Source organism: Streptomyces lavendulae subsp. lavendulae, from assembly GCF_002803845.1.
Lineage (GTDB): Bacteria > Actinomycetota > Actinomycetes > Streptomycetales > Streptomycetaceae > Streptomyces > Streptomyces lavendulae.
Genome location: NZ_CP024985.1, coordinates 8333438 through 8442149 on the forward strand (window position 1 = coordinate 8333438; position 108712 = coordinate 8442149).

At 70.4% G+C, this 108712-nt stretch carries 110 protein-coding genes, 1 tRNA gene and 19 pseudogenes (2 of these 130 cut by a window edge); 68 read left to right on the plus strand and 62 right to left on the minus strand.

Annotation, left to right across the window (positions count from 1 at the left end):
* Window positions 1-282 carry the 3' portion of a hypothetical protein gene (locus tag SLAV_RS37585; RefSeq protein ID WP_030240332.1) on the plus strand. The gene continues 171 nt to the left of window position 1, outside the view, so the window shows 282 of its 453 coding nt (coding positions 172-453); its start codon lies beyond the left edge, outside the window; the stop codon is at window positions 280-282.
* Window positions 283-395: 113 nt separating this feature from the next.
* On the opposite strand, the gene SLAV_RS37590 is transcribed toward SLAV_RS37585, so the two are convergent.
* From SLAV_RS37590 to SLAV_RS37625, 8 genes are all read right to left on the minus strand, one after another.
* A complete protein-coding gene (locus tag SLAV_RS37590) occupies window positions 396-1643 on the minus strand; it encodes a phospholipase D-like domain-containing protein (protein ID WP_030240334.1) in 1248 nt (415 codons plus the stop codon).
* Window positions 1640-2395 carry a restriction endonuclease gene (locus SLAV_RS37595; protein WP_078950700.1) on the minus strand — a complete coding sequence of 252 codons (756 nt, stop codon included), beginning with the start codon at window positions 2393-2395 and terminating at the stop codon, window positions 1640-1642. Before SLAV_RS37595 ends, SLAV_RS37590 begins: the two co-directional genes overlap by 4 nt.
* Before the next feature lie 166 nt (window positions 2396-2561).
* Window positions 2562-2924: an STAS domain-containing protein gene (locus SLAV_RS37600; RefSeq protein ID WP_051841472.1), complete on the minus strand. Its 363-nt coding sequence runs from the start codon at window positions 2922-2924 to the stop codon at window positions 2562-2564.
* 79 nt (window positions 2925-3003) lie between these two features.
* Entirely contained in the window at window positions 3004-3462 is a 459-nt protein-coding gene (locus tag SLAV_RS37605; RefSeq protein WP_030240342.1) for a response regulator, read from the minus strand.
* Window positions 3459-5108 carry a sensor histidine kinase gene (locus SLAV_RS37610; RefSeq protein WP_063760381.1) on the minus strand — a complete coding sequence of 550 codons (1650 nt, stop codon included), beginning with the start codon at window positions 5106-5108 and terminating at the stop codon, window positions 3459-3461. Before SLAV_RS37610 ends, SLAV_RS37605 begins: the two co-directional genes overlap by 4 nt.
* 56 nt (window positions 5109-5164) lie before the next feature.
* Window positions 5165-6457, minus strand: coding sequence for a PP2C family protein-serine/threonine phosphatase (locus SLAV_RS37615; RefSeq protein ID WP_078950703.1), 1293 nt, complete (start codon window positions 6455-6457; stop codon window positions 5165-5167).
* Between the two features lie 187 nt (window positions 6458-6644).
* Window positions 6645-7181, minus strand: coding sequence for a MarR family winged helix-turn-helix transcriptional regulator (locus tag SLAV_RS37620; protein WP_063760382.1), 537 nt, complete (start codon window positions 7179-7181; stop codon window positions 6645-6647).
* Window positions 7182-7217: 36 nt separating this feature from the next.
* The gene (locus SLAV_RS37625) at window positions 7218-8411 is read right to left on the minus strand and encodes a PP2C family protein-serine/threonine phosphatase (RefSeq protein ID WP_051841473.1); all 1194 of its coding nucleotides are present in this window, start codon (window positions 8409-8411) and stop codon (window positions 7218-7220) included.
* A 101-nt stretch (window positions 8412-8512) separates the two neighbouring features.
* Between SLAV_RS37625 and SLAV_RS37630 the strand changes: the two genes are divergently transcribed.
* Complete coding sequence (locus SLAV_RS37630; protein ID WP_030240354.1) at window positions 8513-9019, plus strand: MarR family winged helix-turn-helix transcriptional regulator; 507 nt, start codon at window positions 8513-8515, stop codon at window positions 9017-9019.
* A gap of 25 nt (window positions 9020-9044) precedes the next feature.
* On the opposite strand, the gene SLAV_RS37635 is transcribed toward SLAV_RS37630, so the two are convergent.
* From SLAV_RS37635 to SLAV_RS37655, 5 genes are all read right to left on the minus strand, one after another.
* Window positions 9045-9866, minus strand: coding sequence for a phosphatase PAP2 family protein (locus SLAV_RS37635; RefSeq protein WP_030240357.1), 822 nt, complete (start codon window positions 9864-9866; stop codon window positions 9045-9047).
* A gap of 61 nt (window positions 9867-9927) precedes the next feature.
* On the minus strand, window positions 9928-10881 hold the full coding sequence (locus SLAV_RS37640) for a YihY/virulence factor BrkB family protein (RefSeq protein ID WP_030240359.1): 954 nt from the start codon (window positions 10879-10881) through the stop codon (window positions 9928-9930).
* A 79-nt stretch (window positions 10882-10960) separates the two neighbouring features.
* The gene (locus tag SLAV_RS37645; RefSeq protein WP_244225274.1) at window positions 10961-12730 is read right to left on the minus strand and encodes a bifunctional phosphatase PAP2/diacylglycerol kinase family protein; all 1770 of its coding nucleotides are present in this window, start codon (window positions 12728-12730) and stop codon (window positions 10961-10963) included.
* Between the two features lie 53 nt (window positions 12731-12783).
* A complete protein-coding gene (locus SLAV_RS37650) occupies window positions 12784-13215 on the minus strand; it encodes an ATP-binding protein (protein ID WP_051841481.1) in 432 nt (143 codons plus the stop codon).
* Between the two features lie 67 nt (window positions 13216-13282).
* Window positions 13283-13516: a hypothetical protein gene (locus SLAV_RS37655; RefSeq protein ID WP_030240367.1), complete on the minus strand. Its 234-nt coding sequence runs from the start codon at window positions 13514-13516 to the stop codon at window positions 13283-13285.
* A 486-nt stretch (window positions 13517-14002) separates the two neighbouring features.
* Here SLAV_RS37655 and SLAV_RS41320 point away from each other — a divergent pair, with 486 nt between their 5' ends.
* Together SLAV_RS41320 and SLAV_RS37670 are read left to right on the plus strand one after the other, a co-directional pair.
* Window positions 14003-14152 (plus strand): hypothetical protein, encoded by a 150-nt coding sequence (locus SLAV_RS41320; RefSeq protein ID WP_158740966.1) that lies wholly within the window; start codon window positions 14003-14005, stop codon window positions 14150-14152.
* A 206-nt stretch (window positions 14153-14358) separates the two neighbouring features.
* A complete protein-coding gene (locus SLAV_RS37670) occupies window positions 14359-15003 on the plus strand; it encodes a dihydrofolate reductase family protein (RefSeq protein ID WP_030240372.1) in 645 nt (214 codons plus the stop codon).
* A 661-nt stretch (window positions 15004-15664) separates the two neighbouring features.
* Here SLAV_RS37670 and SLAV_RS43740 read toward each other — a convergent pair.
* Complete coding sequence (locus SLAV_RS43740; RefSeq protein WP_051841474.1) at window positions 15665-15880, minus strand: zinc-binding dehydrogenase; 216 nt, start codon at window positions 15878-15880, stop codon at window positions 15665-15667.
* Window positions 15881-16214: 334 nt separating this feature from the next.
* On the opposite strand from SLAV_RS43740, the gene SLAV_RS37680 reads away from it, so the two are divergent.
* The 4 genes from SLAV_RS37680 (at window position 16215) to SLAV_RS37700 (ending at window position 21471) form a co-directional block, all read left to right on the plus strand.
* On the plus strand, window positions 16215-16868 hold the full coding sequence (locus SLAV_RS37680; RefSeq protein WP_030240374.1) for a DUF7691 family protein: 654 nt from the start codon (window positions 16215-16217) through the stop codon (window positions 16866-16868).
* A gap of 999 nt (window positions 16869-17867) precedes the next feature.
* Window positions 17868-19544, plus strand: coding sequence for a hypothetical protein (locus tag SLAV_RS37685; RefSeq protein WP_158740968.1), 1677 nt, complete (start codon window positions 17868-17870; stop codon window positions 19542-19544).
* Entirely contained in the window at window positions 19541-20467 is a 927-nt protein-coding gene (locus SLAV_RS37690; protein WP_030240379.1) for a hypothetical protein, read from the plus strand. The genes SLAV_RS37685 and SLAV_RS37690 overlap by 4 nt, the downstream gene beginning before the upstream one ends.
* A 527-nt stretch (window positions 20468-20994) precedes the next feature.
* Window positions 20995-21471 (plus strand): roadblock/LC7 domain-containing protein, encoded by a 477-nt coding sequence (locus tag SLAV_RS37700; protein WP_051841476.1) that lies wholly within the window; start codon window positions 20995-20997, stop codon window positions 21469-21471.
* Between the two features lie 241 nt (window positions 21472-21712).
* Here SLAV_RS37700 and SLAV_RS42870 read toward each other — a convergent pair.
* Window positions 21713-21928, minus strand: a pseudogene (locus SLAV_RS42870) (IS630 family transposase); the annotation flags it as partial.
* A gap of 37 nt (window positions 21929-21965) precedes the next feature.
* Window positions 21966-22361, minus strand: a pseudogene (locus SLAV_RS37710) (winged helix-turn-helix transcriptional regulator).
* 59 nt (window positions 22362-22420) lie between these two features.
* Here SLAV_RS37710 and SLAV_RS40675 point away from each other — a divergent pair.
* From SLAV_RS40675 to SLAV_RS37740, 7 genes and pseudogenes are all read left to right on the plus strand, one after another.
* Window positions 22421-22807: an NAD(P)H-binding protein gene (locus SLAV_RS40675; protein WP_106979793.1), complete on the plus strand. Its 387-nt coding sequence runs from the start codon at window positions 22421-22423 to the stop codon at window positions 22805-22807.
* Window positions 22774-23130: a nitroreductase family deazaflavin-dependent oxidoreductase gene (locus SLAV_RS37720; protein WP_051841478.1), complete on the plus strand. Its 357-nt coding sequence runs from the start codon at window positions 22774-22776 to the stop codon at window positions 23128-23130. Before SLAV_RS40675 ends, SLAV_RS37720 begins: the two co-directional genes overlap by 34 nt.
* Window positions 23131-23490: 360 nt before the next feature.
* Window positions 23491-23608, plus strand: a tRNA-Arg gene (locus SLAV_RS41325).
* Window positions 23609-24242: 634 nt separating this feature from the next.
* Window positions 24243-24767 carry a peptidylprolyl isomerase gene (locus SLAV_RS37725; protein ID WP_234333918.1) on the plus strand — a complete coding sequence of 175 codons (525 nt, stop codon included), beginning with the start codon at window positions 24243-24245 and terminating at the stop codon, window positions 24765-24767.
* Window positions 24768-25215: 448 nt separating this feature from the next.
* A pseudogene (locus SLAV_RS37730) lies at window positions 25216-25859 on the plus strand (IS5 family transposase); the annotation flags it as partial.
* Between the two features lie 2 nt (window positions 25860-25861).
* Window positions 25862-26074, plus strand: a complete 213-nt coding sequence (locus tag SLAV_RS37735) for a hypothetical protein (protein ID WP_030239447.1) — start codon at window positions 25862-25864, stop codon at window positions 26072-26074.
* A gap of 4 nt (window positions 26075-26078) precedes the next feature.
* Window positions 26079-26579, plus strand: coding sequence for a hypothetical protein (locus SLAV_RS37740; protein WP_037688710.1), 501 nt, complete (start codon window positions 26079-26081; stop codon window positions 26577-26579).
* Between the two features lie 26 nt (window positions 26580-26605).
* Here SLAV_RS37740 and SLAV_RS37745 read toward each other — a convergent pair whose 3' ends face one another.
* Entirely contained in the window at window positions 26606-27484 is an 879-nt protein-coding gene (locus tag SLAV_RS37745; RefSeq protein ID WP_030239444.1) for an ATP-grasp domain-containing protein, read from the minus strand.
* A gap of 71 nt (window positions 27485-27555) precedes the next feature.
* On the opposite strand from SLAV_RS37745, the gene SLAV_RS41330 reads away from it, so the two are divergent.
* The 3 genes from SLAV_RS41330 to SLAV_RS37760 all read left to right on the plus strand — a co-directional run bounded on the left by SLAV_RS41330 (window position 27556) and on the right by SLAV_RS37760 (window position 29285).
* Window positions 27556-28125 (plus strand): site-specific integrase, encoded by a 570-nt coding sequence (locus SLAV_RS41330; protein WP_158740891.1) that lies wholly within the window; start codon window positions 27556-27558, stop codon window positions 28123-28125.
* Window positions 28126-28421: 296 nt separating this feature from the next.
* A complete protein-coding gene (locus tag SLAV_RS37755) occupies window positions 28422-28844 on the plus strand; it encodes a hypothetical protein (RefSeq protein ID WP_051841391.1) in 423 nt (140 codons plus the stop codon).
* 42 nt (window positions 28845-28886) lie between these two features.
* Complete coding sequence (locus SLAV_RS37760) at window positions 28887-29285, plus strand: hypothetical protein (protein WP_037688707.1); 399 nt, start codon at window positions 28887-28889, stop codon at window positions 29283-29285.
* A gap of 538 nt (window positions 29286-29823) precedes the next feature.
* Here the strand turns inward: SLAV_RS37760 and SLAV_RS37770 are convergent.
* Window positions 29824-30237 (minus strand): hypothetical protein, encoded by a 414-nt coding sequence (locus SLAV_RS37770; RefSeq protein ID WP_158740889.1) that lies wholly within the window; start codon window positions 30235-30237, stop codon window positions 29824-29826.
* 443 nt (window positions 30238-30680) lie between these two features.
* Here SLAV_RS37770 and SLAV_RS43745 point away from each other — a divergent pair.
* From SLAV_RS43745 to SLAV_RS37780, 3 genes and pseudogenes are all read left to right on the plus strand, one after another.
* Window positions 30681-30779: pseudogene (locus SLAV_RS43745) on the plus strand (HNH endonuclease); the annotation flags it as partial.
* A gap of 68 nt (window positions 30780-30847) precedes the next feature.
* Complete coding sequence (locus SLAV_RS41335; RefSeq protein WP_158740887.1) at window positions 30848-31291, plus strand: hypothetical protein; 444 nt, start codon at window positions 30848-30850, stop codon at window positions 31289-31291.
* Between the two features lie 452 nt (window positions 31292-31743).
* Window positions 31744-32095: pseudogene (locus SLAV_RS37780) on the plus strand (RNA polymerase subunit sigma-70); the annotation flags it as partial.
* A gap of 133 nt (window positions 32096-32228) precedes the next feature.
* Here SLAV_RS37780 and SLAV_RS37785 read toward each other — a convergent pair.
* The 3 genes from SLAV_RS37785 to SLAV_RS37795 all read right to left on the minus strand — a co-directional run bounded on the left by SLAV_RS37785 (window position 32229) and on the right by SLAV_RS37795 (window position 34791).
* Complete coding sequence (locus SLAV_RS37785; RefSeq protein ID WP_030239427.1) at window positions 32229-33125, minus strand: aldo/keto reductase; 897 nt, start codon at window positions 33123-33125, stop codon at window positions 32229-32231.
* 15 nt (window positions 33126-33140) lie between these two features.
* Complete coding sequence (locus SLAV_RS37790) at window positions 33141-34079, minus strand: NAD-dependent epimerase/dehydratase family protein (protein WP_030239424.1); 939 nt, start codon at window positions 34077-34079, stop codon at window positions 33141-33143.
* 112 nt (window positions 34080-34191) lie between these two features.
* The gene (locus SLAV_RS37795; RefSeq protein WP_037688705.1) at window positions 34192-34791 is read right to left on the minus strand and encodes an ABATE domain-containing protein; all 600 of its coding nucleotides are present in this window, start codon (window positions 34789-34791) and stop codon (window positions 34192-34194) included.
* Window positions 34792-34881: 90 nt separating this feature from the next.
* Here SLAV_RS37795 and SLAV_RS37800 point away from each other — a divergent pair, with 90 nt between their 5' ends.
* On the plus strand, window positions 34882-35676 hold the full coding sequence (locus SLAV_RS37800; protein WP_030239419.1) for an MBL fold metallo-hydrolase: 795 nt from the start codon (window positions 34882-34884) through the stop codon (window positions 35674-35676).
* Between the two features lie 31 nt (window positions 35677-35707).
* Here the strand turns inward: SLAV_RS37800 and SLAV_RS37805 are convergent, their stop codons facing one another.
* Window positions 35708-36484, minus strand: coding sequence for a MerR family transcriptional regulator (locus SLAV_RS37805; protein WP_030239416.1), 777 nt, complete (start codon window positions 36482-36484; stop codon window positions 35708-35710).
* A gap of 326 nt (window positions 36485-36810) precedes the next feature.
* Here SLAV_RS37805 and SLAV_RS37810 point away from each other — a divergent pair, with 326 nt between their 5' ends.
* On the plus strand, window positions 36811-37953 hold the full coding sequence (locus SLAV_RS37810; protein WP_037688703.1) for a serine hydrolase domain-containing protein: 1143 nt from the start codon (window positions 36811-36813) through the stop codon (window positions 37951-37953).
* A 54-nt stretch (window positions 37954-38007) separates the two neighbouring features.
* Here SLAV_RS37810 and SLAV_RS37815 read toward each other — a convergent pair whose 3' ends face one another.
* Together SLAV_RS37815 and SLAV_RS37820 are read right to left on the minus strand one after the other, a co-directional pair.
* Entirely contained in the window at window positions 38008-38712 is a 705-nt protein-coding gene (locus SLAV_RS37815) for a hypothetical protein (RefSeq protein WP_158740885.1), read from the minus strand.
* Window positions 38713-38809: 97 nt separating this feature from the next.
* Window positions 38810-39661, minus strand: coding sequence for a helix-turn-helix transcriptional regulator (locus tag SLAV_RS37820; RefSeq protein ID WP_030239410.1), 852 nt, complete (start codon window positions 39659-39661; stop codon window positions 38810-38812).
* A 138-nt stretch (window positions 39662-39799) separates the two neighbouring features.
* On the opposite strand from SLAV_RS37820, the gene SLAV_RS37825 reads away from it, so the two are divergent.
* Both SLAV_RS37825 and SLAV_RS37830 read left to right on the plus strand, forming a co-directional pair.
* The gene (locus SLAV_RS37825; protein ID WP_030239407.1) at window positions 39800-40579 is read left to right on the plus strand and encodes an NAD(P)H-dependent oxidoreductase; all 780 of its coding nucleotides are present in this window, start codon (window positions 39800-39802) and stop codon (window positions 40577-40579) included.
* 204 nt (window positions 40580-40783) lie between these two features.
* Complete coding sequence (locus tag SLAV_RS37830) at window positions 40784-42691, plus strand: ABC transporter ATP-binding protein (protein ID WP_037688700.1); 1908 nt, start codon at window positions 40784-40786, stop codon at window positions 42689-42691.
* 211 nt (window positions 42692-42902) lie between these two features.
* Here SLAV_RS37830 and SLAV_RS37835 read toward each other — a convergent pair whose 3' ends face one another.
* From SLAV_RS37835 to SLAV_RS37850, 4 genes are all read right to left on the minus strand, one after another.
* Window positions 42903-46388: an ATP-binding protein gene (locus tag SLAV_RS37835; RefSeq protein ID WP_078950630.1), complete on the minus strand. Its 3486-nt coding sequence runs from the start codon at window positions 46386-46388 to the stop codon at window positions 42903-42905.
* 82 nt (window positions 46389-46470) lie between these two features.
* Window positions 46471-47487: a hypothetical protein gene (locus SLAV_RS37840; RefSeq protein WP_051841389.1), complete on the minus strand. Its 1017-nt coding sequence runs from the start codon at window positions 47485-47487 to the stop codon at window positions 46471-46473.
* Complete coding sequence (locus SLAV_RS37845) at window positions 47484-48113, minus strand: DUF6304 family protein (protein WP_051841388.1); 630 nt, start codon at window positions 48111-48113, stop codon at window positions 47484-47486. The genes SLAV_RS37840 and SLAV_RS37845 overlap by 4 nt, the downstream gene beginning before the upstream one ends.
* A gap of 173 nt (window positions 48114-48286) precedes the next feature.
* On the minus strand, window positions 48287-48775 hold the full coding sequence (locus SLAV_RS37850) for a hypothetical protein (protein WP_051841387.1): 489 nt from the start codon (window positions 48773-48775) through the stop codon (window positions 48287-48289).
* 204 nt (window positions 48776-48979) lie between these two features.
* Between SLAV_RS37850 and SLAV_RS37855 the strand changes: the two genes are divergently transcribed.
* The 4 genes from SLAV_RS37855 to SLAV_RS42880 all read left to right on the plus strand — a co-directional run bounded on the left by SLAV_RS37855 (window position 48980) and on the right by SLAV_RS42880 (window position 50960).
* Complete coding sequence (locus SLAV_RS37855; RefSeq protein WP_030239394.1) at window positions 48980-49477, plus strand: hypothetical protein; 498 nt, start codon at window positions 48980-48982, stop codon at window positions 49475-49477.
* Between the two features lie 463 nt (window positions 49478-49940).
* Window positions 49941-50312 carry a hypothetical protein gene (locus tag SLAV_RS37860; protein ID WP_030239391.1) on the plus strand — a complete coding sequence of 124 codons (372 nt, stop codon included), beginning with the start codon at window positions 49941-49943 and terminating at the stop codon, window positions 50310-50312.
* 18 nt (window positions 50313-50330) lie between these two features.
* Complete coding sequence (locus SLAV_RS37865; protein ID WP_267884273.1) at window positions 50331-50564, plus strand: CHAT domain-containing protein; 234 nt, start codon at window positions 50331-50333, stop codon at window positions 50562-50564.
* Window positions 50565-50819: 255 nt separating this feature from the next.
* Window positions 50820-50960: a hypothetical protein gene (locus tag SLAV_RS42880; protein ID WP_234333874.1), complete on the plus strand. Its 141-nt coding sequence runs from the start codon at window positions 50820-50822 to the stop codon at window positions 50958-50960.
* Between the two features lie 923 nt (window positions 50961-51883).
* On the opposite strand, the gene SLAV_RS37880 is transcribed toward SLAV_RS42880, so the two are convergent.
* Complete coding sequence (locus SLAV_RS37880) at window positions 51884-52330, minus strand: anthrone oxygenase family protein (RefSeq protein WP_030239384.1); 447 nt, start codon at window positions 52328-52330, stop codon at window positions 51884-51886.
* A gap of 91 nt (window positions 52331-52421) precedes the next feature.
* Between SLAV_RS37880 and SLAV_RS37885 the strand changes: the two genes are divergently transcribed.
* Window positions 52422-53024, plus strand: a complete 603-nt coding sequence (locus SLAV_RS37885; protein ID WP_030239381.1) for a TetR/AcrR family transcriptional regulator — start codon at window positions 52422-52424, stop codon at window positions 53022-53024.
* A gap of 467 nt (window positions 53025-53491) precedes the next feature.
* Here the strand turns inward: SLAV_RS37885 and SLAV_RS43290 are convergent, their stop codons facing one another.
* The 3 genes from SLAV_RS43290 to SLAV_RS41340 all read right to left on the minus strand — a co-directional run bounded on the left by SLAV_RS43290 (window position 53492) and on the right by SLAV_RS41340 (window position 56522).
* Complete coding sequence (locus SLAV_RS43290) at window positions 53492-54979, minus strand: competence protein CoiA family protein (RefSeq protein ID WP_051841386.1); 1488 nt, start codon at window positions 54977-54979, stop codon at window positions 53492-53494.
* 201 nt (window positions 54980-55180) lie between these two features.
* Entirely contained in the window at window positions 55181-55462 is a 282-nt protein-coding gene (locus SLAV_RS37895) for a hypothetical protein (RefSeq protein WP_051841385.1), read from the minus strand.
* Window positions 55463-55787: 325 nt separating this feature from the next.
* Window positions 55788-56522 carry a hypothetical protein gene (locus SLAV_RS41340; protein ID WP_158740880.1) on the minus strand — a complete coding sequence of 245 codons (735 nt, stop codon included), beginning with the start codon at window positions 56520-56522 and terminating at the stop codon, window positions 55788-55790.
* A gap of 235 nt (window positions 56523-56757) precedes the next feature.
* Between SLAV_RS41340 and SLAV_RS43750 the strand changes: the two genes are divergently transcribed.
* From SLAV_RS43750 to SLAV_RS43450, 3 genes are read left to right on the plus strand one after another with little or no spacing between them, the layout of a single operon-like run.
* On the plus strand, window positions 56758-57036 hold the full coding sequence (locus SLAV_RS43750; RefSeq protein ID WP_078950628.1) for a solute carrier family 23 protein: 279 nt from the start codon (window positions 56758-56760) through the stop codon (window positions 57034-57036).
* Entirely contained in the window at window positions 57018-57410 is a 393-nt protein-coding gene (locus SLAV_RS43445) for a trypsin-like serine protease (RefSeq protein ID WP_335341816.1), read from the plus strand. Before SLAV_RS43750 ends, SLAV_RS43445 begins: the two co-directional genes overlap by 19 nt.
* Complete coding sequence (locus SLAV_RS43450; protein ID WP_335341815.1) at window positions 57400-57858, plus strand: S1 family peptidase; 459 nt, start codon at window positions 57400-57402, stop codon at window positions 57856-57858. Before SLAV_RS43445 ends, SLAV_RS43450 begins: the two co-directional genes overlap by 11 nt.
* 245 nt (window positions 57859-58103) lie before the next feature.
* Here SLAV_RS43450 and SLAV_RS37920 read toward each other — a convergent pair whose 3' ends face one another.
* The 4 genes and pseudogenes from SLAV_RS37920 to SLAV_RS37935 all read right to left on the minus strand — a co-directional run.
* A complete protein-coding gene (locus SLAV_RS37920; RefSeq protein ID WP_037688695.1) occupies window positions 58104-58850 on the minus strand; it encodes a hypothetical protein in 747 nt (248 codons plus the stop codon).
* Window positions 58847-59335, minus strand: a complete 489-nt coding sequence (locus SLAV_RS37925) for a GNAT family N-acetyltransferase (protein WP_030239370.1) — start codon at window positions 59333-59335, stop codon at window positions 58847-58849. The genes SLAV_RS37920 and SLAV_RS37925 overlap by 4 nt, the downstream gene beginning before the upstream one ends.
* 393 nt (window positions 59336-59728) lie before the next feature.
* The gene (locus SLAV_RS37930; RefSeq protein WP_030239369.1) at window positions 59729-60022 is read right to left on the minus strand and encodes a hypothetical protein; all 294 of its coding nucleotides are present in this window, start codon (window positions 60020-60022) and stop codon (window positions 59729-59731) included.
* Between the two features lie 87 nt (window positions 60023-60109).
* Window positions 60110-60349 (minus strand): annotated as a pseudogene (locus tag SLAV_RS37935) (IS5/IS1182 family transposase); the annotation flags it as partial.
* Window positions 60350-60443: 94 nt separating this feature from the next.
* Here SLAV_RS37935 and SLAV_RS37940 point away from each other — a divergent pair.
* Entirely contained in the window at window positions 60444-61094 is a 651-nt protein-coding gene (locus tag SLAV_RS37940) for a hypothetical protein (protein WP_030239364.1), read from the plus strand.
* Window positions 61095-61196: 102 nt separating this feature from the next.
* Entirely contained in the window at window positions 61197-63116 is a 1920-nt protein-coding gene (htpG, locus tag SLAV_RS37945) for a molecular chaperone HtpG (RefSeq protein WP_030239361.1), read from the plus strand.
* Here htpG and SLAV_RS41345 read toward each other — a convergent pair.
* From SLAV_RS41345 to SLAV_RS37970, 5 genes are all read right to left on the minus strand, one after another.
* Window positions 63023-63505, minus strand: a complete 483-nt coding sequence (locus SLAV_RS41345) for a hypothetical protein (RefSeq protein ID WP_030239358.1) — start codon at window positions 63503-63505, stop codon at window positions 63023-63025. The two genes, htpG and SLAV_RS41345, sit on opposite strands and share 94 nt — an antisense overlap.
* A gap of 293 nt (window positions 63506-63798) precedes the next feature.
* Window positions 63799-64302 (minus strand): helicase associated domain-containing protein, encoded by a 504-nt coding sequence (locus SLAV_RS37955; RefSeq protein WP_030239356.1) that lies wholly within the window; start codon window positions 64300-64302, stop codon window positions 63799-63801.
* Between the two features lie 639 nt (window positions 64303-64941).
* On the minus strand, window positions 64942-65616 hold the full coding sequence (locus SLAV_RS37960) for a 2OG-Fe(II) oxygenase (protein WP_030239353.1): 675 nt from the start codon (window positions 65614-65616) through the stop codon (window positions 64942-64944).
* Window positions 65613-65912: a tail fiber domain-containing protein gene (locus SLAV_RS37965; protein ID WP_234333873.1), complete on the minus strand. Its 300-nt coding sequence runs from the start codon at window positions 65910-65912 to the stop codon at window positions 65613-65615. The genes SLAV_RS37960 and SLAV_RS37965 overlap by 4 nt, the downstream gene beginning before the upstream one ends.
* Window positions 65913-65998: 86 nt before the next feature.
* Window positions 65999-66538 (minus strand): hypothetical protein, encoded by a 540-nt coding sequence (locus tag SLAV_RS37970; RefSeq protein ID WP_100661211.1) that lies wholly within the window; start codon window positions 66536-66538, stop codon window positions 65999-66001.
* Between the two features lie 219 nt (window positions 66539-66757).
* On the opposite strand from SLAV_RS37970, the pseudogene SLAV_RS37975 reads away from it, so the two are divergent.
* A pseudogene (locus SLAV_RS37975) lies at window positions 66758-66886 on the plus strand (IS5/IS1182 family transposase); the annotation flags it as partial.
* Window positions 66876-67184 (plus strand): annotated as a pseudogene (locus SLAV_RS37980) (transposase); the annotation flags it as partial. The pseudogenes SLAV_RS37975 and SLAV_RS37980, both read left to right, overlap by 11 nt.
* Before the next feature lie 86 nt (window positions 67185-67270).
* Here SLAV_RS37980 and SLAV_RS43755 read toward each other — a convergent pair.
* Window positions 67271-67855 carry an IS30 family transposase gene (locus SLAV_RS43755; RefSeq protein ID WP_425276240.1) on the minus strand — a complete coding sequence of 195 codons (585 nt, stop codon included), beginning with the start codon at window positions 67853-67855 and terminating at the stop codon, window positions 67271-67273.
* Window positions 67856-68207: 352 nt separating this feature from the next.
* Window positions 68208-68366 (minus strand): annotated as a pseudogene (locus SLAV_RS43760) (IS30 family transposase); the annotation flags it as partial.
* A gap of 170 nt (window positions 68367-68536) precedes the next feature.
* Here SLAV_RS43760 and SLAV_RS37990 point away from each other — a divergent pair.
* Window positions 68537-68683 (plus strand): annotated as a pseudogene (locus tag SLAV_RS37990) (peptidase); the annotation flags it as partial.
* A gap of 57 nt (window positions 68684-68740) precedes the next feature.
* Here the strand turns inward: SLAV_RS37990 and SLAV_RS37995 are convergent.
* Both SLAV_RS37995 and SLAV_RS38005 read right to left on the minus strand, forming a co-directional pair.
* Entirely contained in the window at window positions 68741-69559 is an 819-nt protein-coding gene (locus tag SLAV_RS37995) for a glutamate ABC transporter substrate-binding protein (RefSeq protein ID WP_030239343.1), read from the minus strand.
* A 658-nt stretch (window positions 69560-70217) separates the two neighbouring features.
* Window positions 70218-71410 (minus strand): annotated as a pseudogene (locus tag SLAV_RS38005) (IS3 family transposase).
* A 144-nt stretch (window positions 71411-71554) separates the two neighbouring features.
* On the opposite strand from SLAV_RS38005, the gene SLAV_RS38010 reads away from it, so the two are divergent.
* Window positions 71555-72025 carry a hypothetical protein gene (locus SLAV_RS38010; protein WP_063760369.1) on the plus strand — a complete coding sequence of 157 codons (471 nt, stop codon included), beginning with the start codon at window positions 71555-71557 and terminating at the stop codon, window positions 72023-72025.
* A 201-nt stretch (window positions 72026-72226) separates the two neighbouring features.
* Here the strand turns inward: SLAV_RS38010 and SLAV_RS38015 are convergent, their stop codons facing one another.
* Window positions 72227-74473, minus strand: coding sequence for a tetratricopeptide repeat protein (locus SLAV_RS38015; RefSeq protein ID WP_051841383.1), 2247 nt, complete (start codon window positions 74471-74473; stop codon window positions 72227-72229).
* Between the two features lie 764 nt (window positions 74474-75237).
* A pseudogene (locus SLAV_RS43455) lies at window positions 75238-75327 on the minus strand (IS5 family transposase); the annotation flags it as partial.
* A 418-nt stretch (window positions 75328-75745) separates the two neighbouring features.
* Here SLAV_RS43455 and SLAV_RS38030 point away from each other — a divergent pair.
* Window positions 75746-76602: pseudogene (locus tag SLAV_RS38030) on the plus strand (catalase-related domain-containing protein); the annotation flags it as partial.
* Window positions 76603-76747: 145 nt separating this feature from the next.
* Here the strand turns inward: SLAV_RS38030 and SLAV_RS38035 are convergent.
* Entirely contained in the window at window positions 76748-77062 is a 315-nt protein-coding gene (locus SLAV_RS38035) for a hypothetical protein (RefSeq protein ID WP_158740899.1), read from the minus strand.
* 456 nt (window positions 77063-77518) lie between these two features.
* Between SLAV_RS38035 and SLAV_RS38040 the strand changes: the two genes are divergently transcribed.
* From SLAV_RS38040 to SLAV_RS43765, 5 genes and pseudogenes are all read left to right on the plus strand, one after another.
* Window positions 77519-78070 carry an ATP-binding protein gene (locus SLAV_RS38040; RefSeq protein ID WP_078950643.1) on the plus strand — a complete coding sequence of 184 codons (552 nt, stop codon included), beginning with the start codon at window positions 77519-77521 and terminating at the stop codon, window positions 78068-78070.
* A gap of 34 nt (window positions 78071-78104) precedes the next feature.
* Window positions 78105-78641 (plus strand): GNAT family N-acetyltransferase, encoded by a 537-nt coding sequence (locus SLAV_RS38045; protein WP_030239647.1) that lies wholly within the window; start codon window positions 78105-78107, stop codon window positions 78639-78641.
* Window positions 78642-78988: 347 nt separating this feature from the next.
* Window positions 78989-80201 (plus strand): annotated as a pseudogene (locus SLAV_RS43295) (IS110 family RNA-guided transposase).
* A gap of 853 nt (window positions 80202-81054) precedes the next feature.
* Window positions 81055-82317, plus strand: a complete 1263-nt coding sequence (locus SLAV_RS38060; protein WP_159038074.1) for a HEAT repeat domain-containing protein — start codon at window positions 81055-81057, stop codon at window positions 82315-82317.
* 200 nt (window positions 82318-82517) lie between these two features.
* Entirely contained in the window at window positions 82518-82661 is a 144-nt protein-coding gene (locus tag SLAV_RS43765) for a hypothetical protein (protein ID WP_158740901.1), read from the plus strand.
* A gap of 42 nt (window positions 82662-82703) precedes the next feature.
* Here SLAV_RS43765 and SLAV_RS43300 read toward each other — a convergent pair whose 3' ends face one another.
* Entirely contained in the window at window positions 82704-82826 is a 123-nt protein-coding gene (locus SLAV_RS43300; protein ID WP_267884274.1) for a hypothetical protein, read from the minus strand.
* A gap of 300 nt (window positions 82827-83126) precedes the next feature.
* Here SLAV_RS43300 and SLAV_RS38065 point away from each other — a divergent pair.
* Window positions 83127-83582: pseudogene (locus SLAV_RS38065) on the plus strand (copper homeostasis protein CutC); the annotation flags it as partial.
* Between the two features lie 45 nt (window positions 83583-83627).
* Here the strand turns inward: SLAV_RS38065 and SLAV_RS38070 are convergent.
* Window positions 83628-84152 carry a hypothetical protein gene (locus tag SLAV_RS38070; RefSeq protein ID WP_158740904.1) on the minus strand — a complete coding sequence of 175 codons (525 nt, stop codon included), beginning with the start codon at window positions 84150-84152 and terminating at the stop codon, window positions 83628-83630.
* A 96-nt stretch (window positions 84153-84248) separates the two neighbouring features.
* A pseudogene (locus tag SLAV_RS42905) lies at window positions 84249-84499 on the minus strand (AAA family ATPase); the annotation flags it as partial.
* A gap of 33 nt (window positions 84500-84532) precedes the next feature.
* Between SLAV_RS42905 and SLAV_RS38080 the strand changes: the two are divergent.
* Window positions 84533-84820 (plus strand): annotated as a pseudogene (locus SLAV_RS38080) (transposase); the annotation flags it as partial.
* Window positions 84821-84977: 157 nt separating this feature from the next.
* Here the strand turns inward: SLAV_RS38080 and SLAV_RS38085 are convergent.
* A complete protein-coding gene (locus SLAV_RS38085) occupies window positions 84978-85376 on the minus strand; it encodes a TraR/DksA family transcriptional regulator (RefSeq protein WP_037688792.1) in 399 nt (132 codons plus the stop codon).
* Window positions 85373-86530, minus strand: a complete 1158-nt coding sequence (ku, locus tag SLAV_RS38090) for a non-homologous end joining protein Ku (protein WP_244225275.1) — start codon at window positions 86528-86530, stop codon at window positions 85373-85375. The genes SLAV_RS38085 and ku overlap by 4 nt, the downstream gene beginning before the upstream one ends.
* Between ku and SLAV_RS38095 the strand changes: the two genes are divergently transcribed.
* The 6 genes and pseudogenes from SLAV_RS38095 to SLAV_RS38115 all read left to right on the plus strand — a co-directional run bounded on the left by SLAV_RS38095 (window position 86529) and on the right by SLAV_RS38115 (window position 93226).
* The gene (locus SLAV_RS38095) at window positions 86529-89975 is read left to right on the plus strand and encodes a DNA polymerase III subunit alpha (RefSeq protein ID WP_030239666.1); all 3447 of its coding nucleotides are present in this window, start codon (window positions 86529-86531) and stop codon (window positions 89973-89975) included. The two genes, ku and SLAV_RS38095, sit on opposite strands and share 2 nt — an antisense overlap.
* Before the next feature lie 5 nt (window positions 89976-89980).
* Window positions 89981-91039 carry a DNA polymerase Y family protein gene (locus SLAV_RS38100; RefSeq protein ID WP_078950653.1) on the plus strand — a complete coding sequence of 353 codons (1059 nt, stop codon included), beginning with the start codon at window positions 89981-89983 and terminating at the stop codon, window positions 91037-91039.
* A gap of 347 nt (window positions 91040-91386) precedes the next feature.
* Window positions 91387-91689 (plus strand): annotated as a pseudogene (locus tag SLAV_RS38105) (primase-like DNA-binding domain-containing protein); the annotation flags it as partial.
* Window positions 91686-92060, plus strand: a complete 375-nt coding sequence (locus tag SLAV_RS38110; RefSeq protein ID WP_030239674.1) for a DUF6009 family protein — start codon at window positions 91686-91688, stop codon at window positions 92058-92060. The pseudogene SLAV_RS38105 and the gene SLAV_RS38110, both read left to right, overlap by 4 nt.
* A gap of 608 nt (window positions 92061-92668) precedes the next feature.
* Window positions 92669-92839, plus strand: coding sequence for a hypothetical protein (locus SLAV_RS41665; protein WP_167456817.1), 171 nt, complete (start codon window positions 92669-92671; stop codon window positions 92837-92839).
* A gap of 123 nt (window positions 92840-92962) precedes the next feature.
* Complete coding sequence (locus SLAV_RS38115; RefSeq protein WP_030239676.1) at window positions 92963-93226, plus strand: GlsB/YeaQ/YmgE family stress response membrane protein; 264 nt, start codon at window positions 92963-92965, stop codon at window positions 93224-93226.
* Window positions 93227-93871: 645 nt separating this feature from the next.
* Here the strand turns inward: SLAV_RS38115 and SLAV_RS38120 are convergent.
* Genes SLAV_RS38120 through SLAV_RS38130 form a run of 3 tightly spaced genes read right to left on the minus strand, consistent with a single transcriptional unit; the run spans window position 93872 to window position 95549 of the window.
* Window positions 93872-94234 carry a hypothetical protein gene (locus SLAV_RS38120; protein WP_051841410.1) on the minus strand — a complete coding sequence of 121 codons (363 nt, stop codon included), beginning with the start codon at window positions 94232-94234 and terminating at the stop codon, window positions 93872-93874.
* Window positions 94231-94920: a hypothetical protein gene (locus SLAV_RS38125; protein WP_078950645.1), complete on the minus strand. Its 690-nt coding sequence runs from the start codon at window positions 94918-94920 to the stop codon at window positions 94231-94233. The genes SLAV_RS38120 and SLAV_RS38125 overlap by 4 nt, the downstream gene beginning before the upstream one ends.
* Window positions 94911-95549, minus strand: a complete 639-nt coding sequence (locus SLAV_RS38130) for an RNA polymerase sigma factor (protein WP_078950646.1) — start codon at window positions 95547-95549, stop codon at window positions 94911-94913. Before SLAV_RS38130 ends, SLAV_RS38125 begins: the two co-directional genes overlap by 10 nt.
* A 164-nt stretch (window positions 95550-95713) precedes the next feature.
* Between SLAV_RS38130 and SLAV_RS38135 the strand changes: the two genes are divergently transcribed.
* The 6 genes from SLAV_RS38135 to SLAV_RS38160 all read left to right on the plus strand — a co-directional run bounded on the left by SLAV_RS38135 (window position 95714) and on the right by SLAV_RS38160 (window position 98577).
* Complete coding sequence (locus SLAV_RS38135; protein ID WP_037688794.1) at window positions 95714-96193, plus strand: Asp23/Gls24 family envelope stress response protein; 480 nt, start codon at window positions 95714-95716, stop codon at window positions 96191-96193.
* Window positions 96194-96256: 63 nt separating this feature from the next.
* The gene (locus tag SLAV_RS38140) at window positions 96257-96436 is read left to right on the plus strand and encodes a DUF2273 domain-containing protein (protein WP_030239695.1); all 180 of its coding nucleotides are present in this window, start codon (window positions 96257-96259) and stop codon (window positions 96434-96436) included.
* Between the two features lie 83 nt (window positions 96437-96519).
* On the plus strand, window positions 96520-96837 hold the full coding sequence (locus SLAV_RS38145; RefSeq protein WP_078950647.1) for an Asp23/Gls24 family envelope stress response protein: 318 nt from the start codon (window positions 96520-96522) through the stop codon (window positions 96835-96837).
* Between the two features lie 35 nt (window positions 96838-96872).
* Window positions 96873-97520: a DUF6286 domain-containing protein gene (locus SLAV_RS38150; protein ID WP_063760372.1), complete on the plus strand. Its 648-nt coding sequence runs from the start codon at window positions 96873-96875 to the stop codon at window positions 97518-97520.
* A 47-nt stretch (window positions 97521-97567) separates the two neighbouring features.
* Window positions 97568-98170: an Asp23/Gls24 family envelope stress response protein gene (locus SLAV_RS38155; RefSeq protein WP_030239700.1), complete on the plus strand. Its 603-nt coding sequence runs from the start codon at window positions 97568-97570 to the stop codon at window positions 98168-98170.
* Window positions 98171-98403: 233 nt separating this feature from the next.
* Window positions 98404-98577 (plus strand): CsbD family protein, encoded by a 174-nt coding sequence (locus SLAV_RS38160; RefSeq protein ID WP_030239702.1) that lies wholly within the window; start codon window positions 98404-98406, stop codon window positions 98575-98577.
* A gap of 107 nt (window positions 98578-98684) precedes the next feature.
* On the opposite strand, the gene SLAV_RS38165 is transcribed toward SLAV_RS38160, so the two are convergent.
* Both SLAV_RS38165 and SLAV_RS41355 read right to left on the minus strand, forming a co-directional pair.
* A complete protein-coding gene (locus SLAV_RS38165; RefSeq protein WP_030239704.1) occupies window positions 98685-99737 on the minus strand; it encodes an SRPBCC family protein in 1053 nt (350 codons plus the stop codon).
* A 3-nt stretch (window positions 99738-99740) separates the two neighbouring features.
* Window positions 99741-100793, minus strand: coding sequence for a hypothetical protein (locus SLAV_RS41355; RefSeq protein WP_030239706.1), 1053 nt, complete (start codon window positions 100791-100793; stop codon window positions 99741-99743).
* A gap of 201 nt (window positions 100794-100994) precedes the next feature.
* Between SLAV_RS41355 and SLAV_RS38185 the strand changes: the two genes are divergently transcribed.
* From SLAV_RS38185 to SLAV_RS38220, 8 genes are all read left to right on the plus strand, one after another.
* Window positions 100995-101369, plus strand: a complete 375-nt coding sequence (locus SLAV_RS38185; protein WP_030239709.1) for a gas vesicle protein GvpO — start codon at window positions 100995-100997, stop codon at window positions 101367-101369.
* Window positions 101370-101398: 29 nt separating this feature from the next.
* A complete protein-coding gene (locus tag SLAV_RS38190; protein WP_030239711.1) occupies window positions 101399-101863 on the plus strand; it encodes a gas vesicle structural protein GvpA in 465 nt (154 codons plus the stop codon).
* 3 nt (window positions 101864-101866) lie between these two features.
* Entirely contained in the window at window positions 101867-102586 is a 720-nt protein-coding gene (locus SLAV_RS38195; RefSeq protein ID WP_030239714.1) for a GvpL/GvpF family gas vesicle protein, read from the plus strand.
* Window positions 102587-102613: 27 nt separating this feature from the next.
* Window positions 102614-102862, plus strand: coding sequence for a gas vesicle protein GvpG (locus SLAV_RS38200; protein ID WP_030239717.1), 249 nt, complete (start codon window positions 102614-102616; stop codon window positions 102860-102862).
* A gap of 72 nt (window positions 102863-102934) precedes the next feature.
* Window positions 102935-103303: a gas vesicle protein gene (locus SLAV_RS38205; protein WP_051841411.1), complete on the plus strand. Its 369-nt coding sequence runs from the start codon at window positions 102935-102937 to the stop codon at window positions 103301-103303.
* Window positions 103300-104130, plus strand: coding sequence for a GvpL/GvpF family gas vesicle protein (locus SLAV_RS38210; protein ID WP_051841412.1), 831 nt, complete (start codon window positions 103300-103302; stop codon window positions 104128-104130). The genes SLAV_RS38205 and SLAV_RS38210 overlap by 4 nt, the downstream gene beginning before the upstream one ends.
* Window positions 104127-104348 (plus strand): gas vesicle protein, encoded by a 222-nt coding sequence (locus tag SLAV_RS38215; protein WP_030239725.1) that lies wholly within the window; start codon window positions 104127-104129, stop codon window positions 104346-104348. Before SLAV_RS38210 ends, SLAV_RS38215 begins: the two co-directional genes overlap by 4 nt.
* Window positions 104338-104742 (plus strand): gas vesicle protein K, encoded by a 405-nt coding sequence (locus SLAV_RS38220; protein ID WP_030239727.1) that lies wholly within the window; start codon window positions 104338-104340, stop codon window positions 104740-104742. Before SLAV_RS38215 ends, SLAV_RS38220 begins: the two co-directional genes overlap by 11 nt.
* 87 nt (window positions 104743-104829) lie before the next feature.
* Here the strand turns inward: SLAV_RS38220 and SLAV_RS38225 are convergent, their stop codons facing one another.
* Window positions 104830-105480, minus strand: coding sequence for a TetR/AcrR family transcriptional regulator (locus SLAV_RS38225; protein WP_030239737.1), 651 nt, complete (start codon window positions 105478-105480; stop codon window positions 104830-104832).
* A 639-nt stretch (window positions 105481-106119) separates the two neighbouring features.
* On the opposite strand from SLAV_RS38225, the gene SLAV_RS38230 reads away from it, so the two are divergent.
* Complete coding sequence (locus tag SLAV_RS38230; protein WP_051841413.1) at window positions 106120-106563, plus strand: hypothetical protein; 444 nt, start codon at window positions 106120-106122, stop codon at window positions 106561-106563.
* Between the two features lie 139 nt (window positions 106564-106702).
* Here the strand turns inward: SLAV_RS38230 and SLAV_RS41360 are convergent, their stop codons facing one another.
* The 3 genes and pseudogenes from SLAV_RS41360 to SLAV_RS38250 all read right to left on the minus strand — a co-directional run.
* Entirely contained in the window at window positions 106703-107017 is a 315-nt protein-coding gene (locus SLAV_RS41360) for an Hsp20/alpha crystallin family protein (RefSeq protein WP_158740906.1), read from the minus strand.
* A 966-nt stretch (window positions 107018-107983) separates the two neighbouring features.
* Window positions 107984-108304 (minus strand): hypothetical protein, encoded by a 321-nt coding sequence (locus SLAV_RS38245; RefSeq protein ID WP_158740909.1) that lies wholly within the window; start codon window positions 108302-108304, stop codon window positions 107984-107986.
* 318 nt (window positions 108305-108622) lie between these two features.
* Window positions 108623-108712 (minus strand): annotated as a pseudogene (locus SLAV_RS38250) (IS110 family transposase) (its annotated part continues 189 nt past the right edge of the window); the annotation flags it as partial.

Genomic DNA, 108712 nt, shown 5'->3' on the forward strand with positions numbered 1-108712 from the left:
GTACTCACATCGCGTTCCACGAAGCTGACGCGCGGGGCGGGGTACGCGGCCTCGACGGTCATCGCGGTAGGCCTCTTGGCGGACGTGATCGACAAACAGGGTTCGTGGAATGGTGATGGCTGGTACGACGGCATCTTGTACGACAGCCCCTACACCCTCCAGCTGCTCCTCCACACGGTGTGTGTCCTGACCATCGCGACGTACTGCTACCGCGAAATCAGAACCCGGCGAGCCCGGTCGGACCACGGCACGTCGGACGGCGTGGAAGCTTCGACCCCATGACCGCCGGTGGTGACCCCAGTGGGCGAGTGCCTTGGCGATGACGGGTCGGGTGGCGAAGACGGGTACGCAGACGCCGATGTCGTCGCCGTTGGCGGGGAGGCCGCCATCGGGTCTCACAGGAAGCGGCGCACCGGCCGGACGGAGAGTTCCCGGGCTCGCTGGAGGACGGAGCGGTGGCGCCAGCGATCCGGAGCGATGCGGATGCTGTCGCGGAGGTCCTGGTCGTAGTGCTCGTCCAGGGTGCGGGTGACGGCCGGGTCCATGACGGCCAGCATGACCTCCTCGTCGTGGTCGAGGGAGCGGCGGTTGAAGTTCGACGAGCCGATGAGGGAGACCACCCCGTCCATCGTCATGACCTTGGCGTGCATCATGGTCGGCTGGTACTGGTGGATGCGCACCCCGGCGGCGGTGAGCTTCTCGTAGTGGTGCTGGCCCGCCAGCTGGCACACCCGCTTGTCGGTGTGCGGGCCGGGCAGCAGGATCTCGACGGTGACGCCCCGGCGCGCCGTCGTGGACAGCAGCTCGACGAAGTAGTCGTCGGGGGCGAAGTACGCGGTCGCCAGGCGCACGCGCTCCTGCGCCGATTCGAGGACGACCCGCATCAGCGTCTGCATGTCCTGCCACCCGAAGGCGGCCGAGCCGCGCACCACCTGTACCACGGCGGAGCCGGCCGGCTCGTGGCTGACGAAACGGTCGTGACCGTCGAAGAGTTCGGGATGGCACTCCGCCCAGTTCTGGGCGAAGGCCGCGGCGATCCCGTCGACGGCCGGCCCGCGCACCTCGGCGTGCGTGTCGCGCCACTCGTGCGGGTTGCGGGCGTCGCCGCACCACTCCTCGGCTATGCCGACGCCGCCGGTGAACGCGGTCCGTTCGTCGACGACGAGGACCTTGCGGTGGCAGCGGTGGTTCTGCTTGAAGGGGGACAGGAACACGGGTCTGCGGAACCAGGCGATGTCCACCCCGGCCGTGTTCATCCGGTCCAGCAGGTCCTGCTCGATCAGTCGGCTGCCGAAGCCGTCCAGCAGCAGCCGTACGCGCACGCCGTGGCGGGCCCGCTCGGCGAGGGCCTCGGCGAACCGGCGGGCTATGTCGCCCTTCCAGTAGACGAAGGTCATCATGTCGATGGTGTGCCGGGCGGAGGATACGGCGTCGAGCATCGCGGTGAAGATCTCGTCGCCGTTGCGCAGGGGGCGTACGGAGTTCCCCTCGGTCGCGGCGATGCCGATGAGGCGTTCCAGGCGGCGGCGGATGCGGTGGATGCGCTCGTCGGTCTGCCCGGCGGCGTCGGCCGGGCGCCCGGCGTCGGCTCCCGCGCCGGTGGCCTGCGGGTTCTCGGCAGGGGTGGTGTCGGTGGCGGTCATGACGCGGCTCCTCGGGGAGTGGGGTGCGGGGCGGGTGCGGGCGCGTCGGCGCCGGGCTCCCAGGGCGCCCGCGCCCGCTGTTCGGTCCAGGCGGCCAGGGCTTCGCCGTCGACGCGGACGATCCCGCAGGTGTCGGCGTACTCGGCGGCGGGCGCTGTGAAGGAGCTGGTCGTCACGATGACGGCGACGTCCGCCTCGTGGACCGCGAAGCAGGTTCCTCCGAAGCGCTGCAGGTCCTGCGAGCCGACCCTGTTGTCCTCGGCGTAGTGCTTGCACTGGAGTACGACGCGTCGCCCGTCCGCCGTCCTCGCGAGGACGTCGGCGCCCAGGTCGCCGGCTCCGCCGACCACCTCCACCGATGTGCAGCCGTCCCGTGCGCACAGGGCGGCCACCGTGTGTTCGAAGCCGTCGGCGTCGACCGCGGCGTGGTCGAAGGCGTCGCCCCGGACCTCGGGGAAGTCCGGGGGCTCCTCCGCGTACCCGTCGGGTGGCGTGGTGGGGGACCGGCGCCGGACGGGCGCGAAGCCCCACTTCGCGAGGAGCAGGCCCAGCAGCAGTACGGCCAGGGCCGCGATCGGGGTGACCGGGGGCCGGATCCCGTCCGCCGAGGCCGCTTTCACGAAGGCGGCCAGGCCTGTGATGCCGGTGCCGAGCAGCCCGAGCGCGAGCATCGCGTCCCGTCCCGCACCTGAGCGCCGTGCGGGTCCGGCGCCGCGTACGGTCGCGGGCGTGTCCCCATCGGGTGTGGTCATACGAGTCCCCCTCCCGCCCCGGCACACCGCGGTCCCCGCCCCCGGCCGGTGCCGGGGGCGGGGACCGCGGCGGACGCCGAAGCCTGTTCGATGCTCGTATGGCCGGGATTCCGGGCCCCAAACCGGCCGGCGCCCCCTGGGCCGCGCCTCCGCGCCGGAGGGCTGCTCAGCGCCGCCGGGGCGGGACGATCATGACCGTGCCCTCGGTCACACTGGGTGCGGTGGCGAAGGCCAGATCGGCGCCGGTCAGTTCCAGGACCCGCGCCAGCCTGGCCGGCACGGTCCCCGCGAGGACCACCGTGCGGTCCAGCGCGGGCTGCAGCATGATGCTGAGTGCGGTCGAGTCGACGAAGGTCACCCCCGTGACGTCCAGGACGAACCTGGTGATACCAGGAGCTGTGGGATCCATCGCTGTCCGCAGAGCGGCCACGTTGTCCATGTCGAACTCACCCGTCATCACGACGATGCGCACGCCCCCGTCCGTCCGTGTCTCGACGCCGCTGCGTGCCCCTGCGCCGTGCGCGTCCATGCTGCTCACTTCCCTCTCCCCACCTTCGCGTTCGCTCTTTCGGACCCTTCCGCCCCCTCACCGGCCCCGGCCGCCGGCCTCACCGGGTGCGGGGGAGCTTGACCACGGTGACGAAGAAGTCGTCGATCTGCTGGATCGCCCGGATGAACTGGTCGAGGTCCACCGGCTTCGTCACGTAGGCGTTGGCGTGCAGCCTGTAGCTGCGCAGGATGTCCTCCTCGGCCGCCGAGGTGGTGAGGACGACCACGGGAATGTGGTTCAGGTCCGGATCCGTCTTGATCCGTTCGAGGACCTGCCGTCCGTCGTACTTGGGCAGGTTCAGGTCGAGCAGGATCAGGTCGGGGCGCGGGGCGTCGGCGTGCTCGCCGCGGCGGTACAGGAAGTCCAGGGCCTCCAGGCCGTCCCGCACGACGTGCAGTACGTTGCCGATCTTGTTGTCCTCGAAGGCTTCCCGGGTCATCAGCTCGTCGCCCGCGTCGTCCTCGACCAGCAGGACTTCGGCGGGGGTGGCCTGGGGGCGGTCGGCGGGAGTGCTCATCGGAGGGTTCCTTCGGTGGGGGCGGGGACGGGGGCGGGTGCCGCGGCGCCGGCGCCGGGCGCAGGGGTCTCGGTCGCGCCGGAGGAAGAGGTCTCGGCCGCGTCGGAGGAAGGGGTGGGGGCGTCGGCCACGGGCAGGGTGAAGACGATCCGGGTGCCTTCACGGTGCTCGGTGTCGATCCGGATGTGCCCGCCCCCGTGTTCGACGATCTTCTTGCACAGCGAGAGTCCGATGCCGGTGCCGCCGTAGGTCTCGCGGCCGTGGAGCCGCTGGAAGATGACGAAGACCTTCTCGGCGAACTCGGCCGGCACGCCGATGCCGTTGTCGGTGACGGTGAAGGTGTGGAAGCCCGACTCCGCGGCGGGGCCGTCGGCCACGGCCACCTCGACGCGCGGAGCACGGTCGGGGGAGCGGAACTTGACGGCGTTGCCCACCAGGTTCTGCCACAGCATCGTCAGCAGCGTAGGGTCGCCCACCACGTCCGGCAGCCGCTCCGGCCGGGTGACCTCCGCGCCGCTCTCCTCCACGGCGGCAGCCAGGTTGCGCAGCGCCCGGTCCAGGGGACCGTCCATCGCGACCGTCTCGCGCGCGTCCTGGACGCGGCCCACCCGGGAGAAGGTCAGCAGGTCGTTGATGAGCACCTGCATCCGCTTGGCGCCGTCGACGGCGAAGCCGATGTACTGGGTGCCGCGCTCGTCGAGCCGGTCCCCGTAGCGCTTCTCCAGCAGTTGGCAGAAGGACGCCACCTTGCGCAGTGGCTCCTGGAGGTCGTGCGAGGCCACGTACGCGAACTGCTCCAGCTCGGCGTTGGAGCGGCGCAGCTCCACCGCCTGGGCGTCGAGCTCGGCAGCCGTGCGGTCGAGCCGCTCGGCGTTGCGCCGCGAGGCGTCCAGCTCGGCCACCGTCCGGTGCCGCATGGCCTCCACCGCCCCGGCCAGGGCCCGTAGGTCGGAGGGACCGCTCAGGGGGATCTCCTCGGCGAAGGCTCCGTCCGCCACGCGCTGTGAGGCGGTCCTCACCAGGGCGAGCGGCCGCAGCACCCCCACGTGGAGCAGCAGGGCGAGGGCGGAGCCGGCCAGCAGGAAGGCCGCGACGATCGCCAGGAGGATGTGGTCGCGCTGTGAGCGCGCCTCGCCGAAGGTGGCCCGGGCGTCGGACTGGATGCGGTCCAGGCGGGCCTGTTGCGCTGTGATCCGGCGGCGGACCTCGTCGAAACGATCCTTGCCGGCTTGGAGGGACGGCGGGGCGGTGCCCTTCTCCACGGAGGCGATGGCGGGGGCCGCGAACTGTTCGCGCCAGGTCCGGGCGGCCTCTTGTACGGCGGCCAGGTCCCCGCGTACGCCGTCGTCGTCGTCGAGGGCCGTCGCCAGGTGCCGGGCGGCCTCGGACTCGTCGGACAGACCGCGTTCGTACGGCTCCAGGAGCGCGGGTTCATCGGCCAGCAGGTAGCCGCGGACCCCGGTCTCCTGGTCCAGCAGGGCCGTCTCCAGCCGCAGGGCGTCCCGCTGGGCGGGCAGGATGCCGTCGACGAGCCGGTTCCCGGCCGCGGTGGTGCGGGACAGGAGGGCGGCGCCGAGCACGCCCGTGCCGACGACCATGAAGGCGAGCGTGACCAGTACGGTGGTCAGCCAGACCTGGAGGCTCACTCCATGGCGGTCCGGCGCCCGTCGCGGGGGTGTCGCGGGAAGCTGTGCGGGGGAGGTCACGTGGGGGAGTTCCATTCGAGGTGGAGGACGGCGACGTCGTCGGCCAGGCCGCCCCAGTCCGCGGCGAGGCCTTGCGCCGTCCGGATCAGGGTGTCGACGAACGGTTCCGCGGGCAGGTCGGCGTGCCGGCGGGCGATGTCCAGGAGGCCGGCCTCGTCGAGGCGGTCGGAGCCGGGCCCGATGCGCCCCTCGATCAGGCCGTCCGTGAACAGCATCACCGCGCCGCCGGCCTCCACGTCGACCTCGGCGACGGGCCAGCCGGCGCCCCAGCCGGGCAGGATGCCCAGCGCCGGGCCCCCGGGGACGGTGCGCAACTCCACGCCCGCCCCGGAGCGGACCAGGAACCCGGGGTGGCCCGCCCGCTGGACTGAGACGGCCTCGGTGCCGGCGGGACGGGTGAGGGAGACGAGGGTGGCGAAGATCTCGGGGCCGGAGCGTTCCGCCAGCAGGATCCGCTCCAGGAGCCGGAGCAGTTCGGCGCCGCGTGCGCCGGCCATGACGAAGGACCGCCATGCCACGCGCAGGCAGACACCGAGTGCCGCTTCGCTGGGGCCGTGTCCCGATACGTCGCCGACGACGGCGTGGGTGGCCCCGTCGGGGGTCTGGACGACGTCGTAGAAGTCGCCGCCGAGCAATGTCTGCGCGCGGCCGGGATGGTAGCGGGCGCAGACGGTGACCGCGTCGGCCACGCCGTCGAGCAGCAGCGGAGTGGGGAGCAGGCCGCGTTCGAGCCGTGCGTTCTCCTCGGCGCGCAGTCGGCTCGCCTGGAGGGCGACGGTCGCCAGTTCGGTGCGCTTGCGCTGGATCGCGTAGCGGATGGCCCGCATGAAGACGTCGGCCTCCAAGCGCCCTTTGACGAGGTAGTCCTGCGCACCGGCAGCGACGGCGGCCAGTCCTGCCCGCTCCTCCGACAGTCCCGTCAGGACGACGACCGCCGCTTCGGCGCACACGGCGAGGACCTTCCTCAGCCCGTCCAGGCCCTGGGTGTCGGGCAGGTGCAGGTCCAGCAGGACGCACTCGGGGGCTTCGGCCTCCAGTAGGCGGAGGGCCTCGGCGAGTGACCCGGCCCGGCCGAGACGGACCTCGATCCCGCTGTCCTCCACCAGTTCCTCGACGAGCAGGGCGTCGCCCTCGTCGTCCTCGATGAGCAGGACGTAGGGCGGTACGCCGTCCCACAGTGCCAGTAAGCCGTCCGGCTGCCCGGAAGGCGCCTGCCGGGGCCGGACCACCGGCTGCTGCGTCGTGCCGGCGACCGGGTGCCGGGCCCCGAGTTCGGAAGTGCTCACCATGGCGTCGCGTCTGTCCCTTCTTCATTCCGGACGGCGGACGCCCGACGGCCGCGTGGTCGATGCGGGTAAGCCTAGAGTGATCATTTGCCGTAAGGCAATATTTTACACCTCAATGATCCTGTCATCCCCGGAAGGCACGCGAACCGGCCACCCGCAGACCGGGACCGGCCACCCCGGCCCCCGACCGTCAGGCGCTGTCCGGAACCCGCGCCGGAGCCGACGACAACCCCGGCGCCGGCGGGGCGCAGGCGCCCGCAGGCGAGCTGTCGGCCGGTGTCGGCCCCGCGGCGGCCTCCCGGAACGCCGCCAAGCCCGCAACCAGCGAGTCCACCGCCGCGGGCGCCATCCGCCCCAGCACCGCCGAAAGCTCGCGCACCCGGACCGCCCGCTGCTCGTCCAGCAGCGCCCGCCCCCGCGGCGTGAGCCGCACCTCCACCTCGCGCCGCCGGGACGGGTGGGGCGAGCGGACCAGCAGCCCCATCGCCTCCAGCCGGTCACAGAGCCGGGTGACCGACGGCGGCCGGGAGCCCAGCAGTTCGCCCAGGGCCCGCAGGTTGACCCCCTCGGCGCCCTCGACGGCGAGCAGCGCCCGCAGCTGCGACGGTGACACCGCCGGCGCCACTTCGTCCTGGCCCCTGGCGTGCAGCACCGCGAGGAGCTCCGCCGCGGCGGCGAGTGCCGCGGCCGGCTCCTCGTACGCGCCGGAGCGGGCGGGACGGGGCATGCCACCACTGTGCCACCCCGCGGCAGGCTCAGCCCCCTATCGCCCGGGCCGGCCGTGCCAGTCGAGGCAGACGACCATCGCGTCATCGGCGGCGTCCACGCCGCCCCGGTACCCCGGCAGCTCCTCCAGCAGGGCCCGCGGCACCTGCGAGGGCGGCAACAGCCGTGTGCTCATGACTGCCCGGGTCAGGGCGTGCAGGCCGTACGGTTCACCGGCCGGGGAGAGGACGTCGTAGACGCCGTCGCTCAGGAAGAACAGCCGGTCCCCGGGCAGGACCCGCAGGCTCTGGCAGGTGTAGACGGTGTCCTCGAACATGCCGAGCGGCAGCTGCGCCTCCAGCCCGATCGGCTCCACGACGCCCCCGCGCAGCCGCCAGACCCGGGGCGAGCCCGCGTCGATGACCTCGGCCTCGCCGGTGTCCAGGTCGAATCGGAGCAGCAGCATCGCCAGGTGCCGGCGCCCCTGGTACTGGCCGTAGAGGGCCTGGTCCGCCAGGGCCGCCTGATCGGCGAGGCCGAGATCGGCCCGCCGGGCGTTGCGCAGGGCGCTGACGGCGAGGTTGGTCAGCAGCGCCGCGTCGATGCCCTCCCCCATGCCGTTGTTGACGGTCAGCGTCAGGTGGTCGGCGGAGGCCGACCAGTCGAAACTGTCGCCGAAAACGGCGTACGCGGGCTCCAGCTGCGCCCCGAGGTCGTACTCGGGCCGTGAGCAGGAGCGCCCCGGCAGCAGCTGCCACTGCATCTCGGCGGCCAGGGTGAGCCTCCTGGCCCGGCGCGCCTGGAGGAAGAAGTCGGTGTCGCGGTCGGCGACGAGGATCTCGTGCGCCAGCGCGTCGGCCACGTCCCGCAGCGGGGCGAGGAGCGCGCCGACCGCGACGCCGGCCGGGAAGCGGACGCTCAGGACCCCGAGCCGGTCGCCGCGCACGGTCACGGGCAGGTGCACGGTCGCCCCGTCCTCCCCGGGGACCACGTGCGGCTCCTGGGAGCCGAAGGCCCGGCCCTCGGCGCTGTTGTACGCCGACACGGAACCGGCGGTGAAGGGCCGCACCGTGACGGGCTGGAGCCGTGCCGAGGCGTAGTCCGCCATCAGCAGTTCGGCCCCGGCCGCCCCGTGGTCGCGCGCCAGAACGACCCGGACCTCCTCGAACAACTCGTGCGGGGCGGCGCCGCGCAGCACGCGCTCGACGTGCCCGCCGCCCCCGACATCCTCGCCGCCTACGACTTCAGTCACCGGCCCCGTACCCGTCCTTCTCGGAACTGCCAAAATGGGGGACGACGAAGCCGCCGGTCCGCCGGGGAAGGGCTGCGCGTACGTCCGGTAGGGAGTGTCACATGAGTCAGAGGCCGATCGGCTCCCCACGCCCGCGGGAAGCCGTGTCGGCGGTGGCGCGGATGAGCGAGCTGATCGAGCTGCTGGAGGTGGTCTGGGAGCGCGGCCGGGACACCGCCAGCGCCCCGCCCGTGTCCTCCGCGCAGGCCCGGGTGCTGTTCCTCGTCGAGGCGAACGGCCGGTTGAACCTGCGCGACCTCGGCAGACTGCTGGAGGCGGCCCCGCCGTCGGTCACCCGGCTGTGCGACCGCCTGGAGGCCGTGGGCTTCCTCGAACGGCACCCCGGGGCCGACGACCGCCGGGAGGTACTGCTCCGGCTGACCTCCTCGGGCCGGACGTACCTCGAACGACTGCGCGTCCGCAGGCAGGACGCGCTGGCCGAGGCGATGGCCACGATGCCGGAAGCCTCCAGGGCCGCCCTGGCCGCGGGACTCGCCGACTTCTGTGAGGCGGTCGCGCAGCCGCTGCGGCTTCCGTCCCCGGAGTCCTCCACCACCAGAACGGCCTGAACCACACCGGCCCGTACCCGGGGGCTCAGGAAGCGGGGCGGGAGACTCCCTCCGACGGGGCCTCCGGGGCGGAGCCGACCGCGATCTCCGGCTCCAGGCCCTCGCCGACCGCCGTGCGCGGGCGCCCGGTGTCGGCCCGCCAGGCCTCGAATGCGAGGGTCGTCGCCGTGATCACGGCGATGCCGAGCAGCCAGCCCCCGACGACGTCACTCACCCAGTGGACGCCCAGGGCGACCCGGGTGTAACCGACCCCGAGCACCGCGGTCGCCGCGAGCAGCCACGGCACCGGCCGCCACGGGCGGGGGACCAGCGGGAGCAGCACCAGCAGGAGCACGCCGGCGGAGGTCGTGGCCGTCATGGCGTGACCGGAGGGGAAGGAGAAGCCGGGTGCGTGGGCGACGGGCTCCGGCAGGTGCGGACGGGCACGCTCCACCACGTTCTTGACCAGGAACCCGATCAGGGCCCCGGACGCCGACGTGACACCGGCCCAGGCCGCCAGCCGCCAGGCCCGCCGGGTCAGGAGCCACACCACCAGGGCCCCCACCAGCAGGCGCAGGGTCACCGGGTCCCACACCACGCCGGTGAAGAAGTCCATGACGCGCACCCAGGAGGGGTGCGCGAGGGCGGCACCGTGCAGCCGCTCCGCAGTGGCCCGGTCGAGCCGGTACAGCGGCGGCCACCGGGATTCGACGAGGACGAGGGCCAGGGCGAACGGCACCGCCGCCACGGCCGTGACCGCCACCGCCAGCACCATTCTGCGGCCGAAAGCCGCGTCGGGCCCGGAGTGCCGGACGAGGAACGCCCGGACGGCGGCCGGGCGTCGGGAACGGGCCGTGCGCTGTGCCATGGGGTGAACCTGCCTTCGGGGGGTGCGATGGCTCGGGTGTGGTGTCAGACGCCCGGATCCGTCAGACGCCCGGGTCCCGGGTCACCGGATCCCGCGTGCCCGCGCGCACCGCCTCCAGCTGGGCCGCGAAGGACAGGCCGAGGAACAGCGCCAGGGAGGTGAGGTAGGACCAGAGCAGCAGCGACATGATCGCGCTGAGGGGCCCGTAGACGCTGGTGAAGGAGCTGCTGGCACCGACGTACAGGCTCAGCGCCCAGGTCGCTCCGAGCCACAGCACCAGGTGGACGACGGCGCCGAAGGCGAGCCAGGTGTAGCCGGGCTGGGCACGGCGCGGCGAGAGGCGGAAGATCGCGCTGGTGGCGAGCACGGCCAGCAGCACCCCGGCGGGCCAGCGCAGGACGTCCCAGGCCCGGACGGCGTCCGGGCCGAGGTGGTACACCTCGGCGAACGCGTGGGTCAGGTCGGAGCCGAGGACCATGAGGACGAAGCTGAGCCCCAGGGGAAGACCCGCCAGCACCGCCATGACCAGGCCCCGCGCGTACTTGCGCAGGAAGGGCCGGTCGCGTTCGTTGCCGTAGATGCGGTTCGCGCCGCGCTCGACCTGGCACAGGCTCGTGGTGACGTTGACGAGGGAGAACAACAGGCCCAGCCAGAGGGCCGCCTGCCCGCCGCCGCCGGCCTGGTGCCGGCTCTGACGCAGCGCCTCGTCGACCAGCTCCTGGCTCGGGCCGTTGGTCATCCGGTTGATCGTGAGCTCGGCGACGTGCCCCAAGCCCTCGGTGTGCAGGACGCTGGAGAGGCCTACCGCGGCGATGGCCAGCGGCACGATCGACAGGACGGTCTGGAGGGCGAGAGCGCGGGAGTGGCTGAAGCCGTCCGCGTAGCGGAAGCGCACGAAGGAATCCCTGGCCAGGCGCCAGCCGCCGTAACGGCGCAGCGCCACCCATGCCTCGTCGCCGGACAGTTCCTCCCCCCGCACGTCGCGTCGCTGCGGTACCCGGCTGGCGGTTCCCATCGTCGGTCTCCCCTTCCTGACGGTGTGTGCTCCGAGGCGCTCCGAAGCGTTCGGAGTTCGGAGCGGCCGTTCCCACAGGTCACAGGTGCGCGGCGCGTGCGGTAAGCGAGGTGCCGTCCGGGACGCGCGACGCTGCCACCGCGGCCGGGGCGCCGGGCGCGCGGGGCAGCCGCATCCGCAGGGCGCCCGGTTCGATCCCGGCGGTCAGCAGGGTGCCCTCGCCCAGGGAGTCGCCGTCGGCCTCGCGGTCCTGGGCCCGTGCGAAGCGGAGCTCGATCCGCCCGGCGCTGAAGTACTCCAGCGATCCGCCGGCGACGGACACCGGTCCGCCGGGTCCCGGCGCCGCAGCCGGACGCCGTACCGTCCGGGCGGCCAGGTGCGCCGCCGCGGCGAGCCAGCCTGCCGCCCCCCGGGGGTCGAAGAGCACGACCTCCAGCCGGCCGCTGTCCGGCCGGGCCCGCGGCAGCAGGTCCAGGCCGGCCCGGAGTTCGCCGGCGTTGCCGAGGACGACCATCCGGGCCCGCCGCCGGATCGGGCGTCCCCCGTCGAGGCGGAGCGTCAGGCGCATGCGGGGGTCGCGCAGGTGCCGGGCGGCCGCCAGGGCGTAGGCGGCCCAGCCGAGGCGGTCCTTGAGGGCCGGGGACGCGTCACGGACCATGGCGGCGTCGAAGCCGACGCCCGCCATGACGGTGAACCGGGTCGGCGGGAGGCCGTCGCCCTCGATCCGGCCGACGTCGATCCCGAAGTCGCCGCCGGCCAGGGCTTCGTCGAGGGCCGTCGCCGGATCGGACGGCAGGCCCAGGTTGCGGGCGAGCAGGTTGCCGGTGCCGCAGGGTACGAGGACCAGCGGGATCCCGGTGCCCGCGACGGCATCGGCGCAGACGCGTACGGTGCCGTCGCCGCCGCACGCCACGACCAGGTCCACGTTGCCTGCGTCGCACTCCTGCGGAAGGCTTCCGCAGGGCCGCTCCGGGGTGGTGGAGGTCCACCGCTGGTCGGAGAATCCGTGGCGCAGGAGCAGGGCGCGTACCCCGTCGGCCAGCTCGTCCGGGCAGCCGTGGGGATGGCGTACGACGACGACACTCCCGTTCCGCTGGCGCCCGCCGGCAGGGCCGGACCGCCCCGGACCCGCGGGTACGGCCACCGCCCCGCCGTCCGGAGTCCGCCGCCGTGTCCGGGCGTCGGCGGCGCCGCGCCCGGCCAGGCACACCGACCCGAGGACGATCAGGGTCACGGCCCCGTTGAGCAGTGCGCCCAGTACGTCGGACGGATGGTGCATCCCCCGGTAGATCCGGGACAGCCCGACCGCCGGCGGTACGAGCAGCAGCACTCCGGCCATCAGGTACCGCCCACGGGAGCGGGTACGCATCAGGAGGAGGACGGCCAGCCCCCCGTACAGGGCGACGGCCCCGCCGACGTGCCCCGAGGGGAAACTCGACGTGGGCGGGGCTCCGTCCAGCCGGGGAACGTCGGGACGGGGCCGCTCCACGAGGGACGTGACGACGAGGAAGACCGCCGACTGCACGGCGACCGACGCGCCCAGGAACACGGCCTCCGCCCACCGGGGAGCCGGCGGCAGCATCAGCAGCGCCGCCACACAGACCAGCGTCACGGCGATGACGCCTTCCGTGCCGGCCAGCAGCGACAGGCCCGCGCTCACGGCGTTCCCGACCGGGCTCCGGTGCGTGGCGAAATCCCGGGACAGCCGCCCCTCCAGGGCGAGCGGGCCATGACCGGCCGCCGCCACATGGGTCACCCACAGTCCCAGGAGCACCATCGCGCCGGTCTGGGCCGGCAGGATCCATACCAGCCAGGAGGGTCTCACGGCCCCGCTCTTCATCGTCGTCATGGAGGTCGTGTTACCCGTCACGGCCCGATGATGCGCGTGCCGCCCGGCCCGGCTCAGCCCAGCCGGAGCGCCGTCGTGATGGTCTTCCCTCCGGGACGGGGGCTGCACTCGACGCGCTCCGCCAGCCGCTGGATGAGGAGCCACCCGTAGCCGCCGGGCTGGTCGGCCGTCCCCGTGCGGGCCGCGGGGAGCAGGGGACTGGCGTCGGTGACCGACAGGTGCAGGACGCCGTCCTCGACGCCGGCCCGGAAGGCGACGACCCCGCCACCGTGCCGGATCGCGTTGGTGACCAGCTCCGACGTGACGAGCAGCGCGTCCGCCGCGGCGACGCTGTCGAGGCCGACACCCGCGAGGAGGAGCAGTTCGCGGACGCGGTCACGGGCTGCCGCCGCCGAGGAGGGCGGTGCTGCGCGCCGGTCGCCCGCGGCGTCCTCGCGGTACCGCTGCCCGTCCGGGGGAATGTCGGACGGCGGGGGTGGGTTCATGCCCATCGCCTGCCCAGGCCCGCACGGGGCGTACCGTGACGGGCCGTTCGGGGACGCGGGCCGGCGGTCAGCACGTCACTGCGGTCGTCAGGCCGTCCGCCGCACGGAAGCCCGTCGAGGCTCCGGTGACCTCGAACAGTCGCCGGACGGCGGTGTGCAGTGGGGCGGCGAGGACGAGCGCCACCTCTGCGGCAGCGTGAGCCGGCTGCGCGTCGAGGTCCTCGTCGACTTCGTCGCGCAGGCTGATGACGGTCGCGTCGCGTTCTGCGGTCGTGGTGACGACCGCTCCCTCTCCGGTCACCGGGACATACTCCTACACCGTGGGCGGGCCCGGTCAATGGGTACCGGCACCGTCAAGCGGTTCGGTGGCACGTCACCCGCAGGCGCGAGCGCTCGATACGGCGTGCCCCTGCGGTCCGGTTGCGAGGCGTACGGCTGATGGAGGACGGTTGCCGGGGGCAACTGTTGTTCCCGAGCGTGAGGGGTCCGCGCAGCGGGCCTTCAACGTCTGGTTCCGCGGACCTGCCGTTCAGTCAGGTCCCCCGCCCGGTGCTGGTGGCGGACGCCGCCGCGGTCGTGGTCCACGCCAATGCGGCGGCAGGGGCGGTGTTCCCCGACGCCCGCCCCGGGTCGGCGAGGGCGGACACGGTTCCCTGACGGCTGGTGCCGGCGCACGCCCGCTGCACCACGCCCATGCCCGCCCAGCGCCCGCCTGCGGGGGCCGCCACCGTCCGGGGACCCGTCGGCGACTGTTCCTGCGAGGCGCACGACACCCCGTGACGACGGCGTGGTCCTGTGGTGGCTCGTCGACGACACCGACCACTGGCTCGCCCGGGAGGCCCTGCGGACGGAACGCGAACGCACCGAGTTCCTGGTCCACTCCTGGACGTCACCGCGCGGATGGCCGCCGATCACCTCGCCGACGCGGCCCTGCTGATCGACCCCCAGGAATTCGGCGTCCCACCTGTCCTGACATCAGATGGTCACGCCTGTCCTAGGCTGATATGTCAAGCTGCGGACGTATGCCCCTCGTCGGCGCGCGGAACGCTGGGCAGTCCGATCTCTGACCGATCACGGACGCAGCGATGAGTTTTCCCGGCCCGGCAAGTCTCACCACCGTCGTCGACAACACAGGAGGAGCACGTGGCTCAGCTACTGAGAGTCCAGAACTTCAACGTCTCGAGTGACGGGATCGGTGCCGGTGAGGACCAGACCTTCGAGAGGCCGTTCGGGCATGTCGATCCCGGGAGGCTGTTCGCCTGGGCCGGTGCGACGGCGAGCTGGCCGATGCGCACCGAGCCCGGAGGGAGCCGGGGCCTGGACGACTACCTCACGCGGGACTACGCCCGAAACATCGGCGCCGAGATCATGGGCCGGAACAAGTTCGGGCCCCAGCGCGGGCCCTGGCAGAACCATGAATGGCAGGGCTGGTGGGGTGACGAGCCCCCGTTCCACACCCCGGTGTTCGTCCTGACCCACCACAAGCGTCCTTCGTTCACGCTGTCCGACACCACGTTCCACTTCGTCGACGGCGACCCTGCCACGGTCCTCGAAATGGCTCGCGAGGCGGCGCAGGGCAAGGACGTCCGACTCGGCGGCGGGGCCACCACCATCCGAGAGTTCCTCGACGCCGGCCTCGTCGACACCTTGCACGTGGCGGTCTCGCCGGTGAAGCTCGGCTCAGGAGTACGACTCTGGGAGTCCCCCGATGAGCTGCTCGACCGGTTCCACCTGGAAGTCGTTCCCAGTCCGAGTGGGGTGAGGCATCACCTCTTCTGGCGGAAGTGACCGGTCCTCGGGGCTGGCCTCGGCGGGACTGTTCACCTCCCGGGGCTGCCCCGAGCCGGCCCGCCGAGTCACCCCCGGGCGGTCAGCCGGCCACCATGCCGGCCGGGAGCGTCTTGCTGGTAGGCCGCTGGAGACCGTGCTTCTGCCGGCATGGAACAGCAACTTGTAGGGCTCACCTTCCCAAAGGTGCCGGCCGACGTGATGGACGAGCGTAACGGTGTTGGCGCGCAGAACTGCGGAGATCTCGCGCCCAGGGCCTACAGCCACCGAATCTCTGACTCAGGTCACTAGCCCTGCGGGTCGGGTTCCAGGGCGGCCCTCGCGGGCGGCCGGCGTGGCTTCGTCAGCGCGCTGGCCCGACGCGGGCGGGTGGACCTTGATCGTGCGGGTGGCGGAAGGCGGATCGTCGCGGTGCGCCTGCCAGGCCGTGGCTTTCGGGTCGGACCGGGCCCGCGACGCTGGCACCGCTCCCTGACCCGGCCTGATCCGAAAGACACGGCCTGAGCGGCTCCGGTACCTGCGAACCGGTCCTGGACACCGCTGATGCTCCTATTGATCGTCAAGTGTCGACGTACTCGTGAAAGTACTCGGCCAGGTACACGGGAACGTGCCCAGGGACCGGCTGACGCGGAGCCCGAAATCAAGGTCCGGCCGCCTGGGCTCAAGGGATGATGACGACCTTGCCTCGGGTCCGGCCGGTTTCGCTGTGGTGGGGGTTGTCGGCGAGGTCGCCCAGGGGACGTGACTCGCCGATGTCGATGCTGAGCGCGGCTGCGTCGACGAGCTCCACGAGCGCCGCAAGATGGGCGACATCGTTGCGGGCGACCATGTGCATCGCGCTCACCCCGGTGTCGGCAGCCGGCTCGATCGGGGTCACTTGATCGGCCCCTGCCGCCGGACTGCCTCGGTGCTTCTGGGACTGGCCGTGGCGATCACTTCCGCCCCAGCGTGTTTGGCGAGCTGCGTCACGAAGCCTCCGACGCCGCCTCCCGCACCGTTGACCAGCACCCACTGACCAGCGGCTACCTTCCCGTGCTCGAACACCGCCTGCCAGGCCGTCAGGCCTGCCACGGGAAGGGCCGCCGCTGGCTGCCCCGTCACCTCCGGGGGAGAGGCGGTTTTGGCAGCAGGGCGTCAGTCAGTGCCTGAGTCACGACCACCGGAACCTGAGTATCAGCATCGATGTCAGTGCCCTTTGGCAGCATGAACCCATGAGCAAGGTAGTGAACTACAGCATGGCGAACCGCGGCGAGATCGTGCGCTTCGTGCCCGCCCAGGACCTGACCGCCGACGAATCCCGACGCCTGGACAACATGCGCGTCAGGGCGAAGGCGCGTCAGGACGACCTTGAGGACCAGGGTGTGGACTGGGGGCTGTCGGTCCCGGACGCCCTGGAGGAGCTGGTCTCCGGTCGGGCGGACTCCTCCGCCGATTACGCCGGCTGCGCCTATTACGCGGCTCTCCAGATCATCATCGACCACAACGCGAGCGACAGCTCGACCCTGGCGAGCTACCGCAGCCCCGTCACCTACTTCTCCGCCCTGGACGCCGCCCTCAGCTCGGCTGGCGTCCCGGCCGACCTGCTGCCCTACCAGTACGTCTTCAGCGGCCCGCCCTCGGAGATCGGATTCCGCATACCCCGCCCCCTGGAGGGCTCACCGGAGATCGGCTGCTGGCCCCTCGCAAAGGCCGGCCCCGCAGCGGAGGCCTACCGCGCGGTGCTGGACCGCGTCGACGCCGACCTCCGGTACGACCTCGGGGAGCTCATCGAGGTCCTCGACAGCTGGGCCTCGGAATGGAACGAGGGCGAGGGCGCCTGGTGGTGGGCCGAGGACGGCTCGATCTTCTTCTCGATCACCGGCTGACCCCCGGAGGAAGCGGCCGCTCCCTCCGGGTCAGGTCCAGCCGAGTTCGGGGGAGGGGCGGCCGGCGCGGATGCCCTCGATCGCCGCCCTGGTGTCAGGCCGCCCCCGGAGGTGCCGGGCTCGGGCTGCGGCCGACGGCATGCAGAGGCGTTCGGACTCCATACGGGTATGCGAGGAGATCCGGCGAACAGCCGTTACGGAATATGTTGCTCCGCTTGGGTGGTGGGTTTCCCAAGCGAGCCGGGTGGTGCGCCGGTGCGCGCGGATCGCCCTGCCCGTGAGGTCGGCGGTAGGCGGATGGGTGTGGGGGACCGGTCGTCAGGGCCGGGGCGGCGGGATGTGTGTGCGGTGTGCAGGCGAGTGTGACGGAGGTGTCCGGCTTCGGGTGACCGGCCTCGGCGAGGGCTGCAGCCGGGCGGGCGACCGGTCGAGAGTGTGGCCCTCGGCTCACTCCCGGCTGGCAAACAAACCGCACCACTGCCCGTCACTTGTTTCGGCTCGTGCGGGATGGTTCTTGAGGGCGCGTCACCCATGGCGACTCACCAACACCAGCCGCACCGACCGGTTTCAGAACAATCGCGGCTACATCTGGAGCAACCAGTCCGACACCACCACCCTGCGCGGCGACCACAACCGCGTCGTCGACGCCGAAACCAGGGGCCGCCGTCACCGACCCCACCCCACGCACATCCGTGCAGGCACAGCCGGCCGGCCGGCCGGCCACCGGCCGCGACCGCGGTGGCCTCGTCGGTCAGGGCGGCAGACGGCAGCGGCACTATCAGTGCCGGCAAGCGCTCGCCCACGACCCACCACCGCGTACCCACACCACCACGACCGGCCGAATCCACACACCGGGCACGGCCGGCCACGCCCCTCCTACCTCCGATGCGGGCTGTTTTTTGGAAGCTCTGACGCGTTGACCACGCGCATCGTTCGGCGGATCGTACTGTGCTGCTCGGCACACAACGGCGCCGGTGAACCGTGGGGGTGAGGAGGCGTATGCCAGCCCACTCACAGGATCACCCGCCGGATGGCGAGGGCCGTGCTTCCGTGTGGCTGTGGTCGCTGCTCGGTGTCTTCGCGGCGTGTGTGCCCTGCGCGCTGCTCGTGGTGGAGAAGGTCGGCTCCGCTCTGTCGCCGGTGCCGCTCGTCCTGGCGATCCTTGCCGCGCTCGCCGGGTACGTGCTGGCCGTCCGTGCCGTCGTCGGGCAGAAGTTCGGACAGAGTTCGCGCCGGTCCCGGATCCTGGTGTGGTCGACGGCCGCGGTCCTCTTCCTCGGCAGCCTGGGCGTGCTCTTCGCCTTTCGTCCCCCGCCGCCCCCGCTCGCCCGGATGGGCGGGGCACGCGATGTGGCCGTGGTCGGTTTTGTCCAGCAGGAGGGACGGCAGGACAAGCGGGTCCTGACCGACCTCGCCGCCACCTTCGCCCACGACATGGCGGGCCGGATCCCCACTGCGACCGGCGTCCGCAGCTATGCCGGCGAGGTCTCGCTCCCTCTCGCCGAGCTCCAGGGCACCCACCGTGGCGAGCTGGAGCGGAGGACCGCCCGGTTCGCGGACGAGACCAACGCCGAGATCGTCGTCGGCGGCCTGGTGAGCAGGGATACGGCCGGCCAGGTCACGCTGCGGCCGGCTGTGTACGTCAGGGCGGATCAGGCTCCGGACTCGCCCGAGCTCGCCGGCTGGTTCCTCAGCAGACCGATCCTCGTCGCCCGCGGCTGGGAGTCGGCGAGAGGCCGATCCCGCGTGAGCGCGGAGCTGACCCGCCGGATCGGCACCCTCGCGGAGTTCGTGGATGCCCTGGACACCTGGCGCAACGGAAGCCCCAAGGAGGCCGCCCGGATCCTCGACGGCCTGCTCGGCCCCGAGCGAGAGGCCGGCGGGGACAGTTTCGTACCGCCCGACCTGCTTCGGCTCTTCCACGGCCACGCCATCGAGGACCAGGCGTCCGGCGAGGGCGACCCCGGCCGGCAGAAGCTGCTGGAGGCAGCCCGAGCCGACTACCTCGCCATCGGCGAGGCATCGCCGGTGAGGTGGCGCGCTGCCATCAGCCTGCAGGACAACGCCTACCGCCGCGCCTTGGGGCCCGTCCACAATTGCAGGCCGGGGACCGTACAGGCACAGGATCTCGCCCAGGTGTCGCGGGAGTTGCGGGCCTTCGCCGACGACCAGGACATCAACGAACGCGGACGGCTCACGGCCACGGTGTACCTGGCCCAGGTCGACCATTGCCGCATCACCGCGGGGCTGGTCAAGGACGACGGCACGGTGGAACGGGCCGTGGCGGCCGTCCGCGCCGCCCATGACGCCGCCGGTACCGCCGACCTCCTCGCATTGGTGGAGTCCATCGCCGCCAGTCGGGCGGCGGCCCGAGGCGATGCCGCGGCGGCTGTCGACCGCATCCGCCAGGCCATCGCGCACGAACAGGACCCGGTCCGACGGGCCATCTGGTACGGCCTGCTGGCCTCATGGATCCTGGACCGCTGCGACCTGGCCGGAGGTCGTGCGGCCCAACAGGACGCGCTGAGCCAGCTCGCCGCGGCACAACAGGCCGGCCGGGCGAGCGAGGAACGCCGCCGCCAGTACGAGCAGAGCTCCAGCGCGGAACTGCGGCAGGCCGAGCAGACGTGCGGGGAGCGGCGAGGAGAGAGGCCGATGAGAGAGGGTGGGCAGTGAACAGGCACCTGTCGTGGCTTGCCTGGCTGTGCATGGTCGTCGTCACCGGCTGCGCGGCCGGACGTGAAACCCCGGCGCCACCGCCCATGGGTCGGATCACCGCGACCCATGCACACCCCACCCCAACCAGCCACGCCGCCCGGGACATCCTGCTGGCCCAGCAGTTCGACCTCGGGGGATTTGGTGGGGGTCCGTTCGGCTGCCGCAACGATCTGAGTCTGATCACCCACAACCGACCGGCCGACCACCCGCTGGTCTGGGTGACGTCGAGCCGGGAACCCCTTGCGGGGCAGAGCGACGAGGTGCGGGTAGTCCTGGGTGAATCATCGGTCCTCTGCCTCTACGGCTTTCCGGACGACAAGCCGGTCACTGTCACGGTGAAAGCGGGAGGACGGACCTACACCACCCCTGTAAAGCCAGTGGCCGAGCTGGGCAGCGATCAGGGGGGCGACCTCTTCAACGGACGTCCGATCGAGACCCAGAACCTCGGGGACGGTGTGCTCCAGAGCGGATACATGCAGTTCCTCCCGCCCGATCCCGCCCGCGAGGCTATCGCCCGGGCCGGCCGGCTGGAGCTGACGGCACGTTCAGGTGATTCACGCAGCACCAGTGAGGTACCACTGCGCTGGGAGAAGAAGGGCGCGGCTACCGACGCAGAGTGGGAGCACAGCCACCGGATCGCGGTCTACGGATACCCGGCAGGTGCGCACGTTCCGATCGGGCTGTACCGAGTGCAGCGAGATCAGGGAGGAGGGGAACACGCGGTGCTGGAACGACGGGTCGGTGACGTGATCATGCCGGCCTTCCGAGTCGCCGTCTTCACGGTCCCAGAAGAGCTGTTCCGCCTCGTCGGCGGGGAGCACGCGGAAGACCCTGCCTATCACTGCCTCGCCGTTCCCGGGCTCATCGACTGCGTGACCTGATCCCCGCGAACGCATCACGATCACCGACCACGGGCAGTCAACGGCCGTGCTCATCAACCCTCAGGAGCCTGCCGGCCCTGAGGACGCCCCGGCCACGTACCGCGAGTGGCAGGCCGCCGGGACTGCGGCGACCATGCCCAGTCCCGAACGGCTGCGCGATGATCTCGATGGGCCCTGGCGCGAGAAGCCGTACTTCCAGTTCGACGGCGCCACTGTCCCCAACGAAGATGAACAACAGCGCAGGGATGCCCCCCTGGGCCGCCGTCGAGGCGGATGAAGCCGGCCTCTGCCCCCACAGCTGGTTCCGGCCCTTGCGCTGCCGGTGGGGAGCCCAGCCAAGATCCCGCGAAAGGGGCCATGAGGTGATCTTGGCGATGCGGAAGCGGGGTGGCATCGCGGGACCGCTTCGGTCACCTCTGGATACGCATACATTTCGGCAGGTCACGAATGCACGGTGATCCTGTCGGCAGGTTGCTCCGCGGCGGGGCCGACGGGGTCCTGCACGTGTGCTCTGTGGATGATGTGCCGTGACCACCCTGGACATCGTGACCTACGAGGAAGAGATCGGGCAGCTGGAGGGATCGGTGCGCCGGCTCCGTCAGGACGCGAACGCCAAGGCGGTGCTGCTGTTCGACCGTGACGGCCGGCCCGTGGTGGAAGCCGGTGACACCGGCTCGGTCGACACGACCCCGCCGGCTGTCCTGACTGGGGGCAGCGGTGACGGCGGAGCCGACCTGATCGACAAGCGGGAGCAGTCGGTCCTGATCCACGAGGGACAGGGCGACACCGTCCACCTCGCGATCGTCGCGCAGTGGGCGGTCCTGGTCGTCCTGAATTCGAAGATCGTGAACGTGGCCACGGGCTACGCGCTGGACAGCGGCGGTGAGACCAACGGTTCCAAGGCACCGGCCTACAGCAGCCGCGATACCGCGGATCCTGCCGGCAACCGCCGGTGGGCCACCACGCGGCTCTTCGAGGACTCCGAAGAGTCCGTGCCCCTGTGATCCTCGCCTTCCCCGTACCTGGCGACCGTGCCCAGGTACGGGGAAGGCCGTCTGCAACGGCATCCTCGGCGGAGTGACGCTCGCAGGCTTCGCCGCCGAGGCCGACGGACGGTGACAGGCGGATCAGCCTCACCGGGTTCAAGTCGTACTTCGCCTGACCCGCGACCCCGCACACCTGGCGCCAGGTCCTTGCCGCGCTCGATCGTGTGGTGGCCTGTGGTCTGGCTGGGGGCCGGTTCGGTTACTGAGCTTGTGGCCGTGGTGTCGTCAGTGTGAGTCCGGTGCCGGTGAGGCATCCGTCGATGAGGTGGCTGCGGTATTGGACCTGTCGGAGGCCGTGTCGTAGTCGGCGCATGAGGTGGCTCGGGTCGGTGACGGCAGTGTTGGCCTGGGTGGTCCGGCGGAGGATTGACCAGATGCCTTCCAGGGGGTTGAGGTCGGGTGCGTTAGACGGCAGGTGGGGATTCCTTTCCGGCGCCTGCGTCTTGGACAGATCAATGATCAGCCGCCCCCGCGAGGCTTGCCTCCTGCGCGTCGATCAGCTCGTCCCAGTGCTCCCTCGTCCACTCGCAGGCTGCGTCCAGCGGGCCCAGCGGGCCCCGGCCGAGCGGGGTCAGGGCATACTCGACACGGCGCTCCGTGCCCTCGTACTCCTCCCGTGCGACGAAACCGTCCCGTTCCAGCTTGCGCAGGGACTGGGTCAGCGACTTGGCGGTGACGCCACGCAGCGGGACCTAGAGCTCCGAGAATCGGCGCGGGCCGTCCTGCAGGCAGCGCAGGATCAGCGTGGCCCACTTGTCGCCCACGCGGAATGGCACCAGCGGGGACGGACAGACGGGGTCGAACATCTGGGGATCCAGCGGGGTCCGTTCGGCCTGTGGCTTCGTCATGATTCACACCGTAGGGCGGTATCCGATCGGAAACCAGCCCTCGGCCTACGCTCCTACCCATGGAAGCGAAGAGCAGCAGGATCATCGTGTTCGGGGCAGGCGGCCGGGTTGGCCGGGCAGCCGTGGCGGAGGCCCGGCGGCGGGGCCACGAGGTCACGACGGCAGGGCGGACCGACGGGGAGGTGACGGATCCAGCAGTTGTGGCGCAGCTCGCGGCCGGGCACGACGTGGCGATGGTCGCCGTGTACGGCCCCGGGGCACGCCCCGATGAGTTCTTCCCGGCCGTCGCCCGGGCCCTCGCGGAAGGGCTCCCGGCAGCCGGGGTGAAGCGGCTGGTGTCGGTCGGGCTGGCATCCGTACTGCCCACCGCGTCCGGGGACCTGCTGATGGACGCCCCGGGGTACCCGCAGGAGTGGCGGGAGTTCTACGTCGAGACCTGCTCCTGACCACCCGGGGCCGCAAGTCCGGCCTGCTGCGCCGCGCGGCGCTGGCATACGTTCGGGACGAGGACGCGTACGTCCTGACGGCGTCCAACGCGGGCGCTGACCGCCACCCCGTCTGGTACCTGAACATGCTGGCCACCCCGGAGGTCACCCTCCAGGTCGGCGCGGCCACCTTCCCGGCGACGGCCCGGCCGGCCACGGAGGCCGAGTCGGCCCGCCTGTGGCCGGAGGTGGTGGCCGCGATGCCTTCGTACGCGGCCTACCGCACCGCGACGACCCGGGAGATCCCCCTGGTCCTGGTTACCCCGACCGGGCGGGCGAGCTGACCGCAAGCGTGTCGTGAACCCCGAGACCTGGGGCCGCCGTCACTGATCCCATCACCGGGCACCTCGTGCACGGGCAGCCCTGCGGTAGTCCGCCAGCAGGAGGCGATGCCGGGAAGGAAACGTGCCGACGCGGGTGATGCGCATGTAGAGCCGGTGACGGCCCTCACCGGCTGCCGGCCCGCGAAGGCAGGGGAACTCGAACCGAAGCTCGGCGTCGCTGCATAGATCACAAGCGGTTCTGGCACAACTTCTGAGGACCCATGGCAGCGGTTGACCGGTGTCCCAGATAAGGATTCGTCCGCAGAGAACGGTGGCCCTACCCTGAGCCGGAGCGGGAGTGCGCGCATTCCCGCAGGTTGCGGTGCCGTGGCAGAGCGGCTCATTGCACCGCCGTGGGCGAGGTCCCTCCCACGGCGACTGACGGAGACGGGGCGGACCTGCTCCCATCTGTCCGCGGGTTCAAATCCCGTCGGCACCACACCCGACCTGCACGTAGTCCAGCGCACGGACCTGCCGCGTCGCGCCAGGTCCACAGAAGTCGTGCCAGAACCTCACAAGCAGGAACGGTTGTCGGCGGATCCGGGGAACGACCCAGCCTGTGTGGCCACGGAAATGTTGGCGAGAAGCAGGAACATCGGGCTGTCGTGCCCCATGATCCGTCGACTGCATGCCCCGGGCTTCGGGGCTTTCTTCATGATGGCTGATTCCCCATGAGTTGTTGATGGCTTTTGACCTGCCCGCGTCCGACGGCGGCCCTCGCCACGGACCCTGCAGAGGGAGGCGACGAGGGCGGCGTGAGACACCTCCGCAGCACGGGCCGCGGCCGGGCTCGTGCCCATTCCCGCCGACCGCATCACGCCCTTAGACTGCGACCGCTCCGAAACCCGGCGATCATCAGGAGGGCGCACGAGATGAACCGATTACTGATCAGCGGATTGGCGGCCGTGACGTTGGTTGTGTCCGGGGGAGGTGCCGCCACCGCTTCCGACGGTGCTCCGCCGCGCACCACGCACGGCCCATGCCAGTACACACAGACCCCGGACGAGCCGCCCGCGCGCCGCGTTCCGCTACCGCCCGACCCACGGCGCACCCCCAGCCGCGGCGTGGTCGACATGGCCGTCCCGACCAGCCAGGGCCCCCTCCCGCTGCACCTTGACCAGGCCAAGGCACCGTGCACGGTCCAGAGCTTCCTGCACCTGGCCCGGCACGGGTTCTACGACCGAACGGTGTGCCACCGCCTGACGGCGTATCCGACGCTGAAGGTCCTGCAGTGCGGCGACCCGACCGGTACGGGTGAGGGCGGGCCCGGGTACAAGTACAAGGATGAGCTCCCGGTGGACCTGCCGCCCGCACCGACCGATCCGACCGGCGCGCGCCGCCTGTACGGGCGCGGCCTGCTGGCGATGGCCAACGCCGGGCCGGACACGAACGGTGCACAGTTCTTCGTCGTCTACGGCGACTCCGCACTGCGACCGAACTACACGGTGTTCGGCACGGTCGGCCCCGACGGCCTGGCAACGCTCGACAAGGTCGCCGCCGGAGGAATCCAGCCGACCGCGGAGGAGCCGGCACCGGTCGACGGCACACCCGTGCTGCGGACCGAGCTGTTCTGCGTCCGGCCGTCCGGCCGGCACTGACGCCCCGGCGGCCGGTCCGCGCGTGAGCCCGGACCGGCAGCCGAAGCCCGGAGCCGGGCCGACGCTCGCCGCCGGAGCCGAGGCACATGGACACGTTGGGCCGTCGCGGAAGCACTCGCCCCGGCGAAACCGCCGGGCTGGACAGAAAGTCGTTTCGCCGTACCCGTCGAGCTGACGGGGGTGTCCGGTGTCTGTGCATGGCGCGGCCGGTTCGCACGGCTCCCAGCTGGTCCGCTCGGTGGCCCGCCGGTTCTGTACGGGCTGCAGGTGCGGGTGGGTGTGGGGGCGGCCCTGGGCTGTTGCTGGAGGATGTCAGTTTTTCCAATCCAGGCCCTCCGGCGGGCTGGTACGTTCCCGTGCGGCCCGGGCCAACCCCCGTGGGTCGTGGAGGGGACGATGTCCGGCTTAGGCATCGTTTCTTTTGGCGTGATCATTCGTTGAACCGTGCATGACGGATCTGGTTGAGCGGCTGGTGCCGGACGAGTTGTGGGTGCTGTTTCGGCGGGTGGTGCCTCCGACGGAGGTCATACGTCCGCAGGGCGGCGGCCGACGCCGGGCGGGTGACCGGGAGGCCCTGGCCGCGGTCATCTTCGTGGCGACCTCGGGCTGCACGTGGCGGCAGCTCCCGCCAGTGTTCGGCCCGAGCTGGCAGACGGGCTACCGACGTTTCGCCCAGTGGAGCCGGGCCCGGGTCTGAGCCCGGCTCCACCGCGTCATCCTCGACGGACTCGGCGCCCGCGGGGAACTCGACTGGTCGCGCTGTGCGATCGGCTCAGTCAGCCTGAGGGCTGCAAAAGGGGGTCTTTGGCGGGACCGAATCCGACCGGCCGTGGCAAGCCCGGATCGAAAATCCACTTGATCACCGACCGGAACGGACTGCCGGTCTCGCTCGGCATCCCGGGCGCGAACATGCACGACAGCCTTGGTCTGGAACCGCTCGTGTGGGGGATCCCGCCGATCCGGTCCCGGCGTGGGCCTCGCCGACGGCGTCCCGGCAAGCTCCACGCCGACAAGGGCTACGACTACGACCACCTGCGCCGCTGGCTCCGCCAACGCGGCATCCGCCACCGCATCGCCCGCCGGGGCATCGAAAGATGCTGCCCCGCCTCGACGAGATCGAAGTCGAACTTCTGGCCCGCCGGGCCCGGGCCGAAGCAGAGGGGTGGCTCGGTGAGATCGAAGGGATCGACCTCACCATGTCCTTCCTGCGCCAGAAGCGGGACCAGACCCGTCGGCTCGCCAGGGTCGCGCCGGTCGACCTCGGCATACCCGGCATCGCACCGCGATCAGCGGCCAGGCGAGAATAAGGGGATGTATTGCCTGCAGGCGGTCATCGCCACCGAACCCGTGCTCCGCGAGTTGGCCGGCTCCACCACAGAGGCGTGCATCATTCCTCTCGGCCAGCACCCCTGGCTTTTGCCGTTGACCGACGCGCTGTTCGATGCGGTTACGGTCGCCGGAGCACCCGAACTCGACGGGTTCTGGAAGGCCCCAGCGGGCTTTGATCGCCTGCTGAGCGCGTGCTCGAAGGCAGCGCCGGTGGCCTACGTCGAGGCCGACTACTTCGGCGGGGCAGGGACCCAGACCGCACAGGTCTGGGATGCAGGCAAGGTAGTCCTTGGCCCATTGCACCTTGCCGACGGGGAACCGTCGCCGACCGGCACTCCGATCTCTCAGGCGCTGCGGCGACTCGGCGTGACCAAGGGCAATCACGTCGACGAGTTCGCCGCAGTCGGACTCGGCCACCACCGCGACACAGACGACTGGCTCTCACCCACGAACCGGTCAAGGCCCGACGAGCACACCATTTGACTTGGTACGGGGAACGAGCGCAAGGGCTACGGACCGACCAGCAGTGCGGCCAATTCGCCTCGGCTGCTCGACTGGTGCAGATCACTGACCTGGCCGTCACCGACTTCGACGACCCGCCACACCCCGTCCGAGCGAAGGGCCACATCGGTTGTGACGAACCGGCATCCTAGGCGCCGCACTGCAGGCCGGATGTGATCAAGGTCGGGCACCAGCCCGCGCCCGAACGGGCTATCCGGATGGGGCGTCAGCAGCCTGGGTTCGCCATCCAGCCACCACACGCGCACTTCGGCCGCGACGGACTCAAGCTTCGAGAACGTCTCGAAGGCGCGGAGAACGATCCCACCAGCCAGGAACTCCTCCTGCAGCTCCACAAAGCGCTGAACGACCCGTGTCAGCCCCTCAATGTCGGCGAGATCGGGAATGAAGCACGCCTGCTCCCACTCGTGCTTCCGCGATTTGACGTAGTCCTTCACGATTCCCGAGCCTGGCAGCAGGGGCTCAGCGAGAGCAGCCAGGTCAACGGCGGTCAGCGTCTCACCGGGCTTCGTGGGACGCCACGCGCTCGCGGGCGTGATGTCGACGAACATTGCATACCAGCCTGGCAGTTCGTGAGCACTGCGGTATTGCTCCGGTGTCACGAGCAGCTCTGTGCCACGTCGGCTCAGGCCCTCAGCCAACGCGGCGTATAGATCGCTGGGAATCATCCAGCCTCGGTACCAGGCACTTCCCAGCCCAGCCGGAACTTGTGCGACAGCCTGCTGCGCGTCGCCCTGCAACAGCGCGTCGTGGTCGATCAGCCCTACTGCCCCGCCGCAGGCGCGGACCTCCCGAGCTTCCAGCGCGAAGTGTTCGTCTACGCGTCGAGGGTTCAACGAATCACGGCAGTACAGGACGGGTATCGGCATGACCGACACGCTACGGAACCTCCAGCTGGCGGGCCACTGGTTTCGCGCTGCCAGGCACGCCATCTTGCCAAGTGCAGAGAAGCCTGCTGTGGTTCCTCGGCGTCGCCTGGGAGCGGGCCACCCAAGCCGAGGCGTCTGCGCTGGTGGGCTGGCTTCGGACGAAAGGGAATCCGCAGCGCCGGCGTCGAAGGCCAGATGCCCCTCCGCCCGGTTCGGTGAACCCTCGGACCGGCAAGACGTATCTGAGGGCTGGCTACGCGCCCGCGACGATCAACCACAATCTGACCGTCGTCAGCAGCTTCTATGCCTTCCACCGGCGCCATAACCGCGGACCCCTCGTGAACCCGGTGCCGGAGTCGGCCGCCCAGCGTCGAGCGTTGGCTCACCACGACCCCGAGATGCCCACTCCTCAGTTCCGGCGGGCCCGGCTGCGCCAGCGAGTCCGCTCGGCCGATCCGCGAGCGATCCCTGACAACCTCTGGGATGAGCTTTTCAGGGCGATGACGCACGACCAGGACAGGGCTGCGGTGCTGCTTTACGTTTCCAGTGGCTCACGAGCCGGCGAGCTCCTCGGAGTGGCGCCCAACGATATCGACTGGTCGGGCCAGCAGATCTATGTCGTGACCAAGGGCCGGCCGTAGTACCCCGCTGGGCGGCGCGTTCTCCCTCAACGGGCACCGCTACAACCGCACCAACTCTGGCACGGATCGCCGCATGGCCCGACTCCTTGAGGATCCCACCGTCAGAGTCGTTGACGAGAACACCGGGGCAACGACCGACGTGACCAAGGCCGATGACATCGCCTTCTGGGAGTGGGCAAGCGTCGAGCTTCTGCGGCACAGCGGAATCCGCGTCGAAGAACTCACCGAGCTGACCCACCTCAGCATCCGTCAATACCAGCGCCCAGAATCTCCAGACCACCCAGGGCTATGTCGCCGTGTTCGCCGAGGACATCGTCGGGTCCTACCAGCAGTTCCTGAACCATCGCCGGACTCTGAGACCAGACGGCGAATACGGCGACGTCACAGTCGAGGAATGGGCCGAGTTCGAAGAGCACTTCGACAAACGCAAGGTGGAGCTTGGGAACTGCGCTCGCCCCTACGGATCTCCCTGCCGTCACGAGCACGCCTGCATCCGCTGCCCAATGCTGCAGGTCAACCCGAAGATGCTGTCCCGGCTCGCTGAGATCGCGAAGGACCTTCTCCTGCGTCGGAAGAAGGCGGAGGAGGAGCAGTGGCGCGGGGAGGTTGATGGGATCGATCTGACGCTGACGTTTCTGCGGACGAAGCAGGCCGAGGCGGTCAGGCTCACTCGACGTCCGGTTGTCGCGCTCGGGCTGCCTCGACCGCGCAGCCAGTGATCAACAGTGTTCAGAAGTCTCGGAAACGTCTAACCTGCACAAATGCGCTACCTCGTCGAAGCATTCGCACTCACCGCCCTTCGGCGTGGTCGTCCGATCGAGCAGTTTCTGGGAGCGGCCGGGCCGCCGGAACTTCCGGGGATCCGATGGGCCGAGGTGCGGCCCACAGCCGATGGCTTCGTCCTGGTGGTTCACGTGGCCCAAGACATCGGTGGCGAGAACTGCTACGACCTGGTCGGGTTTCCATCCTTCGAGCAAGCGGACGATGAAGAAGACTTCGGCCACCAGATCGCCGTTGTCGATGACCCCCTGGCGGCCATGACCATCGCCGAGGAGAGGCTCGGCGCAGGCCGTGACCGATGGGTCAATCGGGGAATGGCTGGTGACGAGTACCGGGACTATGTCCGTACAGGCCGACCCAGCCTGCCCCTCAGCGAGTGAGTGAGGGCTGAATACCCGGCGACCTGATCGGCTTATTCTTCGCACCGTCCAGCTCTGCCACCGTCAGCATGCACGCCGCCCGCTGATCGAGTGAAGTGCAGAGAAGGACCAAGATCAGAAGACGGGACACCACGGAGACGATCGTCGGCGCGATCACCGGCACCCTGACCCGCCCGCAGCTTCTCGTACTCGGCCGCCACGACACCGACGGCCGACTGCGCGCGGTGTCGCACCGTACCGCGGCGCCCGGATGCCGCCCGGCAGGTCGCCGAGGTCAGCGCCGACCGCGCCATCGACTACGGCGGCATCTACCGCCACCCTCTCCGATTCCAGCGCCTGCGCCTGGACGCCGGGCTCGATGACGTACCCCTGTTCGGCGAGGGCCCGGCCGCGGCCGCCAGCTGAGCGACCGCGGAACCGGTTGGGGCTGGCGGCTGGACAAGCAGCCCCTGACCTTCGTCTCGATGCGGGGGACGGGCCGCGGGCCGGCACTGGGCAGGGGTACCTGCCGTGCCCGTCCGCAGTCCTGGGGAAGGGGTTAGGGGACGACGATGGAGAAAGAGGCGTCTTCGTAGACGCCGGGCTTTCCGGTGATGACGAGGAAGGTGTCGGTGCGGGTCCCGCACGAGGGGTGGGGCCACATCGAGATCCGGATGTCGTATTCGAAACTGATGTACTGCAGGGTGGCGGTGGGGACGAGCTTGCGGATGTCGAGGTCCTTGTCCTCCAGCTCGACGCAGTAGTGGCCCGCGGCGGGCTTGGTGACGGCTTCGATGCCCTTGGAGCGGTTGACGCTGCCGTTGGCGTTGACCACGGCCGCGGCCTGTGCGTAGGGGGCGGTCACCTTCGCGGCGCCGGGGGGTGCGGCCACCGCTGTTCCCGCCCATGTTCCGCCGACGAGGAGACCGAGGGCGACGCTGGTCCACACGGCTGCGCGGGTCTTCTTGCTCATGGGCATGTGCAGTTTTCCCCTCTGTAGTGGGTGCCTGCGGCCTCCCCGGGCCGTCGGCACACCCCGACGCTAGGGGCGCCGCCACGGCCTTCATGGTCCTCACGCGGTGAAACCACCGGTTGAGGGGGCGCGGGAGGTGCTCGTCCCGGACCGAGGCGCGCCCTCGGCGCGTGGGGCAAGGGCTTCCACGGGCGGGGTTTGCCCCGGACCTGGGGACGGACTGCGGGTGTGCAGTGGCGTTTCGCCGGAGCATCGAGCGCTCCGGGAGGGTGAACCCGCCTCTGCAGGGCTGTCCTTGGCCGCTTTGCAGCGGATACAGCCGGCGCATGATGATCATGATGCGGTCCGCTGTCGCGGCTGCTGCCGCTCTTGCCCGGACTCTGTCTCTGCCCATTGCCGCGCACACGGCTGGGCCCGCCGCGCCGACTGCAGCCGCTGTGCCGCAGGTGTTGATCGCGGAGGCGGTCCAGGCGCCGCAGATCGGTCCGGGCTGCACCCTGACCGGGGGGCTGTGGTGGAGCTACTACGACGAGCGTGAGGTCGACCGCGGCACGACCTCCGGCCGTATCGCGGCCGCGCTCGGCCACCACGGCATACGGGGCGCTGAACCATGTCCGATCTCGCCTCCTTCATTCCGGCGGCGCTGGGGACCGTGGCCGTCCTCGTCCGGCTCCCCAGCCTGCGCAGGAACACCCGCGATCCCCTTCTCCGGGCCGTGGTGGTGTCCCTGCTGGCGGCCACGGGGGTCTTCTACTTCGGGGCGACCTCGACGATCGTCAAGGTCAACGAGATCACGGGCGTGCCGAACTTCGCCGCGCCCCTCCTCTACTCGCTCCTGATGGCCTGCTGTGGATCCGGCATCATCCTGATCATCAACTGGCGAGGTGGCCCGCCCGCCTGCATCCGGCGGTCCACAGGCTGGTGCTGCGCGGGAACGTACGCGGCCCTGGCCGTCGCGATGTACGCGCGCTCTCCGCCCTCGGCGAGGCACGGGTCGAACGGCTGGAGGACCTGGACACCTACTACGCCAACACCCCGTACATCCGCGAAATGATCGTGCTCTACCTGGTCGGCCACTCCGCCGCCGCGGTGATCATGGCGTCCCTGTGCCGGCGCTGGCTGAGCGATGTGTCCCAGGAGCTGCGGGTGGGCCTGGCCCTCGTGATCGCGGGCTACACCAGCACCCTCGGCTTCGACGTGTGCAAGTTCGCGGCCGTCGGCGCCCGATGGGCCGGAACGGACTGGGACGTCCTGAGCACCGAGGTGGCACGGCCGTTCGTCACGGTCTCCTTCTGCCTCATCCTCCTCGGTTTCGGCCTGCCCCTCGCCGTGCAGCGCTTCAAGGGACCCTGGCGGGACTGGACCCGGTACCGCCGGCTGGGCACCCCTGTCCCGCCTGCTGCACGGGCTGACGCCGACCACGGCGGTGGTCAGGATGCCCCTGCTCTCCACGGTGGGCGTACGCCGGCTGCACCGCGAATCGGGCATCCACGACGGACTGCTCACGACGACGTGACGGCGGTCTCGGACGGCGCCGGACTGGCCAGGCGGCTGCTGCGGTACACGACGCGCGAGCGCGTCGCCTCTCTCGCGCGGGCCGGCTTCAGGCCCACGCCGGCGAAGCGGCGGCTGGCCGGCGGTTCCCTGGCGATGCACATCGTGCGGGTCAACGGTTTCCCCCGCCGTCCTCGCCGTCCTCGCCGTCCTCGGCGACCGGGTCGTGGGCGCCGTGGTGTTCGAAGTCAGCGACGGCAGGGTCGCGTCCCTGTGCGGCATCGCCGCGGCGGACCGGCTGACGCGCCTGGCCGGGGCGTGGCGGCGGAGCGAACCCGGCGCGCCGGTCATCGACGCGTGGTGACCGGGGCGGTCAGGTCCGATCGGCCTCGACGGATGGGGCGCGGTCGTCGGAGCGCCGGCGGGCCGGCCCGCCGGCCGGCCACGCCCGCCCCGGCGGTCCGCGAGGTGGGGCGCGGTGATCCGTAACCGCCCGGTCAGCTCGACGCGTCCGGCCGCCCGGGAGCCTCCAGCCGGGTCAGTTCCTCCGCGCTCAGCCGGAGCGTCGCGGCGCGGGCCGAGTCCCGTACGGAGGCCGGGCGGCTCGCGCCCGGGACCGGGATCACCGCCGGGGAGCGGGCCAGCAGCCACGCCAGGGCCACCTGCTGCGGGCTGACGCCGTGCTCGGCCGCGATGTGGTGGAAGGCGGTGTCCGCCGACGTCTGCCCGGAGGGGCCGTCGAGGGAGCTGCGGGAGATCCCGCCGAGCGGGCTCCAGGGCAGGAACGCCAGCCCCAGGCGGGCGCTCAGCCGCACTTCGGGCTCGCCGTCGCGCACGGCGGCCGAGTACCGGTTCTGGACGGAGACGAGCCCGTCGCCGAGGATCTCGTGCGCCTCGCGGATCTGACCGGTGCTCACGTTCGAGATCCCGGCGGCGCGGATCACGCCGGCGTCGAGCAGCTCGCGCAGGGCGCCGACGGACTCCGCCCAGGGCACGGCCGGGTCCGGCTTGTGCAGCTGGTACAGCCCGATCGCGTCGACGCCCAGGCGCCTGGCCGAGACTTCGGCCGCGCGCTTGAGGTGGGCGGGGCTGCCGGTGACGGTCCAGCTGCCGTCGCCCGGGCGTCCGCGGCCGCCCTTGGTGGCGATCAGGACGTCGGAGGTGTCACCGCCGTAGCGGGCCAGGGCGCGGGCGATGAGCAGTTCGTTGTGCCCGGTCTCGTCGGCGTGCCAGTGGTAGCTGTCGGCGGTGTCGATGAGCGTGATGCCGGCATCGAGGGCCGCATGGACGGTCGCGATGGCCCGTGCCTCGTCCGGTCGGTGCTCGATGGACAGCGGCATGGCGCCCAGGCCGATGGCGCTGACGGTGGTGTCTCCGATGGTGCGGTACCGCATGGTGGCTCTGTTTCCTCAGGTGGTGGGGGCGGCGGACGCGACGAGGGCCTCGGCAACGGCGCCGGGCAGCCAGTCGGCCGTGCGGGAGAAGGCGAAGCCCAGCTCCTTCGCGCGGGCATTGCTCATGGCGTAGTGGCGGTCGAAGGAGAACGGAGAGGCGGTCTCGCCCGCCGCGGCGGTCCGGTAGACGGGCTCCCGGCCGGTCTGCGCGGCGACGGTCGCGGCCAGGTCGCGCACGTCGAGCAGGTCGTCGGAGCAAGCGTTGAGCGGGCCGGTGAAGTCGCTGCCGGTCGCCGCCCACCGCAGCAGGTCGGCCAGTTCCGCGTAGTGGATGAACACCGTGGGCAGGGCCCTCGCGTGCACGGTGATCTCTTCGCCGTGGGCGACGCGCTCGGTGTAGTGCGCCAGTCGGCCGGTGAATTCCCGTCCTCCGCCGCCGAGTACGTGTGCGCTGCGCACGGAGGCGAACGCGAAGCCGCCGGCGCGGGTGAAGACGGCCTCCGCCTGGCGCTTGCCTTCGGCGTAGTGCGCCTCCAGGTAGGCCTCGTCCTGCCAGGGCAGGTCCATGGCCACCGGCCAGGCACCCGGGTCCACGTTCTCCTCCGGGACCGGGGCTCCTGCCGGGTCCGGCAGTGCGGCGCCCGCCGGGTCGTAGACCTCGATCGTGGAGGTCATGACGTAGCGCCGGGCGCGGCCGGCGAAGGCGCGGGCGGCGATCGCGGCCTGCACGGGGGTGTAGCAGACCTGATCGACCACCACGTCGAAGGTGCGGGCGCCGAGTACGGCGACGAGGGCCGCCTCGTCGTTGCGGTCGACGACCAGGTGCTCGACGCCGGCGGGCGGCGGGGTGGAGCCGCGGTTGATCACTGTGACCTGGTGGCCGTCGGCTTGCAGGCGCTCCACCAGGAGCTTTCCGAAGTATCGGCTTCCGCCGATGACGCAGATCCTTTGCATGCCCCCATCCTCGGCACGTGGCGTCTTCAGCAGAAGTGGCCGCTTACTGCATGGGTGTTAAGGAATTCTGTTGACCGACGTGCGGCGGCTCCGCGTCCTTCGGGCGGAGGCGTCACTCCGCCCCGGCCTGGGCGCGGCGGGCGTACGCGCGGGCGGCGCGGGCCCGGTCGCCGCAGCGGGTGGAGCACCAGTGGCGGCGGCCGTGGCGCAGCAGGTAGCGGTTGCAGGGGGCGGAGCCGCAGGCGGTGAGGCGTTCGGCGTCCGGGGAGGTGAGGAGGTCGGCGGCGTCGGCGGCGAGGGCCGCCAGGGCGTGGTCGACGATCGCGGTGGTGGGGTGGGTGGTGGCGCGGTAGGGGCCATTCTTGTCGTCCCAGGCCAGCAGCGGGGCGGTCGGGACGCGGGTCATCGCGTCGTTGACGGCCCGGACGGCGGCGGGGAGGGCGGGGAGCCCGGCGGCGCGGGCCGCGAACAACGACCTGATCTGTTCGCGCAGCGAGCGCAGTTGCGCCGTGCACATCTCCCGCATGCCTGCGTCGGCCGGGGCGAGACCGCGTTCCGTCAGCCAGTGGTTCGCCTGTGCGGGAGTCCCCAGGAGATCGATGGTGTGCCCGCCGGGCCGCGCGACGGCGCTGTTGGCGAGGGCGAGGGAGAGGTGCTCCCGCTCGCCCTGGGCGGGCGCCACGAGGGGTTCTTCCCGTACGGACTCCTTCATGTTCCTCATGTTAAGGCTTGCGGTCATCCATGAGAAACAGCTACCGTCACCTCACGGTTAAACCAAATCTATCCGTGAGCTGCTTTCTCCGTGTCCTCTGTGCCCGCATCGACCGACCACTTCCCCGTCCGCGTCCTCGGCGGCCCGACCGCCCTCTTCGAGTACGGTGGCCTGCGCTTCCTGACCGACCCGACGTTCGACGGCCCCGGCGACTACCCGGCACCCGGCAGGACGCTCACCAAGACCGCCCCCTCCGCCGCCGCCCCCGGCGACCTCGGCGCCCTTGACGTGGTCCTGCTCTCTCACGACCAACACCCCGACAACCTCGACCACTCCGGCCGGGCCCTGCTCGCCGACGTGCCGCTCACCCTCACCACCCCCGGTGGCGGAGAGCGCCTCGGGGAGAGGGCCAAGGGCCTGGCCGACTGGGAATCCGTCGAGCTGGACCGCCCCGGTGGCGGCACGGTCACCGTGACCGGCGTACCCGCCGTTCACGGACCCGGAGCGCGCGAGGAGGTCGAGCCGATCGCCGGCCAGGTCATCGGCTTCGTCCTGACCGGCGAGGGGCTGCCCACCGTCTACGTCAGCGGCGACAACGCGTCGCTCGACGCGGTGAAGGAGATCGCCGAGCGCTTCGGCCCGGTGGACACCGCCGTACTCTTCGCCGGAGCCCCCCGCTTCCCCGTGATCTTCGACGGCCGCCTGCTGGTCCTGGACAGCGCCCAGGCCGCCGAGGCCACCCGGATCCTCGGCGCCCGCCGTGTCGTTCCCGTGCACTGCGACAGCTGGGCCCACTTCACCGAGGGCCACGCCGAACTGGAGGCCGCGTTCACCGCCGCCGGACTGGCCGACCGCCTGGACCCGGACTGGCGCCGGCCCGCCTGAGCCGGACGGGGCACCCCCCGCCGGCCGGCCCTCACTGACGCGGGACGTCGATGCCGGCCGCGCGCAGGTTCGCCTCGACCAGGGTGTTCAACCGGACGAGGGACGGCGACCGCTCCTCCCGGTGATGGTTGACCAGTCCGTACCGGGAGGCGGTGTCGGACCGGTTCCGGAACCCGTCCGCCATCGCCAGCCGCTCGCGCTCGGCCAGCAGCCTGTCGGCCAGCTCCGACGCCAGTGCGTCGATCCGCGGGTCGTCCGGATCCCAGGACATCGCCTCCCAGCCGCGCTTGGTCAGCTCGATCCATCCGGGGTCGTCGAGCCACCCTTCGAGCTGGGTCAGGAAGCTGTCGAAGAGCTCCGGCACCAGCGCCCGGGCCAGCACCAACGCCTCCCGCTGAGTGGCCACGTAGTCGGCGCCGAAGCCGAGACCGGCGAGTCCCTCCAGGACCGCGCAGGCTCGGTCGGGCAGCAGGGCCCGGTCGCCGTGGGCGAGCCGGTGCAGTGTGTCGCGCCGCGCGGTCAGGTCCTCGATCTGTTCGGTGAGCCGACGGCGGACGTCGTCCAGGGAGGCGGCGAACCGCTCGGGACCGGCGTCGAGCAGCTCCCCGATCTCGGCCAGCGGCACGCCCGCCCCGGCCAGCGTCCGTACCTGGACCAGCCGCAGCAGGTCGACCGACCCGTAACGCCGGTAACCGGAACCGTCGCGTTCCGGCTCGGCGACCAGGCCGAGCCGGTGATAGTGCCGCACCGTCTTGATCGTGACGCCGACGTACGCCGCCGCCTGACCGATCGTGAGCCCGTCTGCCATCGGCTCGGTGCACCTCCGGATCGTAGGTCCTCGGCCCGGGACCGGGCCGTGGCCGCCGGCGGCCCGCACTCCCGCCTCGCGGTCATGGGTCGGTCACGGGTCGCGGGCGGTCCCAGGGGCGAGGGTAGCGCGCATCCGTCCGGATGCCCTCACCCCTTGCGACCGGTACCGGTGACCCCAAGGTCCGCACGGGACTTGAGGTTGACCTTGGGTCAGGGTGCACGCTCCTCGCACGGCCGCTTCGACGGGGGGTCGGTGGCCACCAGGGCCACCGTCGCGCCGTCGAGCCGTGCCGGACACCTACTGCCGCGAGACGAGGAACCACCATGAGCGAGTCCCTCCACACCGTCGAGACCACCGCTGCCGGGCCGGACCGCCCCGAGCTGCGCGAGGCCATCCAGGAGATCGTCGATTCCGGTTTCGCCGGAATGCAGCTGCGCGTGAACGACGAGCGGGGCGAGTGGGTCGGCACCGCCGGGGTGCGCGAGCTGGGCGGGGCGGAGGCCCCACCGGCCGACGGGCACTTCCGGATCGGCAGCATCACCAAGACCTTCACCGCGACCCTGGTGCTGCGGCTGGTCGCGGAGGGAAGGATCGGGCTGGACGCCCCTGCGGACGACCACCTGCCCGGCTTCGGGCTGGACCGGCGGATCACCGTACGGATGCTGCTCCAGCACACCAGCGGGTTGTTCAGCTTCACCGGAGAGGTCTACGACGACGGGACGGTCGTGCCCGGTGGAGTCCCCGGGATCGGCAAGGAGTGGATGGACAACCGGTCCCGCACCTACCGGCCGGAGGAGCTGGTACGGCCCGCGCTGTCCCGGCCGGCGCGGTTCGCACCGGGGGCGGACTGGAGCTACTCCAACACCAACTACGTACTGGCCAGGCTGCTGATCGAGAAGGCCACCGGCCGTTCCCACGCCGAGGAGATGCGCCGGCTGGTCCTGGATCCGCTCGGGCTGACCGGCACCGTGGTGCCGGACGCCTCACCGGAGATCCCCGAGCCGCACGCCCACGGCTACTACGGGTACGAGGACGCCGGCCGGTGGACGGTGGCCGACACCACCCGCTTCAACCCCTCCTGGATCTCCGCCGCCGGTGACATGATCTCGACCACCCGTGACCTGCACACGTTCTTCTCCGCGCTGATGGGCGGCAGGCTCCTGCCGGCCCCGCTGCTGGCCGAGATGCGCACGCCGCACCCCAAGATGGGCTACGGCCTGGGGGTGTTCGTGGAGAAGACGGACGACGGCGGCACCATCTTCCAGCACAACGGCGGATTCTGGGGCTGGGCGGCGCTGATGTACAGCACGCCCGACGGCAGCAGGACCCTGACCGGCTCGGTGACCTGCGGGGACGCGGAGCTCGACCTGGCCGCCACGGTCCAGGCGTTCGAGAAGGTGAAGCAGCGGCTCGTCAAGGAGGTGTTCTGCGACGGGCGGACCGCGCCGGACCGGCCGACGGGCTGAGCGCGGCGGGACGGCGTACGCGGAGCTCCGTGTTCCGCGCGCCCCGCCGCGGAGTCACCTCCGGCGCACCAGGGCGGTCATCGCGGCGATGTCCGCCTCCGACCGGGCGATCGGGATCCAGGGCGGCGACAGTTCGTACTCGGCATGGACCCGGACGAGCTCGTCGGCGAAGGCGCGCACGACCTCAGGGGTGGCCGTGCCCCGCTCCGCGTGCTCGACGAACAGCTCGCAGGCTTCCACGGCGCCTTCGTACTCGTAGTCGAACTCGAACAGCGCGCAGATCGCCTCGACGGCGTGGTCGGACGAGGACAGGTGGCTCATCCCGCAGTCGAGCCCGTCGTCGCTCAGGTCGTCGGGGTACGGCGCGCGGTGCCAGGAACCGTCCTCGAACCAGTAGACGCACTCGATCCTTCCCTGGTGCAGAAGGTCGTCCCGGACTTCACGGCGCACCCACCCGGGCGCCCCGGCGAGGAGGTCGATCGCGGGCTCGTACCGCCCGACCTTGCTGGAATCGTCCTGTCCGAAGAGAACCGCCCGGCCGCCGTCGGCCCGGACCAGCACCCATCGGCTGCAACTGCTGTCGTCGTAGTGCAAGGCGCAGCCGTCGGCGCCGGCACTGTCGCCGAGCCAGTACCCGCGCCGGAAGGTCTCCTTCTCCTCCTCGGCGTCCCAGGTCACCGCGGCGAGTGCGGCCCACCGCGCCCACAACAGGCTCGCTTCCGGAAGGTCCTCCGGCCGCCCCGGACGATGAATCGTCATGCCCACCCCACACTCCCCGGTCCTTCGCGTCCGGCCACAGACCCTATCCGCGGCTGCTGAGACACCGGGGCGGCGGCCGCGGGCGGGCGTCGTCGGGTTACTTGCGGAGCCGGGCGTCCGCCGGGGGATACGAGCCGTCACCGCGGTCCGCGCCCAGGCCCGCGAGCAGGCGCAGCCCGTCCTCGGCGGGGCTGCCGGGGGGCGCGGACAGGACCAGCAGCTCCATTCCCGACTCGTCCGGCAGCGCGAAGTTCTCCTGGTGCAGTTGCAGCGGTCCGATCAGCGGATGCCGGTACGCCTTGAGTCCGTGCGTACGGGCGCGCACGTCCGCGCGGGCCCAGAGGCGGCGGAAGCGCTCGCTGCCCATCGCCAGCTCGCCGATGAGCGAGGCCAGTCGGGGGTCCTCCGGGTGCTTCCCGGCGGCCAGGCGCAGGTGCCCGACCACGTCGAGGGTGCATTGCTCCCAGTCCGCGTAGAGGCCGTCCTCGGCCTCCTCCAGGAAGATGTGCCGGGCGATGTTCAGGCCCGGCATCGGCCGGCCGAAGAGCAGCCCGGCGAGGCGGTTCCCGGCGAGCGCGTCCAGGCGGTGGTCCATGATCAGTGCGGGTGCGCCGGTGACCAGGCCGAGGACGCGCAGCAGTTCCGGCCGGACCCGCCCGCCCGGCGACTTCGCGCTGCGCCGGCGCTGCCGGGCGAGCCGGTGCAGGTGCCCGCGTTCGGTCTCGTCGAGGCCGAGGACGCGGGCGAGCGCGTCGAGGACCTGCTCGGAGGGCTGGGTCGCGCGGCCCTGCTCCAGGCGCACGTAGTAGTCGACGCTGACTCCGGACAGGTGCGCGACCTCTTCGCGGCGCAGCCCTTCGACCCGCCGGCGGCTGTCGGCGGGTATGCCGACGGCCGCCGGGTCGACCCGGGAACGCCTGGTCCGCAGGAAACCCGCAAGATCGTCCATGTCCCCAGTATGGCCTCGGAGATGCCCGTGAAGGTGGCCCTGCCGATACCAGGAAGCCCGGTCCGACGGAAGAGGAGCCCCTGAACGCCGGGCGCCGCGTCGCCCAGGATCGAAGGCATCCGATCCGAAGGAGTTCCCGTGAAGACGCTGATCGTCCACGCCCACCCCGAGCCGAAGTCGCTCAACAGCTCGCTCAAGGACCTCGCGGTGTCCACCCTGGAGGCCGCCGGGCACGAGGTGCGGGTGAGCGACCTGTACGCGATGGACTGGAAGGCGGTCGTGGACGCCGCGGACTACGGCCCCGCCGCCTCGAGTCCGCTGAGCGTCGCCCTGGACTCGGGCCGGGCCTTCAACGCCGGGACGCTCACGCCGGACGTCCTCGCCGAGCAGGAGAAACTGCTGTGGGCCGACACGGTCGTCTTCCAGTTCCCGCTGTGGTGGTACGGCATGCCCGCGATCCTCAAGGGCTGGGTGGACCGGGTGTTCACCTACCGCTTCGCGTACGGCGTCGGCGAGCACAGCGACACCAAGTACGGCGAGCGCTTCGGCGAAGGCACCCTCGCGGGCAGGAGGGCCCTGCTGTCGGTGACCGTCGGCGGCCCGGAGTCGCACTACTCCGCCCGCGGGATCAACGGCCCCATCGACGACCTGCTGTTCCCGATCCACCACGGCATCCTCTACTACCCGGGCATCGAGGTGCTGCCGCCGTTCGTGCTGCACGGCGTGGACCGGATGACGGACGTGGAGTACGCGCCCGTCGCCGAGGCCTGGCAGCGGCGCCTGCTCACCCTGGAGTCGACCGAGCCGATCGCGTTCCGGAGGCAGAACTTCGGCGACTACGAGATCCCCTCGCTGCACCTGAAGGAGGGTCTGGAGCCCGCCGGCCGCACGGGATTCGGGCTGCACGTGCGCGGCTGACCACCGGGTCCGGCGGCGCGGCCGGACCCGGCTGCACCGCCGGGGCAGCGGCCGTGCGCTCCCTGGCGAGACCCCGGACCCGGCCCGCAGCCACGCATGACCGCGGACGGTGACACCTTCGGGTGATCGCCGTACCGAGGTCTTCCGAACGACCCGTTCCGGACCGAGTCTTGACCCTCCCCCTCACTCACGGAGGCGTATCCGATGACCGGCGAGGACAGTGCAGTACGGGCGGACGAGGAGATCGCCTTCTCGTGGGACGGCGACACCCGCTGGGAGGCCGCGAAGTACATCACCCTGCGCCACATGGCCCGGCGTCTGCCGCACCTGATGAAGCGCTCCCTGTCGATCGCGTGGCGCGTCGACCGGGCGTCCGTGGCCGGGCTCCTGGCCTGCCAGGCCGTCTCCGGCATCGCGGCGGCCCTGGGCCTGTTCGCGACCACTTCGACGATCACCGCGCTCATCTCCTCCGGGAACATCACCGACCGGCTGTGGCAGGCGTGGCCATCCGTCGCGGTGCTCGCCGCCGCCGCCGGGATCAGAGCCACCCTCTACATCGTGGTCACCTGGCTGTCCTCACGCATCTCGCCCCTGCTCCAGCAGGAGTACGAGCTGATGCTGCTCGACGCGGCCACCGGCAGCGAACTCGCCGCCTACGACAGCCCCGGCTTCAAGGACCGGTGGGACAACGCCGAACGCGGCGCCGTCGTCTCCAAGGACATCATCGAGGAGGGCCAGGACCTCCTCGCCGCCCTCGCCTCCCTCCTGGCCGGCGCCGTCGTCCTCGGCACCCTCCACCCCCTCCTCCTGCCGTTCCTGGCCCTCGCCAGCCTCCCGCAGGGCATCGCCCAGGTACACAGCGCCCGCGTCACCTACCTGGCCGCCGTGAAGACGACCGGCCACAGCCGCATGATCGGCGTCCTGCGCTGGCACCTCGCCGACCGGCACTCCGCCGACCAGATCCGCGCCGGGACCATGGCGCCCTTCCTCCTCGGCAAGTACCGGCACCTCACCGACCGGGTCACCACCGTCCACCGCCAGGCCGTCACCGAAGGCGCCCGCATGGCCTTCCTCGGCGCCCTCGGCGGCGGCCTGGCCTCCGCCGTCGTCTGGGGGGTCCTGGTCGCCCTCCTCGCCACCGGCCACCTCACCGTTGCCGCCGCCGGAACCGCCGTCCTCGCGCTGCGCACCGTCACCGGCTCGGTCCAGGGCGTCGTCCGCAACGCCGCCATGATCTTCCGTACCGGCATGTACATGGACGACTGGTCGACGTTCCTGGAAGAGACCGGGGGCTACCGCCTCACCGCCGGGGAGGTCGTCCCCGGCGCCCCGCGCGAGATCCGCACCGAGAACCTCGTCTACCGCTACGAGGGCGCCGACAGGAACGCCCTCGACGGCATCGACTTCAGCGTCCGCACCGGCGAGATCGTCGCCCTGGTCGGCGAGAACGGATCCGGCAAGAGCACCCTCTCCAAGCTCCTCACCCGCCTCCACCTCCCCACCGCCGGCACGGTCACCTGGGACGGGCACCCCACGACCGCGCTCGACCCCCACGCGGCCTGGAAGCACGTCTCCCTCGTACCGCAGGACTTCTCGTGCTGGCCGATGACCGCCCGCGACAACATCACCCTCGGTCAGCCGCGCAGCGACGACGAGAAGGACGTCTGGGAAGCCGCCGCCGCGGCCGGTGCCGACGAGGTCGTGCACGAACTCCGCGCGGGCCTCTCCACCCTCCTGGCCCGCGAGTGGCTCAACGGCGCCGAACTCTCCGGCGGCCAGTGGCAGCGCGTCGCCCTGGCCCGCGCCTTCTACCGGCCCGCCGCCCTCCTGGTCCTCGACGAACCCACCTCCGCCCTCGACCCCCGCGCCGAACACCGCATCTTCGCCAACCTGCGCCGGGCCGCCCGGGACCGCGCCGTGGTCCTGGTCACCCACCGCCTCGCCAACGTCGCCGTCGCGGACCGCATCGTCGTCCTCGACCACGGCCGGGTCGTCCAGGAAGGCACCTTCGCCGAACTGTCCAGGGCGAACGGACTCTTCCGCGAGCTCCTCGAACTGCAGAACGACCGCACCGTCCCCGGCCAGCGCACCCCGAAGGAGACCACCGCGTGAACACGACGCCGCCCGGCTGGCTGCCGCCCGCGCGGGGCCGGGTCCCAGGTGGTGGGCCGGCCGAGCGGGTGCCACCACCAGGCGCCCGGCGCGACCCTGTTGCCGGCGGATTCGTTCCGCCCGGCCGGCTCAGCCTCTCCGTCGGCGAGGGCGCCGGGCCGTCCCCGCCCCACGCACACGGTGACGGAGGCGAGGCGGGCGGGGGCGCGGATCACGCCCTGGCGGGGGCCGGAAGCGAGCGGGCGCCTTCCACGGCGGCGGCTTCGCCGTGCGGTGAGCCCCACAGGCGGGCCACCTCCGCGGCCCGGGCGAAGGCGGACCGCGCTCCGGCCGCGTCCCCCAGCAGCGCGCACACCTCGCCGAGGGCCAGCGCCAGCGGCCGGGTGCAGAAGGCGGTGGCGGCCGCGGACCCGAACTGGTCCCGCACCGGCCGCAGCAGCGGGACGAGCGCCGCGGCCGCTTCGGTGTCGCCCAGCAGACAGGCAAGCCGCGCCCGGGCCCCGAGCCGTACCCCGTAGAAGTGGTCCGGCACGGGAACCGCGTCGAACCGCACCGCCCGCGCCTCCTCCAGCTTGCCCTGGAGTGCCAGCACCAGCGCCAGCGCCTCCCCGCCCCGCGCACCCCAGGCCGCGTGGAGCGTCCGGGCCAGCGGCTCGATCTCCGCGATCCGCCCCTGGCTCAGCCGGATCGTGATCACCCCCCGGGCGTGCAGGTCGGCGGCGCGCGAGGCGTTGTGCCGCACCAGTCGCTCCCGTACCTGCCCGTACAGACCCTCCGCCTCCACGAAGCGTCCGCCCGCGTGGGCGAGCATGGCCAGCGTCGACAGGCTCGCCGCCTCCGCCTCCGGCATCCGGTAGCGGCGGGCCACGGCCAGGCCTTCGCGGGCGTGCCGCTCCACGGCCTCCACGTCGTTGCCGATCGCGGCGACCATCGCGTCCACCTGCTCGCACACCCACCGGTACGCGGGCAGGTCGTGGCGCGCGGTCAGCTCCCGCAGTTCGGCGACGACGGGGACACAGCGGGCGGCCTGCGCCTCGTGCGGCAACAGCTTCGTCATGGTGGTGAGCGCGGCCGCCAGCAGCCCGGGGTCGCCGGCGCGGCGCGCGAGGGCCAGCTGCCGTTCCGCAGCCGTGCGGGCCTGCTCCCCGGCGTCGCCGGGCAGCTCGTCCACCAGTGCCTGCAACAGCCGGGCCAGGTCGGCGGGCGGCGGACCGGGCCGGGCGGTGAGCCGTTCCAGGGTGTCCACCGCATGCCGGTCCACCGTGCCGTGACTGCGGGTCAGCCACGGGGTGGGCTCGGTCCAGGCCGTGAACGCCGCGACGGCCAGGTCGTCCCGGCCCGCCCGCTGGGCCGCGTCCAGGGCGCGGCGGCGGGTCCGGGCCGCCGCGTCTCCGGAACCGGCCCGGATCTGCGCCCGCATCAAGGCCCCGAGCAGGTCCACGGCCCGTTCGGCGCGGGCGTCGCCCGGCTCCGGTATCAGCTCGGCCGCGTCCAGGGCCTGTCGCAGCAGGTCCGCGCTCACGTCGTGGGCGTAGCGGTGCTCGGCGAGTTCGGCGGCGCGGAGCGCGAACTCCACGGCCCGGCCGGCCATGGCGGGGTCGCCGGAGCGGGTGAAGTGCAGGGCCAGCGCCGGCAGGGCGTCGGGGCGCAGCTGCTCCAGGGCCCCGGCGAGCCGGCCGTGCAGCAGGCCGCGGCGCAGCCCCGAGAGGTCGCTGTAGACCGTGTCGCGCAGCAGCGGATGCGTGAAGCGGACCAGCCCGGGCCCGGGCTCCGTCAGCAGGCCCGCGGTGACGCAGACCTCCAACGCGTCGACGACCTCGGCGGCCGGGGCCCCGGCGGCCGCGCACAGAACCGCGACGTGCGCCTCGGCCCCGGCCACCGCGGCCAGCCGCAGGATCGCGGCGGCTTCCGCGGGGAGCCGGGCCAGCCGCTGCCGTACGACGTCCCGGATGCCGTCGGGCACCCCGACCATGGCCGCCGACGGGTCGCGGCCCATCAGGAGCCGGGCGCTCTCGCCGACGTAGAACGGGTTGCCGCCGGTGCGTTCCGCGAGGGCGGTCACGACCTCCCCGGAGACGTCCGTACCGCAGAGCGCGCGGACCAGGGTGGCGACCTCCGCCACCCCGAGGCCGCCGAGCGGGACGCGGTACGGGTCGCGCCGGGCGAGGCCGGCCATGAGCGGGGCGAGGGTGGTGTCGGCGTGGCCCGGGCGGTAGGCCGCCACGACCAGGAGCGGAACCCCGTCGATGGCGGCGGCGCGGCCCAGCAGGGCCAGCGTCTCCTCGTCGGCCTCGTGCAGGTCGTCGATGAACACCGCGAGCGGCTGCCGCGCCGCCGCCGACGCGAGCCACCGCGTGAAGGCCGCGTGCAGCCGGAAGCGGCCCGCGGTGGCGTCCCCGCGCGGGCCGTCGGCGACCCCGTCCGGGTCGAGCAGCGCGGACAGCGGACCGACATGCTCCGGCGGGGTCGCCCCGGCCAGGTCGCGCAGCGCCTCCACCCATGCCCAGGCCGCGGGAACGCCCGGCCCGTCCGGGCACCGGCCGACCACGACGTTCCAGCCCTCCGAGCGCAGCGCGGCGGCACAGCGGTCCAGCAGCGAGGACTTGCCCGCCCCGCCCTCGCCCGCGACGAGCGCCACCGCCCCGCCCCGCAGCGCGGCCCGCGCCGCTTCGGCGAGGACACCGAGTTCGTGGCGGCGCCCGACGAAGGCCCGGCGGGAACCGCCTTCGGTCCGCACGACCGGCAGCGCGTCGGCGGCGGGACCGTCGGAGGCGGCGGGTGCGCCGGCGGCGGGTGCGTCGACGTCGGAGGGCGAAACGGCGCCCGGCGCTGCGGGGCCGGCCGTACCGGACGTCTCCGGCACCGGCGCGGGTGCCTCCGGGGCGGGTGCCGGGGCGGCTGCCGCCGCGGTGCGCCCGGCGCCCGCGGGCGGCACCGCCGCCGCGAGTACGTCGAGCTGCCGCGTCAGGATCGCCCGCTCCAACTCGACCAGCCCGGGCCCGAGGTCCAGCCCCAGTTCCTCGGCGCACACGGCGCCGGCCCGCCGCAGCGCCGCGAGGGCGTCGCCCTGGCGGCCGGTCGCCCACAGGCCGAGGGCGAGCAGCCGCCACCCCTCCTCGCGCAGCGGATGACTGCGTACGTACGCTTCGGCGGCCGGTACGGCTTCTTGCGGCCGCCCGGCACCGAGAGCGGCGGCCAGCGACAGTTCCTGGGCCATCAGCCGCAGTTCGTTCAGCCGGGCCGTCTCGGCGGCGGCCCACGGCTCGGCCGCCCACTCGGCGTACGCCTCGCCGCGCCACAGTCCGAGCGCCCCGTCGAGCAGCGGCCCGGCCTCCTCGGCCGGCAGGGAGCGGGACCGTCCCACGGCGGCCTCGAAGCTCCAGGCGTCCACCGCGTCCGCCGCGAGGTGCAGGGCATAGCCCTGGGGGCTGCTCACGAGCAGCCGGGACCCGGCCCGGGGGAGCCGCGCGGGCTCCAGTACGCCGCGCAGGTGGGAGACGTAAACGTGCAGGGAACTGCGCGGCTTCGCCGGCGGGCTCCCCTCCCACACCGCCTCGACGATGCGGTCGACCGGCACCGTCCGGCCCCGGGCGGCCAACAGGATTCCCAGGACGGCCCGCTGACGCCGTCTCCCGATCGACGCCGGCTCTCCGCCGACGGCCACCTCCAGCGGCCCCAGCACTCTCACTCGCAGCATGATCGGGCAAATGTACCAACGGCGTTGGCTCGTTCGGACCCGCTCCGGCGCCACCCGTCCGGGCGGCGCCCGCGGTCCCGCCTCAGCCGGCGACCGGCAGGGGCCGTCGGTGCAGGGCCGTGCCGTCGAAGACCGCGAACTCGCCTGCGCCGGCGTGATGGTGGGTGGGTACGAAGCCCTCGACGCTGCCCAACAGCTCCCCGGTGGCGGGGTCCCACGTCTCCAGCCCGCGGGGAGAGGCCGCGTACAGCAGCCCGCCGGCGGCGAAGAGGGCGCCCTCCACCTCCGGCAGGACGATCAACTCGCGCCGCCACACGGCGTCGAAGACGCGCACGCCCCGGGCGGGGGAGTCCTGGCGCGGGCCGACCCCGTGCAGCCCGGTGACGGCGAGGCGCCGCTCGTCGATCCAGCACTGGGGGGCGTTCCAGAAGTAGTCCCGCCAGGCCAGCTCCTTACGGGTCCTGCCGTCCTCGGACTCCCCGGCCCGGCCGCCGGCCCAGGAGCGCAGGTTCCACACCGAGGGGACGCCGAGCGGATGCCAGACCCAGCCGTCGTCGGCGATCCGCGTGCCCCGCGGTGACACGGAGAGCGCACCGTGGAAGTAGTCCAGGCGGTGGCGGCCCGGATCGCGTGCGGTCAGCAGCTCCCCGCTGAGCGCCTCGGAGAGGTCGAGCCGGTTCCACCCGGTCCGGTGTACCGCCAGCGTACGGCCCCGCTCCTCGGTGAAGGCGAACGAGAACGGCACCGTGTACGCGTGGTGGAACCCGCCGTCGAGGGAGAGCGTCACCCCGCCGGTGTCCAGGTCGACGACCTGCCCGTGGCGGCCGAAGTCGCTCACGACGGCGGCGAAGCGGCCGTCGCGCGAGACGTGCAGCCGGCGCCGCACGACCTGGCCGTGCAGGACGCGCTCCTGCGGGGGCTCCGGCGGTAGGGCCACCCGCGCGGCGACGGCGGTGGCGGCGCGGGGGGCGTCGGCGTCGAAGCGGGCCAGCCGGCCGTCCTCGGTGAGCAGCACCCACTGAGAGGACGACGCTCCGGCGACCGGCGCGAGATCGGCGACGGGGCCCAGTTCCGCGGGCAGCGGGGACGAACGGGTCATTCGAAATCAGGGCAGTGGTACGTCTCCTGGACATGCCCGGCCCGGGATTCCCATACATCGAACAAGGCGCTCTTGCTGGAGACCTTCCGGAATTCCTCCTTGCTGTTCCGGAAACACGCGAGGTCCCCCATCAAGCCGTATCCGACCGGGTGGTAATCCGACAGCGCACACGTGGAGCAGATGGCCATCCGCATTCCGTCGGGAGCGTTCCGCTGCAATTCCAGGAGAGCCGACTCCATGTCCCCGTGGCGCGCCGTGGAGACGTCCCCGCCCGGCACGGCGAGCGTGAGCGAGACCCCGTACTCCTGCCCCGGTGCCGGGGCGTGCGGGTTGGGCACCGTGAGCTGCGTCGTGAGGTCGAACCGTTCCGTGCCGGCGCCGGTCATCACGGTGACGGGCGTCGACCACGTGAGCTCGTAGCCGCACAGGTCCCCCCTGTCGAGCTCGGGCGGCTCCGCCGAGGCGACGGCCTCGCCCACCAGCTCCAGGGAGTCGGGGCTGTGCCCCTCGAATCGGTTCCCGCGCCATTCGAGCGAGAACGTCACGCCGTCGTTCGTCATGACGCCGGCGCCTTTGCCCCACCGGTCCCGGACGAGAACCGAACCGGTCAGGGGCGATTCGTACATGAGTTGATTTTCCATGCGGCCCAGTATGCCCGGGGGAAATCCCCGGCCGGTGCCGAAAAAAGGCCCTGACAAGCCGATGGCAAGAGAACGACAAGAATCCGGATCTGCAGATGTTCTCGGATCCCCACGGTTGACGGCCCGTCGCTGCTGCGGACCACCACGGTCGACGCGCCCTACAGCGAGTCGGGCCCTTCGAGGCCCATGCCACGCACCAGCTCCAGCATCAGCAGCTCGAACATCGGCTCCTGGTCGGAGAAGACGAGGGGCGAAGTGCCCGAAGACCTCCAGCGCGATCCGGCCGTAGAGCGACCGCCGGCAGCCCACCATCGCGCCGCGGGAAGGTCCACCCCGGTGTCCGCCCGGTAGTCCAGCATCTGCTGCCGCGGGCGCGGATCCATCTCGCCCTCGGCGAGAACGGGGAACGGGCGGTCCGCCCACAGCTGCGCGAAGACCAGACCCCAGAGGCCGGCGAGCCGCCGCACCCAGGAGCTGGTCAGCTTGCGGTGCGCGTCACCGGCAGCCGTGGCCGGTGTGCCGAACAGCAGGTTGAATTCGGGCTGGTGCGCTATGGCCCAATGCCGCAGCACACGCACCGGCTCGATCATCCGCATCGCGAAATTGTCCGCGGGATGGGAGAGGGCCGCGGCCTGGAGCTCTTTCACCAGATCGCAGCCGTCTCGCGTCGCGCAGGGCGAATACGGGAGGGGCAGCCGGAGGAGCCTCCCTTTCGGGACCTCTGGGTTCCGGTGTCCCGTCCCTGTCATTCTTCCGGGGGACGGTTCATCGCTCGGGTATGAGCCGGCCGAGGCCGGGCGTCGTCCTGCCGGGCGACGCGAGACCGGCACGCCCGCAGGCAGCATCAGGACATGACGACAACCGACATGCCGAGTGCTTCCGCGGCCGCCGCGCCCGTCTGGGCCCGCCGTGCCGCCCATGCCATCGCCCTGTGCGCCCTCCCGTCCGGCTTATGGCGCATCGCCATGGCGTCCGGGGTCTACGTCGGCTACAGCGACGAGGTCCTGCGGGACGTCTACGCCATCCCGGGGTGGGGCATCGCGTACGTTGTCGGTCTGTCCGTCCTCGCCGAACTGGCCGCCCTCTTCCCGCTCCTGCTCGTGAGCGACCGGCAGCGGCTGCTGCGCTCCAGGACTCTTGCCGCAGTGGCCTGCACAGCCGCAGCGGTCCTGGTCGCGGTGACGCTGTGGCAGGTGGTGGTCGCGCTGACCGTCGAGAGCCACACGTACCTGTCGAACGGTCCGGCCCGGGTCGTCTGGGCCTGCTTCTTCGTCCCGCTCGCCGCCATACCCGTGCTGATGACAGCCGTGACCTCCTCGTACATGAAGCGCCGCCGCGGAATCCGGTGACGGGCGGCCGCCCGCTCCCCGGGCGGACGAGGCCCACACCGTCGCGTGACCGGTGCGGCCCGCCCCCCCCGACCCGGCCTCTCGGAGAGCGTTCGCGGGGAGATATTTCAGCATTCGCGCCCCCCGCCCCACGCTCGCTACCGTTTGCCGTCACCGCAGGAGCCGATGCGGGCGGGTGATCGGGGGAACGGCGATGGCCGCTGCTGGAGCGCGGGACGCACACCGAGGAGCCCGGCGACCTCCGCGTGGCCGAGAGGCTGCTCAGGCCGCTTGCCGGGGACCCTTCGGACGCCGGCCCCCACCAGCTGATGTCCCGGCTGGAACTGGGCACGTCCTGCACGCACGGGCCCGGCTGCTGGGTGACGTCACGGACCTGGCCGATGCGGTCGACCAGTACGAGGTCACCGCGCTGGCGCCCGCCCAGGACATCCGCAGTCGGCTGCACTGCGCCGCCCTGAGGGGCATGAGAGCCGCCGAGCTGGGCGCCCTGGAACGGTCCCGCACCGCCTTCGACCTGGCGCTGAGCGATTTCGTGCCCAAGCTGACAGGCCGTGCGCTCGGCCGTGAGTCGCAGGAAGCACGGTTGCGCGAGCTGCCTTCCCTCGCCACCGTGGCCGCGGCGGTATCGATCAGGGCCGGAGAGGTGCAGGAGGCGCTCGTCCGGCTGGAACAGGGGCGTGGCGTTCTGCTGGCCCAGGCGCTGGAGCTGCGCGGCCGGCACGACGACCTCAGGGTTGCGGACTCCGGGCTCGCCGACCGCTTCGAGCGGGTCTGCGCCGAGCTGGTGGCAACACACCGCAGCCCGCAGCAGCGCCGGAGGTCGGCGGGCGACTAGGAGCTGGCCGACGAAGTCATCTCCGTGGCATCCGCGTTCCAGCTGTGCGGCTACCGGCACGTGGTCGGAAGCCTGTGGACGGTCCAGGACGCCATGGGGCCGGTCCTGGCCCGCGCGGTCTACCGCAACCTCGCGGCACCGGACGGCCGCGGTCCGGCGTATGCCCTGCACCGGGCGGTCGCCGAGCTGCGCGCCCACGGCGACTACGACGACCCGCTGTTCTGGGCGTCGGTCATCCACAGCGGACCGTAACGACGAGACGAACGGGGGAAGGGCCATGGAGGAGGACCGTTCGCTGCGCGCGGCATTCTGCGCGGCGATGTCATGGTTGAACGACGTCATGGCGTCCGAAGGCCGGGGTGACGAACTCCGCTCCGCCGCGCGGGCCGTCCGCGCCGGTACGACGACCGTACGGCAGGCGATCGCCGGACTGGGCATCCCGGAGCACGTGCTGGCCGGCGCCCGGGTACGACGCGCGGGGAGGGCGGGGGCGACCCTCCCGGACTGGTGCCGCATCCCGCCGGGGAGGCGTACCTGTGCCCCGACGGATGGTGCGGTCTGAGGGAGATCCGGCAGCCGGGCGGTGCGGTACCGGCCGGCTGGCGCTGCCGGCTGCGGGACCAGCCGCTGCGCGTCCTGGAGGCGTGAGCCGGTGCCCCCCGTACTCGACCAACTCGGTGAGAAACTGGCCGAGAAGTGGGTGTCCGCCCTGGCGCTGCCCGGGCTGCTCCTCGTCGGGGCGAGCGCCTGCGCCGCCGTCCTCGGCCAGGGTCGTGCCCTCGACGCCGGTCTCCTGATCGAGGAGGCCGGACACTGGGCGACGACCGTGGCGCACTGGCCGGTCGTGGGTCAGGTCGCGGCGGTGGCGGTGACCCTCCTCGTGGCCGTGGCCATGGGGACGTTCGTCCGCGTGTGCAGCGACGGCGCCGTACGGGTCTGGACGGGGGACTGGCCGCACGCCGGGCCGGGCTCTGGGGAGACCTGCAGCGGCAGATCGACGGGATCCGCCGCGACAACCCACCGTACGACCGCGACGACGCGCAACTGCGGCAGATCACGGACCTCACCGCCCGCCGTGACCGGACGGGGCTCTCCTCACCGGCCCGGCCCACGTACACCGGCGACCGGTTCGCCGGGGTGGAGAGCCGCCTGCGGGGCCAGTACGGCATCGACTTGGCCGCCTGCTGGCCCGGGCTGTGGCTGGTGCTGCCGGAGGAGGTCAGGACGGAGCTGCGGTCCACGCGGGCCCGGTTCGATGCCGAGGTGGCCGGATCGGTGTGGGCCGGCTGCTACGTGGTGCTCTGCTGCTTCTGGTGGCCGGCCGCCGGGCGGCCGCGGTGCACGCCGGGCTGGTGGAGGCCGCCGTCGAGTGCACCTGCGGAAACTGGCCGAGGAGGTGGGCATCGCCCTGCCCCCGGGCCCCACCTGGGAGCCCCGTGTGGGCCTCCTCTTCAGCCGCCTGTTCCGCAAGGGCGCATAGCCGGTCGCCGTGCAGGCGGATACCGGTGTCGGGCTGCGAGGGCAGTGGCCCTTTCGCTGGTGAGGCGCTGATGGCCGAGCGGCCCGCGGGCTCAGGCGAGGGCGGTGACCAGCAGGGTGAAGGCGGCGATGATCACGGCGACCCGGACGTAGTGGAAGCGGTCCCAGTGGTTCATCTGCTGCTTCCAGTCGGCCGGCAGGCCGTCGGCGGTCCACGTCTTGACCCGGTTGTTGATCGGGACGAGCAGCAGGATCGACATGACCACACTGAGGACCAGCAACGCGGCGGCGGTGACGACCAGGCCGGCGCCGTGGTGGTCACGTCCGGCGACGGCCCAGACCGCGGCGAGGACGAGCGAGCCGACGTACCAGAACGGCATCACGGCGCCGAGCAGCCGGGCTCCGTGGGTGCGGCCGCGCAGGCCGTTGTCCCCGGGGAGGCCGTTGAGGATCGGGTTGATGAAGAAGGCGACGGAGAACTCCACTCCCACCATGACGCCGACGGCCACGGTGGTGAAGACCTCAAGTGCACGGAGCATGATGACCCCTCCTGGGATCTAGCGTTGCTAGATAGTGAGTCAACGCTAGTGCTACTGCCGCTCGTATGTCTAGCGGTGCTAGGATCGAATCATGTCGGTACAGGAACGCAAGGAGCGCGAACGGGCGGGCCGCGAGCGCCTCATCTTGGCGACGGCCCGTGAACTCGCCGAGCAGCAGGGCTGGGACGCGGTCACCACCCGCCGACTCGCCGAGCGCATCGAGTACAGTCAGCCCGTCCTCTACAGCCACTTCCGCGGCAAGCGCGAGATCATCGGTGCCGTCGCCCTCGAAGGCGCCGCCGAGATGGCCGCGGCGCTGCGGGCCGCGGCCTCCGCATCGTCCTCCGCCGCGGCCTCCGCCACGGACGGCCCGCGCGCCCGGGTCACCTCCCTCGCCCGCGCCTACCTGGGCTTCGCCGAACGGAACCCGGCGGTCTACGACGCCATGTTCCAGCTCGACGGCGGCCTGGCGTTCGCGACGGAGGACACCCCGGAGCCTCTGAAGGATGCCTTCGCGGCCCTGCTGGAGCGCCTCGGCGAGGTCGCCGGGGACGGCGTCAACCCGGCGTTGTTCACCGAGGTGTTCTGGGCGGCCCTGCACGGGCTGGCGACCCTGACCCGGGCGGGACGGCTGCCGCCGGGTGACGCCGAGCGGAGGGTGGAGTTGCTGGTGGACCGCCTCGCCATGATCTGACGCACCGTCCGGGCGCTCCGGCGGCCAGGCTCTCGCGGACCGGCTGCCGGCCCACTGCACCGGTTCGACCCCTCCCGCCGGCCCGCCCGCGCGGCGCTGCCGCAGAGCCCCCGGCCCCGCACCCTGACGGGGCAACCGCCTCGGTGGCAACGTTCCAAGGCGCCGTCGAAGGCACGGATGCCTCGGCCGCACCGTCGCGCGACGGGTTGACCGGTCCCTTGTCACCGTCACGGGCTTCCTGCCGGCCACGCTCCTGCGCACCGAGAGCCAGCTCTGCAGATGGTTGGGCACCGGCTCTCCGGTCCGTGGGGTGACTGCCGACGGCGTGACCGCTTGGAGCACGGGGCCGGCGGCAACGAGAAACCAGGGCACTGGACCTCTAGGCGCCGTGTACCGCCCGGCCCGGCGCCCAAGGCTCGGCCACCGGTGGACGGAGCCGGGCGAGGCCGGCCCCGTCCTTGGCGAGGTCAGGTGGTGCGGCGGCGCCAGGGCCTGTCGTAGGTGCCCCCGCAGGAAAGGCAGGAGGCGGTGTAGAGGGCGCTGGCAGGGGTCATCTGCCGGGCGGGCTCCGCCGGGTGGGTCTCGCCCAGGATGACCGCGGTCAGCTGCGGCTCCGTGCAGGAACACCGGCTGCCGGTCGGACGCGGCCGGCCTGGGCGGGGCTTCCGGGGCGCGGGCACCACCGCCGCGGACGCCGTGCCCGCCGGAGCTGTCGGCGCCGCCGGGAGGTGCTCCATCCGCCAGCCGCCGACGGGGACCTTGCGGCGGCGGGTGTTTCGGTCGAAACGCTGCTGCTCGGCGGCGGTTTCGAACAGCAGCAGCATCCCCGCCAGCAGCCGGAACGCCTCCCCCCGTACGAGTCGGGACACCGGGGACAGCACGGCGGCCGGGATGCCGTCCGGGCCTATCAGGGGTGTCCCACCGCCCCACCGCAACTCGGCAGTGCTCATCCCGACCGTCACCGGTACCTGGTGCTCACGGGCCAGGTACCGGATCGCCTCCTCCACGCCCGGCCGGCGCATCAGCTTCTCTTGCAGCGCCCGCCCGGTGGGGCCGAGCTCCGTCCGGCGTGCGTACGCCTCGGCGGACGCCGCCCGCTCCAGCGCGGCCCGGCGCGAGGCGGCGTTCTTCCGGTGGATGTCGGCCCGCCTGCGCGCCGCCTTCTCCAGGAACCGTGACCGCTCCTCCACGTCCTTGCGCTGCCGCTCCTCTTCCTGCCACAGGTAGACCTCCTCGGCGGCGATGTACTGCGGCGCCGTCCAGACCTGGGCGAGCTGGCGCTGCGGATAGCGCAGCCGCACCTGCGGGGGGTGCGGGCCGATCCGGCAGGTGAACACCCAGCGCAGGAATTCGGCGAGGGGCACCCGAGGTACCGGCTCCCAGGCGGCACCGGTGAACTTCACCAGGCCTTCGGCGACCGCGATGCCACCCTCCGCGGCGACCAGCCGGACCGAGGGGACCGCGCCGAGCCAGGGCGGGCGGGGCCGGTCGCTGAACCAGCAGCAGGTCACGCCATGCGCATCCATCCGCTCCGTGCGGCCTGTGATCTCCGCTGCGGTGATCGGAGAGAGCTGGGCTTCCAGGGCCATGCGCCACGTTCCGGCCGGATCGGCGGCCAGCACGTCGGCCCGCCAGGAGCCGTCCGGTGCCCGGACCTCCAACTCGGCGTGTGCTCCGGCCTGCCGGGCCGCGCTGGCCAGCTCCAGCTTGAGGAGGTGATGGGCCTCGGACTCGCCCTGGCGGGCGATCTCGCAGTCGGGGGCGTGCGGCGCGTGCGCGAAGAACCGCAGGCCCCGCTCGGAGGTCTTCGCGTACATCGAATGCCCGCACTCGGCACAGGAGACCGGCGCGGCCGGCCTGACCTTCCACACCGCCTCCCACGCCTGCCCGCACCCCAGATCCGGCAGGTGCGCGAACACGGTTCCCCACTCGGCGTGCACGGCCCGGAAAGCCATCCGCCCTCCCCCCATCGGTGATCACTTCAGAGTTTCGCGGCCTGCGCTGACAGCCGGTACCGCTGGTTTCGGACGAGCGGCCGGAAATGGACCGGGCACTTCCTGAGCTGTGCGGTAACGCCGGCCGTTGGGGCATTCCGGCATGCCGGCGTCCCCGCTCGCGGGCGGGGCCGGTTGTGGGAGCGGCCGAAGGGTCGGGGCTCAAAGGCCGCGGATGGCCTCGGCCAGGTCGGGGCCGTAGGAGGACCAGCAGGCGACCGACCCGTCGGTGTCCAGTTGCCCCATGTACCACTCTCCGGCGTGGAGCACGAGGCACAGGTCGTGGAAGCCGAGGATGACCTCAGGCTGGAGGGTCGTGTAGTCGCTCCGGCCGGGACCCTCGACGACTACGAGCCTGTCGAGGGAGAGCGGCGTGGCGCTTCGATCGTGCGAGAGAGCGCGGATCTGCTCGATCGTCCATCCGGTGGGGAGGTGTGAGGTCACTGTCGCATTATCTCAACTGGAGCCCGCTCAAAGCCAGTTGTCGGTGACTGCGATCGGCGCTGTTGCCTCGGAGCGGACCAGCGCGACGCGGACACCTCCGCCGCGCGCCGACGACTGGAGGGCTGAGTGCGCGAGTGCGCGAGTGCGCGAGTGCCGGCGATCTCGCCTGTGCGCTTGGCGCGTTCTCCGCATCAGGAGTCGTCTTCGCCGCGTGGTCGCCGTGCCAGTTGCGCAGAGCCGTCTTGCCGCAGGCGGCCCGTGAGTGGCCGAAGGCTGTCGGCTCGCGGCCCTCCTGACGATGATGGAGGGCCGCGCCGTCATGCGGTCAGGAGGACTGGGTCGGCCGCGTGGCGCCCGGTACCGGGCCGACGAAGGCCGGGTTGCCTTGCCAGGCGGGTTCCATGGGCTGGATGTCGACAACCGTCACGCCGGTGCCGGGCCGCTGCTCGCCGATCAGTTCGCCGCGGTGCTGGATGACGAACGGGACGGTGAGGCGTTCGGCGTAGACGGCGTCGTTGACGTAGACGTCCTCGGTGTAGTCGTAGCGGGCCGAGGACCAGCACGCTTCGCATCCGGCTTCGGGCTTGCCCTCGTACGTCCACCGCAGGGTGACCCGATAGGTGATGGGGTCGTTGCTGTCGGAACTGGAGGTGAAGACGAGCTTGCCACGCCCGGTGCGGTGGTCGGTGGCGCACATGCCGAGGGTGACGGTGCCGTACCCGGGGACGCTCTCGGGGGTGGGGAGCTGGGGGACGGGCTGAGTGCAGCCGGGTGCCGGGGTGACGCCGCCGGTGGGTCCCGTGGTGGGGGAGCCGCCTGGAGCGGGGGTGCTCGACGGAATGGCCGTGGGGGCGGCGGTCGGCATGACCGTGGGGCCGGTGGTCGGTGGGACGGACGGGATTCTGGTGGGGGAGACCGACGGTCCACTGGTGGGCGAGGCGGTGGGTACGGGGCCGGGGGCGTCGTCTGCGTTGACGGGCCCGGCGAATAAGGCGAGGACGGCGGCCGCGCAGGTGGCGACGGCGGCGGCCGGTATCAGCTTGCGGTGCACGGGTTCCATTCGGGTGGGTATGTCACCCGCCCCGGGCGGGGCGGGGAGATCTCGGTCTGCGGGCCTGCTGTTCCGGAGTGGTGATGGGCGACACTGAATCTTTCATGGATCGGTGACGAGGGCATCGACCAGGTTGCCGGGCACGTAGCCGGTGGGGGAGGCAGCCGGCCTGGCCGGTGGCCCGGCTCCGGGCGCCGAGCCCGTACCGTGAGGGTGGCGCGGGCAGCGGAACGCGGCCGACGCGCTGCGTGCGCGGATCGGCCAGGGCGTCGCCACCGCACTGGGCTCGATCTTCGGCGCGTTCATGACCACGACCTACGCCGAGAACGTCGGCCTGGTCGCGCCCAGCCGGATCCGCAGCCGCTACGCGGTCACCTGCTGCGGCACGATCCTGATGCTGAGGGGCTTCGTACCGGTACTCGCCTCACTTGTCGCCCCGGTGCCCTGCCGTCCTGGGCGGCGCGGGAGTGGTCTTCTTCGGACGCACGCGGGCCCGCTACCCGGATGGTCCGGTGGATCTTGAACCAGGGAGGGTGGACGGAGTCGGCTCGCCGCCGGCCGGCGCGCACCACTGCCGTCAGCGCTCTCGCGGTCCCTACGTGCGCCACCCTGACGACCGGCAGCGCCGGAGCGATCGTCAACGGGACCGAGTCGACGGAGCGCTACCCGCATGGCGGCGATCCCGGAGTCGGCCCCGAAGCACGGGCTGTACGACGGTCCTGCGGGGCGTCGCTGATCGATCCGCAGTGGGTGCTGACGGCGGCCCACTGCGTGCAGGGTGACGGCCTTGAGCTGGACGGCACTGTCCGGATCGGCAGCGAGGAGCGCAAGCCTGGGGGAACCGTCCGGGCCATCGAGCGAGCGGATAGTCGTCCACCCCGGGTACGTGAACGGTGACGTGAAGGCAGCCGACAAGGACGACTTCGCGCTGGTCCGCCTCGACCGCCCGGTCACCGAGAAGCCGGTCCGTATCGCGGAGCGGGCCGGGCGGCCCGGCACCCCGACCCGGATCCTTGGATTCGGCACTACGACCGACACCGAGCTGGAGTTCGCGGAGCGGTTGCAGGAGCTCAAGACGCGCAGGGGCACCGATACCGAGTGCGCCCCCGGCTATACGGACTGGACCCGGTGGTGCACGATCAGCCGTGTGCCCGAGGTCATGGCGTGTTTCGGGGACTCCGGCGGACCGCAACTCCAGAAGGGCCGGGACGGGCGGTGGGAGCTCATCGGAGCCACCTCGGGTCCCGGCGCCCCGGGGGTCGCCTGCCCGGCCGGGCCGGGCCTCTACACCCACGTGCCTGCCTACGCGGTCTGGATCCGTACAGCCATCAGGCGCAACACCTGACCTCGGACAGCGGCCGACCGGGGCACGCGTGACCAGGGTGCTCCTGTCCGCCGACGAGGCGGCCGGCGTGCGCTACCTCGACTATTCCCTCGTTGGCTTGGGGACCGACATCGAGTGCCTGATCGGCAACGCGCCGACCATGGGACGCCGGGCCCAGCAGTCCAGTCGCACCGAGCTCTCGGCGCCCCGAATGAACCTTGGAGGAGGCTCCGTGCGGCTTCGCTCGATTCGGCCATGGGCCCGGGTCAGAAGGCCAGGCGGGTCGGGGAGTCCGGGTGGGGCCGCATCAGCAGCAGGTCCTCGCCCCAGGCGTCGAGCACCGCCGCGTGGCCGGCGGTCCGGGCGGCCGCCTCGACCCGGGCGAAGAGCCGCTGCTGCGGCGCCACTTCGCCGGTCGCGGTGATCCGGGCGACGGTGTTCAGCAGCGCGGCGCTCTTCCAGCCGGGCAGCGGGAACCGGTCCAGCTCCCAGGCCAGGTACTTGTTGTAGGGACGCGGTCGGCGGTCCAGGGCGAAGAGCAGATCGAGCAGGAATCCGACGCTGACGGCCGCGTCGAGGTGGCCGGCGAGCGGGTTGCCATCGCGGTGGTTCTTGACCGAGCGGTAGAGAGAGTTGGCGTAGGCGTCCAGCAGGGCGGCGCCGGAGCGGAACGCCTCCTCGGCGCCGAGCCGTCCCATCGCGGCGACGATCCGGGTGACCTCCCCGTCGCGTCGGTCGACCAGCACCCTGGAGCGGGCGATGGCGTACCGCTCCCAGTCCGGGGGCCGGCGGAACCGATCGAGGGTGGTGACGACCAGGTCGAGCTGCGCGGAGCGGTAGCCGTCGAGGGCAGCCGGCTCGCTCGCCGCGTCGTCGGCGAGGATGACGTAGAGGTCGTGGTCGGAGTGACGGGTGGTCATGCCGTCGTGGGCCCGGGAGCCCTTGAGGACGAGCCCGACGACGGCCGGGTCGGCCGTCGCACCGGCCATGAAGGCCGCGAAGTCCATGGTCATGTCAGGTCCTTGCGCATCAGCGTGCACATCGTCTCGTACCGCTGGAGCGAGCCGTCCTCGGCCTCCGTGTCCCAGGAGTCGAGCTCGCGGCCGAAGGCCCGGTAGCCCAGGCGTTCGTAGAGGGCGCGGGCGCGTGGATTGCCCTCCTCGACGCCGAGTTCGGCGCGGGTCAGGCCCCGGGCGCCGATCCGCTGCTCGGCGGAGCGGATCAGCAGCGTGCCGATCCCGCAGGACTGCAGGGCCGGGTGGACGCTGAGTTGCCAGAGCGTGCCGGCGCCGGGCTTGACCGCGTAGTCGATGCCGCCCACCGCCACGGGGACCCCGATCGGCGTGCACACCGCAAGGTAGTCGATCTCGCCCGCCTCGGCGCGGCGGATCTGGTGGGCGAGCTCGCGCACGTGCTTGGGGGAGCCGGCCCAGCCGCAGGCCGGCAGGTCCGCGTCGGTGAGGTCGCGCACCGACAGGTGCAGCCTGATCTCGGTCATCGCCGCATCCCTTCGAGTCCGACAGTGGCCGTCTCCCATTCCAGCAAGCCGGTCCCCGTGCCGTCCAAGGGGTTTCGGACCGGCCCGGCCCCGACGTCACCGGAAGGGCTTGCGCTCTCGACCGGCGCCGGGCGTCGGCGAGTACGGGCCGTCTCCGGGCCGTGCGGGATCAGCCGACCCGACCCAGAACGACAGAAGCCCACGGCATCCGAAACTCCGTCATCCCCATGGGCTTCTTCCGCCCCGCTGGTCAGCGGAACCGGTGATCAGTAGACCGGCGTGCGAGTGCCCTCCCGGGCCGTCCTCGGGCCGTGGACGGGCGCTCAACGGTGACCAACGTCGACAGCTCACCAGCAGGTCAGGACGTCGATCGATCAGGCACTGTCCGGCGGATCACGCTTCGGGGTCGAGGGTCCGGAGGTCGTAGAGGTAGGAGCGGTCATTTTTGAAGCTGCGCCAGACGGTGGCGGGGGGTTCGGGGTCGTCGGCGTGGCTGTTGAGGGGGTGGGCGGTGACGAGGCCGCCAGCGATCTCGCAGTGCCAGCCGTCGGTCGGCGACCAGACACACCACACGTTCCCGTCCGTTCGGCGGTAGGCGGGGCGGCCGTTGCGCTCGCCGTCGCGCTCGAAGTGGTAGCGGAGCCCGTCGATGTGGCGCTCGAAGGTGAAGGATGAAAGTGCCGTCATAGCTTCGGCACTGTATGGGACGACGCTGCTGGCAACTAAGGAGTCCTGGGCGTGACCAGGTGCTGGGTGTATCTCACGGGCGGAGAGTCAGAGCCAGAGCCGGATCGCGGCGACGGTGACGGTGACGGTGCCCTGGAAGACGTAGGCCCTCTTGTCGTAGCGGGTTGCGACGGCCCGGGAGTTCCTGAGCCGGTTGATCGTGCGCTTGACCTCGTTGCGGCGTTTGTGGATCTTGCTGTCGAAGCCGGTGGGCCGGCCGCCCTTGCTTCCGCGTCTTGTGCGGTTGGCCCGCTGGTCCTTTGGTTCGGGGATGGTGTGCTTGATCTGGTCTGTGCAGCGCATTGGCAGCCTGTTGTAACATGTCATCCAGTAGATGACAATCATGTCGTCGTCAATCTGATGACAATTGAGGGAGGTGTCCGTGACCACAGCCCACCAGCCACCTGCGCCCGGCACCGAGGCCCACAGTCCGGCGTCCTTCATGGCCGCCGCGGCAGCCCTGGCCGCCATGGACGAAGCCCTGCGCGGTGCCCAGAACGACACGTCCGACACCGCCGGGCCCGGCCCCGAGCAGGCTCTGGCCTCCCTGATGCTGCTGCGGCAGGTGCGAGAGCAGCTCGCCGGCTGGGAGACCGGTCTGATCGAAACCGCCCGCGATGCGGGCGCCAGCTGGGCCGACCTTGCCCACCCTCTCGGTGTCGCCAGCCGCCAAGCCGCCGAGCGCCGTTACCTGCGCGGTCGGCCGGGACCCGCCGGCGCCACCGCAGAGCAACGCGTGCAGGCCACCCGCCAGCGCCGCGCGGCTGACCGCACCGCCGCCACCTGGGCCCGCGCCAACGCAGCCGACCTGCGCCGCCTTGCCGGACAGATCACCGCACTCGCCCACCTCACGCCCGAAGCGCGCTCAGCCCAGGCCGCCCTTCACGTCGCTCTGGGAGCCGCGGACGCCTCCGATCTCCTCGGCCCCCTGCTCGGCATGCGTCCCTACCTCGACGCCCGCCACACCGGCCTCATCGACTCCCTCAATGCCCTCGAAGCCCACCGTACGACGACGGCCTCTGGCGAAGACTGACCCACGCAGAGCCATCATCCGCACGCGGTGCCCCGTCTGCGCGTCACGCCGACGGCGCCCCGAATCCCGTCCGTATCTGACCTTCCGTTGAAAGGATGCAGCATGCCCAGCAGCGTTGAGACGCTGGAGTTCCAGGCCGAGACCCGCCAGTTGCTCCGGCTGGTGATTCACTCGATCTACTCGAACAAGGACATCTTCCTGCGCGAGCTGATCTCGAACGCGTCCGACGCCCTGGACAAGCTGAGGCTGGCATCACTGACCGACGCCAGCCTCTCCGAAGCCGACACCAGCGATCTGCAGATCTCGCTGGAGGTCGACAAGGACGCCCGCACCTTGACCGTCCGGGACAACGGCATCGGCATGACCCGCGACGATCTCGTTGAGCTGATCGGCACCATCGCCAAGTCCGGCACCGCCAGCCTGTTGGAGAAGATCAAGGAGTCCAAGGACGCCGCAACTACGGAAAGTCTGATCGGGCAGTTCGGCGTCGGCTTCTACTCGGCGTTCATGGTCGCCGACAAGGTCACCGTGCACACCCGGCGGGCCGGCACCGACTCCGGTACCCAGTGGGAGTCCGACGGCGAGGGCTCCTACACCATCCAGGCCGCCGACGACCTCCCCGTCGGCACCTCGGTCACCCTGCACCTCAAGCCCGCCGACAGCGAGGACGGACTCGCCGACTACCTCTCCGAATCGAAGATCCGACAGATCGTCAAGCGCTACTCGGACTTCATCCGCTGGCCGATCCGCATGGCCGCCGACCGGACCGATGCCGACGGCGAAGCCACCTCCGACCTTGACACGCTCAACTCGATGAAGGCGCTGTGGGCCCGGCCCCGCAGCGAGGTGACCGAGGACGAGTACAACGAGTTCTACCAGCAGATCAGCCACGACTGGCTGCCCCCGGCCGAGACGATCCACATGCGCGCCGAAGGCACCTTCGAATACGAGGCGCTGCTGTTCATCCCCGCACAGGCCCCCTTCGACCTGTACTCCCGCGAGTCCAAGTCAGGCGTGCAGCTGTACGTCAAGCGGGTGTTCATCATGGACGACTGCGAAGCGCTCATGCCCAACTACCTGCGCTTCGTCAAGGGTGTCGTGGACGCCCATGACCTGTCGCTGAATGTCTCCCGCGAGCTCCTCCAGCACGACCGCCAGATCCAGGGCGTACGCCGACGCCTGGTCAAGAAGGTCCTCGGCGCACTCAAGGGCATGCAGGACAAGGACACCGAGCGCTACACGAAGGTCTGGGCCCAGTTCGGCCGGGCACTGAAGGAGGGCCTGCTCGAGGACACGGACAACACCGAAGCCCTGCTGGAGCTGGTCTCAGCCACCTCCACCCACGACCCGGAGAAGACCACCACACTGCGCGAGTACGTCGAGCGCATGAAGGACGGCCAGGACACCATCTACTACCTGACCGGCGAGACCCGAGCCATGGTCGAGAACTCTCCGCACATGGAAGCCTTCACCGCCAAGGGCTACGAGGTGCTCATCCTCACCGACCCCATCGACGAGGTATGGGTCGACCAGGTCCCCGCCTTCGACGGCCATCGCCTGCAGTCCATCGCCAAGGGCCAGGTCGACCTCGACGACACCGCCGACGACGAAACGGAAACCGACGCCGACAAGGCCCAGCGCGAGCAGGACTTCGCCGCCCTGCTGCCCTGGCTGACCACCACCCTGTCCGACCACATCAAGCAGGTACGCCTGTCATCACGCCTGACCACCTCGGCAGCCTGCATCGTCGGCGACGCCCACGACGTCACCCCCACCCTGGAAAAGATGTACCGAGCCATGGGCCAGCAGATGCCCACCGTCAAAAGGATCCTGGAACTCAACCCCACACACCCCCTGATCACCGCACTTCGCACCGCACACCACGCAGACGCCGAGGCACCCGCTTTGACGGAGGTCGCCGAGCTGATCTACGGCAGCGCTCTGCTCGCCGAAGGGGGCGACCTGCCCGACCCGGCCCGCTTCACCCGGCTGCTCACCGACCACCTGACCCGCACCCTGTAACCACGAAAGCAGCCCAGCCCGGACGAGGGGGCGGCTCTTCGCGCGCCGCGAGGAGCATGGCGCTGGAGGCGGCGCGCCCCACCCGGCACGGTGGTGTCGGCGATGCGCAGCAGGTAGCTGGCGGCGTCGCGGTCACCGGCGAACCAGCCGTCCTCGAACTGCGGCTCGGATCCGTGCGGGGGGCTGCTCTCGGAGATCCAGGTGTGGGCGCCGGCCACCGCCCCGGCCTCCAGCTTCGCCACGATGTCGTCGGCCTGCTCGTGCCCGATGCCGACGGCGGCCAGGGCCTGGAAGACCGTGAACCGGGCGTCGGCGGCCTTGTGCTGGTGGTGGCTGGTGCGGGCCAGCTCCTGGCCGTACGCGTCGGCGTCGTGCCGCTCGCTCCTCACACGGCGCCTCCCTCGTCTGCCCGGGTGCGGTGGGCGACCCAGTCCGGATCGCGTACGGGCCCCGGCCCCCGCGTCTCGGTGGCAGGGGCGCGCATGATGCGCCAGCTGGTGCGCGGCGCGGTGACGGCGTGGACCAGGACGACGACGGCCTGCCGCCCGGCGCCGCCCCGGACCCACGCCCCGGTGTAGCGGACCTGGTCGGCCGCCCAGTCGCCCAGACGCCGCCACGGACGCAGTCGACCGAGCGGATAGCCCGGCCGCGACCGCGACGACCGCAGTGACGGCGACGCCCATCACGCCCACCGCATCCCGATCGCGGACAGCTGCTCCGCCCGCTCCGGAGGCAGCGTCGCGGCCCTGCTGCGCTGGTTGCTGATCCACGCTCCGAGCCGGACCTCCCTCTCCTCCTGGTCCTCGCCGACGACCCGTTCGACGTGCTTGCGCGGCACCCGCAGGTGCCCTTCGCGCTCGAAGAACTGGCGGGCGCCCTCGAAGTTCATGGCCCACTTGTCGGCCTGCGTACGGCGTGGGGTCGGCATCTCGTCCTCACCGGCGGGCTCGATCCCGAGGACGTGCTCGCACAGCCACTGCTGCGCGGTGGTGAGGTTGTCCCAGCCGAGCCGGACCGAGCGCACCCACCGTCCGAGGTCCTCGCCCTGGTGCATCACTTCGCCGGGCTCGGTCGGCAGGATGCCGCCGGCCTCCAGGTGGAGCCGGACGAGGTGGAAGGCGCGCTGCCACTCCACCGGCCAGACCGGGCACCAGGACGGGTCGATGTCCTCCAGGTCCTCGTCCATGTCGCCGCGGGCGTAGAAGCGCCCGGCTTTGTTGGTGAGTTACGATTCTGGCCCAACTTCTGTGGTATCGGACCCCATGGGCTACCACATGACTCGAAACAAGGCCCTGACCTGCAGATCCTCTCGCTCGTCAGCCGCGACGGGCCGAGCCACTGCCCCAGACCACAGAAGTTGAGCCAGAACCCATTCTCATGGACAAAGCCACTGGGCGGACCGTCACACCCCGGTGGGCCAGCTGGGCCAGCGTGTCCGCGACCGCTTCCTTGAAGGCTCTGGTGTTCCTCATGAACACCATCCTTCAGCAAGCGGGCAAGATCCACTGCGTCTGGTCATTTCTCGAACCGCAGCCGTGGAGGTGTCGGCGTACGGACTTTTCTCCCCAGCCGTGTACGCGTGAACGTCCCCGCTTCCATCCCCGGTAAGGGCAAGGATGGCCCTTCGATCGTCCAGCCGTGCTTCCTGTGTGCGGCATCGTCTTCGCCACGCCAGGCGAGGCTCCGTGCGAACCCGATACCAGGGCTCGCCCTCCTCGCCCGACCGGCTCAGACGACGCGCTGTGCCCCATCACGCGAGTGCCCCTGGCCGGAAATCGGTCTCAACCGAGATTCCCTGCCGCTCTGCCGCTACTCGCACTCAGAGCTAGCCTCCGTTGTCCGCGCGGTGTGCGGGGTCGGGTGCGCACAGCCAGCCGTTGACGGCGAAGCGGCTGTCCGCGTGGTCCTTCCCGGGGCACACGACCGGCCGTACCTCGTGCCAGGCGGTGGGCAGGAAGAACACGATGCTGTCGTGCTCGGGCTCCCAGTCCCGCCAGGTGCGTTCCTCCCACGCCCCGGTCGTCCCGGTGTGCAGTGGCAGGGCGGCGTCGAAGACGCGCAGCTCGCCGCCGGTGAACGGCCGGGGCGTGCGGTGCAGGTAGTACACGAACGTGAGCAGACGCCGAGGGGCGTAATCGACGCTGGTGTCCTGGTGCGGCCGGTAGAAGTCCCCGTCATTGTGCACGTTGAGGCCGTAACTGGATTCGGTGTACTGGCAGTCGACGCCCAGCGTGTGCTCGACCGCCTCCCGGACGTCCTCGACGGCCGCGAGCAGCTCGGGCGCCTCGAAGTCCGGGCACGACCGGGACCGGCGCAGGTCGGGGTCCAGCTCCCGGTCCCGGATCATGGAGGGCTTGAGGCGGTCCCCCGTGGAGGCGACGGCCCGCTCCTGGAGGGCGCCGGACGTCTGCTCGCCGAGGAACCCGGTGATGCGGCAGACCGTGACCGGAAGCCGGAAGACCGCGTCCGTGGACACCTGCGAGGGACTCTCCGCCGTCATCGCCCCGCCTCGGCCGGGGTCATGGCCACAACGTCCCGCAGCCGGGACACCTCGGCCTCCAGTTCCGTCACGTGGCGGTGGAGCGCCTGGACGCAGACCAGGGCCACGCCGAGGCCGTCGACGACCGGGATCCTGGTGTCGTCGCGGTTGAGGCCGAAGGCGGCGTGCCAGTCCTGGGCCATCGGTCCGAGGTGACGTACGTGCTCGGGCTCCCAGACGTACCGCCAGGTACTGATGGGCAGCGTGGCCACCGTCTCAAGGACCTGATGCCCGTTGACGGCGCCGGCCGGGGCCACGGTGCCACCTTCGCAAACGTCGGCCTCGCCACGGGCCTCGGGAGCTCGGTCGGCCGCCCGGGAGCGCCGGGGGAAGATCCGCATCGTCACCGGCTCCAGTCGACCGGGACGACGTCCTGCTTGAGTTCGCGGTCACTGCAGATGGAGCACGGGCTGGCCGGCACCCCGGGGCCCTGGTCGGTGCCGACGGTGATCGCCCCGTGGGCTCCCACCGGGGTGTGGACGCCGTCGCCCTGGAGCGCCGCTTCGTAGCCGCCGAGGAGCTCCTGGAGGGTTCCGGGACCCAGGTTCTCCGGGGCGGTGATCGCGGCCACGCCGTCGTAGTCGGTGTAGGCCGCCCCGAGCGTCCGGCCACCGATGGTGGCGAACACGACCTTCACGCCCCGGACGGGCTCTCCGGTGACGGCGTCGGAGGCGATCGCGTGGAGGTTCTCCAGTTGCATCTGGGTGATGTTCAGGGTGGCCTGGCTGGCCACGAGCCTGACCGGCTTCAGGCTGGGACATTCCGCGCCGCTGCACGGTGCGGCGGGCGCCGTCCCCGCAGCCGCGGGGACGGCGCCCCCCGCACCCAGCGACGCCAGAGCGGCTGCCATCACCGCGACGGTCCTGCGACCGACAGAACTCATGTCCACTCCCCATCAACCCGCCGCCCCCGGTGGAGCGACACGGACGACCGTAGCCACACCCGTCCGTAGCGAATGTCCGATGAACGCGAGTGCGCACCATCTGATGAATCGTCGGCGACGCCGTGACGAACACGGTCGATTCATACCGGCCAACGCAGGGCCGCAGACACCCCCTAAAGGCTGTCCCGTAATTGCTGGTCACGGGTGAGATGATTTTGCTTGGCTGGTGTGATCACGGCGTCCGAGCCCTCCTGGATAGCCCGGTTCGCCGGGCTGAGCCCGCGGCAGTTCAGCGAGCTGATCGCTGCGCTGCGGCGCGAGGGGGCGGACCCGGTCCCAGCAGCTCGGCGGCCCGATCGTGCTCGTCTGGGACAACCTCAACGTCCACAAAGCCGCCAACCTGCGGGAATGGGACGAAGCCCGGGACTGGCTCACCATCTACTACCTGCCGCCCTACGCACCCGACCTCAACCCCGTCGAGGAGATCTGGTCCCTCCTGCGACGCGGCTGGCTCTCGAACGTCGCCTTCGCCACCCCCGAACACCTCATCCAGCGCATCCGACGCGGCCTACGACACATCCAGTACCGCAGCCACCTCATAGACGGCTGCCTCGCCGAGACCGGCCTGACCATCAGACCCACCTGACCAGCAGCACGACATCACGAGTTCAATCTCAGTAACGCCATGGCGCAGCACCGCCGCCTGCCCCGATTCCCATAAACGTGGCGGGCTCAAACGGTCAACGCATCAACGCTGTTCAGGAGGCCAGTGTAGACCTCGACCGGTGATCGGTAACCAAGGACCTTGCGTGGGCGGTGGTTGAGTTTTTCGGCGATCTCGTCCAGGTCGGCTTGGCTGAGTTTGCGGAGGTCCGCGCCCTTGGGCAGGTACTGCCTCAGGAGTCGGTTCGTGTTCTCGTTGGTCCCGCGCTGCCAGGGGCTGCGGGGCCTGCGGAAGTAGACGGGAACGCCGGTGGCCGTGGCCGCGGTGAAGTCTCGGTGCTCGGCCATCTCCCGGCCTCGATCCCATGTCAGGGAACGTCTCAGGTCCTTCGGGATGCCGAGGATCGAACGGGTGAGGTGCGGTCGGACCGGCTGGGCCTTGATGCCGTCAGGGAGTGCGACCAGGGCTGTGTAGCGATTTGTGCGCTCGACCAGGGTGCCGATGGCGGACGGGCGTATGCCCATGACGAGGTCGCCCTCCCAATGCCCGGCGATCACCCGGTCCTCGATCTCGACGGGGCGGGTACTGATCGGCACCATGTCGCGGATGATTCCGCGCCCGGACGGCTTCCGAGCGCCCTTGGGCTGGCGGATAGGGCGAGCCCGTCCGAAGGCGCTGGGTCAACGCGCGGTCGATGGTCGCCCGGCGTCGTGGGTCGAACAGCGCCAGATAGATTGCCTCATGCGAGACCTGCATGGTGGCATCGCCCGGGAACCGACGCCGCAGCCATCCGGATACCCGCTCAGGCGACCAGTGCAGCCGGAGCTTCTCCTCGACGGTGGCTCTCAGCGCCGGCAGCTGGGCAAGTTTGGCCGCCTTTGGACGCCGCGCTCGCTGGTATGCCTCAATATCCGCAGGAGCCGCGCGGTAGCGTTCCCGGCCGCCGTTGCGGGCGATCTCCCGGGAGACCGTCGACGCCGCCCGGCCGAGGCGTCGCGCCATCTGACGAGCGGAGTCAGCGACGGCGAGACCCCGGGATATCTCCTCTCGGTCAGCAGGCGTCAGGTGACGGCCGGACCGCCTCCGCGGAGCAGTGCGTACTCCGCCTGACTGGCCGAGGAAAGCACGGATGCGGTGCATCGGAGAGCCCAGGGCCCGCCCCATGGAGTTGAACGATTCGCCCTCACGCCACGGCGCCAGATCTCGTCCTGCTGGACCGCCGAAAACCCGTAGTCACGCACGTGCACCTCCATGACGACAAGATCATCTACGAGGTGGTGCATCGACCGTTTGAGCCCGCCGTCCTTTGCGCGAGCAAGATCAACCACCGGCCGCCGGACCTGAAGGCGGCGGGGGCGGTCTTCGAGGACTCCGAGGCCGTGGCCGACGGCACCCTCGTCTCGGCCCGGGCCCGGCCCGACCACCCGGCATGGATGCGGGAGTTCCTCAAGGTGCTGGCCGACAAGGCGCAGGCGACCTGACCCGGGCGCGGCGAGGGGGCGTGTTCCCCTCCTGCCGCGCCCCGGGGTGCGGCGTCGTCAGCTGCTCGCGGAGGTGACCTGCGGCGCGGGCTCGTGCTTGAAGTTGGCCTGGCCGAAGTTCTTCTTCACGGCCGCCTCCCAGGAGCCGTCCTCGACCATCTTCTTGAGGGCGGCGTTGATCTTGGCCTGCAGATCCCGGTTGCCCTTCTTGATGCCGATGCCGTAGCTCTCGTTGCTCAGGTTCAGCCCGACGAGGCGGAACTTGCCCGTGTTGCCCTTCTGGGCGGCGTAACCGGCCAGGATCGCGTTGTCCGTGGTCATGGCGTCGACCAGGCCGTCCTGGAGGGCGATCACGCACTCCGAGTAGCCGTCGAGCTCAAGCAGGCTGGCCTTCGGTGCCAGCTTCTGCTTGACGTTCTGCGCCGAGGTGGAGCCGGCGGTGGAGCAGAGCCTCTTGTTGTTGAGGTCCTCGGCCTTGGTGATCGTGGCGTCGTCGGCGCGGACGAGCAGGTCCTGGTGGGCCGTGAAGTACGGGCCCGCGAAGTCGACCTTCTCCCGGCGCTGGTCGTTGATCGAGTAGGTCGCGGCGACGAACTTGACCTCGTTGTACTGGAGCAGCAGCTCGCGTTCGGAGCTGTCGACCCGCTTGAACTCGATCTGCTCGGGCTTGTAGCCGAGCTCCTTGGCGATGTACCTGGAGACGTCCACGTCGAAGCCGGAGAAGGTGCCCCCCGCCTCGCGCAGGCCGACACCGGGCTGGTCGAAGGCGATGCCGATGGAGAGGGTCCCCTTGGGTCCTTCGTCGCCGCCGCAGCCGGTGGCGGTCAGGGCGAGGCCGATCACAGCGGCCATCGCACCAGCCTTGGGGACCTTCATGTTGCAACTCTTTCCTCGGGGACGCGGGACGCGGAGCGGGATCGCCGATGCGCGTGGAACCGCGGGGGTACGTAGAAGCGTCAAGACGCGTGTAAGAGGAAGCTAAGAATGCTGCCGCCGCGATGTCACTGGATCTGGGGAAAACTTGAGGTAACGATCCGGCTCGATCGGCGTTTCTGCGGCGATTATTGCTTCGAACGGGATAAAGGAGGACGTCCGCGGTGACAGGTTCGGTCCGGGTCGATGGACATGCACTGTTCCTTGGCGAAGGGGTGTAGATCCGTTTTATCCAGACATCGTGGCTGCCGTAGTCCGGCACCCACGCACTGCCCCGGGCCTGGGGGAGTTCCCCCTGCGCCGGGTCGAGGACCACCCGGACACCGTGCCGCCCGAGTGGCTGGCCAAGGGCGGGGTACGGCGGCGTCCGGGCCCCCTCCACCCGGGTGCTGCCACTGCAGAATGAGCCGGCCGGCTCGGTCGCATATCGGGTCGCGGTCATTGAGCATCGCAACTTCCGGGGCGGTTATCGGCCTGATGGACGGGGTCCGGCGGTCTGTGGCTGCGCCGTGTGGACGCGAGTGACCGGAAGCGTGGCCGCAGGCAGCGGCGGGGCCTGAGGCCCCCGGGGGTCTGGTGCAGGTTTGGGTGACAGGTTCGGTCACGTGGCCTGCAGGGCCGCTGTGGGTGTGGTCATGACGGTCTTGAATTCGACGGGGGTCAGTCGGCCGAGTGCGGCTTGTCTGCGGCGTCGGTGGTAGGTCCGCTCGATCCAGGTCACGATCGCGATCCGCGACTCCTCGAGCGTGGTCCAGCTGCGGCGGTCGAGGACGTTCTTCTGGAGCAGGCTGAAGAAGGGCTCCATGGCCGCGTTTTCGCCGGCTGCTCCGACTCTTCCTATCTATCCGGCCATCCGGTGGCAGTTGAGCGCCCGGACGAATTTCCGGGACCGGAATTGTGATCCGCGATCGCTGTGCAGGATGCATCCGTCGACGTGTCCACGCCGGGCCGCGGCATTGTCCAGGGCCGTCACCGCCAGGCGGGATTTCATCCGCGCATCGATGGAGTAGCCCACGATCCTGTTGCTGAAGACATCCTTGATCGCGCAGAGATACAGCTTCCCATCGCCGGTGGCATGTTCGGTGATGTCTGCGAGCCACAACCGGTTCGGGCCACTCGCTCTGAAGTCGCGACGGACGAGATCGTCGTGCACCGGCGGGCCGGCCTTCTCGCCCTGGCCGCGCTTCTTGCCGAACACGCTCCACCAGCGGTTGTCCCGGCAAATCCGCCACGCGGTTCGATCAGTCATCGCGGCCCCGATGCTGCGGGGCTCATCGGCCAGAAAGCGGTATCCGAACTCCGGGTCCTCACTATGGGCACCGAACAGCGCGTTCGCGCGATACGCCTCCTCGAGGACGGCGTCTGCCACCGGCTTGTCGAGCCAGCGATAGTACGGCTGCCTGGCGAGCTTCAATACCCAGCACGTCACCGCGACGGGTGTCCCGTCCGCGGCCAGCTCTTTCACGAGCCGGTAGATCCTTTTCCCGGCAGGTGCGCCTGCGAGAGATAGGCCGCAGCCCGGCGCAGGACTTCATTCTCCTGCTCCAGCAGCTTGATCCGCCGACGCGCCTCCCGCAGTTCCACGCTCTCCTGGCTGGACGTTCCGGGCTTGGCCCCGTCGTCGATGTCCGCCCGGCGCATACACTTCCACAACGTCATCGGATGGACTCCGAAGTCGGTGGCGACCTGCTCGACCGTCACGCCCGGGCCGCGGTTCCTCGCGACCCGCACGACGTCCTGGCGGAACTCTTCCGGATAAGGCTTCGACACAGCGACATCCTTCCCACCTGCCATGCAAGGCAAGCCAGTTCAGATGTCACCCGATCGTGCGGCAGACCCGAGGCCGAACCCGCGGGATGTTGTACATCCGGTGTGACGGGCAGGGCGAGGGGGTACGTCCCGGATGTTCAGTGGTGGTAGGGCACGGGGGAGGTCTGGATGGAGCCGGTATCGGTGGCATTGCTCGGGGCGTTGGCGGGCGGCGCTGGCGGGGAGGCCGGGCGGCAGGCGTGGGCCGGGCTCACGAACCTGGTGCGGCGCCCGTTCGCCGGCCGTAGCGCTTCCGCTCCAGCCGCGAGTAACGGTGAGGTGGAGCTGGTACGGCTGATGCAGGACCCTGCAAACCGGGAGAGGGCGCATGCCCTGAGTACCACACTGGCGGTGCGTGCCGCGCTGGACGGGGACTTTACCGCCGCTCTGCAGGAATGGCACAGCAGGGCGCAGACTTTGCAGGTCCACACAGGCAGCCCAGTGAACAACACTGTCAGCGGCGGTACCTTCCATGGACCGCAGTTCATGGGACGGGACTTCCACGGGTTCACCCTCAACGCCGCTGCGTCACTGGGCGCCGACACCGAGATGCCGGTAGCCGATGACGTGAGCACCGACGAGCCGTCAACGCAAGGGTGAAGGCGTAGACCACCCGGACCTGGTTCCGCCCGACGGCCCAAAGCCTGAGCCGAGCCGGGTGTGCTCGTGGACATGGTGACCCGGCCGGGTCACCATGTCCACCTTGCCCTTGGCAGGCTCACTCGCGTGGTGGAGGCTCCCGCAGGCCAGTGCGGCGGGGGCCGCCCAGTTGGGGACTGGGCGGTCTGAGTCTTCTGTCGCTCAGGATCGGCCGGTGGACCTCCTGAGGCGCCGCCACCAACTGCCGCCACCTCCTTCGCCTGGGGTGTATGGCGGTGCGGTACCAGGCAATGGCGGCGGCGTTCTCGGATGGTGCGACGCCAGCCGGGCCGCATCGTCAGCGCGGCCGAGGATGGTGTAGGCCAAGTACAGGTTGTCGATGACCTCACTCCGGAGCCGGTCGTCGGTAGCCTTCTCCGCAAGGTCGGCTGCCTCGCTCAGAAATCTGACGGCCTCATCCCCGCTGCCGCCGCTCCACAACGCGCAGCCGATGGCGTTTAGCGCCGAGGCGAGCCCCGCCAGCCTGTCGTGCTTGCGGAAGTGCCGGCTTGCCCGGTTGAGGTGGACCAAGGCCACGGGATCGCCGAGTTCGAGCAGGGCACGGCCCTGGCAGAGCAGCGCCTCGGCCTCGGAGATCTCGTCATGCAGCGGCATCCAGAAGCAGGCTGCGGCCTCCTCGCTGTACTTCGCGGCCTCCTCAAACCGGCGTAGTTGCAGCAGGGCCTCGCCGAGGTCCTTGAGGGCGTGCGCCCGGCTGGTCATCCTTCCGCCTAGGCCCTCCATCTCGTCCACGGTGCGACGGAGGATCTTGACGGCTTCCGCGTGCCGGCCCTGGCGCGCGAGCGCCCGGCCGAGGTGACTCAGCGCGACGTTCTCACGGAATTCTTTGCCTGCCTTGTGGAAGTACTTCGCGGCCCTGCGCGCGGCAGCAGCTGCATCATCCAGGCGCCCCTCGTCCTGAAGGGCGAGCCCGAGGAGGTCGAGGACGATACCTGTGAGTTCGGCCTCGCCCAGCGACTCTCCCGCTGCGACCGCGTTCCTCAGGAGGACCGTCCACTGGGGGAGGACCCGACGCAGCCGCAGGTAGCCGCCCAGCGCAACCGGCAGCATGACCGCGAGCCTCGCGTATCCGGCATCCTGGACCCGGATGGTCGTGGCCAGCAGGTTGGCGTACTCCTCGTCCAGCCACCTGACGCCGTCGCTTGGGTTCACCACGAAGCGGGAGAGCGGGCCGTCGTTGCTCATCGCGACAAGGTCGTTAAGGTTGAGCGCGGCAGCCGCCGCCGTCTCCAGGTAGTAGGTATAGAGCCGATGCTCCGCCTCGGCGACTTCTCCGCCTCCATCAATTGCGGCTCGCTCCTCCGCATAGAGGCGGACCAGGTCGTGGAAGCGCCAGCGGCCCCACCGTGGTATCTCGATCAGGTGGGCACGGGCGAGCGCCTCCAGCCCAAGATTGACCGGCGCGATCGTCGGGATCACAAACGGTCTCTCCAGATGGTCGGCCGCCTCGGTGCACAAGTCGGGTCCTGGATTGAGTGCCAGCAACCGGAACAGGCGGGCGTGCTCCGGCCTCAGCCTCTGGTACGAGAGGTTGAAGGCAGCACGGACCGCCATGGTCTCGCTATGCTCCAGCCGATCGAGCCGGACCCGCTCGTCAGCGAGTTGCGCAGCGAACGAGTTCAAGGGCACGGGAAGCACTGCCAGCAGGGCCGCGGAAATCCGCAGCGCGAGCGGCAGGTGGCTGCACAGGTCCGCAATCCGCTCGGCCGCAACACGGTCGCCATCCACCCTCGTGTCGCCTGCGCCGAGCACTCGACGCAGGACCTCGACGGCCGCGTCCGGATCCAGGGAACCCAGTTCCATCCGGGCCTCGCCGAGCACCAGCTTGTGGCGCGAGGTCACCAGCGCAGCGTGATAGTCGTCGCTAGGAAGCAGCGGACTGGCCTGCTCCTCATCCGATGTGTCGTCCACCACGATGAGCAAGCGCTGACCCTGTTCGGCGTAGGCAGCCAGCACCGAGCGGTACAGCTTGGTCAGCTCCTGCTCGTTGTCTCGAATGGGCTTGATGTGATCGTCTGATATCGCTAAGTCCCGCAACAACTCGCCGAGAGCTTGCGCTGTCGACAGCCGGTTGCGGTGGTCGTAGCTGTGCAATTCGATCATCAGCACTCCACCGCGGAACAGGCCCTCGTCCTTCCAGGCCCGCCATGCCGCCTCGATCGCCAGTCTGCTCTTGCCGATCCCGGGCATACCAACGATCGTCACCAGCCGGAACCGCTGTAGCCCTTCGACCGCTTCGGTGAGCTCGTCGCTGCGCCCGGCGAAGGCCAAGTCTCGTTTGGGCAGCCCGTCCAGCCTCGGCTTGACCTCACGTGGGAGCGTGATGTTGATCTGCTGCCCCATCACGACCGCACTGAAGAAAAACCCGCCACTGATGTGATTGTCCACTCGCCCCCCAGTCCCTCGCTCACGCTAGGGCAGCAAGAGTGCCGCGCGCGCCCCAATCCGTAACAAACCCTGGTGTGAACGCCCAGAGCGCTGAGGTGCTGCTGCGGAAGATGGCGGAGGCGCGGTGACCTTGGCAGCGTTTCATGTGTGGCCGCCCCCGGCTCGGCGGAGGATGCCGCCTGCCGGGATGTCGCCGCCTGGGCGGCTGGAGCCCAGGCGGGCCCTGATGACGTCTTAAAGAGCGTTTTGTACCAGCAGGGTTGTTTGGTAACTCGGGATCTATCAACCTGTGAGGATCGTGCTGTATGCGCCCGCATCTTGCGCAGTGGCGCGCGTGACGGCGCAAGGTCGAGTGGGGGTCCTGGAGTGTTCGCGGGGAGAACGGCGCGGCTGGCGGTCAGCAACGATGGCGAGGACCTGCTGGAGCTGACTGTGGAGCCCTGGGCGGACATCCACCGGATCTGGCCGAAGGACACCTGCATCGTGGTCACCCACTTGCCCCCGGGAAACGGTACTTGGGGTGGGACGTTGTCTGGCGACGAGCCGTTCGAGGTCAAGCGTCGGCCCGATTCGATCACGGTGTGGGCCTACGGCCACTGCTTCCGCCTCAGCGACAGAGAGGGTAATCCGATATGCGCGAACGAGTACGGGGGCGGGTGCCCTGCCCAGAACCCGGCCACCTGAAGGAGTTTTGACCTGGCGGATTGCCGTGCATGGTGCTTTGGGAGTCGTTGGCGAGCTTGCGGTGCTCCATTGTCATGTGCTCAGGTGTCGCGCCAGTTCGGAGTCGACTCTCGTGTGAGCCTGCGGCTCATCAGGTCGATCATCGCGAGGCGGATCATCGCTTCGGACTGGCCGCTGCACGCCTCCCTGAGCGGCCCGCCGGACCCCGCAGCCCTTCGTCGCGCGGCCACCTGAAAGGCGCTCAGGGGGCCGTCGGCGGCCCCCGGGTTGCCGTGATCCCCAGGGCACGGCCCTGGGGGTCTTGGAGGGGGCCGGCCACGGTGCCACCGCAGTTGTCCTGGACTCGGCGACGCCACCAGCGACTCGCCACATGCCGGAGCCCCATCTCCTCTCGGGAGAACGGAGCCGATCCCTCCGGCCGAAACCCTGGGAGGTTCTACTACGCCCACTGGAACCCGAGTTCGGCCAGCGCCCGCGGTTGCTCGGCGTCGAGCCGGCCGCGGTGTTGGCGCTGGTCGGCGAGCCACGCCTTGGTGCGGTTGGGACCCTCTGGGAGCTGCTCGACGTGCTGGCGGCCGGGCAGTGATGGGTGCGTACATCGAGGCGCCCGCAAGGGTGCCCGAGGAGAGCAAGGTCCGCGAGGCATCCGCCTCCTTCTCGGACCACTTCACACAGCCACGGCTCTTCTGGCTGACCATGACCCCGACGGAACGCGAGCACATCATCGCCGCGTACACCTTCGAACTGAGCAAGTGCGTCGAGCAGCCGGTCAAGGAACGCGCTCTCGCCGTGCTGGCGAACATCGATCCCCGGTTGTGCCGGAACGTCGCCGAGGGGGCCTCGGCCTGCCGGTGCCGAAGGCGACCGTCCCCCTCGTCGCCGCGGACGCCAGTCCGGCGCTGTCGCAAATGGGCGGAAGCTGGCCGACGGACGGCCGTGTGGTCGGGATCGTCGCCGACGGGGGCACCGACCCGGACGGGGTACGCGCCGCCCGGCAGGCCGTCCTGGACCCAGGCACGGTGCCGCTGATCATCGCGCCGGCGGGCGGCATGCCCGACGCGGACGGCGATCCCGTCGAGGTCCAGCGGACCTTCGCCACTGCCCGTTCTGTCGAGTTCGACGCCGTCCTGTCCGCCGGCGCGCCCGCCCCGGCCGCCGACGCCCACGGGGCCCGGGAAGCCAAGGCCCGGAACACCGGCAACACGGGCAGCACCGGGAAGGCGGCCCCCGACCCAGGGTCGTGCTCCTGCTCGCCGAGGCCTGCCGGCACGGCAAGGCGGTCGGCGGATGGAACGGGGCGCGGACCGTCCTCAAAGCCGCGGGCATCGCACCGCCGGAGGGGCCGGGCAATCATCGTGAGCGAGGGCGCTACGGAGGCGGTGCGGGCGGCCGCCGAGGCCCTGGCGGGACACCGGGCCTGGGACAGGTTTCCGCCCGCGCTCTGACGGCCCGCGCCCGGCCTGGCGGGCCTGCGCCGACGGCCCGAACAGCGGCCTGTACACCTGACCCGTTACGGCGAAGGCCCCGGTTCGCGGGGTCTTCGCCGTCGATCCTCCACCCCGTGAGTTTCCTCCGGCTGGCGGCCGGCCCTCAGTCGGGCTCGCTCGCGATGCGCAGGGCCAGCTCCTGCAGGACCTCCTCGGTGGACGTCCCGGGATCCATCTCCTCATAGGCGTCCGCCAGCACCTCGAACGCCAGGATGAAGCCGTTGATCAGCGAATTGACAGGTCCCGACACCTGTTGCAGCACGGACAGGCCGATCTCCGCCGCGTCCGCCTCGACGGGCACCGTGAAGCGGTCCGGCGTGACCTCTCCCAGCAGCTCGGAGACGTAGTCCGCCCCGACGCCGCCGCGCAGGCCTACCAGTGCCGCGATCGCCTTCAACCTCGCGTCGTCCCCCGTCATGGCGCGGACCCGTTTCGCCCGGCCGGTCGGTCGTCAGTCATGGGTGGGCACCTGCCCGGCATCCCCGGTTTCATGCCGTCCCCAGGGACCCCGCCCGATCCCCGGGTTTGTGCCGGGTGTCCGGGGGCACGCGCCAACCGAACCCCGGAGGACCCAGGGCACGGCCTCGAAGGCCGTCCGGCCTGACGTCCACGCGGCCATCCGGCCGAGGGCCCCACCGGGCCCACACGAGGTCACGACGGAAGAGCCCCGCGGGGCCATGGCGCACGACCCAGCCCGCACGACAGCGCCCTGCACGACCGGGCCCTCAAGCAGGACACCGTTCCCGCCGCGGAACCGCTGCCGACCACCTAGTGTGATGCGCCGGAATTTCAGGGATTTGGTCGATTCCTCTACGGCCGCCGCTCGGGTGCGGGATCGTCTGACCCGGGGCGGGGACACCGCCCATGGCGTGGTGTGGGAGGCGCTGATGGAGAAGGACGAAATCTGGACGTCCGAGGAGTACGGCACGTCGCACCAGGGCCGGGTCGCAACCCTCCTGGAAGACGGCAGCGGACCCGAGCCGGTGTACTTCGATTCGAACTCAGGTGGATCCGGCTGCTCATCGGGATCGGCACCGCGATCGCCGAGACCGGACTGTCCGTCCGCTACACCACCACATCCGCACTGGTCAACGAGCTCGCCGAGGCCGACGCCAACCGCCGCCTGTCCTCCGTGATCGCCCGGTACAGCAAGATCGACCTTTTGTGCCTGGACGAGTTCGGCTACCTCAACCTGGACCGCAAGGGCGCCAAGCTCCTGTTCCAGATCTTCACCGAACGTGAGGAACGCAAGGCCACCGCGGTCGCCACGAACTCACCGTTCACCGAGTGGGACAAGACCTTCGGCGACGCCCGCCTCTGCGCGGCCATCGCCGACCGGATCACCTTCCGTTGCACCCTCATCCAGACGGGCACCGAGTCCTACCGCTTCCAGGCCACCCAGGAATCCCTCTTCCCGGGACAATGAACCCGGAAGAACACCTGCCGGGAGAGGCACGGCAATGCATAGCGAACCGGAGAATTGCGTCATCGAAGGCGATCTGACCTGCCTCATCCCGGCCACTGAAGCACATCTGCCACTGCTCGCCGACTGGTTCACCGACCCCGAATTCGTGCGGAACTGGGGCGGACAGCCTCTCACCCGTGAGGAAGTCGCCGCGAAGTACACGGGAAGACGCCGCCCCGACGTGGAGTCCTTCCTGATCCTCGCCCAGACCATCCCGGTCGGCTATGTCCAGTACGCACCCGCCGGCCCCGGCCAGGGCGGCATCGACATGGTCCTCCTGCCTCAGGCGCAGGGCAAAGGCCTCGGCCCCGACGCCGCCCGCGCACTCGTCCGGCATCTTCATACGGTGCTGGGCTGGACGCAGGTGACCGTCGATCCCGAAGCATCCAACACCCATGCCATCCGGGCCTGGGCAAAAGCGGGCTTCCGCCCGGTTGGCCGACAGGGGAGCCACCTCCTGATGGAGTGCCTCCCCGCCCACAGCGTCTCGCCGACGGAGATCCACGACGAGAGCTTCCCGCCCAGGGCCTGAACAAAGGCGGGCCCCGGCCACGTCTTGTCAGGGAGGCAGCCCAGGGCCCACCCCCACAAGCTATCGACACCCCCCACGCTTGCATCCCCGGACACACCGCACGGCTGGGAAGGTCACCCGATCCATACCGTTCGTTGTGGGCCGTTCCGGTCATTCGTAGGATCGGAGCACCCAGAGGTGCTGGGTATGGCTGTCACCCGATAGCCGAGGATGTGGCTTCCACTGATTGGCCGCCCAGCACCCCGCGACGACTCGGCCGCTAATTGGGATACGCGAACTGAATCGCTCGTATGGATGCGTCGGCGAGGTCGTCTGCTGGGACACAACACCACGTCGGAGGAGGATCGGTGCCGGAATTGTGGGCCGGGACGGACGCGGGGAAGGCCGAACACCACTGCACGGTCATCGACGCCAACGGGACGACGTTGCCGTCGCGGCGTGTGCCGGACAGCGAGGCTGAACTGCTCGAACTCCTTGGTGACGTGTTGGGGAGCCGACGGTGGCCCGGGCACCTGGGCCGTGGACCTGAACGCCGGCGGGGCCTCATTGTGGATCGCGCTGCTGGTCAACCACGGCCAGAAGCTGCTCTACATCCCCGGCCGGACCGTGCACCACGCCTCAGCGGCCTACAGGGGCAGCGGGAAGACGGACGCGAAGGACGCGTTCATCATCGCCGGCACCGCCCGTATGCGCCGTGACCTGCAGCCCCTGCAGGAGCTCGGTGAGATCGCAGTAGACCTGCGGATTCTGACCGCGCGCCGGATCGACCTCGCGGCCGACCGCACCCGCGCGATCAACCGCCTCCGCGCGCAGCTGCTGGAGTACTTCCCCGCCCTGGAGCGTGCCTTCGATCTGAGCACCTCCAAGAGCGCGCTGATTCTGCTGGCCGGCTACCAAACCCCCGCAGCCCTGCGAAGGATCGGCCGGTCGCGGCTCACGACCTGACTGAAGAACCACGGCGTGCGCACCAGCACCGCTGCCAAGAGCACGGCCGAGGCCGCGGTGACCGCCGGAGAAGCCCAGTTCACCGTCGTTCCCGGGGAAAGGACCTGCGCGCGGATGGTCCACACGCTGGCCGCGGCGGTGACGGCCCTCGACGAGTAAATCTCGGAGCTCGAAGCCCAGATCGAGGCCCGGTTCCGGGAGCATCCCGACGCAGAGGTGATCACCAGCATGCCAGGCATCGGCATGACGCTGGGCGCCGAGTTCATCGCCGCTACCGGTGGAGACATGTCTGTGTTCGGTAGCTCCGACCGGCTCGCCGGTGTGGCCGGCCTGGCCCCGGTCCCCCGTGACTCGGGCAAGGTCAGCGGTAACCTGCGCAGGCCCCGGCGCTACAGCAGACGACTGCTGCGAATGTTCTATCTCTCTGCCCAGGTCGCCACCGTGTGCTGCCCTGAATCGAAGCGGTACTACCAGCGCAAACGCGCGGAGGGAAAGTCCCACAAGCAAGCCGTCCTGGCCCTCGCCCGGCGCCGCCTGAACGTGCTCTGGGCCCTCCTGCGCGACCACAAGCTCTTCGAGACCGCTGCGGCCCACACAGGCGCGACAGCGGTATGACCCGACCACAGTGGTCACTACCGCCGGTTGACAACACCGTTGGGAATCAGTGGCTCCCGAACTCGCCGGAGGCCGTCCACCGCACGGCGAGTACATCACCACCACGAACAGCCCACCCCTGGCTCCCACTCACACCGGAGTCGTGGCTCTCAAATGACCCGGTGAAATCAGGGCTGCTCGTCGAGGACTACGGAAGCAACGCAATGCTCACCAGCCTGGTCCTGCTGCCGGGCGCTCCGGTGAGCGGCCACGGGCACGAGGCAGGGCGCCTGCTGATGGCCTACGGCTTCGGGCACCTGGGCCTGCACCGCATCTGGGCCGGGCACCGCAGCGACCACCACCACATGGCCCGGATCATGCACGCCGCCGGACTCCGCCCCGAGGCCCCCCTTCGCCAGCTCTTCCGCACCCAAGGGCTGCTGGCACGACGTCACCACCTACGCCACCGTCGCACCCGAGTGGAAACGCCAGGCCACTGCCCGAGAACTCGCCATCCTCGACGGTGCGGACTCAGTGTCTGCTTGACGCCCCTGGCCGAGCGTCGGGTCCGTAAAGTTAATGGTGGTTTTGGAGTTGTTGGGGGTTCAGCGGCGGGCGGCTGAGAGTCGGCCGGCGAAGGTGATTCGAAGGCGTTCAGCGCTGCCGTCCAGTGGCGCCGCCGCACCGCCGCCGACTGGACCGCCTACCTCCAAGCACGCCAGCGTGCCCTTGCCGACGGTCCTCCACACCCCGGCCTGATTCGGTCGTCAGGCAAGCCCGCCAGGCCGTGCCGGCTGATATCCGCCCCGTCTGGCCGATTTCGGCAGATCTACACTGAGCTGCGAGAACGCTACGGGGGAACAGGATCACGGGGGTGGGTACGGGTACGAGCAATGCGGTGGACGGCCAGTCCTCTCTGATCTCCGCGGTCCAGGCTGGAGACACGGACCTGGTGAGGATCCTTCTCCACGAGCAGAGCGACTCCGACTACCTGGACGCAGCGTTCTGCCTGGCCGTCCGGACGCATGCCGGGCGCGTCGCCCAACTGCTGCTTCAGTACGGCGCGGATTCGGGCCAGTGCCGCGCCGATGACCTCATCCCCCTGAGTGAGGCGGTCGACTCGGGTTCGCCCGCTCTGTTCGAGGCGCTCCTGGACCACGAGATCAGCGGCAGGTATCCCGAGATCGAACTCCTGGAGGCCCGGGACCTCGCGCGCCGCTGGCACGAGACGGGGGTCGAGGCCGAGCTGCGACGCCGTACCGGATCCCGGGACGCTGTCGGCCGTAAGCGGGTTCAAGACGGCGAGTACGACAGCGTCGTCGAGTTCACCCTTGGTGGCATCACTGTGCGGGACGGCCATGGGGCGATCCTCACGCACGTCGAGGAACTGCTCGGGGTACGAACCTCGTTCGAGGAGCTGATGGACCGCGCGTTGGCCCAAGTCGATCAGCAGGACCATGCAACGTGGAGCCGTGCCAGCCTCCAGTTGAGTGGACGGCGAGAGGAGGCGACCTGGGCCGCTGCGGCGGTACTGCGTACGAGCCCGGACCCATCCCGCCGATTGTTCGGTGCCGAAGTGCTCCGCCTCATGCATCTGTTCGACGACAGCGACGAGGACGCGTTCGCTGGTTCCGCTCTGGACCTGTTCACCGGCTGGGCAGCCGCTGAGACGGACGTCGCCGTCCTCACCGAGGTGCTGGTCGCTCTTGGAGAACACAGCGACCCCCGCGCGGAGGCGGCCCTTGTGCCGCACGCCGGCCATCCCGATGCCCGGGTACGGCGTGCGGTGGCGCAGGGGCTCAGTGCTTTGTCCTCGCCGCCGGCCTTTTCCGGCGATGCTCGCACGGCGTTGCTGGGGCTGATGGCCGATCCCGACGCGGTGGTACGGAAGACCGCCTGCCGCGTGGTTGCCGAGGGCAGGGACCACGATCCCGTGTTCGCGGACGCCATGGCAGCTGCGCTGGACGATACGGACCGTCTGGTCCAGCTGGCTGCCGTCCACGGGCTTGCCCTCCACGACGACGAACGGTGCGTGGCAGCAGCACGCCTTCTCGGCCCGCCGCAGCGCGGTTCCCTGGAAGAGGAGGGCTACTTCGACGCGGTGTGGCGTTACGAATGGCGCCGCGACGGCCGCTGAACGTTTCCGCCTGTGCCTGTCAGCCGCTCCGGCGCCGGGAATCCGCACGGTTCGAATGACGCTCCCCGCCAGCTGGAGCCTCAGACTGGACCGCGAAGCGCCGCTGGGCCTACGCCAACGACCTGGCCAGCCCGACCTCGCTGATCGCGGTCACCGCGAAGTCCAACCCCGCCAAGGCCGACAAGGACCCGGCCGAATGGATGCCCCCGACCGCCACCTACCACTGCGCGCACGTCACCGGCCGGGTCGAGACCAAGCTGCGCTGGTCCCTGACTGCCGACGACCGCGAGCGCGACGCACTCCTGGGCCTCGCCGAGGACTGCCCCGGCGCAACCGTCACCTAGGAGACCGTCCCCTTCGACACCACCCAGTAGACGGCTTCCCCTCTACAGGGGCAGTGCCAGGCGGGACCCGATGCGAAAGCGCATCGCCCCGGCCCCATGACGGACATCCTCGGGCTGCGCCACGCCGTCGAAGTCGAGCAGCCCGAGCAGCCCGAGCAGGACCATCAGGGCCCTCGCCTCGTCCTCGCTGACCAATTTCAGGCGCGGCTACATCAAGGGGCAAGTCCAGCAGATCGTCATTCATGCCCGGAGCAACGCCAGACGGAACCAGTCGTCACGATATGGCGCATATGCCGGTCCACGACCAGGACCCGGCTCTGGAAGCCCCGCCGGAACCTGCTCCGTACGGCGATGCGCGCCGGCGGGTACGGGTCGTGTCCGCGCCGAACGAGCCAGGCCGAGTACATCGTGGGCGTCGCTCACGCGGATAAGGGGAGCGGCCGACCCAGCGGCTCAACAGTGAGTGTGTTAGGGGCACGGGTGCTGGGGGCGGAGGGGGCGCAGGGGTTCGTCCTCGGGTTCCTGGCCCCGGACGGCAGCCCCGACCTGGCCGAGGTGGAGGCCGTCCTGGCGGAGCTGGAGGGCTGCCGCTGGACCTTCCACCGGGCGCTGGACCGGGCGGCGGACCACGACCACGCGCGCAAGGCCCTCGCCGACCTGTCGGGGCTCGACGCCTACCTGACGGCAGGTTCGGCCGACGGGGTCGACGAGGGCCTTCCCCTGCTGCTCTCCGAGGCGGCGCGGCGGAGCGAGTCGGGGTACGTGGCGCGGATCATGGTCCGTGGCGGCCTCACCATGGCGCACCTGCCGCGGCTGCGGACCGCGGGCATCGACGCCTTCCACATCGGTGGGGCGGCCCGGCCGCAGGGGTGGGACGCCCCGGTCTCGGCGCCGGCGGTCGCGGAGTGGCGCAAGGCCCTTTCCCAGCCGCCGGCCGCCGGCTGCTTCGGTGACGGGTGGTCAGCACTACTGACACTTGGGGCTGCTGAGCGCCTTGTCCACGCCCGCGTTGTAGCCGCGCTCGTAGTTCGGGTCCGGTTGCGTGAGCCCCTGGTTGGCGGACTGCTGCTTGCAGGTTTTCAGTGTTTCGAACAGACCCCTCTGGAAGCCCGCGTTGTACTGGTCCTGGGCGTTCTTCTGTTCGGCCTGCTTGACGGTGCCACAGGTGACCTTGTCGTCCTGGTTCGAAGCCGTCACCTTGCCGGCCGGGATGAACCCGCTGGTGGAGGCGTTCCCGTCGTCGTCGGCATTGGTGGCGAAGATGAACTGGTTGGTCGCACTACCACCGCGGACGGTGACGGTCGTCCCCGGCTGGGCTCCTGTGACCGAGACGTTGTACTTGCCCGTGGTGTTGGGGGTCTGCTTCACGCTGCACGTCAGGGAAGGCACTGCTGCCGCCTGCGCGGAAGCCGCCAGCAACGGTGCCGACCCGAGTGCCAGCGAGGACATGAGCACGGGCGCCAGCACGGCCAGTCGAATGCGGGGTTTCATCGTTCGTCCTTCCTCGGATTGATCACGCAAGAACCGGGCCCGGGGAGGTGTGAACACGTCCATCGTCCTGCCGTCCACCGGCCGTGTCCACCGGAGCTACGGAAGGGCAGGCCCGAGGGCCGCCGGCAACGCGGCGGCGTGCAGGACGTGCAGACCCGAGACGGCACGGGTGAGGCACACGTAGAGGCGGCGCAGGCCGGTGCGTTCGTCGGGTTCACCGGAGACGATCGCGGCGGGTCCAGCACCACATAGTCGTACTCCAGGTCCTTCGCCAGCGAGGCCGGCACCAGCGTTGCCCGGGCCTGCGCCGCCGTCTCCTCGCCCGGCGCCAGATACGGCAGTTCCGCCATCGCGGACCTTCACGTCAGGGCGCTGAAAGGGGGGATCATGTGGGCCCCTCGCCCGTCGACCGCGCACGTCCAGGCTCCAAGCACCACGTGATCGTGGACCGGCACGGCACTCCGCTGGCCGTGTCGCTCACCGGCGGGAACCGCCACGACGTAACGCAGTTGATCCGGCTCCTGAACGCCATTCCTCGTCTCAGGGGTCTGCGGGGTCGGCCTCGCAGCAGCCCCAAGCGGCTGTTCGCGGACCGCGGCTACGACTTCGACGAGTACCGCCGCTTGCTGTGGAAACGAGGCATCAAGCCACAGATCGCGCGTCGTGGAGCGCCGCGCGCCGTCCCAAGACTGCCTGCATGTACTGCGGCTCCGAAACCAGCGCTGTGGGTTCGGAGCCGGAGCACGTCCACGGGCAGCGGCGGCCGGGGCGCTGCTGCTGTCGAGCCCGGCGCGATTCGCCGGTGCACCGGCACGCAGGTCAGCATCAGGCGGGACGCGACCGCAGCGGATCGGACGCGCAGTGGACACAGGTCGTGGCGGTCGGGCGGATCGCCAGGCGTTCGGGCGGAATCGCCGCGCCGCAGTGTTCACACTGTCCGTAGCGTCCTTCTTCGAGCCGTTGCAGGGCTTGGTCTACTTCTTCCAGGTGTTCGCGCGTCTGCGCGATCAGGGTGGCCACGTGGGCTCGCTCGAAGGCGGTGCTGCCTCCCTCAGGGTCGTGCTCGTCGTCGACCGCGACCAGGGCGTTGGCTGCAACGATTCCGTCGTAGTCGCGGGCCAGCGCGGCGGCCCGTGCGAGGGTGTCGGCGCGGTCGGCTGCGAGGCGTTCGCGGGCGGTCGTGAAGGTGGACGGGTCGTGGTCGTCGTGACCTGCCTCGCTCATTGGGACAGCGCCTTCACCAGATCGTCGCGGGTCATGTTCGAGCGGCCGGCGACGTTCGCGGCGGCCGCCTTCTTGTAGAGGTCGGCCTTCGGCAGGGCTGTCAGGTCTTCCTTCTGGGCGGAGCGGATCCGTTTCTTCGCCGCCGGTTTCTTCTCGGCCCCGGTCTTCCCGGTGACCGTGGCCTTGCCGCCCGTGGTCTTCGGGCTTGAGGCGCGCTCGACGCTGGCGCGCAGGGCCTCCATGAGGTCAACAACGCCGGTCGGCTCGGCGGCGGGTTCCGCCTTCTCGACCGTCTCGCCGGCCTTCTTTGCCTCGATGAGAGCGGTGACCTTCTTCTGGAATGTGTCGTGGAACTCGCCGGGGTCCCAGGTCATACTCATGGCGCGGATGAGCTGTTCGGCCATCTGAAGTTCCTTGGCCGTGGCTTTCGCCTTGCCTGGCAGGCTGTCGATCTCCTTCTTCGGGTCACGGATCTCGTCAGCCCAGTGCAGGGTGTGCAGGGTCAGGAGGCCGTCTTCGGCCTTCACGGCGACCAGGTACTCGTGCTGGCGCATCACGAATGTGGTGATGCCGGCCTTGCCGGCCTTTGCGAGGGCCTGTTCCAGGAGGCTGTAGATCTTGCCGTACTCGCTGCCGCGGGGGCCGAGGTAGTAGGTCTTGTCGAAGAAGATCGGCTCGACCTCGTCCAGGTCCACGAAACCGGTGATGTCCAGAGCGCGGGAGCGGCCTGGGGCGATCTCATCAAGCTCCGCAGGTTCCACCAGGACGTACTCGTCTGCGCCGGTGTCGTAGCCCTTGACGATGTCGTCGAGCTCGACCTCTTTGCCGGTGCGCTCGTTGACCCGGCGGTTGCGGATCCGGTCGGAGGTGCCGCGCTGGAGCTGGTGGAGGTGGATGGTGTGGCTGTCGGTGGCGGTGTAGAGGCCTACCGGCAGGCTGACCAGGCCGAACGACAGATTTCCCGTCCACAGAGGTCGTGCCACGTCTCTCGCCGCCCTCGGTCGTCTTCGGTTCTTCAGCTCACCGCGTCCGGCCGGTGATCGCATCCCTACGGCGGAGTAACCGATTCGCCTTGTTCGATTTTTGTTCGATATCTTGGAAGGAAGAGAACCAGCCATATCGGCTGAAACTGTTCGTCTATGGGAGGTGGGCATGCGTTACGGCGTTCACCTCCACGTGGCGAGCGGCTACTCGACCCGCTACGGCGCCTCCCACCCCCGTGACCTGGTGCAACGGGCCGCCGAACGCGGCATCGGCACCCTGGCTCTCACCGACCGGGACACCGTGACCGGCGCGGTGCGGTTCGCGAAGGCGGCCAGCGCTGCCGGCATCCGGCCCGTCTTCGGCGTCGATGTCGCCGTGGCCCCCCACACCCCGCTCCGCAACGGCTCCACAGGAAAGTCCCGTACACCGGTGCGCGGCGGGGCGCACGTGGTAGAGCCGCCGCTGCGGGTCACGCTGCTGGCGCGGAGTGCCGCGGGGTGGGCGCGGCTCTGTCGCCTGGTGTCGGCAGCGCACGCGGCCGGGGGCCCGCCGGTGGTGTCCTGGGAGACGCTCGGACAGTACGCCGACGAGGAGCTGCTGGTCCTGTTGGGGCCGCTCTCCGAGCCGGTGCGTGCCCTGTCGGCGGGGCGGCCGGACCTCGCCGAGCGACTGATCGTTCCGTGGCGGGGGCTGGCCGGTGTGAACCTGCGGCTGGAGGCGGTGTGCTGGGGTGTTCCTGGGACGGGGCCGGGTTCGCTGCGGCTGGCCGCGCGCACGCTCGGTCTCGCCGACCGGCTCGGCGTCCCAGCGGTGCTGTCGAACGCGGTGCGGTACGCCGATCCGGCGCAGCACCGGATCGCGGACGTGCTGGATGCTGGCCGGCTGCTGCGGCCGATCGACCGCCGGAGGCTGGACTGCGGCGAGCGCTGGCTGAAGGACCCCGCCACGATGCGGGCTGACGCGGAACGGATCGCGGAGGCGTCCGGAGCCGGACCGGGGCGCGCGGCCGCCCTGCTGGCGGAGACGGTGCGGGCCGGGGAGGAGTGCGTTCTCGATCCGGTCGCCGATCTGGGTCTGGGACGGCCGCATTTCCCCGAGCCTGAAGTCGTCGGCGCCGAGACGGGGCCGGGCGGGGCGATGCGGCTGCTGCGCCAGCGGTGCGAGGCGGGCATGTTCGCCCGCGGTCTGGATCAGGACGGGCGTGCGGTCGGGCAGCTGGAGTACGAGCTCGGGGTGATCGGGAAGCTGGAGTACGAGGCGTACTTCCTGGCGGTCGCCCAGGTTGTCGCGGACGTCCGCGCGATGGGGATCCGGGTCGCCGCCCGGGGGTCGGGCGCCGGTTCGATGGTCAACCACAGCCTGTTCGTGGCGACGGCGAACCCTCTCGACCACGACCTGCTCTTCGAGCGGTTCCTGTCGGTGCGGCGCCGGTCACTGCCGGACATCGACGTCGACGTGGAGTCCGCGCGCCGGCTGGAGGTGTGCGACCGGATCATCGAACGCTTCGGCACCGACCGGGTCGCGGTGACGGGCATGCCGGAAACCTACCGGGCCCGCCACGCGCTGCGCGACACTGGCCTCGCGCTGGGGATCGCGCCTCAGGTTGTCGACCGGATCGCAAAGAGCTTCCCGCACATCCGGGCCTGCGACATCCGCAGCGCGCTCGCCGAACTGCCGGAGCTGAAGCAGCTCGCCGCGGAGGCCGGCTCGTTCGGGCCGTTGTGGGAACTGGCCGAAGGCCTGGACGCGCTGCCGCGGGGGATCGCGATGCACCCGTGCGGGGTGATCCTTTCCAATGCGACGCTGCTGGAGCGGCTGCCGGTGCAGCCGACGCCGGGCGGCTACCCGATGGTCCAGGCCGACAAGGAGGACGTCGAGGACCTCGGCCTGCTCAAGCTCGACGTACTCGGGGTGCGGATGCAGTCCGCGATGGCCCACGCCGTCAAGGAAGTCCGCCGCACGACGGGCCGCCAGATCGACCTCGACAACCCCGACCACGTACCGCTCGGCGACCCCGGCGCCTTCGAACTGATCAGGGCGTCCGACACGGTCGGGATGTTCCAGCTGGAGTCGCCCGGCCAGCAGGACCTCGTCGGCCGGCTCCAGCCGCGCGACGTCCAGGACGTCATCGCCGACATCTCGCTGTTCCGGCCCGGCCCGGTCAAAGGCGGCATGCCCGCCCTCTACATCGCCGCCCGCCACGGCGCCGCCCCCCACTACCCCCACCCCGACCTCGTCCCCGTCCTGGCGTCGACGTACGGGGTGACGATCTGGCACGAGCAGATCATCGACATGTTCGCCGTGCTCACCGGCTGCGACCGCGCCCTCGCCGAGGTTGCCCGGCGCGCGCTCGCGGACAAGGAGCGTCTGCCGCTGGTGGAGGGCTGGTTCAAGCGGGAGGCCGCCGGCCGCGGATATGCGCCTGCGGTCCTGGACGAGGTGTGGGACATCATCAAGGGTTTCGGGGCGTACGGGTTCTGCCGCGCGCATGCGGTCGCCTTCGCCGTACCCGCTCTGCAATCCGCCTGGCTCAAGGCCCACCACCCGGCGGCCCTGTACGCGGGACTGCTGGAGCACGATCCGGGGATGTGGCCGGCGCGGGTGATCGTCTCCGACGCCCGCCGCCACAATGTGCCCGTTCTCCAGGTCGACGTGAACCGGTCCGCCGCCGAGCACCGGATCGAGCAGACCGAGGGCGGGGTGTGGGGGGTGCGGCTGTCGCTGTCCTCGGTGAAGGGGATCAGCGAGGACGAGGTCGCCAGGATCGCCGCCGGCCAGACCTACAACGGCCTCCAGGACTTCTGGCAGCGGGCCCGGCCCGCCCTGCCGGTCGCCGAGCGCCTTATCCAGATCGGCGCGCTCGACGCGCTGCGCGGCCCGCTCACCCGCCGCGACCTCCTCCTGCAGGCCGCCGAGCTCCACTCCCACGCCCAGGCGCGCCCGGCCGCCGGGCAGCTTCCCCTCGGCGGGGACCTGGTGACCGCCGAGCCGGCCGGGCTGCCGGAGATGACCAGCCGCGAGGCCCTCAGCGCCGAGATCGACGTGCTGAAGATCGACGTGTCCCGGCACCTGATGACCCACCACCACCGGCTGCTGCGCGAGATCGGCGCCACCGACGCCGCCCACCTCAAGCACATGCGTCCCGGACAGCGAGTCCTGGTCGCCGGTGTGCGCGCCTCCACGCAGACGCCGCCGATCCCCTCGGGCAAGCGGGTCATCTTCGTGACCCTGGAGGACGGCTCCGGGCTCGTGGACATCGCGTTCTTCGAAGACAGCCACGACGCCGTCGCCCACACCGTCTTCCACTCCGCGCTCCTGCTCGTGCGCGGCACCGTTGAAGCCCGCGGGCCCCGGCGCACCGTCGTCGGCCAGCTGGTGTGGGACCTCGAAGAGCTTGCCGCCGCGCGCCGCGACCACGGTCCCGAAGCAGTCCTTGCCCTCCTCGGCCAGGACCAGCTTGCCCCCACCCCCGCCCAGAGCGGGGTGCCCACGCGGACGCTGGCCAACGGCACCAGCGGCGCCCGCCTCCACCCCTACGCGGACCTTCAGCCCGCAGGCACCCGGTCCGCCGACCTCAAAAGCCTCGGCTACACCAGCCCCGGAAGCGCCGGGTGAGCACCATGAACGAACGACGCATCCTCCACGTCCACTTCCACCTCCCCCACCACACCGGCGAGGCTCTGTTCGCCCAGCTCCTGATGCTCGCTGAGGACATCACCCCACGCGTGCAGCCGATCCCGCCCGACGCCGCACACCTCGATATCACCGGTGCCCTGCGCTACTGGAGGCGCACCCCCGAGGACATCGCGGCGCTCCTGCGGCTGCGCACGATGGCCCTCCATGGCGTGCTGACGACGTGCGCCATCGCCCCCAACCGCATGCTGGCCACCATGGCGGCCGCCGCCACCGCGCCCGGCACCACGACCGTCATCGAAGGCGGCCACGTGCAGGCGTGGCTGCGGCCGCTGCCCGTCGCCGCCCTCCACGGGGTCGGCCCCGCGAGCACCAAGAAGCTACGCACCTACGGCCTGCACACCATCGGCGACGTCGCTGACACCCCCGTGGCCACCCTGATCCGGCTCTTCGGCGCCGCCGCCGGCCGCGCGCTCCACGCCCACGCACACGGCCAGGATCTCCGTACCGTACAGACCCAGGCCGTGGCCAAGTCTCTCGGCGCCGACCGGGCCTTCGACCACGACGTCCTGGACCCAGCCGAGCACCGCCGTGCCCTGCTGGACCTGGCAGAGGAACTCGGCGCCCGCCTCCGCGACGGGCAGCAAGCCGCGAGCGGACTCGAGCTGTCCGTCCGCTACGCCGACCGCACCAGCACCACCCGCAGCCGGACCCTGAACGAACCCACCGCCCACACCCGCCCGCTCGCCGCCACCGCGTACGACCTCTACACCCTCCTCGGCCTCCAGCGGGCCCGCGTCCGTGCCATCAGCCTGCGCGCACACGGCCTTCGACCCGCAGCACAGGCCACCCAGCAACTCGCCCTCGGCCCCGGGGACGACCACGCCCTGGCCATCGAAGCCGTCACCGACCGGGCCCGCGCCCGATACGGGCCCGGCACCCTACGCCCCGCCGCTCTCGCCACCGCCAAACAGGCCAGCCGGGGAATACCTGGCGCGAAACCACCCTTGCCAGCACTGCCTCCACGCGAAGGGAACCGCCCATGACCACCCCCCCCGGGCCCCGGTCGTGGCGGCATTGTGGCAGGACGGTGCGCAGTCAGCGCTGCACCGACCAGAACTGGGCGGCCTCCTGTGCTCGGCGAGCTCCTCCGGCTGGCCCCCAGCGCTAACGCCGACGAGCTGGCATTCGCGGCCCGGCTCGCCGCCACCGAGCCCGAAGCGCCCACCCCGAGGGCCAGGTATCCGGAGCCAGTGCCCTCTGACAAGTGATCTTGAACCGCCTTGGCCGGTGAAGCCCGGATCGCAGCAGGCCAGCTACGCCAGGGTGACGACGGCGATTGAGAACTGGCGAAATCTCTTGCAGGGCATGGCCTGTTGAGTTGAGCGGTAGGCTGCGCCATCCCGACCCCGTCCGCATCGCCACCACCGCGTACGCAGAGACCGAAGACCACACCGGCCGCTTCTTCGAGGAGTCCTGCACCTTCCACACCGACCACCGTGCCGAACAGGCCCGCCTCTACAACGTCTACCGCACCTGGTGCCAAAATGAAGGCGCGCCCACCATCTCCTCCCGCGCCTTCGCAGCACGGGCACGCGAGCTCGTAGGCCTCGCCTCACCCAAAGAAATGATCTCGTCCAACTCCAAGAAGTACTACCCCGGCATCGGACTGCTCGCAGAAGAGGAGAACCCATGAGCTCCCTCATCTCCGACGACGAGATCCACCACGAAATCGACCTCATCTGGCTCGAAGACGTCACCGAACTCGACTACGTCCGCCAGTCCCTCGACCGCCTCCCCACCCGCCGAGGCAAACCCGCCTACCACCGCGACGGCCGCCTCGTCGGCTACTCCCAGCTCGGCCCCCAGGCCAAGCCTTCACGCTCCAGCGGCACCTTCCGCCGCCGGGTCTTCTGGCTCCTGCCGCATGACCGCGACACCGTCCCCGACGGCCTCTACGCCACAGGCGCCCCCGCGGAAGCCGTCGACCCGACCACGCTCACCGCAGGCAGCAGAGGCCGGAAGACGGAACGCTCGGAAAGGCCCGCGCAGGGCGCAGACGCCTGACGGGATGGCTGTGAGGCAGGCTCCCGTATTCCGCACGTGATTGTTTGAAGTTCAGTCGCTTCGGTCGCTGGCCATGTGGACTCATGTCATCTGACCTGCACCTTTGTGCAGCGACTCACCAGCCGCCAGCAGCGTGGGCTTCCTGACCAGACCCTGATCAGGCGCGCCTCGTGGCGCGCTGGGCCGACGCCTGCGACCGCGGCACCGCTCCGCGCGCCATCCCCCGGGGGTGCTGAGCGAAATGGAGTCGCCCAAAGGCCGTCTGAGGCGCGGACCGGTTTCCGGGGTGGTGCCGGTGCTGGGCGAAGGCAACCGTGGGCGGTGTCCGGTTACTCATCTGCGGGTTTGCGCTCGTGTGCGGGTCGGGTTGCGGGATGGTCGTAGCCGTGCTCTGGATGCGGGCGCGGTGGTTCATCGGCTGGCCAGCTGGGCAACCTCGCCGGTGATCTCGTCGCCTGCCCCCCTGTGAACTGGCTGCGGACGCCATCGACGCCCCGCTGAGCCTTGTGGCGCCCCACGATGTTGCGGCCACAGAGAATGGGTTCGCCTGAATCGTTTGCGAGCCGCCAGTGCGGACATATGCATAGCGTAAGACTTAAGGGGACGATATGGGCGCCGGTGAGAAAGCGAAGGCTGAGATAGAGCGAGTCGCGGGAAGGGCTGTAAAGAAAGCAGCCCATGCCATGGGTAAGGAGGTACTGGCCGCCAAGGGTGCAGCTCTGGAAGCCCGGGGCAATGCCCGGCGTGTCAAGGAGAAGGGCAAGGATGCGTTGAGCTGAGCGTCCATCATTGGCCGTTGGGCGAGTGGTTGATGGCGTTGGCACGGGTAAAAGGCTCGGATCCGCCTAGATAGCGGAAATCGGAGTGCGCCGCCAATTTGTGCGACGAGACAGGAAGGAATCATGGGCATACTTGCTTGGATTCTTATAGGACTGTTCGCGGGTATCATCGCCAAAATGCTGATGCCCGGGAAGGATCCAGGTGGCATAATCATCACCATATTGATAGGCATCGCGGGCGCCCTGCTCGGTGGGTGGCTCGGTAAGGTGATTTTTGGAGTCGACTCCATCGACGGCTTCTTCGAGATCTCGACGTGGGTCGCCGCGATAGTCGGCTCCCTCATCCTCCTCGGCATCTTCCGCCTCTTCAGGAATGCTAGGCATTAGCAGGAAACGGCAACCGGACGCCGGGCCCTTGGATACGCGAAACGGCTTCCCTGTGCGAGCGGGCGAAGCCGTTTCCTTCGGTCACCACACTCACGACTGACCTTGGTCCGAGCAAGTGAGGTCCACGCTGCGAGGGGCTATTCCCAGCCGGGCGGTTGCAATCGAACCCGGCATCCATACCCGAGCGTGTCGCGGGCGTCTGTAACCCATGCAGGACGCGCTTCATCTTGCGGCGCAGCGCCCGGCGAGCGGCCCAAACCGTCACTCGCAGACCCCATGCTGTCAGTCGCAAGAGGATCCCCACCAGAGGTCGTCGCATCCAGCGAACAAGCGTCCAGCGCCGTCTCCATTTATGTCCGTGCCGCCCCAGGATGAACTTCACGCTTGCCTCCCGCAGCTACGGCCCGGCGTTTTCGTCGTCGACAGGACCAATTCCCGAATCCATGGGAGAACCCTATGTAATTCCCTGTGTGCCACCTACCCGGTTTCAATCAACGAGAACGCTACGTTCGCCGAAATCGTTGAGGTAGCTCCATGGTGCGCGCGGACCAGGCCAACCATGTGCCGACGACCGCCTGGCCAAAGCGGCAAGACCGTCGACCCGCAGTGCGTAAGCGAACCCAGGCGGATGGCATGCCCGGCGGGCTACACGGTGCGGGTGACGGTGACCACGACGGTGACGGGCGCCGCCCTGCCTTGTTGGGCTACGTAGGAGGTGACGGCCCTCCGCACGTTTTCGCGGACCCGTCGGGCGACGTCGACGACGCGGTGGTCCTTATCCAGGATGCAGCGCACCTCCACGTGCCAAGCGCCGACCGTGGTGAGCTCGCAGCGGACGCCGGCTGCTTCGTGGCGCCCGGTGGCACCTGCGGCCACGGCTTCGTATACGCGGGAGGCTGCGAGTGCCAGCCGGTCGGCGAGCGCGGGCTGGAGAGCGAGTACGCCGGGCACGTCGAGGGCGGCCCGGGCTGCCGCTCGGTGGATGTTCCCGTGGTGGGAGGCGTTCATCGTTCGCTCAGTTCGTGCCGCTCGTCACCATGCACGCGGGAGGCTCCCAGAACGGCGTTGACTTCCACGTCGACGGTGGTGACGGCGAGGCCGAGGACGTGTTCGGCGGCGTGGAGGACGGCTTGGCGTACTGCCTCGGCCCGCCCTCGCAGCGGCTGGTCGAGCGTGGCTGCCACCGTGATGACGACGACATGGACGACATGGACGGCGTGGTCGTCCTTCGCCGCGGCTACGCGGCAGCTGGCGGCGCGGATGCCGGGGACGGTGTCGGCGGCCCGGCGCAGCACTTTCGCGGCCGCGCTCTCGGCGATGCGCAGGTCGTGATCGGGGTCGTCGAGTAGCAGCTTGGTGCCGAGCCGTACCTCGCTGCGGACCGCGTTGATGACCCGGGTGGCGAGGCTGTGACCGTCGGGTTGTTCCTCGGCGCGCAGAGCACGGGTTGCCCGGTCCAGGGCTGTCAGCCCTTCGATGGCCTCGCGGCAGTGGGGACAGCGGCTGCTGTGCGGGTCTGCTGCGCCGGCCGCGCTGCGGGCCTGTTGCCAGGCATGGCCGAGGGGGCGTCCGCAGGGCAGGAGTTCCGCACCCGCCAGCAGTTCCGCGTCGGGATGTAGCGACGCTTCAGCCGCTGCGGCGTGCACGCCTGCGGGCTTGTCGCTGGAGGTCGGGTGTGGGTCGTCTAGCGCCATGGGCGCATCGCCTCCATCAGAGCGCGTCGTGCGCGAAAGAGTCTGCCGCGCACCGTTTGTTCACTGCTGCCCACCACGTGGGCGATCTCTTCGTAATGCAGGCCGTGCAGTTCCCGCAGCACCCAGCACACCCGGAGCTCGGGGCCCAGTGCCAGGAGCGCTTGTGTCAGGGCGGCTGCTGCCGCGTCCGTCTCGGCCGCTTTGGGTGGTGAGCTGTTCGCATCCACGGCAGCCGGTTCGGGGACGGTGTCCAGTGACAACGGATGGGGCCGGCGGCGCAGAGTGTTGAGGCAGCGGTTTGTCACGATGCGGTACATCCAGGTGCTGAACGAGGCGCTGTGCCGGAATTCCGGCAGCCGCCGCCAAGCGCTGATGAAGGCGTCTTGGACCGCGTCCTCTGCGTCCGCCCGGTTGCCGAGCAGATGCTGGGCGAGGGCGAGCAGGCGGCTGCTGTGCCGGCGGACCAGGACAGCGAAGGCGTCTTCGTCCCCTTCCGAGGCCCGTATCGCCAGCACGCTGTCATTCAGTGTGCCGACAGCCTCCTGCTCCGTGGTGACGCCGCCGACCGGCAGCGCTGCCGGTCGCAGGTCTGCGCCAGGCTGGGGGGAGGGGTCGGTCCGGTTGCGCATCCGCCGCTCGCTTCCTGCCGAAGACGCTCGTTGCGGCCTGCGTGCGTATTCCTCGATGGTAGGCGGGCTGCCCCGCACGAGCCGCGTGAGGAATGTCCGCGCGAGGTGTCTTAAGCATGAGGGCGCCGCATCGGCGCCCGGACATCCACCCTGGGGAGGTCCTCATGTCGGACACCATTAACCCCACCTCGGGCGGAGACGAGTCACGTCCAGCGGGCAGGACCCTGACGGGCTCCACCGGCGCCGGAACCGCACCCGAGTCGCGGGGCAGGACGACCATCGCCGACAGCGTGGTCGAGAAGATCGCAGGAATGGCCACCCGCGAGGTGCCGGGCATCCACAGCCTCGGCTCCGGCATGGCCCGCACGCTCGGGGCGGTGACCGACAAGGTCCCCGGCGGCCGTCCCAGCGTGAGCCGCGGCGTGAAGGTCGAGGTGGGCGAACGGCAGGCCGCCGTCGATCTCGACGTCGTCGTGGAGTACGGCGTCGCCATCGTGGACATCGCCGCCGACGTCCGTACCAGCGTCATCACGGCGGTCGAACGCATGACCGGCCTTGAGGTCGTCGAAGTGAACATCGCCGTCGACGATGTCCACCTGCCCGACGAGGAGGACGACCAGGAAGGCGAGGGACGCGTGCAATGACTCCTCGCAGCCCCCGGATCCAGCGGGCCGCGAAACAACCGACGCGAAATTCAGGTGAGTGAAATGAGCGCAGCAACCGTGGGCCTGCTTGCCGGCATGGCCCTGGGCTTCGCCGCATTCTTCGGCGGCTTCTGGGCGTTCCTGCTCGTGGCGTTCCTGGGCCTGGTGGGCCTGATCATCGGCCGCATGTTGCAGGGTGACCTGGAGCTGTCCGACTTCACGCGCTCCCGGAACCGGCAGTGACCCCGCAACCTGAGGCTGCGCCGCACGGGGGTGCGGCAGCCCCCAGCCCGCCGGTGCTACCGGCGGCCGAACGAGGGGCCACGGTGATCCCGGACAAGGTGGTCGCCCGCATCGCGGCCCGCGCCGCCAAAGAGGCACTGGCCACGCACACGGACACCTCGGGCGCTCACCCGAAACTGGCCGGTCCGCGCGCCTCGGCCACCGTCGGCAGCGGCACGGCCCGGTTGGGACTGACTCTGGACCTGCCCTACCCGGCGGACCTCGCCGGCGTCTCCCGCCGGCTACAGGACTACGTCAGTGAGCGGGTGGCTCATTTGACCGGTATACGCGTCACAGAAGTCACCCTTGCCATCGAGCACCTGATCCCCGCCGACAGCCTGGAGCACCGCCGCGTGCAGTGAACCGGACCGCATTCCCACCGGGAAGGAGAGCCGCCATGGAACGCGAGCAAGATCCCCTGGCCGAGAAGGAGCCCACCGAGACGGACGAGGCCACCTTCCGCACGGTGGGGCTGCTGGACGAGCGGCCTCCGGCCGGACCACACTCGGCTGCTCGGCGCCCATGGTCCGCACGCCGCATACCCGCCGCGCTCACAGCCCTGATCATCGCGGTCGCGGCGGGAACCCTCCTGTTCGATGTCATCAGGGTCCGCACCGGCCAGGCCGCCGCAGGCTGGCGAATACGCCTGGCCGACGAACTGGCCGCCCGCCCGCTGGATGACCCGGCGCTACAGATCGGGGCCGCCGTCATCGCCATTATCGGCCTCTGGCTGATCATCCTGGCCCTGAGCCCGGGCCTTCGCCACCAGCTGCCCCTTGAAACCCCCGACGCAAAGATGCGCGCCGTACTGGACCGCGAGGCCGCGGAACTAAAGCTGCGGGATGCCGCGATGCGCGTCCCCGGGGTCAGCGCTGCCAAGGTCCGGTTCTTCCAGCATCGGATCAAGGCGCGCGCGGATGTGCGATTCCGCGCCCCCCTCGACGTCAAGGCCGATCTCTCGGCCGCTCTACAGGAGGCCCTCGACCGGCTCGCCCTTGCACGCCCTCCGTCGCTCGACGTCCGGGTACGCCCACGTCACAGGTAGTAACGCCTGTGATGCTCGCTGCCCAGGAGAAGGCATAAGGGGATCTGATGAGAAGAAAATCCGCAGTCAACCGAGTTCTGCTGGCCCTGGCAGGCATTGTCCTGCTCGGCACAGGCCTCATGATCCTGGCGGGCGGCTTTGACCTTTACCGACGCTGGTCACTGACACCACCCGACGGCTGGCCCCTGACCGCTCCCCACGATGTCCTGCTCGCCGACGCCGACCGCACCCGCTGGGCAGACGAAGGATGGTGGTGGCCCGCAGTCATCGCCGTCCTGGCCATCGTCACCCTGCTCGCCGTGTGGTGGCTGCTGGCACAGATGCGCCGCACCCACCCCGGCGGCCTGTCCGTGGGCGGAGCCCCCGCCGTGGACGGAGTGGAACTGCGCGAGGGTGCCCTCGGCGACGCTCTGGCCGCCGACGCCCGGCACCTGCCCGGTGTTCACCAGGCCCGCGCACGGATGGACGGCTCGTCGAGCCATCCCGAAGCCCATATCGCCATCACCCTCACGCCCGACGCCGAGCCCGGCCCCGTTCTGCAGGCGCTGCGCGACGGGCCGCTGGTACGCGCCCGCCAGTCCACGGACCGGACCCTGCCTGCAAGGGCGCACCTGCGGTTGACCCCGCACAAACCCCACCGTGCCGAATAGGGGCCCTCCCCGCCGTCGGGAGTGCGAGCTGACAGCGGCGTGGTGCGTTGGGCCCTCACCGGACATCATCCTCACCGGACATCAGAGGAACCGGCGGGCACCCAGGTGGGCCGTTCAGCCGCCGCATCGTTCCTCTTTATCCCGGATAGCACGAAATGCCTATCTGTTCTCGCGGGGGGTAGGAGCTGAGCAGGCTTGTACTGCCAAGCGGGAGCGGCCGGGAGGTGAGAGAAATGGGCGCCGGTAAGAAGGTCAAGAACGTCGCCAAGACGACCAAGGGCAAGGTGAAGGAAACCACGGGCAAGGCAGTGGGGAACGAGAGTCTGGAGGCCAAGGGGCATAGGGAGCAGATGCTGGGTGACGCGAAGCAGACAGCCCAGAAGGCCAAAGACACACTGAAGCACTGACACGCCGAGGTGAGCTGATACGCGAGGTGATACGGGGGTGAGGGCCGGCGGGAGATCTCCTGCCGGCCCTCACACGTGTCGATCGCTGCTGCTTCAGAGGGACGGCTTCACGCGGGCTGTCGGCGCCGGCGTCGGCGAGGCGGAGCCGGCTCGTCGTCTTCTTCCTCCTCAGGTTCCTCCTCAGGTTCCTCTTCTTCCTCTTCGAATTCCTCGTCGCTGTACTGGGCGTCTTCGTCCGCGTCGCCTTCTTCGCCCTGCTCCTGGCCGTCCGCGTACTCCTCCTCGTCGTCCTCGGAGCCGCCGTCCTCGTACTCGCCTTCCTCCGGCTCTTCGGCCTGTTCCTCTTCGAGTGCTTCTTCGTGTGTCTGGACGACCTCGCCGTCGCGGATCTCGCCGCGCCAGCCTTCCGGTTCGTCGGTGGTGAGCATGGCGTAGCGCAGGAAGTTCTTCAGATCCAGGCGCAGTCGGCGGCCCTGGGCACGCCACAGATTGCCGGTCTTCTCGAACAGCCCGGAGGGGTAGTACTCGACGACGATGACAATGCGGGTCAGCGACGGGGCCAGTTCGTGGAAGGTGACGCAGCCGCGGGTCGTTCCCTTGGCGCCCTGAGAGGTCCACACGATGCGGTCGTCGGGTACCTGTTCCTGAACGGTTGCCTTGAAGCTTCGTGTCGAGGGACCGACCTTGACCTTCCAGTCGCTGGTGGTGTCATCGTCGCGGGAGACGTCGCGGACGCCTTTGGTGAATCCGCTGAAGTCCTCGTACTGCGTCCAGTGGTCGTAGACCGTGCGCAACGGCAAGCCGACGTCGAGGGCCTCGACGATGTTGACGACTTTGCCGCCACTGCTCTTACGGCCTTTGCCTTTGCCGCCACCGAACGCTTCAGTGACCTTGTCCTTGAGGTTGCCGAGCTTCTGGCTGGCGAACGCTTTCAGGGGGGAGTCGCCCTGCAAGATCCGGCTGCCGATGCCGGCGACGTCCGAGAGGCTGCCGTTGTTGTCGGCGACGTCGTAGAGCTGGTCGGTGACGTCGGAGAGCTTGTCGGTCGCCTTGTCGGCCAGTTGGTCGGCCTGGGCGGCGAGGTATCCAGTGAGTTCCTTCAGCAGCTTGTCCATCCCGGAGGGGGACTCCGACGAGCCTGTGCGGTCTGAGGTTGCCATGGCCTACCTCCGCGTGGACGGCTTGCGCGCCGCCGTCTTCTTGGCGGCTGTCTTGCGTGCCGGGCTGCGGCCTGTGGTCTTCTTGGCGGTGCCCCTGCTGGCAGCGCTCTTGCGTGCCGGGCTCTGAGCTGTGCTCCTCTTGCGCGGCGGGGCGCTGGTCTTCTTCGTAGCCGCCGTGCGCGGGGCACTCTTCTTGGCGGGCGCTGCCTTCTTTGCCGGTCGGGCGCCAGTGGTCTTCTTCGCTGCCGTCTTCCTGGCGGGGGAGGACTTTTTCGCCGCGGCCTTCTTCGCGGGTGCGGCCTCCCTGGAGGGCGCTGCCTTCTTCGCGGGCGTCCTCCTTGCGGGGGCGGCCTTCTTTGCGGGTGCCGGCTTCTTCGCAGGTGCTGACTTCTTCGCCGGGGTGGGGCGCGCGGTCCTTCGGGCGGGTGCCGCGGCCTTGCTGCTGCGTGCGCGAGCCGAGGTGCGAGTCCGGCGCGGTCGCGGGGGAGGCTCCTCCTCTTCCGCTTCCTCCTCCGGCTCTTCCTCCTCCGGCTCCTCTTCCTCGGGTTCCTCTTCTTCCTCGGGTTCCTCCTCCTCTTCGGCCTCCGCCTCCGGTCCCTGCTCGCCCTCTTCCTCGTCTTCCTCCTCTTCGTCTTCTTCGGCCTCGTCCTCGGGCTCGGCGTAGGCCTCCTCGTCCTCTCCCGCGTAGTCCTCGGCTTCCTCGTCCTCGTACGGTTCCTCGTCCTCCTCCTCGTCTCGACCGCTGCGGGTGAGTTCGAGGGTGCGCTCGTGCAGTACGCCGGCGAGGTCGGCAAGCTTTCGGTTGGCCGCGACAGCCAGCGCTTGCTTGCCGGCGTCGAGGGCTTCTCCGCGCAGCTGCTCGGCAAGTTCTTCGAACTGTGGCATCTCCTTGAGTCGGGAGGCGCCTTCCTTGAGGAGCTGTCCGGGTTCGAGCCCGAAGCGGCGACCGGCGAGATAGGTCGCCACGGTGAAGGCCAGGCGGCCCTTCTTCGTGCGGCCGAGTAGGTATCCGCCAGCCACAGCGGCTGCGAGCGCGATCTTGGTGGTGTCCTCCATGATCATCCCCTGCCAGGGCGCTTTTCGGTCTTGATCGTGTCGCCCGGGGGCAGTGGATCTCCACGTACGCGCTGCCCGGCGACGAGAAGGAGGTCCGGCCGGAGGCCGTCTCCGAAAGGGCTTCCGCCCCGATGTGGGGCTTATGCCTGGATTTGGTGACATTCTAGTTTCTATGAGGCCGTCTCCCCAAGGGAGGGCCATATGGCCGCAGCGGAACCTGCACGCCCCCGGCGGGCCTCTTCGCACTCCGCCGGCGCCGGCGAAGGGCAGGACAGGGAAAGGCCCAGGCGCACAGCGCCCCTGCGCCGTTCCGGAAAAACGCGCGCGGCGGCGGCTATGCGTGCCGCGGCGCAGCAGCTCGCCGAACTGCTGGGCCGGCTTCCGGATTCCATCTCCTCGCTCAAGCCGACCGAGGACGGCTGGGAGGCGCAGGTGGAAGTGGTGGAGCTGGAACGCATCCCGGACACCACCAGCGTGATGGCGAGCTATCGGGTTGCGCTGGACGAGGACGGCGAGTTGATCTCCTACGAACGCACCCGCCGCTACACCCGCGGCATGATCGACCGGCCGACCTGAGCACAGGATGACCGGCGGAAGGAGGCGCCATGACCATGGTGCCGCAGGGCGGTGGCCCCGTCGCCCGGGGGCAAGGAGGCGGCACGAGCAGCCTCTACGACGTCCTGGAACTCATCCTCGACCGTGGGCTGGTCATCGACGTCTTCGTCCGCGTCTCCCTGGTGGGCATCGAACTCATCAAGATTGACGCGCGGATCGTCGTGGCCAGCGTCGACACCTACCTCCGCTTTGCCGAGGCCTGCAACCGCCTCGACCTCGAAGCAGGCCGCAAGGCCCCAGCCCAGCTTCCCGACGTCATGGGGAACATGATGGAAGGAGGGGCCCGCGGGAAGTCCAAGGGAGCTATCAGCGGAGCCGTCGAGGCCGTCACCGATTCCCTGACCGGTAAGTCCTCCCAGTCCAGGGAGCCCGAAGAGGAGGAAGAGGCGGAGGAAGAGGTACCCAGGAGACGCCGCCCTGCCGCCCGGCGCCCAGTACGGCGGGAGAAGGAGTAACCGATGCCGCTCTACGTGTACTCGATCGCCGCGAAGGACCACCCCCTCCGGCTGGACGGCGTCAGCGGCGTCGGCCCCGAGCCCTCCCCGCTGCGCACGGTCACTGCAGGCACGCTGTGCGCGGTGGTCAGCGACATCGCAGAGGAGATCCGGCCCAAACGCCGAGACCTGAACGCCCACCAACAGGTCCAGGAGCTGCTGATGGCCGACGGGGTGATCCTGCCGCTGCAATTCGGGTACATCGCGACCGACGATCTCGCCGTCCGCCAGGCTCTCGAGTCCAACGAGGAGAGCTACCTCGGTGCGCTGGGGCGCCTGGAGGGGTGCGCCGAGTACCACGTCAGGGCCTCGCAGGCCGATGAGGCACCACTGCTGCAGCAGATCCTTCAGGATGTGCCCGAGGCGCGCGACCTCAACGACCGGATCCGCAGCGGAGACCGGGACCCCAGCCTGCCCCTCGCCCTGGGCGAAATAGTCGCCCGCGAGGTGCAGGTACGGCAGGAGGCCCTGGCGGCCGGCCTGACCGAGGCGCTCGTCCCCTTCTCCCGCGAATACCTGGCCCACCCACCCTCGGGGAGCGACTTCCTCAACCTCTCCCTCCTCGTGCACGACGAGCACAAGCAGGCCCTGCGTACCGCGGAAGCAAACCTGGCACGGGAGATCGGCAGCGACATCGACCTGCGCTTTTCCGGACCGCTGCCCCCCTACAGCTTCGTCCAGTAACCACCCCACACACGGAAGGGGAACGCTATGGGAATCCTGACCTACCTGCTGACGCTCCCCGTAGCACCGGTACGCGCTGTCACATGGGTTGCCCAGCGCGTGGTCGACCAGGCGGAAGCGGAGTACTACGACCCCGCTCCGATCTGGCGGGGACTGGCGGAGCTGGAGCAGCAGCTGCTGCGCGGAGAGATCGATCAGGAGACCTTCGACCGCCACGAGGACGAGCTGCTCAACCGGCTGGAAGAGATCGCAGCGTTCCGGCAGCAGCTTCCCTGAGTCGAAGAACGAGGGGCCACCGTGACCGAACCTCTGCCCGGCCGACCCGGAAGCTTTGCCTCCCGCGCGCCGATGCCATACGGGCAGTCCTCCACCTCCAGCCTCGCCGACATCCTTGAGCGTGTCCTGGACAAAGGGATCGTCATCGCCGGCGACATCCGCATCAACCTCCTCGACATCGAGCTGTTGACCATCAAGCTCCGCATCTTGATCGCCTCCGTGGACAAGGCCAAGGAGATGGGCATTGACTGGTGGGAGCACGACCCCTCCCTGTCGTCCCGGCACACGGGCAGCCCGCTGGAACAGGAGAACCGCAGACTGCGTGCCGAACTCGACGCCCTGCGCGGCCGACTCGAACCCGGCGCGTACGGCGACGAAGAGGTCCCGGGTGAGGAACCGGGCGCCCGACCGGCCGGCCGACGACGGAAGAGCCCTCCGTGAACACCTCCGGCAGCCTTACCTACGTCTACGCAGTCACCCACCGGACCGGCCCGCTGGGCGAAGCCCTCGCCGGCCTGCACGGCATCGGCCAGGCCCCGCTCAGGCTCCTTCCTCTCACCAGCGACACCGAGCCCGCCCCCAGTACGTCGCTCGCCTTCGTGGCCAGCGACGTGCCCGAACAGGACTTCAACGAGACCGCCCTTAAGAACCACTTCGAGGACCTGGGCTGGCTTGAGTACGTCGCGCGCACCCATCACGATGTCGTCCAGGCCGTCGCCGCCCGGGCCCCCGTCCTGCCCCTGCGCATGGCCACCGTGTACCAGGACGACCACCGGGCTCGGCAAGCGCTCGCCGCCCAACAGGACGTATTCAGCCAGCGACTCGACCAGCTGCGCGCCCAGACCGAGTACGGGGTGAAGATTTACCTCACGCCCGAGGCCACGCAGCCCCCTGCAGCTGCCCCCGCCCCGGCTGCCAGCCCGGGCAAGGCCTATCTGCAGGCACGCAGGGCCCAGCGCCGCTCCCGCGACGCCGTCTACCAGCAGGCAGAACAGGCTGCCGAGACCATCGAGACCATCGCCTCGCGCCATGCCACCCAGCGTGTGCGCCACGCACCCCAGCGCGGCGAACTCACCGGTCCCCAGGAGAACGTCCTCAACGACGCCTACCTCATCCCCGACGAGCGGGCGGGGCAGTTCAAGGCTGCCATCGCCGACGCCGCCGAGCGCTTCCCCGACCTGCGCATCGAGGTCACCGGCCCCTGGGCTCCCTACTCCTTCGCCATGACGACGGTCGGCCCGACCGACGCCCCCGAGCCTCCACCATGACCGTCAGCGAACACGGCGAGCCCCTGCCCGGCCGCCAGGTCGCCCTCGTCGACCTCCTCGACCGGCTCCTGAGCGGCGGAGTCGTCCTCACCGGCGACATCGTCCTGTCCATCGCCGACATCGACCTCGTACGTATCTCCCTGCGTGCCCTCATCGTCTCCGTCAGCTCCGAGATCGCCCCCGCCGGTGAGCAGGAGGGCGGACGCGATGAGCCGTGAACACCTCCCGCCTCCACACTCCCGGCCCGGCCGAGTCCAAGACCTGGGCGACAGCCTCTCCCAGGCCTTCCGGCTCATCCAGGCGCCCCCCGCCCCTCACGACAAACCCGCCCGCCCTGCCCACCGCCTGACAACTGACCCGGACGCCGTGGGGGAAGACCTTCTGAAGCTCGTCCTCACCATCATCGAGCTCCTGCGCCAGCTCATCGAACGCCAAGCCCTGCGCCGCGTCGATACCGGCGATCTCACCGATGAACAGGAGGAAGAACTCGGTGCCACCCTCCTCGCCCTCCATGACAGCCTGGCCGACCTTTGCGAGGAACATGGCTACGCCCTGGAGGACCTCAACATCGACCTCGGCCCCCTCGGCTCCCTCCTTCCGCCCCGCGGCTGATGCCCTGATACCCCCCAACCACAGCAGGCGCGGCGGCCCCGCAGGGCCACTTCCTCGACACCTGGCAGTTTTCGTGCGGCCGCGCGCTCAGTGGGAGGCGAGCAGGTCGATCTCGGCCTGGTAAAGCAGGGCGGGGTCGCATTCCATTCCGGCAAAGTGACCGCTGAGTTCCAGGGAGAGCACCCCGTGCAGCCGGGTCCGCAAGGAAATGGCCAGTCGCTGCGCCGACGCCGTCTCGGCCCGCCCTACCGACTGCCCAGGGCCGTCCTCCAGTGGGGTCTCGGGCGTACTCGCGCGCGCGTCCGGTACGTCGGCGCATGCATCGGTGAATATGTCCATGATCTCCCCCGCCAACGCGGCGACGTCAGCTGGGCTGCGGTAGCCCGGCACCGGAGGTCCGTAGACGAGGAAGTACCGCTGCGGGTCATCGAGCGCCCACATGCGCAGGGCCTGCCCGAGGCCTGCAAGGTCCCCTTTTCCCTGAGCAGCCGCAGTCCTGAGTGTCCCCACCAAGCTCTGGTAGGCGTCATGAACCAATTCTGTGAGCAACTCGTCGCGGCTCGTGAAATATCGGTAGAGCCCGGTGCCGCTGAGGCCCATAAGTCTGGCGATCCCGTTGAGGGAGAGCGCGGACGTTCCGGCAGCGGTGATCTGCTCCCAGGCCCGTTGTTTGATCTCTGACCGAACCTGCTGCCGGTACCGCTCACGGGGGGTAGTCGTCGAAGCTGCTTCACCCATGACAGCCTCCTCCTCGCGAGTTACACCCTATCGCTCGCGAGGGATTGCGGTGCCTACCGGCCGCCATGTCCGGCAAGGAAACAGCCCCGCCTCCGGGGGTTGGGCTCTTGTCCCGTCGGACATCACCGGTCCGAGCGCGCGCACAAGCTGTACGCGCCGGCTTGCTCCATACGGGATTCAACGCTTGAACCTGTCCTTTGTCTCTTCCTTCAGATGGCGGGCCTTGCCCCGCGCTCCCAAGGCTGTGCCCTTGGCGGCCGTGTCACCGCCCGGCCGACGACCTGCCTTGTTGCTGCCTTCATCTTCTCTTTCGCACCCATCTTCGCCCCATTGCTTGTCCGCTGAACTGCGCTTCCAAGGGGCTTCTGCCCGCTTGCCCCAGCGGAAGCGGCCCCCAAATGCGTCGTGCAGGTTTCGCTGGCGACTGCCCTGGAATACGACATACGAGAGCCGAAACCCCACGGATAACAGCAGTTTGCCCAAAACATGGGAAGCTGGTTTGGTCGATCCCCGTGCACGCCTGCGAGAGGAGCGGCCACCATGCACGCGGCCGAACCCAGGCATTTCAACGATTAGCCCCCAGGGGTCGGCGGCTGCAGAGAACACGGAACCGCAAATCCGGAGGCGCGGGAGTACGACATGCCGAACGACCCCGGCCTGAAGATCGGAGCGAGGCTGTACGACGCGGCCTACTACCAGGGGAACGCCATCACAGTCCGCCCCGATGGGTGGGACAGCGGCGAGGGCGCCGTCGTGTACTCCCTCGCCTACCTCGGGTTGCGGCGCCTCGGCTCCTTGCAAGCCCCCGTCGAGGCTTCTGCCTCCGACAACCCGTTCCACCAGGTCATCGGCCGCGTCACCCACGTCACCGTATGGGCGTACCGGCCCGGGACCTGGCCCGATCGCCTGGACGAGCACGGAACGACCTGGCAGCAGTACAGCGCTGATACCGCCGACCTCGGCGCTTGGGCGGCGAAAACCAAATACGTACGTGTCTGGCAGCAGGCCGCCATTGGCGGGGTATGCGACTTGGACCCGCTTACCGAGGACAGCTTCACGACTTCGGTCACGATCATGGAGTGACAAGGAGCCTGTCCACTCAAGACAGGCCTTCGGGACGCCTTTCGGTATGTGAAAGGACTCGACCTGACCGAAATATCAGCCGGCGCGGAGTGCCCAGGACGCCGGCCGTCCCCCCTCGTGCCTCCCAGCTGCGCTTGTCTCAAACGAACTGGTCATAGCCGCCGGTAATGGGGATCCTGCGCGGCTTGGATTCGCCCGACTTGGAAATGTGGACCGTCAGGACGCCCCTGTCGAGAGTGGCCTCGGTCTTGTCGCCGTCGATAACCCCGGACAGCCTGGCGTGGTAGCAGAACCTTCCCTTGCGCTGGGCGAGCACCTTGTCGGACCTCTTGTCGAGCTCGCCCGTGATCCACAAATCGTTGCCGTGCATCTCCACGATGATGTTCTCGCGGGGTATGCCGGGCATTTCAGCCTTGATCACGTAAGCGTCCTCGGTCTCCTCCTCTTCGCTCAAGGGCCTCCACCCTTGGCCGGCCTGTGTGAGGGCGGCCTGCTCCAGGTAGTGCCCCACCTGGTGTCGCATGGACCCGAAAGGATGTCGGGGATCCAACCAGCCCGGGCTGGGGCGGCGCCACATGGTGTCACCGGAACCCCGTCGAACCGAGAAGTTCATGACATATCCCCGTTCCCTCGTCATGTTTGGTACATACATACCAAGTAGGTGGGTAACGGAATTCTCATCATAATGTTCCTGCCCCGATCCCAGGCTGCCATGCGTACCGGAGCGAGCCAGGACGATCGGCGAGGCGGCCGCGAAACGCCGAAGCAGGGGCACATGCGCTGTGCATCCTGAGGCAAGCGGTGCATGTGTGGCGTAGTAAGAGCCACCGAAGGTTCCTACGCTGATTGACATCCGGTGGACGGCAACAGGTCGCCACCGCAAAGTAGTTGAAGTGGGGACACCTATGCTTACTGGCTTCGTGGGGATCCGTCTGGACCAGGCCCCGGTATCGGACATCCAGGTCAACGAGCACATCACCGCGCGTCGTCTGAAGGAGGGCACGTCGAACGACCCCAGCGTGATCACACTGCTGGAGTTCGCGCCAGGTGCGCAGTTCGGCGAGGACCGGCGGAGTTCGGTGACGGCACGGACATCTGGCCGGCCGGCACGGTGCTCTGCGCCGAGCCCGGCTGTAGAAGCATGCGGGCGGGGTCCAGGCCGGCCCGGCGCAGGAACTCCAGAAGATCGCCGGGGCCGAGGGAGCGGCCGAGGATTTCGCTGTCGCAGCGGACGCGGCGCCCGCCTTCGGCGCGGGCACTGCCCCGATTCGGCGTTCTCGGGTGCCCTATGCCTGGTGCGCGGCTCCCAGCTGGCGGTGCTCGCCGGGAGCCGCACGGTCGCCGGCCTGAGCGGTGCGGTGGACTGGCTCGAAGGGCTGTGGCGGCAGGGGCAAAGGGCGCATTGACCGTGCGGCGGCGCTTACGGCGGTGGGGGTAGTACAAGGATGTGGTCGTCCTGGATTTCGGTGGTGAACCCCGCCGCACGGAGCGCGGCGGTCAGGGCGAGTCCGGTGGCGTGATGCAGTCCGGCCAGCTCCGTGCCGCCCGCGTCCGGCGGGTTCGGGCCGCGAGGTAGCCGGGTGTGCAGCTCGTCGATCTCCACAGGCATCCAGCCCACCATCACACCCCGGGCGTGGCGGACCAGATACATGCCCTCCCCGCCCCCAATGCCCGGATCGAACCCCGCTTCGCGAAGCGCGGCGCGCACCGCGTCCAGGAGGTCAGATTCGTTATCGTCCACAGGCCGCACTGTAGAGGCCAGTGCAGAGCGCTGTGGTGTCCGTGGCGGTAACCGGGTCCGTGGCGGGACCCGGCCGGGGTGGCTTCGACCGGCCGGGCCCCGCGCGTGTGGACCTCTCGTCGCCCTGCCACCCTGACATGCCGGGACCTGCGCTGCGCGCCGGGCAGGGTTAGGGGTATGCCGGGTGGGTGACACGCTCACGCCTTCGGCTCCACCAAGGCGCTGCTGGCATACCGGCGGCTGATTAAGGGGGCTCGCGTTGGGTCCTTCGTCGGATGGAGCCCTTCATACTGCCGCGCAGGCCGCCCAAGGACGGTCCCGCCGCATCGTCAGCCCCGGAAGGTAGGCCACCGGGCAGCCCATGTCCCTCGCGACCGCCAGCGGTAGGGCGCCGATCGAGGCCGGCTG

Bases quoted from the DNA above. Each gene is read 5' to 3' on its own strand.
- SLAV_RS37590 (WP_030240334.1), bottom strand. From the start codon at position 1,643: ATGACCGCCACCGACACCACCCCTGCCGAGAACCCGCAGGCCACCGGC.
- SLAV_RS37595 (WP_078950700.1), bottom strand. From the start codon at position 2,395: ATGACCACACCCGATGGGGACACGCCCGCGACCGTACGCGGCGCCGGA.
- SLAV_RS37600 (WP_051841472.1), bottom strand. From the start codon at position 2,924: ATGGACGCGCACGGCGCAGGGGCACGCAGCGGCGTCGAGACACGGACG.
- SLAV_RS37605 (WP_030240342.1), bottom strand. From the start codon at position 3,462: ATGAGCACTCCCGCCGACCGCCCCCAGGCCACCCCCGCCGAAGTCCTG.
- SLAV_RS37615 (WP_078950703.1), bottom strand. From the start codon at position 6,457: ATGGTGAGCACTTCCGAACTCGGGGCCCGGCACCCGGTCGCCGGCACG.
- SLAV_RS37620 (WP_063760382.1), bottom strand. From the start codon at position 7,181: ATGCCCCGTCCCGCCCGCTCCGGCGCGTACGAGGAGCCGGCCGCGGCA.
- SLAV_RS37630 (WP_030240354.1), top strand. From the start codon at position 8,513: ATGAGTCAGAGGCCGATCGGCTCCCCACGCCCGCGGGAAGCCGTGTCG.
- SLAV_RS37635 (WP_030240357.1), bottom strand. From the start codon at position 9,866: ATGGCACAGCGCACGGCCCGTTCCCGACGCCCGGCCGCCGTCCGGGCG.
- SLAV_RS37640 (WP_030240359.1), bottom strand. From the start codon at position 10,881: ATGGGAACCGCCAGCCGGGTACCGCAGCGACGCGACGTGCGGGGGGAG.
- SLAV_RS37645 (WP_244225274.1), bottom strand. From the start codon at position 12,730: ATGACGACGATGAAGAGCGGGGCCGTGAGACCCTCCTGGCTGGTATGG.
- SLAV_RS37650 (WP_051841481.1), bottom strand. From the start codon at position 13,215: ATGAACCCACCCCCGCCGTCCGACATTCCCCCGGACGGGCAGCGGTAC.
- SLAV_RS37680 (WP_030240374.1), top strand. From the start codon at position 16,215: ATGAGCAAGGTAGTGAACTACAGCATGGCGAACCGCGGCGAGATCGTG.
- SLAV_RS37685 (WP_158740968.1), top strand. From the start codon at position 17,868: ATGCCAGCCCACTCACAGGATCACCCGCCGGATGGCGAGGGCCGTGCT.
- SLAV_RS40675 (WP_106979793.1), top strand. From the start codon at position 22,421: ATGGAAGCGAAGAGCAGCAGGATCATCGTGTTCGGGGCAGGCGGCCGG.
- SLAV_RS37725 (WP_234333918.1), top strand. From the start codon at position 24,243: ATGGCCGTCCCGACCAGCCAGGGCCCCCTCCCGCTGCACCTTGACCAG.
- SLAV_RS37735 (WP_030239447.1), top strand. From the start codon at position 25,862: ATGCTGCCCCGCCTCGACGAGATCGAAGTCGAACTTCTGGCCCGCCGG.
- SLAV_RS37740 (WP_037688710.1), top strand. From the start codon at position 26,079: ATGTATTGCCTGCAGGCGGTCATCGCCACCGAACCCGTGCTCCGCGAG.
- SLAV_RS37745 (WP_030239444.1), bottom strand. From the start codon at position 27,484: ATGCCGATACCCGTCCTGTACTGCCGTGATTCGTTGAACCCTCGACGC.
- SLAV_RS37760 (WP_037688707.1), top strand. From the start codon at position 28,887: ATGCGCTACCTCGTCGAAGCATTCGCACTCACCGCCCTTCGGCGTGGT.
- SLAV_RS37770 (WP_158740889.1), bottom strand. From the start codon at position 30,237: ATGAGCAAGAAGACCCGCGCAGCCGTGTGGACCAGCGTCGCCCTCGGT.
- SLAV_RS41335 (WP_158740887.1), top strand. From the start codon at position 30,848: ATGTCCGATCTCGCCTCCTTCATTCCGGCGGCGCTGGGGACCGTGGCC.
- SLAV_RS37785 (WP_030239427.1), bottom strand. From the start codon at position 33,125: ATGCGGTACCGCACCATCGGAGACACCACCGTCAGCGCCATCGGCCTG.
- SLAV_RS37790 (WP_030239424.1), bottom strand. From the start codon at position 34,079: ATGCAAAGGATCTGCGTCATCGGCGGAAGCCGATACTTCGGAAAGCTC.
- SLAV_RS37795 (WP_037688705.1), bottom strand. From the start codon at position 34,791: ATGAAGGAGTCCGTACGGGAAGAACCCCTCGTGGCGCCCGCCCAGGGC.
- SLAV_RS37805 (WP_030239416.1), bottom strand. From the start codon at position 36,484: ATGGCAGACGGGCTCACGATCGGTCAGGCGGCGGCGTACGTCGGCGTC.
- SLAV_RS37810 (WP_037688703.1), top strand. From the start codon at position 36,811: ATGAGCGAGTCCCTCCACACCGTCGAGACCACCGCTGCCGGGCCGGAC.
- SLAV_RS37815 (WP_158740885.1), bottom strand. From the start codon at position 38,712: ATGACGATTCATCGTCCGGGGCGGCCGGAGGACCTTCCGGAAGCGAGC.
- SLAV_RS37820 (WP_030239410.1), bottom strand. From the start codon at position 39,661: ATGGACGATCTTGCGGGTTTCCTGCGGACCAGGCGTTCCCGGGTCGAC.
- SLAV_RS37830 (WP_037688700.1), top strand. From the start codon at position 40,784: ATGACCGGCGAGGACAGTGCAGTACGGGCGGACGAGGAGATCGCCTTC.
- SLAV_RS37835 (WP_078950630.1), bottom strand. From the start codon at position 46,388: ATGCTGCGAGTGAGAGTGCTGGGGCCGCTGGAGGTGGCCGTCGGCGGA.
- SLAV_RS37840 (WP_051841389.1), bottom strand. From the start codon at position 47,487: ATGACCCGTTCGTCCCCGCTGCCCGCGGAACTGGGCCCCGTCGCCGAT.
- SLAV_RS37845 (WP_051841388.1), bottom strand. From the start codon at position 48,113: ATGTACGAATCGCCCCTGACCGGTTCGGTTCTCGTCCGGGACCGGTGG.
- SLAV_RS37855 (WP_030239394.1), top strand. From the start codon at position 48,980: ATGACGACAACCGACATGCCGAGTGCTTCCGCGGCCGCCGCGCCCGTC.
- SLAV_RS37860 (WP_030239391.1), top strand. From the start codon at position 49,941: ATGAGAGCCGCCGAGCTGGGCGCCCTGGAACGGTCCCGCACCGCCTTC.
- SLAV_RS37880 (WP_030239384.1), bottom strand. From the start codon at position 52,330: ATGCTCCGTGCACTTGAGGTCTTCACCACCGTGGCCGTCGGCGTCATG.
- SLAV_RS37885 (WP_030239381.1), top strand. From the start codon at position 52,422: ATGTCGGTACAGGAACGCAAGGAGCGCGAACGGGCGGGCCGCGAGCGC.
- SLAV_RS43290 (WP_051841386.1), bottom strand. From the start codon at position 54,979: ATGGCTTTCCGGGCCGTGCACGCCGAGTGGGGAACCGTGTTCGCGCAC.
- SLAV_RS41340 (WP_158740880.1), bottom strand. From the start codon at position 56,522: ATGGAACCCGTGCACCGCAAGCTGATACCGGCCGCCGCCGTCGCCACC.
- SLAV_RS43445 (WP_335341816.1), top strand. From the start codon at position 57,018: ATGGTCCGGTGGATCTTGAACCAGGGAGGGTGGACGGAGTCGGCTCGC.
- SLAV_RS37920 (WP_037688695.1), bottom strand. From the start codon at position 58,850: ATGACCATGGACTTCGCGGCCTTCATGGCCGGTGCGACGGCCGACCCG.
- SLAV_RS37925 (WP_030239370.1), bottom strand. From the start codon at position 59,335: ATGACCGAGATCAGGCTGCACCTGTCGGTGCGCGACCTCACCGACGCG.
- SLAV_RS37930 (WP_030239369.1), bottom strand. From the start codon at position 60,022: ATGACGGCACTTTCATCCTTCACCTTCGAGCGCCACATCGACGGGCTC.
- htpG (WP_030239361.1), top strand. From the start codon at position 61,197: ATGCCCAGCAGCGTTGAGACGCTGGAGTTCCAGGCCGAGACCCGCCAG.
- SLAV_RS37955 (WP_030239356.1), bottom strand. From the start codon at position 64,302: ATGGACGAGGACCTGGAGGACATCGACCCGTCCTGGTGCCCGGTCTGG.
- SLAV_RS37960 (WP_030239353.1), bottom strand. From the start codon at position 65,616: ATGACGGCGGAGAGTCCCTCGCAGGTGTCCACGGACGCGGTCTTCCGG.
- SLAV_RS37970 (WP_100661211.1), bottom strand. From the start codon at position 66,538: ATGAGTTCTGTCGGTCGCAGGACCGTCGCGGTGATGGCAGCCGCTCTG.
- SLAV_RS37995 (WP_030239343.1), bottom strand. From the start codon at position 69,559: ATGAAGGTCCCCAAGGCTGGTGCGATGGCCGCTGTGATCGGCCTCGCC.
- SLAV_RS38010 (WP_063760369.1), top strand. From the start codon at position 71,555: ATGGAGCCGGTATCGGTGGCATTGCTCGGGGCGTTGGCGGGCGGCGCT.
- SLAV_RS38035 (WP_158740899.1), bottom strand. From the start codon at position 77,062: ATGACGGGGGACGACGCGAGGTTGAAGGCGATCGCGGCACTGGTAGGC.
- SLAV_RS38045 (WP_030239647.1), top strand. From the start codon at position 78,105: ATGCATAGCGAACCGGAGAATTGCGTCATCGAAGGCGATCTGACCTGC.
- SLAV_RS43765 (WP_158740901.1), top strand. From the start codon at position 82,518: ATGCCCCCGACCGCCACCTACCACTGCGCGCACGTCACCGGCCGGGTC.
- SLAV_RS43300 (WP_267884274.1), bottom strand. From the start codon at position 82,826: ATGGTCCTGCTCGGGCTGCTCGGGCTGCTCGACTTCGACGGCGTGGCG.
- SLAV_RS38070 (WP_158740904.1), bottom strand. From the start codon at position 84,152: ATGAAACCCCGCATTCGACTGGCCGTGCTGGCGCCCGTGCTCATGTCC.
- SLAV_RS38085 (WP_037688792.1), bottom strand. From the start codon at position 85,376: ATGAGCGAGGCAGGTCACGACGACCACGACCCGTCCACCTTCACGACC.
- SLAV_RS38095 (WP_030239666.1), top strand. From the start codon at position 86,529: ATGCGTTACGGCGTTCACCTCCACGTGGCGAGCGGCTACTCGACCCGC.
- ku (WP_244225275.1), bottom strand. From the start codon at position 86,530: ATGCCCACCTCCCATAGACGAACAGTTTCAGCCGATATGGCTGGTTCT.
- SLAV_RS38100 (WP_078950653.1), top strand. From the start codon at position 89,981: ATGAACGAACGACGCATCCTCCACGTCCACTTCCACCTCCCCCACCAC.
- SLAV_RS38110 (WP_030239674.1), top strand. From the start codon at position 91,686: ATGAGCTCCCTCATCTCCGACGACGAGATCCACCACGAAATCGACCTC.
- SLAV_RS41665 (WP_167456817.1), top strand. From the start codon at position 92,669: ATGGGCGCCGGTGAGAAAGCGAAGGCTGAGATAGAGCGAGTCGCGGGA.
- SLAV_RS38115 (WP_030239676.1), top strand. From the start codon at position 92,963: ATGGGCATACTTGCTTGGATTCTTATAGGACTGTTCGCGGGTATCATC.
- SLAV_RS38120 (WP_051841410.1), bottom strand. From the start codon at position 94,234: ATGAACGCCTCCCACCACGGGAACATCCACCGAGCGGCAGCCCGGGCC.
- SLAV_RS38125 (WP_078950645.1), bottom strand. From the start codon at position 94,920: ATGGCGCTAGACGACCCACACCCGACCTCCAGCGACAAGCCCGCAGGC.
- SLAV_RS38130 (WP_078950646.1), bottom strand. From the start codon at position 95,549: ATGCGCAACCGGACCGACCCCTCCCCCCAGCCTGGCGCAGACCTGCGA.
- SLAV_RS38135 (WP_037688794.1), top strand. From the start codon at position 95,714: ATGTCGGACACCATTAACCCCACCTCGGGCGGAGACGAGTCACGTCCA.
- SLAV_RS38140 (WP_030239695.1), top strand. From the start codon at position 96,257: ATGAGCGCAGCAACCGTGGGCCTGCTTGCCGGCATGGCCCTGGGCTTC.
- SLAV_RS38150 (WP_063760372.1), top strand. From the start codon at position 96,873: ATGGAACGCGAGCAAGATCCCCTGGCCGAGAAGGAGCCCACCGAGACG.
- SLAV_RS38155 (WP_030239700.1), top strand. From the start codon at position 97,568: ATGAGAAGAAAATCCGCAGTCAACCGAGTTCTGCTGGCCCTGGCAGGC.
- SLAV_RS38160 (WP_030239702.1), top strand. From the start codon at position 98,404: ATGGGCGCCGGTAAGAAGGTCAAGAACGTCGCCAAGACGACCAAGGGC.
- SLAV_RS38165 (WP_030239704.1), bottom strand. From the start codon at position 99,737: ATGGCAACCTCAGACCGCACAGGCTCGTCGGAGTCCCCCTCCGGGATG.
- SLAV_RS41355 (WP_030239706.1), bottom strand. From the start codon at position 100,793: ATGGAGGACACCACCAAGATCGCGCTCGCAGCCGCTGTGGCTGGCGGA.
- SLAV_RS38185 (WP_030239709.1), top strand. From the start codon at position 100,995: ATGGCCGCAGCGGAACCTGCACGCCCCCGGCGGGCCTCTTCGCACTCC.
- SLAV_RS38190 (WP_030239711.1), top strand. From the start codon at position 101,399: ATGACCATGGTGCCGCAGGGCGGTGGCCCCGTCGCCCGGGGGCAAGGA.
- SLAV_RS38195 (WP_030239714.1), top strand. From the start codon at position 101,867: ATGCCGCTCTACGTGTACTCGATCGCCGCGAAGGACCACCCCCTCCGG.
- SLAV_RS38200 (WP_030239717.1), top strand. From the start codon at position 102,614: ATGGGAATCCTGACCTACCTGCTGACGCTCCCCGTAGCACCGGTACGC.
- SLAV_RS38205 (WP_051841411.1), top strand. From the start codon at position 102,935: ATGCCATACGGGCAGTCCTCCACCTCCAGCCTCGCCGACATCCTTGAG.
- SLAV_RS38215 (WP_030239725.1), top strand. From the start codon at position 104,127: ATGACCGTCAGCGAACACGGCGAGCCCCTGCCCGGCCGCCAGGTCGCC.
- SLAV_RS38220 (WP_030239727.1), top strand. From the start codon at position 104,338: ATGAGCCGTGAACACCTCCCGCCTCCACACTCCCGGCCCGGCCGAGTC.
- SLAV_RS38225 (WP_030239737.1), bottom strand. From the start codon at position 105,480: ATGGGTGAAGCAGCTTCGACGACTACCCCCCGTGAGCGGTACCGGCAG.
- SLAV_RS38230 (WP_051841413.1), top strand. From the start codon at position 106,120: ATGCCGAACGACCCCGGCCTGAAGATCGGAGCGAGGCTGTACGACGCG.